General features: G+C 73.0%; 115 protein-coding genes, 1 pseudogene and 1 riboswitch (2 of these 117 only partly in view). Of the genes and pseudogenes, 48 read left to right on the forward strand and 68 right to left on the reverse strand.

Features of this window, described 5'->3' with window-relative positions:
• The 3 genes from ACH4NX_RS01915 to ACH4NX_RS01925 form a co-directional block, all read left to right on the forward strand.
• A protein-coding gene (locus tag ACH4NX_RS01915; protein WP_351401847.1) for a branched-chain amino acid ABC transporter permease crosses the window boundary here: on the forward strand, positions 1-356 show its final stretch. The gene continues 781 nt to the left of window position 1, outside the view; the window shows 356 of its 1,137 coding nt (coding positions 782-1,137); its start codon lies off the left edge, out of view; the stop codon is at positions 354-356.
• Positions 353-1,633, forward strand: coding sequence for an ABC transporter substrate-binding protein (locus ACH4NX_RS01920; protein ID WP_351401845.1), 1,281 nt, complete (start codon positions 353-355; stop codon positions 1,631-1,633). Before ACH4NX_RS01915 ends, ACH4NX_RS01920 begins: the two co-directional genes overlap by 4 nt.
• A gap of 146 nt (positions 1,634-1,779) precedes the next feature.
• A complete protein-coding gene (locus tag ACH4NX_RS01925) occupies positions 1,780-2,598 on the forward strand; it encodes an SAM-dependent methyltransferase (RefSeq protein WP_351401843.1) in 819 nt (272 codons plus the stop codon).
• A gap of 29 nt (positions 2,599-2,627) precedes the next feature.
• Here ACH4NX_RS01925 and ACH4NX_RS01930 read toward each other — a convergent pair whose 3' ends face one another.
• Positions 2,628-3,548, reverse strand: coding sequence for a helix-turn-helix transcriptional regulator (locus tag ACH4NX_RS01930; RefSeq protein WP_351401841.1), 921 nt, complete (start codon positions 3,546-3,548; stop codon positions 2,628-2,630).
• A 153-nt stretch (positions 3,549-3,701) separates the two neighbouring features.
• A complete protein-coding gene (locus ACH4NX_RS01935) occupies positions 3,702-3,929 on the reverse strand; it encodes a DUF397 domain-containing protein (protein ID WP_345590422.1) in 228 nt (75 codons plus the stop codon).
• A gap of 523 nt (positions 3,930-4,452) precedes the next feature.
• On the opposite strand from ACH4NX_RS01935, the gene ACH4NX_RS01940 reads away from it, so the two are divergent.
• From ACH4NX_RS01940 to ACH4NX_RS01950, 3 genes are all read left to right on the forward strand, one after another.
• Complete coding sequence (locus ACH4NX_RS01940; RefSeq protein WP_351401839.1) at positions 4,453-5,004, forward strand: hypothetical protein; 552 nt, start codon at positions 4,453-4,455, stop codon at positions 5,002-5,004.
• Positions 5,005-5,241: 237 nt separating this feature from the next.
• Positions 5,242-7,011 (forward strand): ABC transporter ATP-binding protein, encoded by a 1,770-nt coding sequence (locus tag ACH4NX_RS01945; RefSeq protein ID WP_351401837.1) that lies wholly within the window; start codon positions 5,242-5,244, stop codon positions 7,009-7,011.
• Positions 7,012-7,198: 187 nt separating this feature from the next.
• Positions 7,199-7,462, forward strand: a complete 264-nt coding sequence (locus tag ACH4NX_RS01950) for a DUF5133 domain-containing protein (RefSeq protein ID WP_351401835.1) — start codon at positions 7,199-7,201, stop codon at positions 7,460-7,462.
• Positions 7,463-7,544: 82 nt separating this feature from the next.
• On the opposite strand, the gene ACH4NX_RS01955 is transcribed toward ACH4NX_RS01950, so the two are convergent.
• Positions 7,545-8,513, reverse strand: coding sequence for a GlxA family transcriptional regulator (locus ACH4NX_RS01955; protein WP_398127347.1), 969 nt, complete (start codon positions 8,511-8,513; stop codon positions 7,545-7,547).
• A 234-nt stretch (positions 8,514-8,747) separates the two neighbouring features.
• Here ACH4NX_RS01955 and ACH4NX_RS01960 point away from each other — a divergent pair, with 234 nt between their 5' ends.
• Positions 8,748-9,185 (forward strand): hypothetical protein, encoded by a 438-nt coding sequence (locus ACH4NX_RS01960; RefSeq protein ID WP_398127348.1) that lies wholly within the window; start codon positions 8,748-8,750, stop codon positions 9,183-9,185.
• A 108-nt stretch (positions 9,186-9,293) separates the two neighbouring features.
• Positions 9,294-9,512: a hypothetical protein gene (locus ACH4NX_RS01965; RefSeq protein WP_279565280.1), complete on the forward strand. Its 219-nt coding sequence runs from the start codon at positions 9,294-9,296 to the stop codon at positions 9,510-9,512.
• Positions 9,513-9,543: 31 nt separating this feature from the next.
• On the opposite strand, the gene tgmB is transcribed toward ACH4NX_RS01965, so the two are convergent.
• From tgmB to ACH4NX_RS01980, 3 genes are all read right to left on the reverse strand, one after another.
• The gene (gene tgmB, locus ACH4NX_RS01970) at positions 9,544-10,530 is read right to left on the reverse strand and encodes an ATP-grasp ribosomal peptide maturase (RefSeq protein WP_351401827.1); all 987 of its coding nucleotides are present in this window, start codon (positions 10,528-10,530) and stop codon (positions 9,544-9,546) included.
• A gap of 16 nt (positions 10,531-10,546) precedes the next feature.
• The gene (tgmA, locus tag ACH4NX_RS01975; RefSeq protein WP_031015809.1) at positions 10,547-10,738 is read right to left on the reverse strand and encodes a putative ATP-grasp-modified RiPP; all 192 of its coding nucleotides are present in this window, start codon (positions 10,736-10,738) and stop codon (positions 10,547-10,549) included.
• A gap of 119 nt (positions 10,739-10,857) precedes the next feature.
• Positions 10,858-11,181 carry a YkvA family protein gene (locus ACH4NX_RS01980; RefSeq protein ID WP_398127349.1) on the reverse strand — a complete coding sequence of 108 codons (324 nt, stop codon included), beginning with the start codon at positions 11,179-11,181 and terminating at the stop codon, positions 10,858-10,860.
• A gap of 207 nt (positions 11,182-11,388) precedes the next feature.
• Here ACH4NX_RS01980 and ACH4NX_RS01985 point away from each other — a divergent pair, with 207 nt between their 5' ends.
• Complete coding sequence (locus tag ACH4NX_RS01985; protein WP_398127350.1) at positions 11,389-12,843, forward strand: hypothetical protein; 1,455 nt, start codon at positions 11,389-11,391, stop codon at positions 12,841-12,843.
• A gap of 66 nt (positions 12,844-12,909) precedes the next feature.
• Here the strand turns inward: ACH4NX_RS01985 and ACH4NX_RS01990 are convergent, their stop codons facing one another.
• The 5 genes from ACH4NX_RS01990 to ACH4NX_RS02010 form a co-directional block, all read right to left on the reverse strand.
• Entirely contained in the window at positions 12,910-15,039 is a 2,130-nt protein-coding gene (locus ACH4NX_RS01990; RefSeq protein ID WP_398127351.1) for a xanthine dehydrogenase family protein molybdopterin-binding subunit, read from the reverse strand.
• A 25-nt stretch (positions 15,040-15,064) separates the two neighbouring features.
• Complete coding sequence (locus tag ACH4NX_RS01995) at positions 15,065-16,057, reverse strand: FAD binding domain-containing protein (protein WP_398127352.1); 993 nt, start codon at positions 16,055-16,057, stop codon at positions 15,065-15,067.
• Positions 16,058-16,618 carry a 2Fe-2S iron-sulfur cluster-binding protein gene (locus ACH4NX_RS02000; protein ID WP_398127353.1) on the reverse strand — a complete coding sequence of 187 codons (561 nt, stop codon included), beginning with the start codon at positions 16,616-16,618 and terminating at the stop codon, positions 16,058-16,060. It lies immediately after the preceding gene.
• A 228-nt stretch (positions 16,619-16,846) separates the two neighbouring features.
• Positions 16,847-17,998 carry a hypothetical protein gene (locus ACH4NX_RS02005; RefSeq protein WP_398127354.1) on the reverse strand — a complete coding sequence of 384 codons (1,152 nt, stop codon included), beginning with the start codon at positions 17,996-17,998 and terminating at the stop codon, positions 16,847-16,849.
• A gap of 622 nt (positions 17,999-18,620) precedes the next feature.
• Entirely contained in the window at positions 18,621-19,694 is a 1,074-nt protein-coding gene (locus ACH4NX_RS02010; RefSeq protein WP_398127355.1) for a YihY/virulence factor BrkB family protein, read from the reverse strand.
• A gap of 272 nt (positions 19,695-19,966) precedes the next feature.
• On the opposite strand from ACH4NX_RS02010, the gene ACH4NX_RS02015 reads away from it, so the two are divergent.
• Genes ACH4NX_RS02015 through ACH4NX_RS02030 form a run of 4 tightly spaced genes read left to right on the forward strand, consistent with a single transcriptional unit; the run spans position 19,967 to position 22,197 of the window.
• On the forward strand, positions 19,967-20,437 hold the full coding sequence (locus ACH4NX_RS02015) for a hypothetical protein (RefSeq protein ID WP_398127356.1): 471 nt from the start codon (positions 19,967-19,969) through the stop codon (positions 20,435-20,437).
• Positions 20,434-21,219 (forward strand): hypothetical protein, encoded by a 786-nt coding sequence (locus tag ACH4NX_RS02020; protein ID WP_398127357.1) that lies wholly within the window; start codon positions 20,434-20,436, stop codon positions 21,217-21,219. The genes ACH4NX_RS02015 and ACH4NX_RS02020 overlap by 4 nt, the downstream gene beginning before the upstream one ends.
• 38 nt (positions 21,220-21,257) lie before the next feature.
• A complete protein-coding gene (locus ACH4NX_RS02025; protein ID WP_351401803.1) occupies positions 21,258-21,779 on the forward strand; it encodes a roadblock/LC7 domain-containing protein in 522 nt (173 codons plus the stop codon).
• 43 nt (positions 21,780-21,822) lie between these two features.
• Positions 21,823-22,197: a hypothetical protein gene (locus ACH4NX_RS02030; protein ID WP_351401801.1), complete on the forward strand. Its 375-nt coding sequence runs from the start codon at positions 21,823-21,825 to the stop codon at positions 22,195-22,197.
• An 81-nt stretch (positions 22,198-22,278) separates the two neighbouring features.
• Here ACH4NX_RS02030 and ACH4NX_RS02035 read toward each other — a convergent pair whose 3' ends face one another.
• Positions 22,279-23,643, reverse strand: coding sequence for an FAD-dependent oxidoreductase (locus ACH4NX_RS02035; RefSeq protein WP_351400713.1), 1,365 nt, complete (start codon positions 23,641-23,643; stop codon positions 22,279-22,281).
• A 242-nt stretch (positions 23,644-23,885) separates the two neighbouring features.
• On the opposite strand from ACH4NX_RS02035, the gene ACH4NX_RS02040 reads away from it, so the two are divergent.
• Entirely contained in the window at positions 23,886-25,355 is a 1,470-nt protein-coding gene (locus ACH4NX_RS02040) for an MFS transporter (protein WP_398127358.1), read from the forward strand.
• 37 nt (positions 25,356-25,392) lie between these two features.
• Here ACH4NX_RS02040 and ACH4NX_RS02045 read toward each other — a convergent pair whose 3' ends face one another.
• Positions 25,393-25,539, reverse strand: coding sequence for a hypothetical protein (locus ACH4NX_RS02045; protein WP_279561145.1), 147 nt, complete (start codon positions 25,537-25,539; stop codon positions 25,393-25,395).
• Positions 25,540-25,693: 154 nt separating this feature from the next.
• Here ACH4NX_RS02045 and ACH4NX_RS02050 point away from each other — a divergent pair, with 154 nt between their 5' ends.
• Complete coding sequence (locus tag ACH4NX_RS02050) at positions 25,694-25,867, forward strand: CsbD family protein (RefSeq protein ID WP_073728798.1); 174 nt, start codon at positions 25,694-25,696, stop codon at positions 25,865-25,867.
• 157 nt (positions 25,868-26,024) lie between these two features.
• On the opposite strand, the gene ACH4NX_RS02055 is transcribed toward ACH4NX_RS02050, so the two are convergent.
• Together ACH4NX_RS02055 and ACH4NX_RS02060 are read right to left on the reverse strand one after the other, a co-directional pair.
• On the reverse strand, positions 26,025-28,766 hold the full coding sequence (locus tag ACH4NX_RS02055; protein ID WP_398127359.1) for a SpoIIE family protein phosphatase: 2,742 nt from the start codon (positions 28,764-28,766) through the stop codon (positions 26,025-26,027).
• 98 nt (positions 28,767-28,864) lie between these two features.
• A complete protein-coding gene (locus ACH4NX_RS02060) occupies positions 28,865-29,104 on the reverse strand; it encodes a hypothetical protein (RefSeq protein ID WP_351400716.1) in 240 nt (79 codons plus the stop codon).
• 278 nt (positions 29,105-29,382) lie between these two features.
• On the opposite strand from ACH4NX_RS02060, the gene ACH4NX_RS02065 reads away from it, so the two are divergent.
• On the forward strand, positions 29,383-29,811 hold the full coding sequence (locus tag ACH4NX_RS02065) for an ATP-binding protein (protein ID WP_351400717.1): 429 nt from the start codon (positions 29,383-29,385) through the stop codon (positions 29,809-29,811).
• Between the two features lie 6 nt (positions 29,812-29,817).
• Here ACH4NX_RS02065 and ACH4NX_RS02070 read toward each other — a convergent pair whose 3' ends face one another.
• Positions 29,818-30,183 (reverse strand): STAS domain-containing protein, encoded by a 366-nt coding sequence (locus tag ACH4NX_RS02070; protein ID WP_398127360.1) that lies wholly within the window; start codon positions 30,181-30,183, stop codon positions 29,818-29,820.
• A gap of 160 nt (positions 30,184-30,343) precedes the next feature.
• On the opposite strand from ACH4NX_RS02070, the gene ACH4NX_RS02075 reads away from it, so the two are divergent.
• The gene (locus ACH4NX_RS02075) at positions 30,344-30,622 is read left to right on the forward strand and encodes a hypothetical protein (protein ID WP_398127500.1); all 279 of its coding nucleotides are present in this window, start codon (positions 30,344-30,346) and stop codon (positions 30,620-30,622) included.
• A gap of 41 nt (positions 30,623-30,663) precedes the next feature.
• On the opposite strand, the gene ACH4NX_RS02080 is transcribed toward ACH4NX_RS02075, so the two are convergent.
• Both ACH4NX_RS02080 and ACH4NX_RS02085 read right to left on the reverse strand, forming a co-directional pair.
• Positions 30,664-32,247 (reverse strand): glycerol-3-phosphate dehydrogenase/oxidase, encoded by a 1,584-nt coding sequence (locus tag ACH4NX_RS02080; protein WP_398127361.1) that lies wholly within the window; start codon positions 32,245-32,247, stop codon positions 30,664-30,666.
• Entirely contained in the window at positions 32,244-32,861 is a 618-nt protein-coding gene (locus ACH4NX_RS02085) for a TetR/AcrR family transcriptional regulator (RefSeq protein ID WP_398127362.1), read from the reverse strand. The genes ACH4NX_RS02080 and ACH4NX_RS02085 overlap by 4 nt, the downstream gene beginning before the upstream one ends.
• A 124-nt stretch (positions 32,862-32,985) precedes the next feature.
• Here ACH4NX_RS02085 and ACH4NX_RS02090 point away from each other — a divergent pair, with 124 nt between their 5' ends.
• Together ACH4NX_RS02090 and ACH4NX_RS02095 are read left to right on the forward strand one after the other, a co-directional pair.
• Positions 32,986-34,584 carry an FAD-binding oxidoreductase gene (locus ACH4NX_RS02090; protein WP_398127363.1) on the forward strand — a complete coding sequence of 533 codons (1,599 nt, stop codon included), beginning with the start codon at positions 32,986-32,988 and terminating at the stop codon, positions 34,582-34,584.
• Between the two features lie 81 nt (positions 34,585-34,665).
• A complete protein-coding gene (locus ACH4NX_RS02095; RefSeq protein WP_351400722.1) occupies positions 34,666-35,547 on the forward strand; it encodes a YegS/Rv2252/BmrU family lipid kinase in 882 nt (293 codons plus the stop codon).
• Positions 35,548-35,622: 75 nt separating this feature from the next.
• Here ACH4NX_RS02095 and ACH4NX_RS02100 read toward each other — a convergent pair whose 3' ends face one another.
• The 18 genes from ACH4NX_RS02100 to ACH4NX_RS02185 form a co-directional block, all read right to left on the reverse strand.
• Entirely contained in the window at positions 35,623-37,917 is a 2,295-nt protein-coding gene (locus ACH4NX_RS02100; RefSeq protein WP_351400723.1) for a catalase, read from the reverse strand.
• 363 nt (positions 37,918-38,280) lie between these two features.
• A complete protein-coding gene (locus tag ACH4NX_RS02105; protein ID WP_351400724.1) occupies positions 38,281-40,188 on the reverse strand; it encodes a DUF2264 domain-containing protein in 1,908 nt (635 codons plus the stop codon).
• The gene (locus tag ACH4NX_RS02110; protein ID WP_398127501.1) at positions 40,185-41,165 is read right to left on the reverse strand and encodes a hydroxyacid dehydrogenase; all 981 of its coding nucleotides are present in this window, start codon (positions 41,163-41,165) and stop codon (positions 40,185-40,187) included. Before ACH4NX_RS02110 ends, ACH4NX_RS02105 begins: the two co-directional genes overlap by 4 nt.
• Positions 41,166-41,212: 47 nt before the next feature.
• Positions 41,213-42,076 carry a carbohydrate ABC transporter permease gene (locus ACH4NX_RS02115; protein WP_351400725.1) on the reverse strand — a complete coding sequence of 288 codons (864 nt, stop codon included), beginning with the start codon at positions 42,074-42,076 and terminating at the stop codon, positions 41,213-41,215.
• Positions 42,073-43,059: a carbohydrate ABC transporter permease gene (locus ACH4NX_RS02120; RefSeq protein WP_398127364.1), complete on the reverse strand. Its 987-nt coding sequence runs from the start codon at positions 43,057-43,059 to the stop codon at positions 42,073-42,075. Before ACH4NX_RS02120 ends, ACH4NX_RS02115 begins: the two co-directional genes overlap by 4 nt.
• 26 nt (positions 43,060-43,085) lie before the next feature.
• A complete protein-coding gene (locus ACH4NX_RS02125) occupies positions 43,086-44,417 on the reverse strand; it encodes an ABC transporter substrate-binding protein (RefSeq protein ID WP_398127365.1) in 1,332 nt (443 codons plus the stop codon).
• 133 nt (positions 44,418-44,550) lie between these two features.
• The gene (locus ACH4NX_RS02130; protein ID WP_351400728.1) at positions 44,551-45,657 is read right to left on the reverse strand and encodes a substrate-binding domain-containing protein; all 1,107 of its coding nucleotides are present in this window, start codon (positions 45,655-45,657) and stop codon (positions 44,551-44,553) included.
• 97 nt (positions 45,658-45,754) lie between these two features.
• The gene (locus ACH4NX_RS02135; protein ID WP_279561129.1) at positions 45,755-46,048 is read right to left on the reverse strand and encodes a gas vesicle protein K; all 294 of its coding nucleotides are present in this window, start codon (positions 46,046-46,048) and stop codon (positions 45,755-45,757) included.
• The gene (locus tag ACH4NX_RS02140) at positions 46,045-46,293 is read right to left on the reverse strand and encodes a gas vesicle protein (protein ID WP_351400729.1); all 249 of its coding nucleotides are present in this window, start codon (positions 46,291-46,293) and stop codon (positions 46,045-46,047) included. The genes ACH4NX_RS02135 and ACH4NX_RS02140 overlap by 4 nt, the downstream gene beginning before the upstream one ends.
• Entirely contained in the window at positions 46,290-47,270 is a 981-nt protein-coding gene (locus tag ACH4NX_RS02145; RefSeq protein ID WP_398127366.1) for a GvpL/GvpF family gas vesicle protein, read from the reverse strand. Before ACH4NX_RS02145 ends, ACH4NX_RS02140 begins: the two co-directional genes overlap by 4 nt.
• Positions 47,267-47,611: a gas vesicle protein gene (locus ACH4NX_RS02150; RefSeq protein WP_351400731.1), complete on the reverse strand. Its 345-nt coding sequence runs from the start codon at positions 47,609-47,611 to the stop codon at positions 47,267-47,269. The genes ACH4NX_RS02145 and ACH4NX_RS02150 overlap by 4 nt, the downstream gene beginning before the upstream one ends.
• Before the next feature lie 18 nt (positions 47,612-47,629).
• Positions 47,630-48,574, reverse strand: a complete 945-nt coding sequence (locus tag ACH4NX_RS02155) for an SRPBCC family protein (protein ID WP_398127367.1) — start codon at positions 48,572-48,574, stop codon at positions 47,630-47,632.
• Positions 48,571-49,110 carry a hypothetical protein gene (locus ACH4NX_RS02160; RefSeq protein ID WP_398127368.1) on the reverse strand — a complete coding sequence of 180 codons (540 nt, stop codon included), beginning with the start codon at positions 49,108-49,110 and terminating at the stop codon, positions 48,571-48,573. The genes ACH4NX_RS02155 and ACH4NX_RS02160 overlap by 4 nt, the downstream gene beginning before the upstream one ends.
• On the reverse strand, positions 49,107-49,385 hold the full coding sequence (locus ACH4NX_RS02165; protein ID WP_351400734.1) for a gas vesicle protein GvpG: 279 nt from the start codon (positions 49,383-49,385) through the stop codon (positions 49,107-49,109). The genes ACH4NX_RS02160 and ACH4NX_RS02165 overlap by 4 nt, the downstream gene beginning before the upstream one ends.
• A gap of 4 nt (positions 49,386-49,389) precedes the next feature.
• Positions 49,390-50,157, reverse strand: coding sequence for a GvpL/GvpF family gas vesicle protein (locus ACH4NX_RS02170; protein ID WP_398127369.1), 768 nt, complete (start codon positions 50,155-50,157; stop codon positions 49,390-49,392).
• Entirely contained in the window at positions 50,154-50,669 is a 516-nt protein-coding gene (locus tag ACH4NX_RS02175; protein WP_398127370.1) for a gas vesicle structural protein GvpA, read from the reverse strand. Before ACH4NX_RS02175 ends, ACH4NX_RS02170 begins: the two co-directional genes overlap by 4 nt.
• Positions 50,670-50,706: 37 nt before the next feature.
• Positions 50,707-51,024, reverse strand: coding sequence for a gas vesicle protein (locus ACH4NX_RS02180; RefSeq protein WP_279561120.1), 318 nt, complete (start codon positions 51,022-51,024; stop codon positions 50,707-50,709).
• A gap of 110 nt (positions 51,025-51,134) precedes the next feature.
• The gene (locus tag ACH4NX_RS02185) at positions 51,135-51,794 is read right to left on the reverse strand and encodes a class I SAM-dependent methyltransferase (protein ID WP_351400737.1); all 660 of its coding nucleotides are present in this window, start codon (positions 51,792-51,794) and stop codon (positions 51,135-51,137) included.
• A 408-nt stretch (positions 51,795-52,202) separates the two neighbouring features.
• On the opposite strand from ACH4NX_RS02185, the gene ACH4NX_RS02190 reads away from it, so the two are divergent.
• The 3 genes from ACH4NX_RS02190 to ACH4NX_RS02200 all read left to right on the forward strand — a co-directional run bounded on the left by ACH4NX_RS02190 (position 52,203) and on the right by ACH4NX_RS02200 (position 56,962).
• Entirely contained in the window at positions 52,203-54,191 is a 1,989-nt protein-coding gene (locus tag ACH4NX_RS02190; RefSeq protein ID WP_398127502.1) for a DUF1996 domain-containing protein, read from the forward strand.
• Between the two features lie 273 nt (positions 54,192-54,464).
• Entirely contained in the window at positions 54,465-55,136 is a 672-nt protein-coding gene (locus ACH4NX_RS02195) for a lytic polysaccharide monooxygenase (RefSeq protein ID WP_398127371.1), read from the forward strand.
• 128 nt (positions 55,137-55,264) lie between these two features.
• Positions 55,265-56,962 (forward strand): hypothetical protein, encoded by a 1,698-nt coding sequence (locus ACH4NX_RS02200; protein WP_398127503.1) that lies wholly within the window; start codon positions 55,265-55,267, stop codon positions 56,960-56,962.
• Between the two features lie 34 nt (positions 56,963-56,996).
• Here the strand turns inward: ACH4NX_RS02200 and ACH4NX_RS02205 are convergent, their stop codons facing one another.
• Positions 56,997-57,572: a TerD family protein gene (locus ACH4NX_RS02205; RefSeq protein ID WP_351400740.1), complete on the reverse strand. Its 576-nt coding sequence runs from the start codon at positions 57,570-57,572 to the stop codon at positions 56,997-56,999.
• Positions 57,573-57,694: 122 nt separating this feature from the next.
• Here ACH4NX_RS02205 and ACH4NX_RS02210 point away from each other — a divergent pair, with 122 nt between their 5' ends.
• The 6 genes from ACH4NX_RS02210 (at position 57,695) to ACH4NX_RS02235 (ending at position 63,545) form a co-directional block, all read left to right on the forward strand.
• Entirely contained in the window at positions 57,695-58,078 is a 384-nt protein-coding gene (locus ACH4NX_RS02210) for a BlaI/MecI/CopY family transcriptional regulator (protein ID WP_398127372.1), read from the forward strand.
• A gap of 6 nt (positions 58,079-58,084) precedes the next feature.
• The gene (locus tag ACH4NX_RS02215) at positions 58,085-59,017 is read left to right on the forward strand and encodes a M56 family metallopeptidase (RefSeq protein WP_351400742.1); all 933 of its coding nucleotides are present in this window, start codon (positions 58,085-58,087) and stop codon (positions 59,015-59,017) included.
• A 464-nt stretch (positions 59,018-59,481) separates the two neighbouring features.
• Positions 59,482-60,156, forward strand: a complete 675-nt coding sequence (locus ACH4NX_RS02220) for a fasciclin domain-containing protein (RefSeq protein WP_398127373.1) — start codon at positions 59,482-59,484, stop codon at positions 60,154-60,156.
• Positions 60,157-60,225: 69 nt separating this feature from the next.
• Positions 60,226-60,412, forward strand: a riboswitch (cobalamin riboswitch).
• A gap of 60 nt (positions 60,413-60,472) precedes the next feature.
• A complete protein-coding gene (locus tag ACH4NX_RS02225) occupies positions 60,473-61,561 on the forward strand; it encodes an ABC transporter substrate-binding protein (RefSeq protein WP_398127374.1) in 1,089 nt (362 codons plus the stop codon).
• Positions 61,562-61,731: 170 nt separating this feature from the next.
• On the forward strand, positions 61,732-62,760 hold the full coding sequence (locus ACH4NX_RS02230; RefSeq protein ID WP_398127504.1) for a FecCD family ABC transporter permease: 1,029 nt from the start codon (positions 61,732-61,734) through the stop codon (positions 62,758-62,760).
• Positions 62,757-63,545 (forward strand): ABC transporter ATP-binding protein, encoded by a 789-nt coding sequence (locus tag ACH4NX_RS02235; RefSeq protein ID WP_351400744.1) that lies wholly within the window; start codon positions 62,757-62,759, stop codon positions 63,543-63,545. Before ACH4NX_RS02230 ends, ACH4NX_RS02235 begins: the two co-directional genes overlap by 4 nt.
• 201 nt (positions 63,546-63,746) lie before the next feature.
• Here the strand turns inward: ACH4NX_RS02235 and ACH4NX_RS02240 are convergent, their stop codons facing one another.
• From ACH4NX_RS02240 to ACH4NX_RS02250, 3 genes are all read right to left on the reverse strand, one after another.
• Positions 63,747-64,199 carry an NAD(P)H-dependent oxidoreductase gene (locus tag ACH4NX_RS02240; protein ID WP_351400745.1) on the reverse strand — a complete coding sequence of 151 codons (453 nt, stop codon included), beginning with the start codon at positions 64,197-64,199 and terminating at the stop codon, positions 63,747-63,749.
• 174 nt (positions 64,200-64,373) lie between these two features.
• Positions 64,374-65,129, reverse strand: coding sequence for an anti-sigma factor domain-containing protein (locus ACH4NX_RS02245; protein ID WP_398127375.1), 756 nt, complete (start codon positions 65,127-65,129; stop codon positions 64,374-64,376).
• A complete protein-coding gene (locus ACH4NX_RS02250; protein WP_351400747.1) occupies positions 65,126-65,710 on the reverse strand; it encodes a sigma-70 family RNA polymerase sigma factor in 585 nt (194 codons plus the stop codon). Before ACH4NX_RS02250 ends, ACH4NX_RS02245 begins: the two co-directional genes overlap by 4 nt.
• Before the next feature lie 238 nt (positions 65,711-65,948).
• Between ACH4NX_RS02250 and ACH4NX_RS02255 the strand changes: the two genes are divergently transcribed.
• Together ACH4NX_RS02255 and ACH4NX_RS02260 are read left to right on the forward strand one after the other, a co-directional pair.
• The gene (locus ACH4NX_RS02255) at positions 65,949-66,476 is read left to right on the forward strand and encodes a copper chaperone PCu(A)C (RefSeq protein WP_398127376.1); all 528 of its coding nucleotides are present in this window, start codon (positions 65,949-65,951) and stop codon (positions 66,474-66,476) included.
• Positions 66,477-66,696: 220 nt separating this feature from the next.
• Positions 66,697-67,209: an N-acetyltransferase gene (locus ACH4NX_RS02260; protein WP_351400749.1), complete on the forward strand. Its 513-nt coding sequence runs from the start codon at positions 66,697-66,699 to the stop codon at positions 67,207-67,209.
• 233 nt (positions 67,210-67,442) lie between these two features.
• On the opposite strand, the gene ACH4NX_RS02265 is transcribed toward ACH4NX_RS02260, so the two are convergent.
• The 3 genes from ACH4NX_RS02265 to ACH4NX_RS02275 all read right to left on the reverse strand — a co-directional run bounded on the left by ACH4NX_RS02265 (position 67,443) and on the right by ACH4NX_RS02275 (position 70,501).
• The gene (locus ACH4NX_RS02265; protein WP_351402562.1) at positions 67,443-69,017 is read right to left on the reverse strand and encodes an MDR family MFS transporter; all 1,575 of its coding nucleotides are present in this window, start codon (positions 69,015-69,017) and stop codon (positions 67,443-67,445) included.
• Between the two features lie 94 nt (positions 69,018-69,111).
• Positions 69,112-69,735 (reverse strand): TetR family transcriptional regulator, encoded by a 624-nt coding sequence (locus ACH4NX_RS02270; protein WP_351402560.1) that lies wholly within the window; start codon positions 69,733-69,735, stop codon positions 69,112-69,114.
• 181 nt (positions 69,736-69,916) lie between these two features.
• Positions 69,917-70,501, reverse strand: coding sequence for a rhodanese-like domain-containing protein (locus ACH4NX_RS02275; protein WP_351393645.1), 585 nt, complete (start codon positions 70,499-70,501; stop codon positions 69,917-69,919).
• Positions 70,502-70,591: 90 nt separating this feature from the next.
• Here ACH4NX_RS02275 and ACH4NX_RS02280 point away from each other — a divergent pair, with 90 nt between their 5' ends.
• On the forward strand, positions 70,592-70,870 hold the full coding sequence (locus ACH4NX_RS02280) for a metal-sensitive transcriptional regulator (RefSeq protein ID WP_102930309.1): 279 nt from the start codon (positions 70,592-70,594) through the stop codon (positions 70,868-70,870).
• 13 nt (positions 70,871-70,883) lie between these two features.
• Here the strand turns inward: ACH4NX_RS02280 and ACH4NX_RS02285 are convergent, their stop codons facing one another.
• Together ACH4NX_RS02285 and ACH4NX_RS02290 are read right to left on the reverse strand one after the other, a co-directional pair.
• Positions 70,884-71,627, reverse strand: a complete 744-nt coding sequence (locus tag ACH4NX_RS02285; RefSeq protein ID WP_351393648.1) for a sulfite exporter TauE/SafE family protein — start codon at positions 71,625-71,627, stop codon at positions 70,884-70,886.
• Positions 71,624-73,006 (reverse strand): rhodanese-like domain-containing protein, encoded by a 1,383-nt coding sequence (locus ACH4NX_RS02290; RefSeq protein ID WP_398127377.1) that lies wholly within the window; start codon positions 73,004-73,006, stop codon positions 71,624-71,626. Before ACH4NX_RS02290 ends, ACH4NX_RS02285 begins: the two co-directional genes overlap by 4 nt.
• A 413-nt stretch (positions 73,007-73,419) precedes the next feature.
• On the opposite strand from ACH4NX_RS02290, the gene ACH4NX_RS02295 reads away from it, so the two are divergent.
• Positions 73,420-75,810 (forward strand): phosphoketolase family protein, encoded by a 2,391-nt coding sequence (locus ACH4NX_RS02295; protein WP_351393654.1) that lies wholly within the window; start codon positions 73,420-73,422, stop codon positions 75,808-75,810.
• Positions 75,807-78,182 (forward strand): glycoside hydrolase family 65 protein, encoded by a 2,376-nt coding sequence (locus ACH4NX_RS02300; protein ID WP_398127378.1) that lies wholly within the window; start codon positions 75,807-75,809, stop codon positions 78,180-78,182. The genes ACH4NX_RS02295 and ACH4NX_RS02300 overlap by 4 nt, the downstream gene beginning before the upstream one ends.
• Before the next feature lie 12 nt (positions 78,183-78,194).
• Here the strand turns inward: ACH4NX_RS02300 and ACH4NX_RS02305 are convergent, their stop codons facing one another.
• A complete protein-coding gene (locus ACH4NX_RS02305) occupies positions 78,195-78,659 on the reverse strand; it encodes a hypothetical protein (RefSeq protein WP_351393659.1) in 465 nt (154 codons plus the stop codon).
• Between the two features lie 212 nt (positions 78,660-78,871).
• Here ACH4NX_RS02305 and ACH4NX_RS02310 point away from each other — a divergent pair, with 212 nt between their 5' ends.
• Positions 78,872-79,162, forward strand: a complete 291-nt coding sequence (locus ACH4NX_RS02310; protein WP_351393661.1) for a hypothetical protein — start codon at positions 78,872-78,874, stop codon at positions 79,160-79,162.
• 82 nt (positions 79,163-79,244) lie between these two features.
• Here ACH4NX_RS02310 and ACH4NX_RS02315 read toward each other — a convergent pair whose 3' ends face one another.
• The 9 genes from ACH4NX_RS02315 to ACH4NX_RS02355 form a co-directional block, all read right to left on the reverse strand.
• Positions 79,245-80,483 carry an arginine deiminase gene (locus ACH4NX_RS02315; protein ID WP_351394088.1) on the reverse strand — a complete coding sequence of 413 codons (1,239 nt, stop codon included), beginning with the start codon at positions 80,481-80,483 and terminating at the stop codon, positions 79,245-79,247.
• A 75-nt stretch (positions 80,484-80,558) separates the two neighbouring features.
• Positions 80,559-82,013, reverse strand: coding sequence for a basic amino acid/polyamine antiporter (locus ACH4NX_RS02320; protein ID WP_398127379.1), 1,455 nt, complete (start codon positions 82,011-82,013; stop codon positions 80,559-80,561).
• A gap of 136 nt (positions 82,014-82,149) precedes the next feature.
• Positions 82,150-82,914 (reverse strand): sulfite exporter TauE/SafE family protein, encoded by a 765-nt coding sequence (locus ACH4NX_RS02325; protein WP_398127380.1) that lies wholly within the window; start codon positions 82,912-82,914, stop codon positions 82,150-82,152.
• 43 nt (positions 82,915-82,957) lie between these two features.
• Positions 82,958-83,707, reverse strand: a complete 750-nt coding sequence (locus ACH4NX_RS02330) for a GntR family transcriptional regulator (protein ID WP_351393669.1) — start codon at positions 83,705-83,707, stop codon at positions 82,958-82,960.
• A 124-nt stretch (positions 83,708-83,831) separates the two neighbouring features.
• Positions 83,832-84,695 carry a DMT family transporter gene (locus tag ACH4NX_RS02335; RefSeq protein ID WP_351393671.1) on the reverse strand — a complete coding sequence of 288 codons (864 nt, stop codon included), beginning with the start codon at positions 84,693-84,695 and terminating at the stop codon, positions 83,832-83,834.
• 94 nt (positions 84,696-84,789) lie between these two features.
• Positions 84,790-85,596, reverse strand: coding sequence for a hypothetical protein (locus ACH4NX_RS02340; RefSeq protein ID WP_351393673.1), 807 nt, complete (start codon positions 85,594-85,596; stop codon positions 84,790-84,792).
• 542 nt (positions 85,597-86,138) lie between these two features.
• The gene (locus ACH4NX_RS02345; RefSeq protein WP_351393676.1) at positions 86,139-87,089 is read right to left on the reverse strand and encodes a hypothetical protein; all 951 of its coding nucleotides are present in this window, start codon (positions 87,087-87,089) and stop codon (positions 86,139-86,141) included.
• 24 nt (positions 87,090-87,113) lie between these two features.
• Positions 87,114-87,689 (reverse strand): DUF488 domain-containing protein, encoded by a 576-nt coding sequence (locus ACH4NX_RS02350; protein ID WP_351393678.1) that lies wholly within the window; start codon positions 87,687-87,689, stop codon positions 87,114-87,116.
• A gap of 183 nt (positions 87,690-87,872) precedes the next feature.
• Positions 87,873-88,364, reverse strand: a complete 492-nt coding sequence (locus ACH4NX_RS02355; RefSeq protein ID WP_351393680.1) for an FBP domain-containing protein — start codon at positions 88,362-88,364, stop codon at positions 87,873-87,875.
• Between the two features lie 71 nt (positions 88,365-88,435).
• On the opposite strand from ACH4NX_RS02355, the gene ACH4NX_RS02360 reads away from it, so the two are divergent.
• Positions 88,436-89,005, forward strand: a complete 570-nt coding sequence (locus ACH4NX_RS02360) for a TetR-like C-terminal domain-containing protein (protein WP_351393683.1) — start codon at positions 88,436-88,438, stop codon at positions 89,003-89,005.
• A gap of 150 nt (positions 89,006-89,155) precedes the next feature.
• Positions 89,156-90,346, forward strand: coding sequence for a GDSL-type esterase/lipase family protein (locus ACH4NX_RS02365; RefSeq protein ID WP_351393686.1), 1,191 nt, complete (start codon positions 89,156-89,158; stop codon positions 90,344-90,346).
• A gap of 3 nt (positions 90,347-90,349) precedes the next feature.
• Here the strand turns inward: ACH4NX_RS02365 and ACH4NX_RS02370 are convergent, their stop codons facing one another.
• On the reverse strand, positions 90,350-91,048 hold the full coding sequence (locus ACH4NX_RS02370) for a type 1 glutamine amidotransferase (RefSeq protein WP_351393688.1): 699 nt from the start codon (positions 91,046-91,048) through the stop codon (positions 90,350-90,352).
• 109 nt (positions 91,049-91,157) lie between these two features.
• Between ACH4NX_RS02370 and ACH4NX_RS02375 the strand changes: the two genes are divergently transcribed.
• Complete coding sequence (locus tag ACH4NX_RS02375; protein WP_398127381.1) at positions 91,158-91,898, forward strand: class I SAM-dependent DNA methyltransferase; 741 nt, start codon at positions 91,158-91,160, stop codon at positions 91,896-91,898.
• A gap of 21 nt (positions 91,899-91,919) precedes the next feature.
• Here the strand turns inward: ACH4NX_RS02375 and ACH4NX_RS02380 are convergent, their stop codons facing one another.
• Positions 91,920-93,041 (reverse strand): lipid II:glycine glycyltransferase FemX, encoded by a 1,122-nt coding sequence (locus tag ACH4NX_RS02380; RefSeq protein WP_398127382.1) that lies wholly within the window; start codon positions 93,039-93,041, stop codon positions 91,920-91,922.
• Between the two features lie 218 nt (positions 93,042-93,259).
• On the opposite strand from ACH4NX_RS02380, the gene ACH4NX_RS02385 reads away from it, so the two are divergent.
• On the forward strand, positions 93,260-94,399 hold the full coding sequence (locus ACH4NX_RS02385; protein WP_398127383.1) for a Ku protein: 1,140 nt from the start codon (positions 93,260-93,262) through the stop codon (positions 94,397-94,399).
• Between the two features lie 27 nt (positions 94,400-94,426).
• Here ACH4NX_RS02385 and ACH4NX_RS02390 read toward each other — a convergent pair whose 3' ends face one another.
• The 3 genes from ACH4NX_RS02390 to ACH4NX_RS02400 form a co-directional block, all read right to left on the reverse strand.
• Positions 94,427-95,272, reverse strand: coding sequence for an RNA polymerase sigma factor SigF (locus ACH4NX_RS02390; RefSeq protein ID WP_351393697.1), 846 nt, complete (start codon positions 95,270-95,272; stop codon positions 94,427-94,429).
• 133 nt (positions 95,273-95,405) lie between these two features.
• On the reverse strand, positions 95,406-96,335 hold the full coding sequence (locus ACH4NX_RS02395; RefSeq protein WP_351393700.1) for an anti-sigma factor RsbA family regulatory protein: 930 nt from the start codon (positions 96,333-96,335) through the stop codon (positions 95,406-95,408).
• Positions 96,332-96,685 (reverse strand): STAS domain-containing protein, encoded by a 354-nt coding sequence (locus ACH4NX_RS02400; RefSeq protein WP_351393703.1) that lies wholly within the window; start codon positions 96,683-96,685, stop codon positions 96,332-96,334. The genes ACH4NX_RS02395 and ACH4NX_RS02400 overlap by 4 nt, the downstream gene beginning before the upstream one ends.
• 173 nt (positions 96,686-96,858) lie before the next feature.
• Between ACH4NX_RS02400 and ACH4NX_RS02405 the strand changes: the two genes are divergently transcribed.
• Positions 96,859-97,215, forward strand: coding sequence for a PRC-barrel domain-containing protein (locus ACH4NX_RS02405; RefSeq protein ID WP_351393706.1), 357 nt, complete (start codon positions 96,859-96,861; stop codon positions 97,213-97,215).
• Between the two features lie 104 nt (positions 97,216-97,319).
• Here the strand turns inward: ACH4NX_RS02405 and ACH4NX_RS02410 are convergent, their stop codons facing one another.
• Positions 97,320-97,883, reverse strand: a complete 564-nt coding sequence (locus ACH4NX_RS02410) for a DNA starvation/stationary phase protection protein (RefSeq protein ID WP_351393709.1) — start codon at positions 97,881-97,883, stop codon at positions 97,320-97,322.
• A gap of 213 nt (positions 97,884-98,096) precedes the next feature.
• On the opposite strand from ACH4NX_RS02410, the gene ACH4NX_RS02415 reads away from it, so the two are divergent.
• Positions 98,097-98,645, forward strand: a complete 549-nt coding sequence (locus tag ACH4NX_RS02415) for a hypothetical protein (RefSeq protein ID WP_398127384.1) — start codon at positions 98,097-98,099, stop codon at positions 98,643-98,645.
• A 63-nt stretch (positions 98,646-98,708) separates the two neighbouring features.
• On the opposite strand, the gene ACH4NX_RS02420 is transcribed toward ACH4NX_RS02415, so the two are convergent.
• The gene (locus tag ACH4NX_RS02420) at positions 98,709-99,314 is read right to left on the reverse strand and encodes a flavodoxin family protein (RefSeq protein ID WP_351393715.1); all 606 of its coding nucleotides are present in this window, start codon (positions 99,312-99,314) and stop codon (positions 98,709-98,711) included.
• Between the two features lie 234 nt (positions 99,315-99,548).
• Between ACH4NX_RS02420 and ACH4NX_RS02425 the strand changes: the two genes are divergently transcribed.
• Positions 99,549-100,286: a hypothetical protein gene (locus ACH4NX_RS02425; RefSeq protein WP_398127385.1), complete on the forward strand. Its 738-nt coding sequence runs from the start codon at positions 99,549-99,551 to the stop codon at positions 100,284-100,286.
• A 228-nt stretch (positions 100,287-100,514) separates the two neighbouring features.
• A complete protein-coding gene (locus tag ACH4NX_RS02430) occupies positions 100,515-101,132 on the forward strand; it encodes a sigma-70 family RNA polymerase sigma factor (protein ID WP_351393721.1) in 618 nt (205 codons plus the stop codon).
• A gap of 115 nt (positions 101,133-101,247) precedes the next feature.
• Here ACH4NX_RS02430 and ACH4NX_RS02435 read toward each other — a convergent pair whose 3' ends face one another.
• A complete protein-coding gene (locus ACH4NX_RS02435; protein WP_351393723.1) occupies positions 101,248-101,877 on the reverse strand; it encodes a hypothetical protein in 630 nt (209 codons plus the stop codon).
• Positions 101,878-101,986: 109 nt separating this feature from the next.
• On the opposite strand from ACH4NX_RS02435, the gene ACH4NX_RS02440 reads away from it, so the two are divergent.
• The 5 genes from ACH4NX_RS02440 (at position 101,987) to ACH4NX_RS02460 (ending at position 105,435) form a co-directional block, all read left to right on the forward strand.
• Positions 101,987-102,781, forward strand: coding sequence for a hypothetical protein (locus tag ACH4NX_RS02440; protein ID WP_398127386.1), 795 nt, complete (start codon positions 101,987-101,989; stop codon positions 102,779-102,781).
• A gap of 54 nt (positions 102,782-102,835) precedes the next feature.
• Positions 102,836-103,639: an alpha/beta fold hydrolase gene (locus ACH4NX_RS02445; RefSeq protein WP_398127387.1), complete on the forward strand. Its 804-nt coding sequence runs from the start codon at positions 102,836-102,838 to the stop codon at positions 103,637-103,639.
• 71 nt (positions 103,640-103,710) lie between these two features.
• Positions 103,711-104,010, forward strand: a complete 300-nt coding sequence (locus ACH4NX_RS02450; protein ID WP_351393730.1) for a hypothetical protein — start codon at positions 103,711-103,713, stop codon at positions 104,008-104,010.
• On the forward strand, positions 104,007-104,597 hold the full coding sequence (locus tag ACH4NX_RS02455) for a hypothetical protein (RefSeq protein WP_351393733.1): 591 nt from the start codon (positions 104,007-104,009) through the stop codon (positions 104,595-104,597). The genes ACH4NX_RS02450 and ACH4NX_RS02455 overlap by 4 nt, the downstream gene beginning before the upstream one ends.
• Before the next feature lie 115 nt (positions 104,598-104,712).
• The gene (locus ACH4NX_RS02460; RefSeq protein ID WP_351393735.1) at positions 104,713-105,435 is read left to right on the forward strand and encodes an FAD binding domain-containing protein; all 723 of its coding nucleotides are present in this window, start codon (positions 104,713-104,715) and stop codon (positions 105,433-105,435) included.
• A 32-nt stretch (positions 105,436-105,467) separates the two neighbouring features.
• Here ACH4NX_RS02460 and ACH4NX_RS02465 read toward each other — a convergent pair whose 3' ends face one another.
• Positions 105,468-106,304: a lysozyme gene (locus tag ACH4NX_RS02465; RefSeq protein WP_351393738.1), complete on the reverse strand. Its 837-nt coding sequence runs from the start codon at positions 106,302-106,304 to the stop codon at positions 105,468-105,470.
• Between the two features lie 170 nt (positions 106,305-106,474).
• Here ACH4NX_RS02465 and ACH4NX_RS02470 point away from each other — a divergent pair.
• Positions 106,475-107,418, forward strand: a pseudogene (locus ACH4NX_RS02470) (DUF1731 domain-containing protein).
• A 117-nt stretch (positions 107,419-107,535) separates the two neighbouring features.
• On the opposite strand, the gene ACH4NX_RS02475 reads toward ACH4NX_RS02470, so the two are convergent.
• The 4 genes in view from ACH4NX_RS02475 to ACH4NX_RS02490 are tightly spaced (at most 58 nt apart) and all read right to left on the reverse strand, a layout consistent with a single transcriptional unit that may run on beyond the window.
• The gene (locus ACH4NX_RS02475; protein ID WP_351393741.1) at positions 107,536-108,381 is read right to left on the reverse strand and encodes a cytochrome c biogenesis CcdA family protein; all 846 of its coding nucleotides are present in this window, start codon (positions 108,379-108,381) and stop codon (positions 107,536-107,538) included.
• A complete protein-coding gene (locus ACH4NX_RS02480; RefSeq protein ID WP_398127388.1) occupies positions 108,374-109,174 on the reverse strand; it encodes a DsbA family protein in 801 nt (266 codons plus the stop codon). The genes ACH4NX_RS02475 and ACH4NX_RS02480 overlap by 8 nt, the downstream gene beginning before the upstream one ends.
• A gap of 58 nt (positions 109,175-109,232) precedes the next feature.
• The gene (locus ACH4NX_RS02485) at positions 109,233-109,730 is read right to left on the reverse strand and encodes a hypothetical protein (protein ID WP_351393746.1); all 498 of its coding nucleotides are present in this window, start codon (positions 109,728-109,730) and stop codon (positions 109,233-109,235) included.
• Positions 109,731-109,785: 55 nt separating this feature from the next.
• A protein-coding gene (locus ACH4NX_RS02490; RefSeq protein WP_351393748.1) for a hypothetical protein crosses the window boundary here: on the reverse strand, positions 109,786-110,191 show its 3' portion. Its footprint extends 32 nt past the window's final position; the window shows 406 of its 438 coding nt (coding positions 33-438); the start codon falls outside the window, past its right edge; its stop codon occupies positions 109,786-109,788.

Genomic DNA, 110,191 nt, shown 5'->3' on the forward strand with positions numbered 1-110,191 from the left:
TCGACTACCTCGCCATGATCGTCATCGGCGGCCTCGGCTCCGTGGCCGGAGCCACCGCCGGCGCCGTCTTCGTCACCGCGCTGCCGCTGCTGATGACGCGCTACGCCGACCAGCTGCCGCTGGTGGCCACCCCGGGCTCCGGCGACGGCTCCATCGGCCCGACCGAGGCCTCCCGCTACCTCTACGGCGCGGCGATCGTCGTGATCCTCCTCTACGCCCCCGACGGCCTGCACGGGCTGGCCCGCCGGACCCGCGCCCGCCTGCGCCGCAAGCCACCCGCCACCGGCCCTTCCGACGCCTCAGCCACGCCCCCGACCCCCGACACCGCCGCACGAGCCAAGGAGCACACCCCGTGAACGTCACGCACACGAGGCCCCGTACCGCCCGGACCGCCGCCCTCGCCGCGGCACTGGCCGCCGTGCTGCTCGCGGGCACCGCCTGCAGCACCAAGTCGGAAGGCGGGAGCACCGAGGACGGCGCCGACGGCGTCAAGGCCGGCCCGGGAGTCAGCGACAAGGCCATCAAACTCGGCGCGCTGACCGACCTCACCGGCCCCTACGCCACCCTCGGCAAGAGCATCGTGCAGGCCCAGCAGATGTGGGCCGACGAGACCAACGCCGCGGGCGGCATCTGCGAACGCGAGGTCGAGATCGTCGTCAAGGACCACGGGTACGACGTGCAGAAGGCGGTCACCGCCTACGCCGACATCTCCCCGGACGTCGTCGCCCTGCCCCAGGTCATCGGCTCGCCGGTGGTCGCGGCCCTGCTCGACGACATCCAGCGGGACGGCATGCTGACCTTCCCGCAGGCCTGGGCCGCCTCCCTGCTCGGCATGGACGCCGTACAGGTTCTCGGCACCACCTACGACCTCGACATGATCGCCGCCGTCGACTTCCTGACCCGCTCCAAGAAGATCGCCGAGGGCGACACGATCGGCCACGTGTACTTCGAGGGAGACTACGGCGCCAACGCGCTGGAGGGCTCCGAGTGGGCCGCCGAGCAGGCGGGGGTGAAGGTGGTCGGCCAGAAGATCAAGGCCACGGACACCGACCTGACCGCGCAGGTGTCGGCGCTGAGCAAGGCGGGGGTGAAGGCGGTCCTGATCAGCGCGGGCCCCGCCCAGACCGCCTCCCTCGCCGGTGTGGCCGCCGCCCGGGGCCTCAAGGTCCCGATCGTCAGCAGCGCCCCGGGATACTCCCCGCAGCTGATGAAGACGCCCGCGGCGCCGGCGCTGGAGGCCATGGTCCACGTGGTCAGCGCCGCACCCGCGGTCAGCTCCGAACTGCCGGGCGTCAAGAAGATGGTCGCCTCCTACAACGCGAAGTACCCGGGCGAGCCGGTCGACTCCGGCGTGCTCTCCGGGTACAACGCCGCCCAGCTGTTGGGCGCCGACCTCAAGAAGGCCTGTGAGGGCGGCAGCCTCACCCGGGAGGCCGTGGTGAAGGCGCACCGTTCGCAGAAGAACGCCGACACCGGCCTCGGCACCCCGCAGAACTTCACCTACGTGACAGCGCCGGCCAGCCGGTCGACCTACGTGCTGAAGCCCGACGCCAAGGCCGTCGGAGGCCTGGTCGGAGTGGAGGAGGCCCACAAGGCGCCCGGCGTCGACGCGTACCTGGCCGCACGCGGCTGACCTCGCCGAGTGACCGCCAAGTCGCCTACCACGCGGGCGCCTTGGCGGTCACTCCGTCCAAGTACTGGTTTCCCTGAAGACCAGGTCCTTAAGATGTACTCTCTGTCATGCCAGAGCAGTTGGCGCGGTACGGAGCTGGGGGAACGATGCAAGCCGACAAGCGGTTGTCCACGGAAATCGACGCCAACGTGCCAACGGCCGCGCGCATGTACGACTACTACCTGGGCGGCAAGGACAACTACGCGGCCGACCGGTCGGCGGTCGGAGAGCTCGACAAGGTCGTACCCAGCACCCGCCGGCTCGCGCTGAACAACCGGCGCTTCTTGCAGCGGGTCGTCAGGACCCTCGCGGAGGACTACGGCATCCGCCAGTTCCTGGACCACGGATCCGGCCTGCCCACGCAGGACAACGTGCACCAGGTCGCGCAGCGCATAGCCCCCGAATCCCGCGTCATCTACGTCGACAACGACCCGATGGTGCTGGTCCACGGCCGGGCTCTGCTCGACCAGAACGACCGGACCGCCGTGATACACGCCGACATGCGTGCGACGGAGGAGATCTTCGCCCATCCGGACACCGAGCGCCTGATCGACTTCTCGCAGCCGGTGGCCGTGCTGTTCAACTCGGTCTTCCACTGCATCCCGGACAGCGACACCGACGGCCCGATGGCGGTCGTCCGCCGCGTGACCGAGCGGCTCGCGCCCGGGAGTTACGCGGTGATGTGCCAACTGGTCAGCGAGGACGCCGAGGTCCGCAAGTTCGTCACGGACTTCATGGCCGAGGCGACACAGGGGAACTGGGGCCGGGTCCGCGAGCCGAAGGACGTGGAGGCCCTCTTCGAAGGCATGGACGTCCTGGAGCCCGGCCTGGTCGAGGTCTCCACCTGGCGTCCGGACAGTGACGTGGTCCCGCGCCAGCTCACCGACGAGTGGATCGAGTTCGGCGGTCTGGGCCGCCTGCGCTGACAGACGGAGGGGACGCCGCCGCCGCCGCGCTACGTCGCGGGGTAGCGCAGCGCCATCGTCTCGCGCAGCAGGTCCAGTGACTCGCGCGGAGTCAGCGCCTCGTCGGCCAGTCGGTCCAGGGCGACCCGGTACTCCTCGGTCTCGTCGCGGTCCTCGAGGAAGTTGGCGCTCCTGATGTGCTCGAGGTAGACCACGTCGGGCAGATCGATGCCGCCGAAGCGCAGATAGGTGACCGGTATCGCGGGTGCCGACGCGTTCGTCACGTCGAGCGGCACGATCTGCAGCGTCACATGGGGTTGCCCGGCCGTCTCGACGAGACGCGCCAGCTGTTCCCGCATGATCTCTCGGCTGCCCAGCACGCGCAGCAGCACGGACTCGTCGATGATCGCCCAGAGCTGCGGGGCGTCACCGCGACGCAGCAACTCCGTGCGGCGCGTGCGGAGTTCGACACGGCGCTGGACCTCGCCGGCCGGTGCGTTCGGCAGGCCGCGCTCGACCACGGCCCGGGTGTAGGCGGCCGTCTGGAGCAGGCCGGGGACGTACTGGATCTCGAAGGTCCGGATGGTCGCCGCGGCCTCCTGGAGGCCGACCAGACGGTCGAACCACTCGGGCATCAAGCGCTTGTCGTACCGCTGCCACCAGCCGGGTTCCCCGGCGCGTCGCAACAGCTTGACCAGTACCGAGGTCTCGTAGGCGTCGGTTCCGTACCGCTTCAGCAGCGCGCGGACGTCGGTCTCCGTCGGGGGCCTGCGGCCCTTGCCCGACTCGATGCGCGAGAGCTTGGCCGCGCTGAACCCGAGGTCACGTGCCGCCTGCTCCTGGGACAGACCGGCGTCCTCGCGGAAGCCCGCCAGCTGAACGCCGACGAGCATCTTCAGCAGAGTCGGCGCCGGCTCGGCCCGGTCCAGGTAGGGTTCGAGTCGGGAGAGGTGAGGCGACGCGGCGGACATCCTGACTCCCAGCAGACCGGCAGACTTGAGAAAACACACTATCTCACCTTGACGCTGTTCGCCGCATCCGTCGGTGGAAAAAGGGTAGTTGAGCCGGTTGGGTGGCCAGGCTCGCCCCTCTCCCGGCCGATGCCGGTCAGGCGCCCTCTCGCCTCACAGCAGGTGGTCGAACTCGCCCTCCTTCGCCCCGGCCAGGAAGGCGGCCACCTCCGCGGGGGTGTAGACGAGCGCGGGGCCGTCCGGGTCGCGGGAGTTGCGCATCGCGATGCCTCCGTCCACGGAGGCGACCTCGACGCAGTTGCCCTCGGCATTGCTGTGCCGGCTCTTCGTCCAGCTGGCGTCCAGGGAGCTGGCCCGCACTCCGTTGCGCACTGGTGGCACCGCGGTCTCCTTGCCGTCCGGGGGAGCGGACCGAGTCCCGTCGGTCTCCGTGCGCTCCCGTCCGATTCTTTTCGCGCAATTTCTCGTGCAATTGCACGCGAACGCTGTCAGCGTGGATAATAGCCGTGGCGTCAACCCCCTGGCGGACGCCCCCACATGACGTCGGATCAGGGAGATGCCGTGTCGTCACCTGCGCGTCCAACGCTCCGGTCGCCCGGTGAAGCCGTGCCGCAGGCAGGCCCGGCAGGGCGGTCCGGCGGACTGCCGCACCTGGCACGGCCGGGACGCGTCCTGCGATCCGGCCACCTGATGCCGACCGTCTTTGGCCCCCGGGCCGGCGCACCCGTGTCCACCCCGTCCGGCGGCTCCGCGCCCCAGGAGCACGGACGCGGCCCGTGCGGCGGCGACGCCCTCACGAAGGGCCGGGGCCGGACCCCGGGGCCTCCGGCGGGCAGGACCGTCCCGGTCGAGTCGCCGACCCGCCCCCTCACCTGACCCGACTGCCGCGGAAGGGCCCCACACCATGCGCAGCGCTCCGACACCCGAGCCGAGCACCCGGCGCACCGACCGTCACACGCAGCCGCCCGGCTCGTCCAGGTCCGCAGCCGCCCCCCTGGCGGGGCTGGACGGCGTGCCCTGGAGCGAGATCCAGGACTCCAGTGGCTCGGCCGCGGCCATTCCCCGGCTGCTGCGCAAGGTCGCCTGCGGTGACGCGGAAGCCGCCGGTGCGGCCCTCGGCGATCTACGGAAGCGCATCTGCCAGTACGGCTTCGTCGTCGAACAGGCGACCGCCGCCACCGTTCCCTTCCTCTGGGAACTGGCGCAGCGCCCTCAGGTGAGCTGCCGGGCGCAGATCATCCAGCTGCTCAAGAACATCGCCGACGCCCGGCAGTGGGAGACCACCGCCACCGCCTACCCCAAGCTGCTCAACCACCGGGAGAACCCCGTGGCATGGGAGCGCGCGGCACGGCAGGCCGTCCGCGCCCGGCGCGGCGAGCTGGAGCGGCTGCTGGCCGAGGACGACAGCGAGATCACCCGGGCCACGACCGAACTGGCCCGCACGCTCGGAGACTGAGACCGGCACCGCGGACCGGATCAGCGCACTCGGAGACCGGGGCCCGCGCCCTCCACGGGGGAGAAGGCGCGGGTCTCTTCCCGGCCCGCCTGCCGGCGCACAGACGCACACGTGCCGACGTGCCGAAGTACCGGCGTACCGACCCGCGGGACGGTGTGGCGTACTCCTCGCCGAAAGGGTAGGAAAGCGCGGATGGGAAAGCGCTTGCCCCACTCGGTCACCAGGAGGACCGCGCCCATGGCGTCGCCGCTCGAAAAACCGCTCGATCACCGCTACCGGGGCGAACACCCGATACGCACGCTCGTCTACCTGTTCCGCGCCGACCGCCGCCGCCTGGCCGGGGCGGTCGTCGTCTTCACCGTCAAGCACAGCCCCGTGTGGCTGCTGCCCCTCATCACCGCGTCCATCATCGACACCGTCGTCCAGCGCGGTCCGATCGGCAACCTGTGGACCAGCACCGGGATCATCATGTTCATCCTGGTGGTCAACTACCCACTGCACGTGCTGTACGTCCGACTCCTGTACGGCAGCGTGCGCCGCATGGGCACCGCCCTGCGCTCCGCGCTGTGCACACGCATGCAGCAACTGTCCATCGGCTACCACTCGCGCGTCAGCGCCGGCGTGCTTCAGGTCAAGGTGGTCCGGGACGTGGAGACGGTGGAGCAGATGGTGCAGCAGACCGCCGAGACGGGACTCGGCGCGTTCACCGTCCTGACCGGCGGCCTGGTCATCATCGCCGTGCGCACACCCGAGTTCCTGCCCGTCTTCCTCGTCGTCGTACCCGCCGCCTCCCTTCTCGTGGCCCGGCTCCGTGCCCGGCTGCGCAGCCACAACGAACACTTCCGCCACGAGGTCGAGGCCCTGTCCTCGCGGGTCACGGAGATGACCCGGCTCATACCGGTCACGCGCGCCCACGGGCTGGAGCGCAAGGCGCTGCGCCGCATGGACGGCACCCTGGACCGCCTGCTGACCTCCGGCAACCGCCTGGACCTGGTCAACGGCCGTTTCGGCTCGCTGGCCTGGGTCGTGCTCAACGTCGTCGGCGTGCTGGTCCTCGCGGGCGCCGCGCTGATCTCGTACTACGACGTGTGGGGAGTCACCGCGGGGGACGTCGTCATGCTCAGCGCCTTCCTGACCACCCTCACCAACTCCACGACAACGTTGGCAGGGCTGGCCCCGGTCATCACCAAGGGGCTGGAGTCCGTCCGTTCGGTCGGCGAGGTGCTCCAGGCCCCCGAACTGGAGGACAACGAGGGCAAGACGGAGCTCACCTCGCTGCGCGGCGCCGTCACCTTCGAGGGCGTCGGGCACCTCTACGAGAGCGACGGGCGGCCCGCGGTCAGCGACTTCACGCTCGCGGTCCGGCCCGGCGAGACCGTCGCCCTGGTGGGCGCGTCCGGGGCCGGCAAGTCCACCGTGCTCAACCTGGTCATCGGCTTCCTGCGGCCGACCTCGGGCCGGCTGCTGCTCGACGGCACCGACATGAGCACCCTCGACCTGCGCACCTACCGGCGCTTCGTCTCGGTGGTGCCGCAGGAGTCCATCCTCTTCGACGGCACGATCCGGGAGAACGTCGCCTACGGCATGGACGACGCCGACGAGGAGGCGGTGCGTGGGGCGCTGCGGGACGCCAACGCCCTGGAGTTCGTCGACCGGTTGCCGCAAGGCCTCGACACCCTGGTCGGAGAGCACGGCGCACGGCTCTCCGGCGGTCAGCGCCAGCGCCTGGCCATCGCACGGGCGCTGATCCGGGACCCGAAGGTGCTCATCCTGGACGAGGCCACCTCGGCGCTGGACACCCGCTCGGAGGCGCTCGTCCAGCAGGCGCTGGCCCGGCTGCTGCGCGGACGCACCACGTTCGTCGTGGCCCACCGGCTGTCCACCGTGCGGGGCGCGGACCGGATCGTGGTGATGGGTGACGGCCGTATCCAGGAGACCGGCAGCCACGAGGAACTCCTGGGCCGGGGTGGGGCGTACACGGCACTGCACAGCGGCCAGGTCGCCTGAGCGCGGTTGCCTACCGGTCCAGTCCCTGGGCCACCGATTGCGCGCCCACCCGGCCCGGTCGCCGATTCGCGATGACGGTCGGACAGGAAGCGACGGAATCTGGTCAATTGCGAGCAGGGGCGCGCACGGTGTGAATGTTTCGGCCGGGCTCGGGCATACGCAGCGAAACTCGAGAGAGGGGCGCTTCGTGCTCGAACCGGACCCGAGGGTCGTCAGGGAGTTGCTGACGCGGTACGCGTCACTGCGTATCGCTCAGGCGGAGAGGGAGAGGCCGGCGACGGCGCGCGAGCTGACGGACGTCAGCTACACGCTGTGCGTGATGATGGCGACGACCAGCATCCACGAGGCGGTGGCCAAGGCGGACGCGTTGCTGCTCGCCAAGGGACGGACGCCGGATGCCGCTCGCGCGGCGGACCCGGGCGGGGAGAGCGGCCTGTCGCTGGCCGTGTGACACCACCGCACCCGGGGCCCGCCTCGGTTCCGGCCGGTGAGGCCGGTCGGACCAAAGGCGCCGGCCCGGCCCGAGGCGGGCCCTACGCGCGTCCCGCCGGTTCGGACGGTTTACCGTGGAACGCCGCGCGATAGGCGTACGGCGTGGTGCCGACCACCCGGCGGAACCGCTCCCGGAAGGCGGTGGGGGAGCCGAACCCCGACTGCCGCGCGATCCGTTCGATCGAGTGGTCGCCGTTCTCCAGCAGGTACTGGGCACGCCGCACCCGCGCCCGCAGCAGCCACTGCAGCGGCGTGGTGCCCGTCTGCTCGCGGAACCGGCGGCTGAAGGTGCGCTCGCTCATGCCCGAGCGCGCCGCCATCGCCCCGAGGGTGACCTCCTCGGCGAGATTGTCCTCGATCCACTCCAGCAGTGGCTCCAGGTCCGATCCCCGTGGCACGGGCGGACGCTCGTGCACGATGAACTGAGCCTGACCGCCCTCCCGTTCCAGCGGTACGACGCACATCCGGGCGGCGTGCGCGGCGACGGCCGAGCCCAGGTCCCGGCGGATCATGTGCAGGCACATGTCCAGACCGGCGGCGGCGCCCGCCGAGGTGAGGATCTGCCCGTTGTCGACGTAGAGCACGTCCGGGCGCACGTCCACGAGTGGATGGCGCCGGGCCAGCTCCGCCGCCGCGATCCAGTGGGTGGTGGCCCGCAGCCCGTCCAGCAGCCCGGCCTCCGCGAGGACGAAGGCGCCCACGCACACCGACGCGATCCGCGTACCGGCACCGGCCGCCCGCCGCAGCGCCGCGAGGACGGGTTCCGAGGGCGGGCCGTCCTCCTCGGAGCGCCCCGGCACGATGATCGTGTCGGCGGACTCCAGCGCCTCCAGACCCCGGTCGATCCGGAGCGCGAGTCCCTCCGTGTGCACGTCGGGCGACTCCGCGCACAGCCGGACCCGGTACGGGCTGCGCCCGTCGGGCAGCCGCGTCCAGTCGAACGCCTGCATGGGTGCCGCCATGTCGAACGGCACCACGCCGTCGAGGACCAGGATCACCACGGAGTGCATGGGCGCCACGATAGGCGGATTCCCGCCGGGCGCAGAACCCCGGGCACAGCCCTGGTCTCATCGTGTCTCGCCGGACAGGGGGCCGGACACCGCCTGGTGAGAGCGTTGGCGAGAATCCGTTGGAAGCTGTCGTTTCAGCCTCTGTGCGCTCTTCCTGCGGCTTTCTAACGTGGCTCCCACCGCATCGCCCGATCCTGCCTTCTGTCCCTCCACGTCCTGGCCGCCATCATCGCCGTGGGGCCCGTCACCGTCGCGGCCAGCATGTTCCCGCCGGCCGCCCGGCGGGTGGGGGCGGCGCTGCCCGAGGGGGCCGGAGGCGGGACCGGCGCCGGGGACGTGGGCACCGTCCGGCTGCTGCACCGCATCTGCCGGGTCTACGCCGGCCTCGGCATCGCGGTGCCGGTCCTCGGCTTCGCCACCGCGGCGGCGATGGGTGTCCTGGGGGACGCGTGGCTCATCACGTCCATAGCCCTGACCGCGGCCGCCGCCGGAATCCTGGTCGCCTTCGTCCTGCCCCGGCAGGAGGAACTCCTGGAGCGCCTGACCGGCAGGCAGCCCGTCGAGCACGCCCGTACCGCCCGGCTCGCCATGCTCACCGGCCTGTTCAACCTGCTGTGGGCCACCGTCACGGTCCTCATGATCGTCCGGCCCGGCTCCACGACGGGCGCGTGAGCTGCCGTCACCTCCTGGGCCGAATGCACACCACCGGGTGGACGGGCGCCTAGACTGCTCAGTCGCGCCTCCGTGCGGGGGCGGACGACACGAAAGGCACGTTGACGGGTGTTCCAGGATTCTCCCATCTACGACCGACTCGTCGCCGAACGCGGTGACGTCCCCGAGCAGGTGCGACGGGATGCCGAGCGCGTGAGCAGGGAGCTGGAGGTCGTCATGCGCCCACTGCGCTCGCCCGGCCATCTGCCCGGCGCCGAACGACAGCCGTCCCCGGGCGCCGGCTGGCAGCGCACCGCGGCCCTGCTGCCCGGCCCGCGCCCGCACTGAGGGGACGGCGGCCGGTCGCGGATCGCGGGCCTCATCCGGCGACTGTCGTACCCGGGCCGTCCACGCCCGCCGGGTCCTCGGCGCCGGGCCGGGCCAGCCACTCGGCGATGGTGCGGGCGATCGGCTGGCCCGTGTCCACCTCGACGAAGCCGAACTGCCCCGACTGGTTGCACTCCAGGAACCACCAGGTGCCGTCGCCGTCCTCGGCGAAGTCGAGCGCGCCGTAGGACAGGCCCGCGGCGCGAAGGTAGGCGCGGACGGCCTCGGCGACGCGCGGTGGCACCTCGGCGGGCCGCCAGGGCTCGGGGGACGCCGCGAAGCGGACGTCCACGTCGTCGGGGCCCAGGCTCGCGAGGGCCGTCTTCCGGGCGGCCAGCAACTCGTCGCCGACGGCGGTGAGCCGGATGTCGGCACGCTTGGCGACCCGGCGTTGCAGCAGCGTGGGGCCGTGGGCGACGGCGGAGAAGTCGGCCTCGGGCGGCACCCTGCTGGCCGGTACCGCCAGGGGAGGGTCCTGCGGATGCGCGCCGGACACGGGTTTGACCACGAGATCCGGGTAGCGCTCGGCGAACTCGCGCGCCGCCCGAGGGAACGTCGTGATCAGTGTGGCCGGGACGGGCAGCCCGCACCGCTGGGCGAGACGCAGCTGCCAGGGCTTGTACCGGGCCCGGTGCGCCGCGTCGGGCTGGTTCATCCAGCGCGCCCCGCAGTCGCGGAGCATGCCGTAGAGCGCCTGCCCGGACTCCTCGGTCAGCCACGCGGAGGGCTCGGCGGCCCGCGTGGCGGCACCGCCCGGCCTGCGCACCCAGACGGACCGCAGCCCGCCGATGCTCACCAGGCGGCCCCCCGAGGACAGATGGCCCCGGAAGGAGCCGTGCACGAACTCACCGGAGAGCGCGACGGAGTCGGTCAGGTCGGCCGGGTCCAGGCGGACCACCGGTACCCCCGACGCGTTCAGGTGCACGACCACCATGTCCGCGGTGACGTCCTCTTCACAGGTAAGGATCAACACGGTCATTGTCGACGGCCCGTGTTCAGTCGTCGAAGTGAGTCTTCGACCCCGCGGTGGAGGTCGTGGTCCCCAGTTCTCTCAGGAGCGCGTGGTCACCGGCGGCCACCCGCCCGTCCAGAAGCACGTTCAACTGCAGCCCGGAGTCGTAGACGTAGGGAGTAGTGGCCTCCAACTCCACTGCCGGTCGTGCGTAGTTGAGCGCGAACGGTTTCATCGTCTCTCCCTGGTCGGTGCTGCGCCGATCAGGCGAGGGCCCTTGCGCGCCGTCGCCCGGTCCGCCGACTTCCTTCGGCTTCCAGAGACTTATACGAATCGAACGGGTGAATGGTTTCCTCACGCAGCGTAGTCATGGGGCGGGCCGGTGTCCTTCCGCCCGTCCGCTGCGTCCCGCCGCCCGCCGAGAGAGCCCCGTGCGGAGCGCAGCGCGAGCAGCAGCACACCGATGTCGTCCAGGTAGACCGGATCGGGCACCAGGTCCGCCGGCAGCACCAGGTAGAGGACGGCGCCCCAGAAGACCCACCGCGGACCGGTGGGCAGCCCGGCCCGCCTGAGCTCCCGTCGGGTGCGGACCAGCCGCACCAGCACGCCGACCGCCGCCGCGAGGACGATCGCCGCGAGCGACGCCACCGTGACGATCACCACTGTGGCCGTATCCACCCCGCCCCTCCTTATGGCGCGCGGTACGCGCCTGTTCTCCCGGATTCCCGCTCGGCGCGGCGATAAGACCGTGCGGGCGGGTCCCTCATCCCTGTGGCGCACTCCGGTGGCACGGCGCGGCGGACGTGCCTAGTAATGGTCAGCACACAGCGCGAGTCGCATGTCGGGGACGCAGGGCGGCCGCACCCCCACCCACACGGAGAGATCATGACTACCGGCTCTTCATCACCCCGTTCGCCCGAGTACGCGATATCCGCCGTGGACCTGCCCACCGGGGAGACGACCATGGCGACCGGCACGCACCCGGTACGTCCGCCGGGCCCGCAGGCCGACGCGGAGGCGTCGATCGCCCATCCCTTCGCCGCGCGTTCGCCCGCCCGCCAAGAACCCGATCGTCAAGAACCCGAACGTCTGGAACCCGCCTTCCAGGAACCCGCGCCCCAGGAACCCGCGCCCGCGCCACAGGACCCCTTCATTCAGGACCCCTTCGTTCAGGAGCCCTTCGGCGTCCAGGGGCCCTTCGGCCAGGAACCGGCCGCCCCCGGCGGAGCCGCGCGGGAGTACGGCGATCCGGTCGGCGACCTGGTCCGTGCCGCCGTGGCGGACCGGCCGCTGGAGGAGGTCGTCGACCTGATCACGATGCTGGAGCGGTCCCCGCAGTACTCGCAGGCCACGATCGACGCGCTCCGCGCCGTCGGCGTGAACCGGTCCGTGGAGGACGTCACCCGGCTGGTCGGCCTGCTGACCCGGCCGCCGCGCCATTCCAACAGCGCGGACGAGGCGATCAGGGCCGCGGCGGAGTGCCGCTCGGTGGAGGACGTCACCCGGCTGATGGAACTGCTGCACCGCACACCTCTGGAACCGCACTGCGGACAGGAGGCCGTACGCGCCGCCGCCACCGGACGGCCCGTCGAGGAACTCGTCCAGTTGATCGGCCGGCTGGCCGAGGACGGACTGGCCCGCCCGGACAGTCCCGACGCCCGGCGCCTGCGAGCGGCCCTGGACGGGACCGGCGAGGACGACGCACCGGAACCCGCCGCCCGACCGGCGGGGCTGGCCGGCGCGTTCGCCGCGGCGGACCGCCGGGGACGCGAAGGTGACCGCCGCGGCCGCGAACGCCGCAGGACACCACGCCCGGCCCGCAGGACACCGCGCCGCGAACGCGACCGCGACGGGGGCCGTACGCCGCGTGACCGATCACCGCACGACCACGACCGTACGGCCCGCCGGTCGGCCCGGGGCGCGGCCTGGCCGGCCTGGCTCACCGTCGCCGTCCTGGCCGGCTGCGGCGTGGCCTACTTCCCGCTGCACCAGGACGACGCCTCCGTCCGCGCCTACGGCGCCGCCCTCGGCCTGTCGGCACTCTGCCTGGTGCTGGCGCTGCTGCTGACCGTGCGGCCCGCCGTACCGCTGCTCGCCGCGGCGGTCGTGGGTCCGGCGGCGCTGGCCTCGGCCAAGCTCTACGGCAGCGCGACACCGTCGGCGCGCGTCTCCGAGACCGTGGACCTCACGCTGGCGCCCACCTGGATCGCCGTCGCCGTCGCCGTACTGACGTCGCTGATCGCGCTCACGGCCCTGTGCGTACGGGTGGCCTCGCAGGCGCCCGCCGCGCGCCGGCCGGCCCGCCGCCCGGTGGCCGGGACGAGCGGCGCGACGGACTGACCGCCGGGTGTCCTTCGCACACCGCCCGGTCCGCGCCGGACATCCGGCGCGGACCGGGCGGTGCGCTCACGTCCCCAGCATGCCCGCGGGATGGCCGTGTTCGAGCAGACCGGTGAGCACCCGGTCCGGAGTGAGCGGGAGTTCCCGGAAGCGGATGCCGGTGGCGTGGTGGACGGCGTTGCCGACGGCCGCCGCCGAGCCGACGATACCGATCTCGCCGATCCCCTTGCTGCCCATGGGGTTGAGGTGGGCGTCCTCCTCGTCGAGCCAGTGCGCCTCGACGGCCGACACGTCGGCGTGCACGGGCACGTGGTACGAGGCCAGGTCGGACTCGGTGAAGTCGCCGAACGCCGGGTCCATGGTGCTGTCCTCGGTCAGCGCCATGCCCAGGCCCATCGTCATGCCCCCGATGAACTGCGAGCGCGCCGTACGGGCGTTGAGGATCCGCCCCGCCGCGAAGACGCCCAGCAGCCGCGCCACGCGTACCTCACCGGTGACCGTGTCCACGGTGACCTCGGCGAAGTGCGCCCCGAACGCGTGGCGTGCGTAGGCGCTCTCGGCGTCGGCGGTACCGGAGGTGTCGGCGTCGGCCGTGACGCCCTCGTCGGGCAGCGGCCCCGAGTGCTCGGCCAGCCGGCCGGTCAGCCGGACACACGCCTCGTGCACGGCCCAGCCCCAGGAGGCGGTGCCGGAGGAGCCGCCGGCCATGGGCGCGAAACCGATGTCACTGTCGGCGACCTCGATCCGGACCCGGTCCAGCGGGGCGCCGAGGGCGTCGGCCGCGATCTGGGCGCAGACCGTCCGGGCGCCGGTGCCGATGTCGGTGGCGTTGACGCGTACCAGGAACCCGCCGTCGGGCAGGGCCCGTGCCATGGCGGCGCACGGCGACACCAGGACCGGGTACGTGGCCGCGGCCACCCCGCTGCCGACCAGCAGGGGCCCGGCGGCGCGGGAGCGGGGGCGAGGATCGCGGTCCTCCCACCCGAAGCGGCGGGCGCCCTCGCGCAGGCACTCCACCAGATGCCTGCTGCTGAAGGGCTTGCCGCTGTCGGGCTCGGTCTGCGGCTCGTTGCGGATCCGCAGCTCCACCGGGTCGATGCCGGTCTCGGCGGCCAGTTCGTCCACCGCGGACTCGAGCGCGTACATACCGGGGCACTCGCCCGGGGCGCGCATCCAGGACGGCGTGGGCACGTCCAGCCGCGCGACGCGGTGGAGCGTGCGCAGGGCGGGGGCGGCGTACATGACGCGCGCGGGGACCGCGGCCTGCTCCACGAACTCCTTCACCCGGGAGGTGTGCGTCGTCACCTCGTGCACCAGGGAGGTGAGCCGGCCGCCCGCGTCGGCGCCCAGCCGCAGCCGGTGCAGGGTCGGTGCGCGGTGACCGACGACGGCGGGCAGATAGCGGCGCGGCAGTGCGACGGTGACCGGCCGGCCGGTCACCCGCGCCGCCATCGCGGCCAGCACCACGTCGGGGCGAGGTGTGCCCTTCGATCCGAAACCGCCGCCCACGTGCTCGGCGAGGACCGTGATCCGGTCCTCGGGCAGCTCGAACAGCCTGGCGAGTTCCGTGCGTACGGCGCTGGTGCCCTGGCTGGAGGAGTGCACCGTCAGCCGGTCGCCGTCCCATCCCGCCGTGCTGGTGTGCGGCTCCATCGGGTGGTTGTGCAGCGGCGGAATCCGGTACTCGACGTCGACCCTCGTCGCCGAGGAGGCGAAGGCACCGTCGGGGTCGCCGTGTCCGGTGACGGCCGGGAACCCCCCGTTGGCCGACTCGGGGACGTACGCCTCCGGATGCGAGGCGGTGAGCGTCACGTCGTGGCTCTCCGCCTCGTACGTGACACGGACGGCGGCGGCGCCGGCCCGCGCCGCCTCCAGCGTCTCGGCCACCACCAGACCCACGAACCAGCCCCGGTGCGGGACGTGCGGGCTCTGCAGCAGCGCCAGGGTGGGGTCGTCCGGGTCCCCGAGCCGGGGCGCGTTCTCGTGCGTGAGTACCGCGAGTACGCCGGGCAGGGCGAGCGCGGGAGCGGGGTCGACGCCGGTCACCCGGCCCCGCGCGACCGCCGCCGGCACGGGCCAGGCCTGGGCGCGGCCCGGGCTGTCGTACTCGGCGGCGTACCGGGCGGTGCCGGTGACCTTCTCCCGCCCTTCCCGGCGCTCGGCTGGAGCGCCCAGGACGGTCTCGGTGCCGGTCATGGAGTCCTCCTCGTGTACGCCGGGTTCAGGTCGTGGCGGGCGGGGCGAGCCGGCCCAGTACGTCCAGGGCGAGCCGGCGGGCCAGCGGCACCTTGTAGGCGTTGTCCCGCAGCGGCTCGGCGGCGGCCAGCTCCAGATCGACGGCGTGCTCGAACGCCGCCGCCGTGGGCGCCGCGCCCACCAGCGCGTCCTCGGCCCGCCGGGCCCGCCAGGGCCGGTGCGCCAGCGCTCCGAAGGCGATCCCGGCGCGGTCCACCACCCCGTCCCGCACGTGCAGGACGGCGGCGACGGAGGCCAGGGCGAAGGCGTACGACGCCCGGTCGCGGGCCTTGCGGTACGCGGAGGGCAGTCCGGCCGTGGCGGACGGCAGGAGCACGCCGGTGATCAGCTCGCCGGGGTGGATCTCCGTGTCCCGCTCCGGGTGCTGCCCCGGCAGCCGGTGGAAGTCGGCGGCGGGCACGCTCCGGGTTCCCTCGGGGCCGTGCAGCTCGACGCGCGCGTCCAGGGCGGCGAGCGCCACCGCCATGTCCGAGGGGTGGGTGGCGACGCACTGCTCGGAGTGGCCGAGCACCGCGTGGTCGCGGTGCACGCCCTCCAGCGCGCCGCAGCCGGTGCCGGGCTCCCGCTTGTTGCAGGGCTTGGACAGGTCCTGGAAGTAGGGGCAGCGGGTGCGCTGGAGCAGGTTGCCGCCGGTGGTGGCGGCGTTGCGCAGCTGTCCCGACGCGCCCGCGAGCAGTGCCTGGGACAGTGCGGGGTAGCGGTCGCGGACGGCGAGGTGTGCCGCGAGGTCGCTGTTGCGGACCATCGCGCCGACGCGCAGCGACCCGTCGGGCGCTTCGTCCACCGCGTCCAGTGGGAGCCGGGTGACGTCGACGAGGGCGGCGGGCGTCTCCACACCGAGCTTCATCAGGTCGACGAGGTTGGTGCCGCCGCCGAGGTAGCGGGCGCCGGGGTGGGCGGCGAACGCGTCGGTGGCCTCCTCGACGCTGCCGGCCCGTACGTACGCGAAGGGCTTCACTCAGATCACGTCCTCGACCGCGTCGGCGATACGCGGATACGCACCGCACCGGCACAGGTTGCCGCTCAGCCGCTCCCGGATCTCCTCCCGGTCCAGCGCGACGGGTGCGCCGGAGGGCGTCCCCGGATCGGTGACGTGCGACGGGTGCCCGGCCGCGGCCTCGGCGAGCACGCCGACGGCGGAGCAGATCTGACCCGGGGTGCAGTATCCGCACTGGAAGGCGTCGCGCTCCAGGAACGCCCGCTGCATCGGATGCAGGTCCTCGCCGTCTCCCGCGAGGCCCTCCACGGTGGTGATCTCGCAGCCGTCCAGGGCGACGGCGAGCTGGAGGCAGCTGTTGACGCGGCGCCCGTCCACCAGGACCGTACAGGCGCCGCACTGACCGTGGTCGCATCCCTTCTTGGCGCCCGCGAGCCCGAGATCCTCTCTCAGGAGGTCCAGCAGGACCCGGCGGTGGTCGACGGTGAGGGTGTGCGGTTTGCCGTTGACGCGGAGCGTGGTCTGCGAGTGGGACGACTCCGGTGGTGAAGCGGGGGCGGCGCCCTCGTGCTGGCTGTCCATGGCGTCGGTGACCTTCCGGGACGGGCCGTGCGGCTGTGCCGTCCATGTATCCACGTCACGTCGGCTGACACGTGAGGGTGCCCTCAGTCGGCGGCGGCCCACCGTCGGGCCGGTCTCGCGACGAGCACGCCGGAGCGCCGGAGGACCGGCGTCCGGCGTCCGGCGTCCGATGGTCCGCCTGGCCGGTAGTTCGGCTGTCCCGTGGCTCGGCTGTCCGTTGGCCCGGTGTCAGTCGCCGGGCTCGGCCGGCGGCCGGGAGGTGTCCTGGCCGGGCGCGGGACGGGGCGTCCTGCCGGAGACCCTGAACCGTTCCAGCGTGCGGGTCAGCTGCCGCAGCGGCGATGCCGCGGGAGTCGCGGACGGCGGTGGTCCGGCCGGGGCGGGCCCGGCGGACTCCCGGTACGCGGCCAGGGCCTCGGCCGCGCTCTCCGCCGCCTCCCGGTACAGGTCCCGGGACTGTGTCATGGCCTCCAGCGCCTCGGCGTACATGGCCACCAGCTTGCGCTCGCGCTCCAGTTCCTCCGCCACGGTCAGCAGCCGCCAGTCCTCGCGCAGCGCGGTGAGGGCGTCCTGCGCGCCGGCCGGCAGCGGCCGGCTCAGCGCGTCGAAGGACGTCACCGCCGCGATCAGGCCGGCGGGCTCGGAGCCGTCCAGGAAGACGGTACGGACGGAGAAGTCCTGGGCGTCGTAGCCGGACGGGGCGGGAGTGCCGGGCAGCACCACGGCGCCGCCGCGCGGCACCTGGACCCCGAAGTCCTCCAGGGCCCAGTTCACCACCCGCAGCTGCTGCGGTGCGGCGCGGTGCTCGACCACGCGGTGCCGCAGGCCGGGCGGCAGCCGCTGTGCCAGCGGCACCCGGCCGCGGTGGTCGGGGGTCATCGCCTCGTGCACGACGACGTGGACGTTCCACGGGCTGCGCCCGGCCGCCTTGAGCAGCCGGCGTACGGCCTTGTCGTCGTTTGGCAGTGTGTTGAGGCCCCGCAGCCGCAGCCCCGTGGCGGCGTCGCGGTCCCAGGTGACGTCCGGGTCGTCGGGCCAGAACATCGTGGCGGGGGAGGGCCAGGCGGGATCCCAGGCCTCCTCGGCCTCCGCGAGGATGGTCCACTCCTGCCCGCCCGCCGAGCCCGGCTCCAGGATCAGCCTGGCCCGCACGGTGACGGCCCCCGGGGCCTTCCAGCGCGCCTCGAAGATCCGGACACCGGCGGCGGCGTCGTCCGGCCGCTCGTCGGGCAGCTCCAGGAAGTCGTCGATGACGTGGCTGTCCTTGAGTCGCTGCAGGGTGTGCCGGACGGTGTCCTCCGCCGCGGAACCGACGTGACGGCCGCGAGCGGGCCACACCGTGGGCGGAGTCGTGGGGCGGGCGGTGGAAGAGGTCGGCATGAGTCCTCGGGAATCAGGGGCACGGACACAGGCAAGTATCGTCGCCGCAGGTCAGCGGAGAGCACCCGGGGTCCGCGACCGGGCGGGTCGTGGCACGGCGAACGGTGCGGTCGGCGGGGACCCGGGCGCGCCATGGGCGAGGGTGGGCAGAACCACGACGAACCGACCGTACGGCACGACGAGAAGCGATCCGGGCTCCTCGCGGAGCATGGGAGCGGCGGTCGCCGCCGCGTGGGCGTCAACGGTCGCGGCGTCGTCCGCCCGGAGGAGAGCGTCGGGAGACCCGCGGGCCGAGGCACCGTACGGCGTGTCCGTGCCGGCCGCGCCCGGCCTCGGGACCCGATGAGGGCGCCGACGCGGCCCTCCGGACGCTCCCCGACGTCGGGATTCTCGTGAACGGCCTCGGCGTCTTCGGCACGGCGCCCGCGCTGGAGACCGGCGACGACGAGTGGCGCCGGTACTTCGAGATCAACGTCCTCGCGGGCGTCAGGCCGGCGTGCGCCCGTCTCCCCCGGACGAGGGAACGGGGCTGGGGCGGGTGCTGTACATCGCGAGTGACTCGGCCGTCACCGTGCCGGCCGGGCCCACCCGCACGGAGGGCGGCCGACTCGAACCTCGGCGGTCACTCTCCCGGTGCCGCGCGCCGTCGGTCCGTCTCGTCCCACGTCCGGGTGTCGCGCGGCTCCACGTACGGCTCGTCGTCGGGCGGATGGCCGCCGTCGATCACCCGCTGCCGGGCCAGCTCGGCGTCGAACTCCAGGCCGAGCAGAATGGCCAGGTTCGTCACCCACAGCCACACCAGGAAGATGATGACACCGGCCAGGGTGCCGTACGTCTTGTTGTACGAGCCGAAGTTGGCCACGTAGAAGGCGAACCCGGCCGAGGCGACCAGCCAGATCAGCAGGGCGATGAAGCTGCCCGGCGAGACCCACTTGAAGCCCTTGACCCGGGCGTTCGGGGTGGCCCAGTAGAGGATCGCGATCATGGACGTCACGAGCAGCACCAGCACCGGCCACTTGGCGATCGACCACACCGTCATCGCGGTGTCGCCGACGCCGAGCGCGGTGCCCACCTGCTGGGCCAGGCTGCCGGTGAACACGACGATGAGCGCGCTGACCACGGCGAGCACGAGCAGCACCACGGTCAGGGCCACCCGCAGCGGCAGCACCTTCCACACCGGACGCCCCTCGGGCATGTCGTAGACCGCGTTCGCCGAGCGGATGAACGCGGCGACGTAGCCGGACGCCGACCAGATGGCGCCGACCAGGCCGACCACCGCCAGTACGGAGCCCAGTCCGGCCTTGGCCTGCAACTGTTCCACCGCGTCGGAGATGATGTCCCGCGCGGATCCGGGCGCGAGCTTCTGGATGTTGTCCAGGACCTCCTGGGTGGCGGACTGCCCGGCGATCCCGAGCAGCGAGACCAGTACCAGCAGGGCCGGGAACAGCGACAGGATCCCGTAGTAGGTCAGGGCGGCGGCGCGGTCGGTCAGCTCGTCGTCCTTGAACTCGGCGATCACGCGCCGCAGCAGCGCGGACCACGAGCGCTTCGGCAGCTCGGTCGGGGAGTCGGGGGCGGCGCGCTCGGTGGAGGAGCCCGGACCGTAGTCCTCGGGCGTCGTCCTGTCCGGCGCCGTCCCGTTCGCCGGGTCGTCCTTCGTGTGCTTCCCGCGATGGGGGAGATGCAGTCGGGCCATGGCCCCCGGGTTGCCCGTCTCGGCGTGCCCACGCACCCGTGCGCGGGACGAGCGCGGGGCGCGCGACGGCCGCCCGCGCCGGGGTGGTCCTGCCCGCGCCGTGACTCGCCCGCGGGATCCCCGGGGCCCCTCGTACGGCCGAAACAACGCAGTATGCCGGAGCGCGCGCACGTTCCTCTGGAAAATGCCAAAGCGCTCACCGGGTGGGTGCACTTTCCGTAGTCTCGGCGTCACGTTCGCGGTACACAGCCGTGCAGGAGAGGGGATCCGGCGTGCCCGGGATCGACGAGAGTCTGCTCGAAGCCATGCGCCTGCCCGGCGCTCGGGGCGCGTCGTTGGTCGACTGGATCAGCGGTCTCGCCCTGGGCGCCGTCGGCGACGCGCCGGGCGGCGACTGGGAGGCGACGGCGGCGGAGACCGCCGAACTGGCCCGGCATGTCGCGGAGAGCGGCTCCCTGGCGGCGGCCGGCGCCCCCCAAGCCGGCAAAGCCACCAAGGCCGGCGAAGCCGACCAAGCCACCGGAGCCGACGGAGCGACCGGTCCCGCCGTCGGGCCGGAGAAGGAGCCGCCGGTCGAGGACCTGATCGCCACCACCGCCGGCGCCTACCACCTGCTCAGGTTCGTCAGCACCCCGTTCGACAGCACCGTCTTCCTGCACCTGTGGCTGGACCGCGCCGAGGGAAACCTCGCCCTGGCCCGTATCCGGCTCGCCGAGATGGCCGATCGTCTGGTGCTCGGATGACCGGAGTGACGACCGCCTGGACCACGCGCGAAACGACGTCGGCGGCCCTCGGCACACTCGCGGCCGAAGGGGCGACCGGCGCCCTGTCGGGCGAGCGCGGCATCGTCTACCTGTCGGCGGGCCGTGTCGTACACGTGGAGTCCGCCTTCACCCCGGACCTCCACGCACTGCTCACCCGCAGCGGTGCCGTGGCGCCGGACGGTTGGTGGGACGCGGTCGACCGCGGCGGAACGCAGGCCCGGGTCGGACGCCGGCTCGTGGACAGCGGCCGGCTCGCCGCGGGGGCGTTGGAGGTCTGCCACCTGGGCGCGCTGTTCGACGCCGCGTACTTCCTCCTCGCCCACGACACGCGCGCGCACCGCTTCCGGCCCGGTGCGGTGCACTGGCTCGGCGCGGTGCGTTCGGTACCGGTGGACGTCGTCCTCCGCGAGTCCGACCGCCGGCGGGCCCTGCTGGACCGCATCTGGCCGAGCCCCGACATCGACACCGTCCCCCTCACCCGGGCGCCCGACGCCGGCGCCGCCGACCTGCCGGTACGGCGCGGCCGGATCCTGACGCAGGTCGACGGCGTGCGCACCGCCGCTCAGATCGCCTCGGCGCTCGCCTGCCGCACGTACCACACCCTCGTCGAACTGCGCCGCCTGGCCGCCGACGGCCTCGTCACCGCCGCGCCGCCCGCCTCCACGCCCCCCACACCCGCCCCTCAGCCGCCCGGCGTCGTGTGGGACGACCCGGACACGGCCCTGCTGCGACGGCTTCGACACGCCCTGGAGGCCCTGTGATCCGCGCGCGTCGCCAGCGTGCCGAAAGGAGACTGCTCATGGCCGTCGAGAGCGACGTCCTGGACGAACTGCACCGCCTGCGCAACCGCGTACCCCAGCTCACCGGATCACTCGCGGCCACCGTCGACGGGCTCGTACTGGCCCACGACGCGCCGGGCACCGAACCCGAGGGCCTCGCCGCGCTCACCGCCGCCGCCCTCGGCGTCGCGCACCGCATGGCCGACGCCACCGCGCGCGGCGGGTTCCGCGAGCTGCTGCTGCGCGGGGCCGACGGCTACGTCGCCACCTACGCCGCCGGCCCGGCCGCCGTGCTCACCCTGCTCGCCGACGGCCGGGTCAACGTGGGCCGGCTGCACCTGGAGGGCCGGCGCAGCGGCGCCCGGATCGGGGAGCTGGTCGTCGCCCGGATCGGCCAGGAACGCGCTCGTACCCCGGCCGAACACGTCACGACGCTCCCGGCGGACCCCGCCCGCCCCATCGGCACGCTGCCGGTGCGCACCCCGCAGCGGCCCACCCACCAACCGAGCCCCCAGACCGGCGGCCACCGCCGGCCGACCTGATCAACCGATCGCGTACCGATCACGTCCGGAAAGGAACCCACGCATGGCCAACCTGGAGACCTCGCTCAAGGAATGCCTCAGCTCCATCGACGGAGCCACCGCCGCCGCGCTGGTCGACTACACCAGTGGGATGGCCCTCGGCACGCTGGGCGGTGGCAAGGACTTCAACCTGGAGGTCGCCGCCGCCGGCAACACCGATGTCGTGCGGTCCAAGCTGCGCACGATGGAACACCTCGGTCTGAAGGAGGAGATCGAGGACATCCTGATCACCCTGAACACCCAGTACCACATGATCCGCCTGCTCAAGGGCCGTGGCGGCAACGGGCTGTTCCTGTACCTGGTGCTCGACGCGAGCCGCGCCAACCTGGCGATGGCACGCCACCAGCTGCGCCGGATCGAGAACGAACTGGAGGTCTGAGCCCCGGCGGACCGCGGAACGGGCGCGGGCCCGGCGGGGGGACCTCCCCGCCGGGCCCGCGCCCGGTCACCGCGGCACGGTTCAGGCGCCGCTCTCCCGCAGCATGTCCTCACGCTCGACGAGCTTCACGCGCTCGCGCCCCTGCGGCTCGCCCAGCGCCTTCTCCGCGGCGTCGAGCCTGTACCAGCCGTCCCAGGTGGTGAAGCGGACGTTCCGCTCGGCGAGGAAGGCGTCCACGGCCTCCGGAGCGGGCGAGGCGGGCGTGAGCAGCCTGCCGTTCGCGTAGTCGTCCAGCAGGTTCGACACCGTCTCGTTGGCGTCACCCTTGGTGTGGCCGATCAGGCCGACCGGGCCGCGCCGGATCCAGCCGGTGACGTACGTGGACGGCAGGTGCTCGCCGGACTCCTGGACGACCCGGCCGCCCTCGTCCGGGACCGTGCCCGAGTCGATGTCCCAGGGCAGCTTGGGCAGCTGGTCGGACAGGTAGCCGACGGCCCGGTAGACCGACTGGACGTCCCAGTCCTTGAACTCGCCGGTGCCCTTGACGTTGCCGGTGCCGTCCAGCTCGGTGCGCTCGGTGCGCAGGCCGACGACCTTGCCGTCCTCGCCGAGGATCTCGGAGGGCGACTCGAAGAAGTGCAGGAACAGCTTGTGCGGCCGCTCGCCGACGTCGCGGATCGCCCAGTTCTCCAGGGTCTTGGCGACCATGTCGGCCTGCTTGTTGCCGCGCCGGGTCGCGATCGAACCGTCGTCGTAGTCGATGTCCTCGGGGTCGACGATCACCTCGATGTTGGGGGAGTGGTCCAGCTCCCGCAGCTCCATCGGGCTGAACTTCGCCTGCGCCGGGCCACGGCGGCCGAAGACGTGGACCTCCAGCGCCTTGTTGGCCTTGAGACCCTCGTGGACGTTGGGCGGGATCTCGGTGGGCAGCAGTTCGTCCGCGGTCTTGGCCAGGATCCGGGCCACGTCGAGGGCGACGTTGCCGACGCCGAGGACGGCGACCTTCTCCGCCTCCAGCGGCCAGGTGCGCGGCACGTCCGGGTGGCCGTCGTACCAGGACACGAAGTCGGCCGCGCCGTACGAGCCGTCGAGCTCGATGCCGGGGACGGACAGGGCACGGTCCGCCGTGGCGCCCGTGGCGAAGATCACACCGTCGTAGAAGGCGCGCAGATCGTCCAGGCCGAGGTCGGTTCCGTAGTCCACGTTGCCGAAGAGGCGGATCTGCGGCTTGTCGAGCACCTGGTGCAGGGCCGTGATGATGCCCTTGATCCGCGGGTGGTCGGGAGCGACGCCGTAACGGATCAGTCCGAACGGGGCGGGCATGCGCTCGAAGATGTCTATGGACACACCGGGGTCGGCGGCCACTTCGGACTTGAGCAGGGCGTCGGCGGCGTAGATGCCGGCCGGGCCCGATCCGACGATGGCTACCCGCAGAGGGCGGGGCATGTTCAGGTTCCCTTCGAGCGGTGATAGATCGACTCGTGGGGAAGCCTAAGCTAAGGCAAGCCTAAGTCGGTACGCGGGTCCGGTCTATGAGGGCATAAGGGCGGCTTATGGGTTCTCATGGTTCGGCTTTGCGGTCCGCGGTGGCCGGCCGGACGGCCCGGGTTTGAACCCCCCGGTCCGGGGTGACGCAGGCGTGGGGCGCGACGACCGCGCCCCACGTCCACCTCACGAGGGGAGTCCGCGTGCACCGTCCGGACGACCACCCGGACCCCAACCGGTGGCGGGCCCTGTGGGTGACCCTGGTCGCCGGCTTCATGACCCTGCTGGACGTGACGATCGTCGCCGTCGCCCTGCCCTCCATGCAGCGGGGGCTGCACGCCTCGGCGGCGTCCGTGCAGTGGGTCGTGTCCGGCTACGCCCTCGCGTTCGCCCTGACCCTGGTGACGGCCGGCCGGATCGGCGACATGTTCGGCAGGCGCCGCGTCTTCCTCGTCGCGCTGACCGCCTTCGTGGTCTTCAGCGCGGCGGCGGGGGCCGCGCCGGGCATCGAGCTGCTGGTGGTCGCCCGGCTCGCCCAGGGAGTCGCCGCGGGCAGCATCGCGCCGCAGAACTCGGCACTGATCCAGCAGATGTTCCGGGGCGCGGAACGCGGGCGCGCGTTCGGGCTGTTCGGGGCCACCGTGGGTGTCTCCAGCGCCGTGGGCCCGGTCGTCGGCGGTCTGATCCTGGCGCTGGCCGGTCCCGAGGGCTGGCGGTGGATCTTCTACGTCAACGTCCCGATCGGCGCTCTCGCCCTGCTGCTCGGCTTCCGCCTGCTGCCCCGGGTCGCCCCCGGCGGCCGGGGACCGCTGGACCCGGTCGGGGTGGTGCTCCTCGGTGCCGGAATCCTGGCGCTGATGCTGCCCCTCGTCCTGGCCGAGGGCGGCGGAGTGGGCAGGGTGTGGTGGCTGTTCCCGGCGGCACCGCTCGTCCTGTTCGCCTTCGTACGGTGGGAGCGCCGGGTCGCCCGCCGCGACGGACAGCCGCTGCTCGACCCCGGACTGCTCACCGAGACCCGCGGTTACGCCACCGGCGCCGGCCTCGCCGCCCTGTACTTCGTCGGGTTCAGCGGCGTCTGGCTGGTGTTCGCGCTCTTCTTCCAGAACGGGCTGGGCTTCTCACCACTGCTGTCCGGACTGGCGGTGACCCCGTTCGCCGTGGGCTCCGCCACCGCCGCGGCCGTGGCGGGCCGGCTGGTCGACCGGCTGGAACGGGCGCTGACCGTCTGGGGACTCGTCGCCGTCATGCTGGGGCTCGGCACGACCGCGCTGGTGCTCTGGCTCGCGCCCCCGGACCGGGCCGCCTGGCTCGCGGCCCCGGCGCTGCTGGTCGGCGGTCTCGGCAGCGGCTGTGTGATCTCCCCGAACATCACGATGACGCTGCGGGACGTCCCGGTACGGATGGCGGGCGCCGCCGGGGGTGCTCTGCAGACGGGACAGCGCCTCGGCGGCGCCGTGGGCACCGCCGCGCTGCCGGGGCTCTTCTACCTGACGCTGAACGCCACCCACGGCGACTACCACGAGGCCGTGGCCCTGTCGGTCGGCTCCGGGGTCGCCGCCATGCTCTGCGCGCTGACCGTCGCGGTCCTCGACTGGCGCCGGGACCGCTCCGACCGCGCCCGGCGCTGCCCGCCGGAGACGTCCCACAGCCACACCCACGCGGGTCAGGGCTGAGAGGGTCCTCCGGCGAGGCGTGCCCCGCCCCGCGTGCTCAGCGGCGCTTGCCGAACTTCCGCAGCATCTCCTGGGCCTGCGCGCGGCGACGGGGGTCCGATGCGGCCCGGCGCACCTGCTCCGTCGCCCGGCGGCCCTGCGGGCTGCGGGCGAACCGCTTGATCCGGTCCAGTACTCCGGCCATGACGTTCCTCCGAGTCGACGACGGATCTGCCTTGACCGACCACCTACCCCGCTGCCGCCCGCTCACCCCGGCCCTCGTCCAGGGGTTTGACCCCGCCGCGCCGGGCGACCCGCAGAGGCAGTACACCGAAGCCAACGCCGAGAGGTGAGCCACTGTGGCCGGCAACCAGAAGTCCAAGGCCAAGATGGAACAGGCCAAGGGGAAGGCCAAGGAAGCGGCCGGCCGGGCCGTCGGCAACGAGAGGATGACCGCCGAGGGCCGCGCCGAGCAGTCCAAGGGCGACGCCCGGCAGGCCAAGGAGAAGGGCAAGGACACGTTCCGGCACTGACACCGGAACCCCACGCGGCGGCACACGGGCCGCGGAACCCGGCGTACGGCCGGTTCCGCGGCCCGCTCCTGTGCCGGTGGAGCCGCTGCCGGGCGTGGGGCCCGATGCCGGTGGGGCCGCTCCCGGGACGTGGGGGCCGAGGTGACGCCCGGGCCGGTCAGGGCACCGGCTGCTCCGCCCAGATGACCTTGCCGGCCGGCGTGTAGCGGGTGCCCCAGCGCTCGGCGAGCTGCGCGACGAGGAACAGTCCGCGTCCGCCCTCGTCCGTCATGGCCGCGTAGCGCAGGTGGGGCGAGGTGCTGCTGCTGTCGAAGACCTCGCAGATCAGGCTGCGGTCGCACAGCACCCGGACATGGACGGTCTCGCCGCCGTACCGGATCGCGTTGGTGACCAGCTCGCTGAGGATCAGTTCCGTCGTGAACGCCAGCTCGTCCAGCCCCCACTCGGTCAGCCGCCGGGTGACCTGGGAGCGCACCTCGCCGACCGCCGCCGGGTCGTTCGGCACCTGCCACTCGGCGACCCGGTCGGGACCGAGCGCGCGGGTGCGGGCGACGAGCAGCGCGATGTCGTCGCCCGGCCGGTCCGGGAGCCGGGCGTCCAGCACGGCCCGGCAGGTCTCCTCGGGCGACTCGCCGGCCGTCTCCAGCGCCCGGCGCAGGAGTTCCAGCCCGACGTCGATGTCGTGCTCCCGGTCCTCGACGAGCCCGTCGGTGTACAGCACCAGCCGGCTGCCCTCCGCCAGGCGCAGTTCGGTCGTCTCGAAGGGGAGGCCGCCCAGGCCCAGCGGTGGACCGGCGGGCACCTCGGGGAACTCCACGACGCCGTCGGGCCGGATCAGCGCCGGCGGCGGATGCCCCGCCCGGGCGACCACGCAGGTGCGGGAGACCGGGTCGTAGATCGCGTAGAGGCAGGTCGCGCCGGTGACCGGTGCGCTGCCGTCGTCCGCCGCCTCGTCCTGGTCGATGCGGCCGACCAGCTCGTCCAGCAGGCCGAGCAGCTCGTCGGGCGGCAGGTCGAGGGAGGTGAAGTTGTGCACCGCCGTCCGCAGCCGTCCCATGGTGGCGGCGGCGTACAGCCCGTGGCCGACGACGTCGCCGACCACGAGCGCCACCCGGGCCCCCGACAGCGGCAGTACGTCGAACCAGTCGCCGCCCACTCCCGCCTGCGCGGGCAGGTACCGGTAGGCGACGTCCAGGGCGTTCTGCTCGGGCATCCTGCGGGGCAGCAGACTCCGCTGGAGGGTCACCGCCATGCTGTGTTCGCGCGTGTAGCGGCGCGCGTTGTCGATGGAGACCGCGGCGCGCGCGACGAGTTCCTCGGCGAGGGCGAGTTCGTCCTCGTCGAACGGCCCGGGCTTGTCGGAACGCCAGAAGCTCACCACGCCGAGCACCAGGGTGCCCGCCCGCAGCGGCGCGGTGATCAGTGAGTGGACGCCGTACTCCACCACCTGCGTGGAGCGTTCGGGGTCCTGAGCCTGCCAGCCGTGGGCCTCGCCGAGGTGGGGTTCCAGGACGGGCCGGCCGGTGTTCAGGGACCGGCCCTGCGGGGAGGAGTCGACGAAGCGGATCTGCCGGCCCACCGGGTAGAGCGGGACCTCCTCGCGGATGCCGCTGAGCGCGGCGCGGCGCAGCGGGGTCACGCCTCCCGGCTGGCCGCCGGCCAGCACGGTGTCGAACAGGTCCACGCTGACGTAGTCCGCGAACCGGGGCACGGCCAGCTCCGCCAGTTCCTCGGCGGTACGGGCGACGTCCAGGCTGGTGCCGATGCCCACGCCGGCGGCGTACAGGATGTCCAGGCGTTCCCGGGCGGTCTCGGCCCGCCCGGACAGGGCCCGCAGCTCCGTGGAGTCACGGAGTGTGGCGACACTGCCGGCCGGGCCGCCGCGCACGTCGGTCGGCCGCTGGTTGACCGCCAGCAGGCGGTCCTTGACCAGGTGCACCTCGTCCGTGGCCACCTCTTGGGAGGCCAGCAGCTCCGCCGTGTCGGCCGGGAGCCCGAGGTCGGTGACGTGCCGCCCCTCGGCGTCGGCGGGCAGGGCGAGCAGGCGCTGCGCCTCGTCGTTGGCGAGCAGCAGCGTGCCCTGGCCGCCGACGATCAGCACGCCCTCCCGGACGCTGTGCAGGACCGCGTCGTGGTGTTCGTACATCCGGGTCATCTCGCGCGGTCCCAGACCGTGTGTCTGCCGCATCAGCCGCCGGCTGACGAGCGCCGTACCCGCCGTCGCCAGGACCAGCCCGACACCCGCCACGATCAGTACCAGCGGCAGCTGCCGTTCGGCGGCGCCGCCCACGTTCTCCGTCGTGATCCCGGCCGAGACCAGCCCCACGACCCTGCCGTCGGGCGCCTCGACGGGCACGACGGCCTGGACCAGCGGGCCGATGGTCCCCTCGACCTCCTCGGTCACCGTCTCCCCGGCCAGCGCGGGGGCGATGGTCCCCACGAACTCCTTGCCGATGCGGTCGGGCTTGGGGTGGGTGTAGCGGACGCCGTCGGTGTTCATGACGACGACGAAGTCCACGCCGGTCGCCCGGCGCACCGCCGCGGCCCGGGGCTGGAGCACCGCCGTGGGGTCGGGGGCGCGCAGCGCCTCGCGGATGCCGGGGGAGTTGGCGAACGTCGCGGCCACGGAGACGGACCGGTTGCGGGCCTCGACCGTGCTGTCGCGCCGTACCTGGAGCACCAGCGCGACCGCCGCGGCCACCACGAGCAGCAGCACGATGACCACGTTCATGGCGAAGACCTGGCCGGCGACACTGCGCCCGGACAGGGCGGAGCGCAGCACCGCGGCGCGCCGCCGCCCTCCCGCGTCCGTCCCCCGCCGTGGCCGGTCCGCTTCTCGCAGGTGCCGGGCGAGCGGGCCGCTGGGACGACGGGGTGACCGCTCTCCCGATCGACCCATCAGTCGGACCATGTGCCCATGTCTACACTGCCGGGCCCCAGGAGGCGAGGGGCACCCCCGGTGCCGGAGGGGCCCGCCGGACCGGCACGCGGCCGTCCTCAGGGACCGCGGGGCGGTGATCCCGTCGTCGATGCCGGTGCCGGGCCGGGCAGTACGGGTTCCTCGGTGCGTCCGTCCGGGTGGCCCGGGAGCGGCGGCAGGCGCCCGGGCGCGGGCCGCACGGCGAGTGTGACCGGCCCCGGTTGGAACGGCTCCCCGGCCGCCGGGGCGTCGACCGGCTTCGGGTTCACCGTGACGAGGAACGGCAGCGGCACCGCCCCCGCCGTCGGAGGCTGCACCGCCTCCTGATGCGTCCCGCGCACCGGCCGCCCCGGGCCCCACGCACGTCCGGGGCGGCCCGGCGCGCCTCGTCGCGAGCCCCGGCCGTGCCCGTCACCGACCGGGACGGTGCCGTTTCCGGCGCACTCGGCCCGCGCCTGTCCGAAAAACGGCGCGTCCGGCGGAAGTTGGGGCAAAGAGATCGTGAAAGCCGCCGTGATGCGTATCGTGAAGGACCGGGGGCCGGCGCTTCCCCCCACTCGGCTACTCGGCCCCGGACCGGACGGTGAGGCTCTGTATGACTCCGGCGCACAGACCCGATGCCGCGGACGCCTCGGTCGTGTCCACGGTGGTGGAGTTCAGGGGCGGATCGGCGATGATCCCGGCCTCCCGGGACGTCGTGCACGGCTTCGTCGCGCGACTCGGCGAGCGGGGCGTGGACCTGGCCGACAGCTTCCTGGACGCCGCTCGCCTGGTCGCCAGCGAGCTGGTGACGAACGCGCTCCGCCACGCGCCCGGCCCCTGCCGCCTGGAGCTGACCCTGCTGGACGACGGCGTCGAGATCGCGGTGTCGGACACGGGCGACGGCTTCCCCACCTTCCTGCCCCGCGACCCGCTGCGGGTCGGCCGGCACGGTCTGGAGATCGTGACACGGCTGTGCGACGAGGTCATCACCAAGCCCCGGGCGACGGGAAAGACGGTGTACGCGCGCCTCCCGCTGCGCTGACCCTCCTCAGCCGGTCAGGGCCTGCTCGACGGTCGGATAGCAGGCGATGAGGGCGTCCACACCCACGAGTTGCAGCACGCGTTCGACGGCGTGCTGCGGCGCGGCGAGCCGGAGCCAGACGCCGCGGGACTCGGCTGCCCGGTGGGCGGAGATCAGCACGTTTATGCCGCTGGAGTCCAGGAAGGCCACCTCGCCGAAGTCGACCACCGTGCCCGGTGCCGTCTGCACGCAGGACAGCAGGACGTCGTGGAGCTGACTGGTGCCGTCGAGATCGACTTCCCCCGCGAGAATGACGATGCCGACGCCGTCGCCCGTGGTGGTACGGGTGATCAGCAGCCGCTCCGGTACCGCCGCTCCCTCGATGTCCGCCACGCTCGCCTCGCTTCTCGCATATGCCCGGCCGTCACTGGTGGCTTGATGCTAAGGCTCCGCGGGGTCCGTGTGGGCCACTTGTGCGGACCGGGCCCGCCCGGACCGGCCGAGCGGGGCTCGACGCGCGCGACGGCGCTCCTCTGACTACGGTCGAGATGTGGTGGCTCACACATTCGAAGAGCTCGTGCACAAGCGTCGCGCGGCGGACCTGGCACAGCACCGGGTCCAGCAGCTGCGGGACTCGTACGGGCCTCCCACGCAGCATCAGTGGACCCCGCGGCAGTCGCACACCTACGAGACCGCCGTACGGGCCTGGCGCGACCTGGACCGGGACGCGCAGACCGCGATGACGGAGTACGTCAAGGAGGGAGGTCAGTCCCGGCACAAGTTGGAGGCGAAGGTTCGCAAGGCCGTCCAGGACGGCGGGCAGGGCGCCTGACCTGTCCCCGGCGGGGCTGAAGAACCGGACCGGGCCGGCTGTCAGCTCCGCCGGGCCGCGGCCTCGCCGACGAGAGCGCGTACGGCCTCCAGCGCCGCCGCCCGGTCCTCGGGCACCAGTCCGACGCGGGTGCGGCGGTCCAGGAGGTCGGCCTCGTCGAGGGCGCCTTCGTGGCGCAGCGCCCAGAGCAGCTCGGCCCCGGTGACGGGGTGGTGCGGCAGGACGCGTTCGCCGAGCCGGGGATCCCGGTCGGCGAGGGCCTGGACGGCGGGCGCCTCGGTGCCGTGGCGCAGCACCAGGCGGCGCGGTGCCCGCAGCGTGGCCAGGGCGTGCGGTGCGGCGGCGCCGACCAGCGGCAGCGCGGCGGTGGGCGACGGTCCGGCGCCGAGGCGGCGGGCGGCGACGGCGGTGTCCACGGCGTCCTCGGCCATGCGCCGGTACGTGGTGAGCTTGCCGCCGACCACGGTGATCACGCCCTGGGACGAGGTCAGCACGGCGTGCCTGCGTGAGACGTCCGCCGTGCGGGACCCGCTGCCGGACCGGTCGGCGCGGGTGGTGTCCAGCAGAGGGCGCAGGCCCGCGAAGGTGCCCACCACATCCGTGCGGCGGACGGGGACGTCCAGCACGGAACCGAGCACGTCGAGCAGGAAGCCGACGTCGGTCTCGGGGGCCTCGGGCACGTCCGGGACGCCCCCGTCGACGGGCTCGTCGGTCAGGCCGACGTACACGCGGCCGTCGCCCTGGGGCAGGACGAGCACGAAGCGGTTGGTCTCGCCGGGGATCGGCACGTGCAGTCCCGCGGGCAGCGGGCCGAGCCGGTCGGAGCGCAGGACCAGATGGGTGCCGCGGGAGGGCCGTACCCGGATGCCGTCGACCAGGTCACCGGCCCACACACCGGAGGCGTTGATCACCGCGCGGGCACGGATCACGCCCTCCTCCCCGGTGAGCTCGTCGCGTATCCGGGCGCCGGACGAGGTCAGCTCCAGGGCCCTCACCCGCGTCAGGATCCGGGCGCCGCGCGCGGCGGCGGTCCGGGCCAGCGCGGTCACCAGCCGGGCGTCGTCGGTGAGCCGCCCGTCCCAGGACAGCAGCCCGCCGCGCAGCCGGTCGGAGCGCAGCGCCGGCGCGAGGTGGCGGGTCTCGACGGCGGACAGCCGGCGGGGCGCGGGCAGCGTGGCCCGGGCCGTGCGTGCCGCCAGCCGCAAGGTGTCGCCGGCCCGGAAACCGGCCCAGGCCAGCGCGGACTGGCCACGGGAGACCATGGGCGTCAGCGGCAGCACGAACGGCTGGGCGCGCACCAGGTGGGGCGCGGTGCGCTCCATCAGCACACCGCGCTCCACGGCGCTCTCGTGGGCGACGTCGAGCCGGCCGGAGGCGAGGTAGCGCAGGCCGCCGTGGATGAGCTTGGAGCTCCAGCGGGAGGTGCCGAAGGCCAGGTCGTGGGCGTCCACGGCGACGACGCTCAGACCGCGGGCCGCGGCGTCCAGGGCGGCGCCGGCGCCGGTCGCGCCGAGACCGACGACCAGGACGTCCACGACGGGACCGCCGACGGCGTCGGTCAGCTCGCGCGAGCGCCGCGCGGCGGACAGGGAGGCCCCGGCGGCGGGGGTACTGGTGGGGCTCATGGCGTGAGGGTCCTCTCCAGGATGGTGCGCAGCTCCGCGAGGAAGGCAGTGGAGGTCAGGTCGTCCTCGTCCTCGTCGGTCATGGTCCGCAGCGACAGGGCGAAGGACTGGACGATCAGCAGCACGGAGCGTGCCTGCCGCCCGGTGTGGGCCGCGCGCACCGACCCGTCGGCGTGGCCCTCGGCGAGGGCGTCGGCCAACAGCCCCAGCAGGGCCTCCTGGCTCGCCCCGCGCCGGTCGAGGACATAGGGCAGGAGCAGCTCGGGGTCGACGTCGACGATCTTGCGGAAGAGGGGGTGGGCGCGGAACGCCTCGACCCCGGTCACGAGTCCCTCGACGATGCGCGGGCGGGTGCCCACGCCCGGCCGGGGCCCGGGAATGGCCCCGGCGGCCACCGCGATCCACTCCCGGGTCATCAGGTCGCCGACCAGGGTCCGCACGTCCGGGTGGCGCCGGTACAGCGTCATCCGGGAGACGCCGGCGCGGCGGGCGACGTCGGTCATCGTCGTACGGCGGACCCCGACCGCCATGACGCAGTCGCGTACGGCGTCCAGCACCGTGTCGTTGTCCGAGGAGTTCTGTCGGCCCGAGTTGTTGTGACGGTTAGGCGTCATGTGTAACAGTGTAACGCCAGTGGGGCCGTGCGAAACCGCGTCCCGACGCCGTCCCGACGCCGTCCGGGCGGCGTCGACGGCTTCCCGACGGCATCACCCGAACCGACCGCGAGGACGACAGGCGATGGACATGCTGTGGAACGGCTGGGGCGACCCGGCCCGCGCGACCGCGCTTCCCGACACGGTGACCGGGCTGCTGCGCGAACTGCTCGGCGTCCAGCCCCGCGACGCCGCCCACGTCCCGCTGGAGGAGATCGACGTCCCCGGGACACCGCTGGACGACGCCGCCCGCCGCGCGCTGGAGGCCGCCGTCGGCGGCCGCGCGGACGGCGTGCGTACGGACGCGGAGACCCGCGTCCGCCACACCCGCGGCAAGTCCACCCCCGACCTGCTGCGGATGCGGGCCGGCGACACCACCGGCATCCCGGCCGCCGTCGTCCTCCCGGAGGGCCACGACGAGGTGCTGGCCGTACTGGAGGCCTGCGCCGGACACGGCGTGGCCCTCGTCCCGTTCGGCGGCGGCACCTCCGTCGTCGGCGGCCTCGCCCCCGGGCGCGGCGGCACCTTCGTCGCCCTCGACCTGCGCCGCATGAACCGCCTGCTCGACCTCGACGACGTCTCCCGCACGGCCACGCTCCAACCGGGCCTGCGCGCCCCCGAGGCCGAGGCGCTCCTCGCCGGACACGGCTACACCCTCGGCCACTTCCCCCAGTCCTACGAGTGGGCCACCATCGGAGGCTTCGCCGCGACCCGCTCCAGCGGACAGGCCTCCGCCGGCTACGGCCGCTTCGACGAGATGGTCCTCGGCCTCACCCTCGCCACCCCGACGGGCACCCTCGACACCGGCCGGGCCCCGCGCTCGGCGGCCGGCCCCGACCTGCGCCAGCTCGTGCTCGGCTCCGAGGGCGCCTTCGGCGTCATCACCTCCGTCACCGTGCGGGTGAGGCCCGCCCCGGAGGTCCGCCGCTACGAGGGCTGGCGCTTCGCCTCCTTCGACGAGGGCGCCGCGGCCCTGCGCCGCCTCGCCCAGGACGGCCCGCGCCCCGCGGTGCTGCGGCTCTCCGACGAGACGGAGACGCTGATCGGCCTCGCCCAGCCCGACGCCATCGGCGCCTCCCCCGACCGGCAGGACGCCGGATGCCTGGCGGTCGTCGGCTTCGAGGGCACCGAGGAGGACACCGCCCACCACCGCGAGGGCGCCGCCGCCGTACTGCGCGCGAGCGGCGGCACCTTCGCCGGCGAGGAACCGGGGGAGCGCTGGGCCCACGGCCGTTACTCCGCGCCGTACCTGCGCGACTCCCTGCTCGACGCGGGAGCGCTCGCCGAGACCCTGGAGACGGCGACCTACTGGTCCCGCGTCCCCGCCCTGTACGCCGCCGTCCGCGACGCGCTCACCGGCACCCTCACCGAGGCCGGCACCCCGCCGCTGGTCATGTGCCACATCTCGCACGTCTACGAGAACGGCGCCTGCCTGTACTTCACCGTCGTCTGTGCCCAGGGCGACGACGCCGTGGCGCACTGGACCCGGGCCAAGCACGCCGCCAACGAGGCGATCCTCGCAGCGGGCGGCACCATCACCCACCACCACGGCGTCGGCACCGACCACCGCGACTGGTACGTCCGGGAGGCGGGTCCCCTCGGCGTCGAGGCACTGCGCGCGGTCAAGCGCACCCTGGACCCCGCCGGACTGCTCAGCCCGGGCGTCCTGCTGCCCGCGGACTGACCCCCCGGCCCAGCACGCTCCGGCCCCGTGAGACAACAGTCCGGCACCACCGGCACCACCCGTCAGCCCGGAGGCACATCGATGCGACAGTTCACCGCCGTCGTCAACCCCACCGCGGGCGGCGCCACCTCGGCCGCCGCGCTGCTCGGGGTGGCCCGGCTGCTGCGGGAGGCGGGGGCCGAGCTGGAGACCGAGTACAGCGGCAGCCTCGCGCACGCCCGGGACATCGCCCGGCGGGCCGGGCAGCGGGACCGGGTGGTGCTCGCCGTCGGCGGCGACGGCATGGCCGGCGGGATCGGCGGCGCACTCAGCGGCACCGGCGCCCTGCTCGGCCTCGTCCCGGCCGGCCGCGGCAACGACTTCGCCCGCGCCCTGGCCCTGCCCACCGAGCCCGCCGCCCTCGCCGAGGTGCTGCTGCGGGGCGGACCCCGCCCCGTGGACACCATCGAGGTCACCTCGGCGGTCCACGACCGCACCGTCGTCCTCGGCAGCGTCTACGCCGGGGTCGACGCGCTCGCCAACCACCACGCCAACAACGCGCGCCTGCTGCGCGGTACCGCCTCCTACTACGCCGGCGCCCTGCGCGCGATCACCACCTGGCGGGCGACGCGCTACCGGGTCACCGTCGACGGCGAGGAGCACGCGTTCACCGGCTACACCGCCGTGGCCGCCAACTCCGGCTACTACGGCTCCAACCGCCTCATCGCGCCCGCCGCCCGGGTGGACGACGGCCTGCTGGAGGTGGTGATGATCCACGACGCGCCCCGGCGGCTGTTCTTCGCCCTCATGAACGAGCTCGGCTCGGGCGCCCACGTCCGCAGGCCCCAGGTGCGCGTCCTGCGGGGGCGGGAGGTCCGCATCGAGGCCGACCGGGCCATACCCTACGGCGCCGACGGCGAGGTCGAGGCCGTCGTCCCGGTCACGGCGAGAGTGCTCCCCGGGGCGCTGAAGGTCCTGTGCTGAACACGCCGCCGGGCCGGCCGCCGAAGACGGCGGCCGGCCCGGCGGGCGGGCGGATGTGCCCCGGGGAGTCGCGGGTCAGCCCCGGGGAGTGGTGAAGCGTTCCCACACCCGGTGGGCGCCCATCAGCTCCGTGAGCTGTTCCAGAGCCGCCGTGCCGGACGCCGCGACGACCACACCGGCGGCGTCGGTGGGCACGCCCGACGCGTCGAGCGCGGCCTCGCCGCCCGCCCAGACACCGATCGCCTTGCCGTGCCGGTACGCCTCCGACACCATGAGGCTCACCCGGGGGTCGATCGTCCCCGGCCGCGCGGGCGGCGGGGTGGCCTTGTAGTCCCGCGGGGTGTAGGCGTCGCCGCCCATGTCGGGCGTCCCCGCCACCAGGACGGCGTCGAACTCGACGGACCGCGCGGTGACGTAGCTGCGCTGGACGGTCAGCGCCGCGTCGCCCGAGCCGATGGTGCCGCCGGTCGGCGCCACGACCAGCGGCACCATCCCGGCGTTCAGCACCGCCTCCCGTACGGCCCTCACGCCCTCCAGGTCCGCCCCGCCGGTGACGATACCGATGACCCGGCCGTCGAGGGGCCAGGTACCGCCGACCTGGGACAGCGCCGGGCTGGGCTCCACGTCGGCCAGGGGCACGGTCGGCTGCGGGGCGGGCAGACCGAGGCCCTCGGCGACGCCCGCGCACAGCTCGGGGTCGATGTTGGCCAGGACCTGAAGCGTCCGTTCCCTGACGGGCTGTTCGTAGCACTTGCCCAGCTCGAAGGTGTAGGCGCCGATGATGTGCTCGCGCTCCACCGGGCTCATGCTCAGCCAGAACCGCCGCGGCTGGCTGAAGTGGTCCGCGAACGACTCCGGCGCTTCGCGCACCTTCCTCGACTCCGGGACCCGTACCGGCGCCTCGACGTACGCGCCGTCGGCCGCCCCGGCCATGAACGGGCAGCCGCCGTCCAGGGAGTTGGGCCGGTAGGGCGCCACCCCCCGGTGCACGGCGGTCTGGTGCATGCCGTCGCGCAGCATGTCGTTGACCGGGGCCTGGGGGCGGTTGATGGGCAGCTGCGGGAAGTTGGGACCGCCGAGACGGGTGATCTGCGTGTCCAGGTACGAGAACAGCCGCCCCGCGAGCAGCGGGTCGTCGGTGATGTCGATGCCGGGTACGAGGTGGCCGACGTGGAAGGCGATCTGCTCGGTCTCGGCGAAGAAGTTCGACGGGTTGCGGTTGAGGGTCAGCAGTCCCACCGGCTGCACCGGGGCGAGCTCCTCGGGCACGATGTTGGTCGGGTCCAGCAGGTCGATGCCCTCGAAGGTCTGCTCCGGGTTGTCGGGGAAGGTCTGGATGCCCAGCTCCCACTGCGGGTACGCCCCCGCCTCGATCGCGTCGGCGAGGTCCCGGCGGTGGAAGTCCGGGTCGATGCCGTTGATCATCTGGGCCTCGTCCCACACCAGGGAGTGCACGCCCAGCTTGGGCTTCCAGTGGAACTTCACCAGCGTGGTGGCGCCCTCGGCGTTCACCAGCCGGAAGGTGTGGACGCCGAAGCCCTCCATCATCCGGTAGCTGCGTGGGATGCCGCGGTCGCCCATGAAGAAGATGGTGTGGTGGGTCGCCTCGGTGTGCAGCGAGACGAAGTCCCAGAAGGTGTCGTGCGCGCTCTGCGCCTGCGGGATCTCCCGGTCCGGGTGCGGCTTCGCGGCGTGCACGACGTCCGGGAACTTGATGGCGTCCTGGATGAAGAAGACCGGGATGTTGTTGCCGACCAGGTCGAAGACGCCCTCACTGGTGTAGAACTTCGTCGCGAAACCACGGGTGTCGCGCACCGTGTCCGACGACCCCCGCGAGCCGACCACCGTGGAGAACCGCGTGAACACCGGCGTCTCCACGTCCGCGGCGAGGAACCCCGCCTTGGTCACGGAGGCCGCCGTGCCGTAGCTCTGGAACACCCCGTGCGCACCCGCGCCCCGGGCGTGCACCACACGCTCCGGGATCCGCTCGTGGTCGAAGTGCATGACCTTCTCGCGCAGATGGTGGTCCTGCAGCAGGACGGGCCCGCGCGGCCCCGCCTTCAGCGAGTGGTCGGTGTCGGACATCCGTGTGCCCTGAGCGTTCGTCAGGTAGCTGCCGGACTGCGCCACCCGTGCCTGGTCGGCACCCGTGGGCTGACCGGTCGGCGACACGGTGTCCGGGCCGCTCTGGTCCGGCTTCGGCGGCAGCGGCTCGCGGGGCTCGGTGGGTTCGGCGACGGGGGGCGTCTCGGGACCGGGCTTGCCGGGAATCCCGTCCGCCGGTCCGCCACCGTCGCCCTGCAGGCTCTCGGTGACCTTGTGGGCTACCCGCTTGAGGGGGTTGTCAGATGCTCGTTGCGCTGCGTCCATGAGTTCAGTCTCACTCGATCGTGTGGTGGTTGGCTTCCGGGCTCGCGCTGGTTTGGGCCGTTCGGGTTACCGTGATCGTGCGATCTGGGACGCCGGGTAGGGCGCCAGTGTGCGGGGCCCCCGCTCCACCGGAGTGATGGTTCGGGGCCTCCCCGCTGCCTCTGGCCGTACCCACATGGCCAGGTCGTGAGGGAACCGGCCTCCCGGGATCGGACCACGGACAGGATCCGTGTCGCTGCCCCGGGGTCGAGTACGCCGGGGACCAGTGCGGGATCGGTCGCACACGGGTACGGGGCTGCCGTGGTCGCGTACCCGGCGATCGGGACTCAAAGCATGGGTGCGGTGGAGCGGGGGGAGGTCGGTTCAGACGACGGGGTTCGTGGCCGTATGCATCACCCCCACCGGTTCGAACGAGACCCGGGTGCGTCCCCCGCCGTCCGCCCACTCCACCTCGACGCCGGCGTCGCCCGCCACGACCTCCGTGACCGCCTCCGCGAGCGGGCCGGGGCCCGGCTCACCGGTGAGCGCGGCCAGGCAGACGTGCAGGGAGGTGCCGCCCGCGTCGCCGGACAGCCGGGGCAGCTCGGCCCACGGTGTGTAGGCGGTGCCCTGCGGGGCGCGGACCGTCTCCGGCCCGGGGAGCCAGCCGTGCAGTCCGTGCAGCGCCGAGACCAGGGGGTCGTCGGGGCCGACGGCCCACCCGGTGTGCGTGAGACGTGCGCCGGCCGGCGCCCCGACCACCCGGTGCACCCGCAGTTCGTACGGCCCCCGCGCCACCGTCACGCTCTCCACCCGCAGCCCCGGCACCATGGGGGGCCCGCCGGCGAAGGCGGGCCGGTGCCAGGACGCCGCCCAGCCCCACCCGTCGCCCTGCCCCGCGCCGAGCGGGTGGACGCGACGCCGCACACTGGGGCGGCCGCCGACCTCCACCGACAGGTGGTTGTCGGCGACGTTCACGGACGCCGTGGGACCGGTCCGGGTGGAGTAGGCCTGCCGCCCGTAGTGCGGGTCGTCCTGAGCGGCCGACTCGCCCTCGTGCGGGCGGACATGGTCGCTGCCGTGGTTGTGCAGCCGTACGATCCCGTCGCCGCGCGTCGCCTGCACCAGCAGCCCGGGCGCGGCCAGCGCCAGCACCCGGTCGGCCTCCTCCACCGGCGCCGCCTCCTCCGTCGCCGTCCACAGCGGATGGCCGGCGGGGGCGAGGAGCGACACGAACGCCTTCGACGCCCAGTAGGGGGAGGCGGGACCGGAGTAGGGCTGGAGGGTGGCCTCGTGCGGGCCGTGCCAGCCCAGGCTCAGCAGCCCGTCGTCGGTCAGCGCGCCGCGTTCCATGAAGTAGCGCAGACTGCCGCTCGCCACCCGCCGCGAGGCGCCCGGCGTCAGCGGCGTGTGCCCGGTGAGCGCGCCCAGTCCCACGGCGGCACTGGCGGCGAACCGGTACGACAGCGAACGGCCGTAGTGCAGCGGCGCCCCGTCCGCGCCGAACATCAGCGCGAAACCTTCGAGGTGCGCGCGCAGCCGGTCGCCGTACCGGGTGGCCTGCCCGGTGTCGCCGCCGAGGTGGGCGTCGAGCACCGGGTACAGGTGCAGCGCCCAGCCGTTGTAGTGGTCGAAGGCGCGTCCGTCGCCGTCGGCGTACCAGCCCTCGCCCCGGTACCAGCCCTCCATCAGTTCCAGCGCCCGCTCCCGGGCCGCGGCCGTCGCCTCGTCGCCGCGGCCGACCGACTCCAGGAACCCGGCGACCGTGTAGGGGAACAGGTACCAGTTGTTCGGCGCCGGCACGTGCCTGAGCGCCCCGCGCAGCCACTCCTCCACCCGGTCCTGCACCCCCGGGTCCAGGTGCTTCCACAGCCAGGGCGCGGTCAGCCGCAGCCCGAGCGCGACCGACGCCGACTCCACCATGGGCTGGCCCTGCACGTCGTGGTCGAGGATCAGCGGCCAGGACTCGGTGTCGTCGCGGCCCGGGGAAAGGGTGCCCGAGGCCAGGCCGCGCGCGTAGCGGTCCAGCCAGCCGTGCGGATCCGCGCCGTCCGCGCCGGCGACGCGGAAGGCCGCCGCGAGGAAGGTCCGGGCGAACCCCTCCAGCCCGTCGGAGCGCACGCCCGACCGCGAGGGGCGACCCGGCAGGTCGAGCAGGGCGCAGCCCGGGGTGCCCCAGCGCCACGCGGCCCACAGGAGTCCGTCCGCCACGGCTTCCCAGTGGTCCCGGGTGTAGCCGGTGTACGGGCTCGACGTACGGTCCTCGGGGGGCAGTTCGAACGGGATGCTCATGCCAGGAACGCCAGCCTTTCGCGTCGTACGGGGTGGAGGAAGCCGGCACCGGACGCCCAGCGGGTCGTCTCGGCGAGGGCGTGGTCGGCCAGGCGGCGCCACTCGTTGCCCTCGGAGCCGGCGAGGTGCGGGGTGATCAGCGCGTTCTCGCAGTCCCACAGCGGATGGTCCGGCGGCAGCGCCTCGGGGTCGGTGACGTCCAGGACCGCCCGGATCCGGCCCGCCCGGACCGCGTCGGTGAGCGCCTCCTGCTCGACGACCGCCCCGCGGGAGGTGTTGATCAGCACGGCGTCCGCCGGCATGGCGTCGATCAGGGCGCGGCTCACCAGTCCGCGCGTCGTGGGCAGCAGAGGGGTGTGCACGCTGACGGTGTCGCTGCGGCTGAACAGCTCCGGCAGCTCCACGCGTTCGACGCCGAGTTCGACGGCCTCCGCGTCGCTCACGTACGGGTCGTGCAGCAGCACGTCGATGTCGTGCGGCCGCAGCAGCTCGACGACCCGGCGGCCGATCAGCGACGCCGACAGGACGCCCACCGTGCGGCGGTAGTTGCCGATGCCGCGCGAGGTGTGCAGCCAGTTGCCGCGCGTCCGGGACACCCGGAAGTCGTGGGCCCGCTCCAGCACCCGTTTGCCGGTGAGCAGGATCATGCCGAGCGTGTACTCGGCCACCGGCAGCGCGTTGGCCGCGGCGGCCGAGGAGACCTCGACGCCCCGCGCCCAGCAGGCGTCGGTGACATGGCCGCGCACACTGCCCGCCGTGTGCACCACGGCCCGCAGCCGGGGCGCCGCCCGCAGCACGTCCGCGTCCAGCGGCGGACAGCCCCAGCCGGTGATCAGCAGGTCGACGTCGGCCAGCACGGACCTGGCCCGCGGCGTGGACAGGTCGTCCAGCACCGGGAGCGGAGCGAGGTCGCAGACCCGGCGGAACGCGCCGAGCGACTGCGGGTCGAGGACGGCCGAGGCGGCGTCCGGGGACATGGCCACGGCGGCACGGGGCCGGGGGCCACGGTGGGGGGCGTGCGGTGTCACTTGACGGCTCCGGCGGTCAGCCCGCTCCGCCAGAAGCGCTGGAGCAGGACGAAGGCGAGGATCAGCGGCAGTACGGCGAGCAGTGAACCCATGATCACCACGGGGTAGTACTCCGGCGAGACGGACGCCGCGCTGTTCCACTGGTACAGGCCGAGACTGACGGGATACAGGTCCTGGTCGGACAGCATCACCATGGGCAGGAAGAAGTTGTTCCAGATCGCGGTCAGCTGGAAGAGGAAGACGGTGATCAGGCCGGGGCCGAGCATCCTGAGCGCCACCCGGACGTACGTGGTCAGCTCGCCCGCCCCGTCCACGCGCGCCGCCTCCAGCACCTCGTCGGGCACGTAGCCCCGCGCGAAGATGCGGCCGAGGTAGACGCCGAACGGGTTGAACAGCACCGGGATGAACACCGCCCAGAAGGTGTTGACCAGGCCGGCCTCGGAGGCCATCAGGTACAGCGGCAGCGCGAGGACCGTCTGCGGCACCATGACCGCGGCGAGGACCAGGCCGAACAGCTTCTCCTTGTGCCGGAAGCGGTACTTGTCGAAGGCGTAGCCGCAGGCGACGCTGACCAGCGCGCCGACCGCGGCGCCCAGCACCGCGTACAGCAGGCTGTTGACGTACCAGCGGCCGTACAGCCCGCCGTCCATGGCGAACAGGTCCGTGAGGTTCTGTCCGAACGAGAAGTCGCCCAGGGACAGCAGGTCGCTGCTGAACAGCGCGTCCCGGGTCTTCGTGGCGGCGAGCACCAGCCACAGCACGGGGAGCAGTGTGTAGAGGACGGAGATCGCGACGACCGCGTTGACCGTAGCGCGGCCCAGCAGCTTCGGGCGCAGCAGGGAACTGTCGGTGGCGCTCATCGGGCCTCCTCGGAGTCGGCGCGGCTGGTGAAGCGGGTGACGCCGTAGGACAGGGCGATGGTGCACACCAGCAGGACCACCGAGGCCGCCGCCGCGAGGCTGTAGTTGTTGCGGGTGAAGGCCGCGTCGTAGATGTACATGCTCGGCGAGAAGCGGGAGCTGACCATGGGGGAGGACTGGTTGAGCAGCATCGGCTCCGTGAAGAGCTGGAGCGCCCAGATCAGGGTGAAGATGGCGACCATGACGATCGAGGCGCGCACCAGCGGCGTCTTCACCTGGAGCGCCGTGCGCACCGGCCCGGCGCCGTCGACGACGGACGCCTCGATCACCTCGCGGGGCACGGCCTGCAGTGCGGCGTAGAAGACCACCATGTTGTAGCCGAGGTTGCTCCACACGGCGATGTTCACGATGGACGGGACGACCGTGTGCACGCCCAGGAAGTCGATCGTGATGTCGCCCTGCGCGAACAGTTCGATGACCGGGCTGATGCCGGGCGTGTACAGGTACAGCCAGATCAGCGCCGCGATGATGCCGGGCACCGCGTGCGGCAGGAACAGCGCGAGCTGGGCGAAGGCGCGCAGCCGGACCACGCCGGAGTCCAGCAGCAGGGCGAGGGCGAGAGCGCCGACGACCATCAGCGGAATGTAGATCAGGCAGTACAGCGCGACCGTGCCGAGTCCGCCGAGGAAGGTCGGGTCGGTGAGCACCGCCGCGTAGGAGCGGAGCCCGACGAAGATCGTGCGTTCGGGGCCGAAGCCGAGGCCGGGCTGGTCGTCGCTGAAGAAGCTGAGGTAGACGGCCGTGCCGACGGGGATCAGGAAGACGGTGACCAGCAGGGCGAAGAACGGGGTCATCAGGACGCCGGCGGCGGTCAGTTGCCGGCGTTTGGCGGCTCTGCGGGCGCGCAGCCCGGACGGGGAGGGCGCCGGGGCGGTGGCGCGGGAGGCGCCGGCCGGCACCCGTGGCTGGGTGGTCGTGGTCATGGGGGTGTCACCTGCCTTTCGTCGGCTCAGGTGCTGTGCTGGGTGGTGGACAGGCCGAGGGCCTTGAGGTCGGGCATGGTGCCCTCCTGCGCGGTGCGCAGCGACTCGACGAGCGAGCCCTGGCCGGCGCCGACCCGGGCGAAGGAGTCCTGCATGACCTTCTGAGTGGCGCTCATCCGCGGACCCCACAGCCACTGTCCGCCGATCCGCTCGGCCTCCTGCTCGAACAGGGTGTAGATGTCCTGCCCGCCGTAGTACGACCGGTCGAAGGCGTCGCGGCCCACGGAGACCAGGCCGGGGACGGCGGGGTACTGACTGCTGGTGCCGCTGGAGAGACGGGCGCGCAGGGCGTCCGGGTGGGAGACCTGCCACTCGATGAACTCCATCGCGGCCTCGGGATGACGGCTGTCCTCGGTGACGGCGAACGTGGAGCCGCCGTGCGTGCCGGCGGACGGACCGCCGGTGTCCCACTGCGGCAGCGGCGCGATCCGCCACTGCCCCTTCTGCCCGGGCCGCGCGTTCATCTGCGCGCCGGCGTCCCAGGCGCCGCTCAGCCGGGTGAGGACCAGGCCGTTGCCGATCTGCGCGTCGGACTGCCTGCTCTCGACGGCGTTCACGAAGACGTCGTCCCGGTCGATGAGCCCCTGCCAGTAGTCCGCGACCCGCCGGGAGGGCGCGTCGGCGAGGGAGACGTTCCAGGCGCCGCCCGAGGTGTCGAACCACCGGGCGCCCGCCTGCCAGGCGTACGCGGCGAACTGCGTCATCCCGTCGGTCGGGAACAGCACCAGCCGCCGGTCGGGCGCCTCGCGGCGCACGGTCGCGGCCTGCTCGGCGAACTCGTCCCAGGTGCGCGCGGGTTCGAGGCCGTGGTGGTCGAACAGGTCGGCGCGGTAGTGCATCACCATGGGCTCGACGTCCAGCGGGACGGCGAACACCCGGCGCTCGAAGGTGGTCAGGCCGAGCGCCTGCGGCAGCAGTCTGCGGCGCAGACCGTCACTCAGCAGGTCGGTGACGTCGCGGGCGACGCCGTCGATGGCGAACCCCGGGACCTGCGGGTATTCGAGCGTGGCGACGTCGGGCGCGTTGCCGGCCCGCGCGGCGTTGCTGAGCTTGGCGTAGCCGCCCTGCCCGCCGGAGGGGATCTGCTGGAACTCCACCTGGACGGTGCGGTGCGTGCGGTTGAACGCGTCGACCACCTCCTGGCTGCCGCGCAGGGCGGACCAGAACGTGATGCGTGTGGTGGTGCCCGTGCGGGCCGACGATGCGCCGTTCCCCCCGCTGCAGGCGCTCACGGCTCCTGTCAGGGGTACGGCGGCCATCGCGGCGAGCACGGACCGACGGCTGGGTCGTCCGGGCATGGCGCCTCCCGCGGCTCCTGCGGGTCCGCGTGGTGCGGACCCGACTGTTCGGGACACGGGAATACTGATCGCCCTGACTCAAACGGTCAATAGATCGATCAGAAGAAAATAAAACGTTCAAACGATCAGTAGATCACTCGTCCACGTTCACACGGTCCGTCGATCCCCGCACCATCAGACGGGGCAGCAGCTCCACGCGCCGCCCCGGCCGGCTCCCGGGCGCCTCGCGCAGCCGTTGGAGCAGCAGCTCCGCGGCCGTGCGGCCGACCTCGGTCTTCGGCGGCGACACGGCCGTCAGCGGCGGTGAGCCGAGCCCCGCGACGACATCGTCGTACGCCACGACCGAGCAGTCCTCCGGCACGCGCACCGCGTCCTGCGCCAGCCGCTGGACGATCATCAGCGCGTCCACGTCGCCGTGCAGCACCATGGCCGTCGCGCCCACCTTGCGCATCAACGCCGGCAACTCGGCCGTCTCGTCCGCCGAGTACGGTCCGTCGCCTCCTGCCTCCGGCGCGACGAGCGTCCACGCCCACCGCTCCACCAGCGGATGCGCCTCGGCGATCTCGGCGAAGGCGGCCCGCAGCGAGCGCGCGGTGGGGCTGTCGTGACGCGTCGCGAACACGACGCGCCGGTGACCGAGCCCCACCAGGTGCTCCACGGCCAGCCGCGCGCCGTACCAGTGGTCCGAGCACACCGAGTCCAGGGCGTGCAGCGCGCTGCCGCGCCACGGGCGGCGCTCCATCAGCACCGTCGGCACCCCGAGCGCGGCGAGCCACTCGTGGTCGGCCTCCTCCTCGGCCCGGCCGCGCCAGCGGGGGGCGATGAGCAGCCCGTGCGCCCCGTCCGCCAGGGCCCGTTCCACCAGTGGGCGCTCGGTACCGGGAGCCTGCGGCGCCAGGTGCAGGGCCATGCGCACCCCGGCCTCCTCCAGGACCGTACGGGCACCGTGCAGGGCCTCGTTGAGGTACGAGTGCCGCACGGGGACCACCACGGCCACCCGGTCCCCGGCCGCCGCGTCGGCGGGCGCTTCCTCGGCGGGCGCCTCCTCGGCGTGCAGGGGGGACCGCACGACGCCGTGGCCGCGCCGCAGCCGGCCCTCGCGCGTCAGTTCCTCCACGTCACGGCGCACCGTCACCACGGAGACCTGCAACTCGTCGGCGAGATCGCGCACCCGCGCGGTACCGCGCGCCTGGACCGCCGCCAGAATCCGCTGGCGCCTGAGATCGACCGGCTCCCGCATCAGGTCTCCCCACCCGAGAATGTTCGTTTGAGCGATTCGCCGCCATCATAGCGATCGCTCGTCCCGGGTGTGCGCCCCGCCTTCCGCCCGGCGGCCTCTACGGTTCCGGGTCCGCGAGGAGCGGTCCCAGCGGACCCAGGTCGAGGTTCAGGTCGGCGCGGCTCAGGCCGTGCTGTGCGCACAGGTCGTCCATGCGCTCGTCGAGCAGCATGAGCGCCGTGCCGAGCCGGTCCTCCTGCTCCGTGCTCAGCGTGCCCTCGTCGAAGCGGCGTACGGCCTGGCGTTCCATGAGCTGGCGCAGCAGCTCCACGACGGTGAGGACCAGGGCGGCCAGGTCGTTGGTGACCCGCTCGGGATCCAGATCGAGGGCGTGCGCCCGGGGCGCGGTCACAGCGGCCCGCTGTCCGGCCAGGGGGCGGGCACCCGCTCGTTCACCGACGACAGCAGGGCGTGCAGGGAGATCCGCACCAGCGGCACGTCGGCGATCGCCAGGACCAGGTCCCCGCTGACGACGACACCGGTCGCCAGCACCCGGTCCAGGAGGTCGACCAGGGGCACCCCGACCGGCGCGTACGGCTCCGGACCGCCCCAGGGCACGGGGGCCGGGCCCGGCGCACGGGTGTCCGGGACGGTCATGCGCGGACCTCCTGCCTCGTGAGGGGCTGTTCCGCGCGGCCGGGCCGCGGGGGGCACGGCTCTGTGTGGTCCGGCGCGGGGCGGCCGGGTTCCGCGCGGTCCGGTGCGGGGCGGCCGGGTTCCGTGCGGGCCGGCCCCGTGGCGTCCGGATCCTCGTCCCAGCGGGCGAAGGAGTACGGGATCCACGGGCCGGAGGCGCTGACCTCCACGGCCGGGCGGTGGCCGGCGGCGGTGAGCCGGGCCAGGGCGCGGGTGAAGGCGGTGCGCTCCGCGTCCTCCACCAGGTAGGCGGCATTGAGCAGTTGAGGGGCGCGCCGGCCCGTCAGCCGTTCGCTCTGCGGGCGGTGCCGTGTCGCGGCGACGGCGTACCGCCGCAACTCCGCGTCGACGGCGTCGGCCTCTGCCACCGCCTTCGCGTTCGCGTCCTGCCGGTCACGCCGCCGCGCGCTGGCCCGACTGAGGTAGGCGCGCCCGGCGGCGGCACCGGCACCGGCACCGGCACCGGCATCGGCGGATGCGCCGGCATCCGCGGCGGCGTCCTTCGCGCGCTCGGTGGCGTGCACCTTCACCGCCCATTCCGTGCGGCCCCGGAGACGGTCGAGCAACGCGTCCAGCACCGCCTCCCGGGAGACGACGGCCTGCTCCGCGCTCCGGTCGCCGTGGTACAGGGTCGCCATCGGCAGCGGCACGACGGGCCCCTGCCCGGCCGCGGCCTCCACGCCCCGGTGATGGGCACGGGCGCAGCGCTCCAGGTCGTCGGGGCGGTTCAGCCGCTCCGCCAGCGCCTCCTCGCCGAACAGCGCCGCGGGGACGTCCTGGACCACCAGACACAGGCCGCCCGCCCGCAGCACGCGCAGCGGACCGCCCTCCTCGTGACCGGTCACCGCGGCCAGCGTGGCGACGTCCGGCGGGGTGCGGGTGACGGCGAAGGCGCAGACGATGCCGGGGTCCGCCGACCCGGCCGTGCTCGCGCTCACCGGGCGGCTCCCGTCGTCTCCTCGCCGGCTGCCTCCAGGGCGTCGAGCCGGGCCCGCAACCGCGCGTTCTCCTCGGCGAGCGCGTCCCGCGCGGCCCGGGACGACAGTGCCGGGTCGGTCTCCCACCAGTCGATGCCCGCCTTCTTCGCGGTGTCCACCGAGGCGATGAACAACCGCAGCCGGATGGTGAGCAGTTCGATGTCCAACAGGTCGATCTTGATGTCCCCGGCGATGACGATGCCCTTGTCGAGGACGCGTTCGAGCAGGTCGGCGAGGCTGCCGCTGGGAGGCCCGTAGGGCTGTGTGTCCAGGCTCGCGTACCGGTGGTCGACGTCGGTCACCGCGTACTCCCCGGTGCGTCAGCGATGCGGGCGGGCACGTTCATCGTCCTCGTACTCGTCCTCATGGTCCTCGTCCGCGTCGTCGTACTCACCTTCCTCGTCCTCGTACTCGCCGCTCTCCTCGTCGTCCTCCCCGCCCTCCTCGTAGTCGTCCTCGTCCTCGTACTCGTCGTCGGCGTCGTCGGCGTTCTCGTCCTCCAGCGCCTCCTCGTGGCTCCTGACGACCTCGCCGTCGCGGATCTCGCCGCGCCAGCCCTCCACTTCCTCGTCACCCATCAGGGTCACGTGCCGCGCGAAGTGCTTGAGGTCGAGGCGCAGTCGGCGTCCCTGGGCACGCCAGAGGTTGCCGGTCTTCTCGAAGAAGCCCGCCGGGTAGTACTCGACGACCAGGACCACCCGGGTCAGCCGGGGCGCCAGCTCGTGGAAGGTGACCGCGCCGCTGGTACTGCCCTTGGCGCCCTCGGACGTCCAGACGATCCGTTCGTCGGGCACCTGCTCCTGGACGGTCGCCTTCCAACCGCGGCTCGACGGACCGACCTTGACGTTCCAGTCCGACGTCACCTCGTCGTTGGCGCTGACGCTGCGGACGCCCTTGGTGAAGTCGCTGAAGTCCTGGAGCCGTGTCCACTGGTCGTAGACGGTGCGCAGGGGGACGCCGATGTCGACCGTCTCCATGATGTGCGTCGCCTTGACACTGCCGCCGCCCGTCCCGCCCCGCGCGCCTCCGCCTCCGCGTCCTCCTCCGCCGCCTCGTCCCCCTCTGCTTCCTCCGCCTTCGCCGTCTTCGCCGCCTTCGGAGCCGCGGTCGTCGGCGGACTCCGTCAGCCGTTCGGTCAGCCCGCCGATCCGTTCCCCCGCCTTGCCCACGAGGCTGTGCGCCGTGGCGGAGAGGTAGCCGCCGAGCGCTTCCCTGAGGTCGCCGAGGGGGGAGGGGGCGTCGTTCCCCTGCCGGGTGGGAGTCATCGGCGCACACCTCCGCGCCTGCCGCCGGAACCCGAGGTCTTCTTCGTCGTACGCCGGGGCGGTGTGGGAGCCGGGGCGGGGGCCGGAGCGGGCTCTCGGTCCTCCTCCCGGTTCTCGTCGTCGAAGTAGGGGTCCTCGTCCGGAGTGTTGCCGTCGCCGTGACCGTGGTCGTAGCCGGGCTCGTACGTGTCGTACCGGTCCGCCGCCTCGTCGGCGAGTCGGCCCGTTCCCGTGAGCGCGTCGGTACGGTCGCGCAGGGTGTCCGCGAGGCCGGTGAGCCCGCGGTTCGCCGCGGCGGTGACGGCCGCGCGTCCGGCGGTCAGCAGTTCGCCGCGCACCTGGTCCGTCAGCTCCTGGAGCTGCGTGGTCTGCTGGAGGCCGGCCAGGCCCTGGGACAGCACTCGGCCGGGGGGCAGGCCGACGCGCCGGCCCACGAGGTAGGAGCCGACCGCGAAGGCCAGTCTGGCCTTCCTCGTACGGCCCAGGAGATATCCGCCCGCCACGGCCGCCGCCATGGCCGCCTTGTTGTCGCTCATACGTGCCTTCTCTGCGCTGGTTCCATGGTGGTCGTGCGGCCGGAGGGCCGGGAGGGGCGTTCGAGGAGGGTGAGCAGACGCTCTTCCTCCCGCTCGAAGGCCGCCTCGTCGAGGGCGCCTTCGTCCAGGGCCCGGTTGAGTGCGGCCAGGCGTGCCTGGACGGCGCGCGGATCGTGGGCCTGCCGCCGGGCCTCCTGGAGGAGGTGGTCGGCGATCCACGCCGTGCCGCGCACCGGGGCGAGGGGCAGCAGGAGGAGGCCGCTGACGATGCCCACCGCGTCACCGCCCGGCCGGCGCGGGAGACGGGTCGACGAAGCTGTAGCAGGGCAGGGGCCCGGTCACACTGAGGGCCAGCCTCCCTCCGCACTCGCGGGCTCGCGCGTCCACCGCCTGCCGGAACCGCCGCTCGTCGGCGGAGCGCACCAGGAAGGACGCGCTCAGCACCTGCTCGTCGTCGGTCGTACCCCGCACCGTGCGCACGGCGAGCGGGGTCAGGTGCTCGAGGACGTCCCGGGCCGCGCGCCGCGCCTCGCGGCGGACGCCGTGGGCGAGCGCCTCACCCAGCCGGACGTTGGCCTCGTAGTCCGGCCGTCGCCGCGTCCGCAGGGCCAGGCTCCGCAGCTTCTCGTCCCGGCGCACCAGATCGGCGAAGTGGCCGGGCACGACGGTTCCCTTGACGTTGAGTTCGACGCAGCCCCGGACGTCGTCGAGCTGCCGTGCCAGGTGGGCGGCATCGGCCCGCAGTTGGGAGAGCAGGGTGTCCGGCCGGGGACTGAGGACCGCGAACCGCATGGGCAGCAGCGGTCCCTGGGCCGCCAGTTCGTCCAGTACGGCCTGATGGGCCAGCAGGTCGCGGCGCCGTGGCCGGATCCGTACGGGCGCGTCCGACACCGCGGCGCACAGGCCGGACCCGGTCAGCAGGCGTACGGGCGCACCGTCGACCCCGGGGGAGCGGGGGGCGCGGACACCGGCGGGCGTGATGCCGTAGACGTACAGGGCCGCCAGGGCGGGGGAGGCGGTGGTCGGGGTGGTGGCGGGCGCGGTCATTCGTCCTCCGTCTCCGTGCGCCGGCGGGGGCGGCCGCGCGGGCGGTCGTCCTGGTCGCGGGGGCGTGCGGCCGGCCGGGTCCGGGGCCGCTGCGGGGGCCGGCCGCGTTCCGCGCGCTCGCGGGTGTGCTCGCGGGGGAGGGCCTCCTCCTCTTCGGCCGCCTCCTCCTCGGGGGTGAGGATGTCCCGCACCTTGTCGGTCAGGGAGCGCGCCGTCCGCTTGGCGCCCGCCCTGCCTATGGTCTTGGCGACCGGACTGCCGAACATCTCGGGAACGGTCTTGGAGCGCACGTCGTGCTCCAGGTCCAGGCGGTTGCAGGCCTCGGCGAACCGCAGGTACGTGTCGACGCTCGCGACGACGATGCGGGCGTCCACCTTGAGGATCTCGATGCCGACCAGGGAGACGCGTACGAAGACGTCGATCACCATGCCGCGGTCGAGGATGAGTTCCAGGACGTCGTAGAGGGTTCCGGCGCGGGGCGCGCAGACGACCTCGTCGTCGTAGGTGATCATGCGGTGGTCCTTCCGGGTGCGGGCCTCGCGGCCCCGGTCACTGGTCCTGGGCCCCGCGCCGGTAGCGGGCGGTCCTGCGGTACTGGAGCAGGTCGCCCGCCGGGTCCAGCTCGACCTCGTAGGTGGCGAGCAGGCTGGTGGTGTCGGGGATGCGCGCCACCTCCAGCACGTCCACGTTGACGACCCAGCCGTCGTCCTCGCTCCGGCACACCGCGGAGACGCCCTCCAGGGGGTGCCGGATCAGTTCGGACAGGGCGTCCGCGGCGCGCTGGGCGGCGTCCCGGGCTCCCCGCACGGCACGCTCACGCGTGGTCGTGGACGTCGTGCCGCGCCGTCGCTCGCCAGGTTCTGTCATGCTGCCCACTCTGGCCGCGCGCCACGGTCCGCGCGTGCCCAGTTACCCCATCCGGGGCTGTGGGGGCCTACCGCCCGCCCAGGACGCGTACCGCCCGCCGGTGACGGGTGTCAGGCGCCCGGCGTGGTGGCGGTGGCCCGGCGCCGGCAGTGCAGGAAGAGGTGCGGCTCGGAGCGGGCGTCCGGGTGGGCCGGGGTGAAGAGTGACGCCTCCTGCGCCAGCACCTCCAGGCCGGCCTCCTCGGCCATCGCGGCGAGGTCCTGCGCGGTGAAGCTGGTCACACGCACCGGCTGCCCCATGAAGGTGGCGTCGACGCCCTCCACGTCCAGCGGCACGGTGGCCAGCACCAGGTAGCCCTGCGGCCTCAGCACCCGCACCAGGCGACGTACCAGGTCCGCCTGCTCCCGCCGGTCCAGCTGGAGCAGCGAGAAGTACACGCAGACCGCGTCGAACGAGCCGTCCGTAAGCGGCACGTCGCGGATGTCGGCGCACCGGAAGGTTGCGGCCGGCACCTGCCGCGACGCCAGGTCCACCATCACGGGGGACACGTCGACCCCGAGCACCTCGTGGCCGGCGTCCGCGAGGGTCTCGGCGGTGGGCCGGCCGGTGCCGCTGCCCACGTCCAGCACGCGGCTGCCCGGCGCGAGCCGTCCGAGCAGCCAGTCCAGTGAGCGCCGGTGCGTCTTCGAGCCGGCGAACGCCTTCTCGTACTCGGCGCCCAGCGCGTCGAACGCGGCGGCGGCCTGCGGCCGTTGCTGCTCGTCGGTCACGACGGTCCCTTCGGTGGGGTGAGCCGGTGCCGTGGGCATCGTTCCACCGGGAGCGAGCCACCGACAAGGGGCCCTACGGGCGACCGGCCCCCACCCGCCGTCCTACCGGCCGTCCTCGTCCGGCGCCGTCCGCGCTCCGCCATCCGGCGGTGTACGGCGGCCTCGACGCGCCCCGGCACCCGAGCGGAGCGAACGGGTCCCCGTGACCGCGAGGTGAGGGCCTCCTGAGAATCCGCGAGGCGATTGAACACTCCGGCCCCCGACTCCGTATGGAGCCGGGGGCATTCCATGTCCGAGTCCGCCACGACACAGGAGCACGCCTTGGGACACAACAGGCGCAGACGCCCGACCGGGGCGCGCCGAGCGACCTTCGGAGCATTGGCGCTGATACTGGGGGGCGGCGGCCTGGTGGCCGTGAACGTGTTCGCCTCCGCCACCGAAGCCGGCGACACCGCTGTTCCCCTGGGCAGTTCCGGTGTGGCGGCCACCGTGGACTGCCCCGACCCGAGTGAGCGGCTGACGACGGTGCCTGAGCGTGCCAGGCCGGACGTCGACACCGAACTCGCCCGGCTCGACGAGCAGATCGCCACGGCCTACCGGCGACTCCAGGAAGCGGCCCGCACCGCGGACGACGGCCGGCTCGACGAGGGCGCCGTCCTCGACCCGCTGAAGAAGGAGCGGGCCGGCACGATCGAGCGCATCTCCGCCGCGATCGACGAGACCGGTGACCGCCCCGAGGGTCTGGACGCCCTGGCGGAGTGCACGCTGCGCCGCACCGAGGCCGCCACGGCGGACACCCCGAGCGGCAGCCCGGACCAGCGGCAACGGCGACAGCGGGAGAACGGCGAGGACCGAGAGTCCGGCGAGGACCGAGAGTCCGGCAAGGACCAAGTGCCAGGCAAGGACCAGGAGCCCGGCAACGGGGGACAGGCGGGCAACGGCCCCGTGGCGGCCGACTACGTCGACATCGAGTCCGTCCGGCCCGACGTCGTGAAGGCGCCCCGGCAGAGGAACGCCTCGCGTGGTTCCCTCGCCACCAGTTGCGGCGTCAACGCCGAGGGCCTGTTCAACTCGGACAACCTGATCGCCGCCCCAGGCGTCGGCAACGGCGCCCACCACTTCCACGACTACGTCGGCAACCAGGCCAACGACGCCTTTGCCAGTGACGAGGACCTGGCCGCCGCCGACACGAGCTGCGCGGACCAGGGTGACAAGTCCTCGTACTACTGGCCCGTGCTCCGGCTCCAGAACGGCACCGTCGAACAGGACGCCGAGTCACCCGGCGGCGGCATCGAGGGCAACGCAGGCGAGATCGTCACACCGGCCGAGGTCACGCTGACCTTCGAGGGCAACGAGCGCGGCGAGGTGACGGAGATGCCGCGGCTGCTGCGCATCATCACCGGCGACGCGAAGGCGTTCGTCAACGGCGACACCAACGCGAACGCCTCCTGGAGCTGTACCGGCTTCGAGGACCGTCAGCTGAAGGACAAGTACCCGCTCTGCCCGTCCGGCAGCGACGTGGTGCGCACCTTCACCTTCCAGAGCTGCTGGGACGGCCGCAACACCGACAGCGCCAACCACCGCACCCACATGGCCTTCGCCGCCGTCGACGGCAGCTGCCCGGACGGTTTCCGACCCGTTCCGCGACTGGTGCAGCGGGTCGTGTACGACGTGGACGCCCCCAGTCTCGAGGACGGGGGCAGGACCGTGCCGCTGTTCGCCGTGGACTCCTTCCCGGAGCAGCTGCACAAGCCGGTGACGGACCACAGCGACTTCATCAACGTCTTCGACGAGGACCTGATGCGGGAGATGACCGACTGCATCAACAGCGGCCGCCAGTGCGGTCCGGACACACCTCCGGCTTCGGACCCGGGCCAGGGCGAGAACCCGCGGGAGCAGCCGACCGGTACCCCTGCCGACAACCCCACCGACAACCTCACCGAGACCCCCACAGAGACCCCCACCGAGAATCCTCAGGAGCAGCAGCCGACCCAGAACCCCGACGCCTCCGCGTCCCCGGCCGAGCAGACCGCCACCGCATCGGCACCCGCGGATCCCGGCCAGGACGGTCGGGACGCCGAGGAGAAGCCCGCGCCCCCGGCCGGCCCGGACCAGGACGGCACCGACTCGTCGAGCGCCGGGCCCAGGGCCGCCACGACATCCGCCGAGGGTGTCCCGGAGGACGCGAGCGGTGCCGCGGCGGCGGCATCCGAACGGACGCAGGGCACGGGCGGCGGGGACGACGTGGCCGCCGGGTCGGCGACCGAGCCGCAGGCGACGCGGGGCGGGCTCGCAGAGACGGGTCCCGGCCTCGGTCTCTGGCCGGCGGCCGTCGGAGGCCTTCTTTTCGCCGGAGGCTGTCTGCTGCTGATCCGCTCCAGGCGGCGTGTGCTGTGACCCTTTGGCATCTGGCACGACGGCGTCATGCCGGGGGATGACTGGTGAATCGATGACGGATGGGCGGGCAGGGCCAGGACCTCCCCGCCCACCCGTCCCCCGGGGGGCGACCGCATCGAACCCGCCACCGCCGGACGGCATCTGGCGCGTTTCCACTATTGCCATTCCGTTTCCCCGGGCGCAGCCTGGTCAACGAAAGGGCTCTGGGAGCGCTCCCACTGGTGCTTTCGATCCCGATTCCATCACAGTCCCCCCACGCGAGAGAAGGGCGTCATGACTTGTCATGATCACATCAAAAAAGGTCGACGCGCGTCGACCGTGGCCCTCGGCACCCTGACCGCGGCCCTGCTCACCCTGATCCCCTGGAGCGGCACCGCCGTCGCCCACGGCTCGGTCGTCGACCCGGCCTCCCGCAACTACGGCTGCTGGCAGCGCTGGGGCGACGACTTCCAGAACCCCGCGATGGCCCAGGAAGACCCCATGTGCTGGCAGGCGTGGCAGGACAACCCCAACGCCATGTGGAACTGGAACGGCCTGTACCGCAACGGCTCCGCCGGCAACTTCGAGGCCGTCGTCCCGGACGGCCAGCTGTGCAGCGGCGGCCGGACCGAGGGTGGACGCTACAACTCCCTGGACACCGTGGGCGCCTGGCAGACCACGGACATCACCGACAACTTCACCGTCAAGCTGTACGACCAGGCCAGCCACGGCGCCGACTACTTCAAGGTGTACGTCACCCGGCAGGGCTTCGACCCCGCCACACAGCCCATGGGCTGGGACGACCTCCAGCTGGTCGAGACCACGGGCGGCTACGCGCCCAGTCAGAACTACGAGATCCCGGTGAGCACCTCGGGCCTGAGCGGCCGGCACGTCGTCTACACGGTCTGGCAGGCGTCGCACATGGACCAGACGTACTTCCTGTGCAGCGACGTCGACTTCGGCTGATCCGCGCCATCCCTGCCCCCGCCCCCGCCGGGCGCGCCGCGTCCGGCGGGGACACCGGTCGGGGTGACCGCGGCGCGAAGTCCTTCGCGGTCGCCCCGGCGTGCGGTATACGTCCCCTCATGGACGTCATGGACCCCACGGACTACTACGACCTCGGCACCCATGGCCGGACGGTGACGACCTCGTCCCCCGTGGCCCAGCGGTGGTTCGACCGCGGGCTGGTGTGGACGTACGCCTTCCACCACGAGGAGGCCGTCGCCTGTTTCGAGGCCGCCGCGGCGGCCGACCCGGACTGTGCCATGGCCCACTGGGGCATCGCCTACGCCCTCGGCCCGAACTACAACAAGCCGTGGGAGGCCTTCGACGCCGAGGAGCTGAGGCGGTCCGTCGACCGCACCCACGCCGCCGTCGAACTCGCCCACGAGAAGGCGGCCCGGGCCACCCCGGTCGAACGCGCCCTGATCGGCGCACTGCGCGCCCGTTACCCGCAGGCGCGCGCCGTCGAGGACTGCTCGGTGTGGAACGCGCCGTACGCCGAGAGCATGCGCGCCGTCCACGAACTCGCCCCCGACGACCTGGACGTCGCCGCGCTCCACGCCGACGCGCTGCTGAACCTGACGCCCTGGCGGCTCTGGGACCTGCGCACGGGGCTGCCCGCCGAAGGCGCTCGCACCCTCGAGGCCAAGGACGTCCTCGACCGGGCCCTGGCCGCCGAAGGCGGACGCGACCATCCCGGCGTCCTGCACCTCTACGTCCACCTGATGGAGATGTCCGCCACCCCCGAGGCGGCCCTCACCGTCGCCGACCGGCTGCGGGGCCTGGTCCCCGACGCCGGGCACCTCAACCACATGCCGTCGCACCTCGAAGTGCTGTGCGGCGACTACCGGCGCGTGGTGTCGGACAACAGTGCCGCGATCGCCGCCGACGAGAAGTACCGCGTGCGGGCCGGGGCGATGAACTTCTACACCCTCTACCGCTCGCACAACCACCACTTCAGGATCTACGGCGCGATGTTCCTCGGCCAGTACGAGGTCGCGCTGGACGCCGCCGCGCGACTGGAGGAGTCCGTCCCCGAGGAACTGCTGCGTGTCGAGAGCCCGCCGATGGCCGACTGGCTGGAGGGCTTCCTGGCCATGCGGGTGCACGTACTGATCCGGTTCGGCCGCTGGGCCGACATCCTCCGGCTGCCGCTGCCCGCCGACCCGAGCCTGTACCGCGTGACGACCGCGATGCTCCACTACGCCCGCGGGGTCGCCCTCTCGGCCACCGGCGAGGTCACCGAGGCGGAGGCCGAACGCGCCCTGTTCCGTGAGGCGGTCGCCCGGGTGCCCGGCACGCGCACCCTGTTCAACAACACCTGCGCGGACATCCTCGCCATCGCGTCGGCCATGCTCGACGGCGAACTGGAGTACCGCAAGGGCGACCACGCCGCCGCCTTCGCCGCCCTGGAGCGGTCGGTCGAACTGGACGACAACCTCCCGTACGACGAGCCGTGGGGCTGGATGCAGCCCACCCGGCACGCCTACGGCGCCCTGCTCCTGGAACAGGGCCGGCTCGCGGAGGCCGAGGCGGTCTACCGGGCCGACCTGGGTCTCGACGACACCCTGCCCCGCCCCTTGCGGCATCCCGACAACGTCTGGGCCCTGCACGGACTCCACGAGTGCCTGACGCGCCTGGGCAAGGACGGGGAGGCGCGTATCGTGTCCCAGCGGCTGAAGCTCGCCGCCGCGCTGGCGGACGTACCGGTCGAGGCCTCCTGTTTCTGCCGCCTGGGCACCGCACCGGCGACCGGCGGTCCGGGTGGCTGCTGCGCCACGGAACGATGACCGCCCGTGCCGGCGCGGTCCGCCCCGGTTCGGCTCAGACGTTGACGCCGAAGTCCGCGGCGATGCCCGACAGGCCGGAGGCGTATCCCTGTCCGACCGCCCGGAACTTCCACTCGGCTCCGTGCCGGTACAGCTCGCCGAAGACCATCGCGGTCTCGGTCGACGCGTCCTCGGACAGGTCGTAGCGGGCGAGTTCCTGGTGGCCCGCCTGGTTGACGACCCGGATGAAGGCGTTGCGGACCTGGCCGAAGCTCTGCCCGCGGTTCTCCGCGTCGTGGATGGAGACCGGGAAGACGATCCGGTCGACCTCGGCGGGGACGGTGGCGAGGTCCACCTTGACCGTCTCGTCGTCGCCCTCGCCCTCGCCGGTGAGGTTGTCACCGGTGTGCTCGACCGAGCCGTCCGGGCTGGTCAGGTTGTTGTAGAAGACGAAGTGCCCGTCCGAGAGCACCTTCCCCGAGGCGTCGAGGAGCAGCGCGGAGGCGTCGAGGTCGTAGTCGGTGCCGGTCGTGGTGCGCACGTCCCAGCCCAGACCGACCAGAACGGCGGTCAGGCCGGGCGCCTCCTTGCTGAGCGAGACGTTGCCGCCCTTGGCCAGGGAAACTCCCACTGCGTTCTCCTTCGTAGCATCCGCTGATCATGTCCACCGTTCAATCTACAGCACTGTAGAAGTATGGCTTCTATAGGATGGCGTCCCATCAGGCGTACAGCGGCGGAAGGAGGCGGGCTGTGATGGATCACCGGCGTCCGCGGCGGCGGGGGCAGGGCGAGCTGGAGGCGCTGGTGCTGTCGGCGCTGCGCGAGGCGGACGGCCCCGCGACGGCCGGCTGGGTGCAGGAGCGCCTGGGCGGCGGCCTCGCCTACACCACGGTGATCACGATCCTGACCCGATTGCTGGACAAGGGCGCGGTCACCCGCGAGCGCGCGGGCCGGTCCTTCGCCTGGACACCCGCCTCGGACGAGGCGGGCCTGGCCGCGCGGAAGATGCGCAAGGTCCTGGACGCCGAGAGCGACCGGGTGGCGGTGCTGGCCAGCTTCGTCACCGGCCTCGACCCGGACGACGAGCGGCTGCTGCGCGAACTGCTGGGGCACGCGGGCGATGCGGAGGACGGCTGACGCCGCATGGGCGTATTCGTCTTTCTGCCACTGGTCCTGCCGCTGACGGCGTGGCCGATCGCCCGGCTGGCCGAACAGCACCTGCACCCGCGGAGTGCGACCAGACTGCTCACCGCCGTGGCCGCCGTGATGGCCCTGTGCAGCACGGTCTGCCTCGCCCTGGTGATGGTGGTCGGCACCGCGCAGCTGCCGGGCAACCCGCTGCCCGACGGCTGGTCCGACCCAGAGGTGCGGGCTGCGGTGCCGTACGACGAGGTCGTCGGCAAGGCGGCGATTCCCGCGCTGTGCGCGGTGGTCGTGGCCTCGGTGCGGGCCCTGTGGCGGCACGGCAGGGTGCGTCGCCGCGCCCACCGCGCGCTGGCCGGACTACCGGGGACCGGGGTGGCCGTGCTGCCGGACGACGTGCCCTACGCGTACGCGCTGCCCGGCGGTCACCGGGACCGCGTGGTGGTGAGCACGGCGCTGCTCGACTGCCTCGAACCGGCCGAGCGGCGCGCGCTGTTCGCCCACGAGCGGGCCCATCTGGCCGCCCGCCACCATCGTTTCCTGCTGGCTGTCCGGCTCGCCGCTCTGGCCAACCCGTTCCTGCGGCCCCTGCGGACCGCCGTGGCCTACACGGCGGAGCGGTGGGCGGACGAGGCGGCCGCGCGGGCGGTCGGCAACCGCCGCTCGGTGGCGACCGCGATCGGCAAGGCGGCTCTGGTCTCCCGGGGCACCCCGGTCGCCACCCTCGCCGGCCTCGCGGCGCCCGGCCCGGTACCGCGCCGGGTGGCGGCCATGCTGGGCCCCGCGCCCGCGGTCCGCACCTGGCCCTCGGTGTTCACCTCGGTGGGCCTGGCGGCGTGGGCCGCGGCCGCCGGAACCGCCGTGTCGGCGATGTCGTCCGCGAACGCCGCCGTCACGATGTTCCTCATCCTCCGCGCCGCGACGCCTCTCTGAGCCATTCTGGGCGACTCTGAGGCACTCTGATTTTTCGGAGAAAGACCCAGGTCGCAGAGGTGCTCGCAGAACATCTTCACTCGATCGGGTGATCGGCCAATCCGCGGCCGGGACGGCTCCGGATTCCCCATGTGAGGGAAGAACCGAGGACATACCGACAGCGGCCCGCCGCCCGCCCGTGCTCCCGCCGGTCCACAGGCGCGGAACGGCTCGGCCCTCACACGCCCGCGCCGAGCCCCCGGTCGGACGGAGGCACTCCCGCGGCGAGCGCGGAACCTCCGAGCGTGCTCGCCGAGGCGAGAGCTGACGAAGGCACCGACCAGGGCCGGCGCGGGTCCGCCGACTGAAGACGAGCGGGGCGCGCACCCCGTCGACCGACCACCACCTGACCGCAGTCCGTACCGACGCAGGCTTCGTGCTGCCCTCTGCCGCACCTTGCTGCCCCTTTTCACCTGGGAGAATCCATGAACGCCCGTATTCGCCGCTCCGCCGTCGCCGTCGCCGCGGCCGCCATCCTGCCCCTGGCCCTGGTCGCCTGCTCCGACGACGGCGACAGCGGCTCGTCGGACTCCGCCCAGGCCGCCTCCTCGGCCCCCGCGGACGCCGGCGACCAGCCCGCCGGGGGCGGCGACGAGTCGGCCGGCGGCGACATGGCCGGCGCCGACGAGCCGTTCGGTCCGGCGTGTTCCACGGTGCCGAAGGACGGCGCCGGTTCCTTCGAGGGCATGGCCAAGGATCCGGTGGCCACGGCCGCCTCGAACAACCCGGCGCTGTCCACGCTGGTGACGGCGGTGAAGAAGGCCGGTCTGGTCGACACGCTGAACAACGCCGAGAACATCACGGTGTTCGCGCCGACCAACGACGCCTTCGCCAAGATCCCGAAGGCTGACCTGGACAAGGTCCTGAACGACAAGGCGATGCTCACCAAGGTCCTGACCTACCACGTGGTGGGCCAGAAGCTCGCGCCCAAGGACCTGGAGAACGGTTCCTTCGAGACGCTGGAGAAGTCGAAGCTGACGACGTCCGGCTCGGACGAGTCCTACACGGTCAACGACTCGGCCAAGGTCGTCTGCGGCAACGTCAAGACCGCCAACGCCAACGTCTACATCGTCGACACCGTGCTCATGCCCAAGAGCTGAAGCACGAGCGGGCGGACGGGGCCGGGGGCGGTCGGGCAGACGGCGGCCCCCGGCCCCGCGGTGACCCTGTGGTAGCTTGCGGTAGCCAGTCGAACCCACCTGGTGGGTCAGGGAATCCGGTGCGAATCCGGAGCTGACGCGCAGCGGTGAGGGGTACGGGCGGGACAAGGGCCACTGGGCGGCGCAAGCCGTCCGGGAAGGCGTCCCGTCCGGTCGATCCCGAGTCCGAAGACCTGCTGGCACCCGCGCCGCGTACGGCGTGGACCACCGTACGAACGGGCTTCGCGCATGAGCCCTCGACGCCAGAGGATCTTCCTTGCCCGCAGCACGCCCCGCCGGCTCCCGCCGTGCCTTCGGCTCCTTCCGTCCCTTCGGTTCGTTCCGCTCCCGTTCCTCGTTGCTGCTGTCCGGTGCCCTGCTGGCGTCCGGCTGCGGCTCCGGAGCGACCGCCACGGACTCCGCCGCTCCGGCCGAGGCCGCCGGCTATCCACGCTCCGTCAGTGACTGCGGGCAGAAGGTGGAGGTCACGGCGCCGCCCCGGCGGGCGGTCTCCCTCAACCAGGGCACCACGGAGATCCTGCTCTCGCTGGGACTCGCCGACCGCATGGCCGGCACCGCCACCTGGACCGACCCGGTCATGAAGGGCCTGGAGAAGGCGAACGCCGGCGTGCCCCGGCTCGCCGACGACATGCCCTCCTTCGAGACGGTCCTGGACGCCGAACCCGACTTCGTCGCCGCCTCCTTCGCCTCCACGCTCGGCCCCGGCGGAGTGGCCACGCGCGAGCAGTTCACCGAACTCGGCGTGCCGGCCTACCTGTCCCCGTCCGACTGCGCGGGCAAGGACAACAGCGGCGACGGCGACGGCGTCCGCGACGAATCCCTGACGATGGACGCAGTCTACGGCGAAGTCCGCGACCTGGCCCGGCTGTTCGACGTCGAACAGCGCGGCGACAAACTGGTCGCCGACCTGAAGGCGCGGGTCGAGAGGGCCACGTCGGGCGTCGACGCCTCCGGTGTCACCCTCATGTACTGGTTCGCCAACTCCACTTCGCCCTACATGGCGGGCTGCTGCGGCGCCCCCGGTGTCATGACCCGCGAACTCGGCGCGAGGAACGCCATGGACGACACCCGGGAGGAATGGCCGCAGGTCGGCTGGGAGACCGTAGCGGACCGCGACCCCGACGTCCTCGTCATCGGAGACCTCACCCGCAGGTCCCAGACGGCCGAGACCGCCGCGAAGAAGATCGAGTTCCTGGAGTCCGACCCCGTCACCAAGAACATGACCGCGGTCAGGAAGAAGCGGTACGTGCTGCTGAGCGGACAGGCCATGAACCCCACCATCCGCACCGTCGAGGGCGTGGAGAAGGTGGCGGCGGCACTGCGCGCGTACGGCCTCACCAAGTGACGGCCGAAAGCCAGGCGACAACCGAAAGCCAGGCGACAACCGAAAGCCAGGCAACGGCCGAAAGCCAGGTGGCCGCCAAAAGCCAGGTGACGGCCGGCAGTAGGGCGACGCCGGGCAGCCAGGTGACGCCCACGAGCCGGGCGGCCTCCGGAATCCGGGCGGCCTCCGGAATCCGCGCGGCCGGCCGCCGCTACCCGGTCTGGGCGGTGGCCGGGTTCGTCGCCCTGTGCGCCTCCGTGGCCGTCGCCGTCACCATCGGCCCCGCCGACATCGGCGTCGGCGAGGTCTGGTCCATCGTCGTCGCCCACCTCGGAGGCGGCACCCCCGCCGTGGACGTGACACCGATCCGCGACGGCATCGTCTGGGACCTGCGGCTGCCCCGGACCCTCCTCGCCGCGGTGTGCGGCGCCGGACTCGCCGTCTGCGGCGCCGTACTCCAGTCCCTGCTGCGCAACCCGCTGGCCGACCCCTTCGTGCTGGGCGTCTCCTCCGGCGCCTCGACCGGTGCCGTCCTGGTCGTCGTCCTCGGCGTGGGCGGCGGAGCGCTGTCCCTGTCGGGCGGGGCGTTCCTCGGGGCGGTCTGCTCCTTCGCGCTGGTGATGCTGCTCAGCCACAGCCTCGGCGGTACCCCGGACCGGGTGGTACTCGCGGGGGTGGCCGCGATGCAGCTGTTCTCCGCGCTCACCTCGTTCGTCGTGATGACCGCGGCCGACGCCGAGACCACTCGTGGCGTCCTGTTCTGGCTGCTCGGCTCCCTCGGCGGAGCGGGCTGGACGGACGTGTGGACCGGCACGGCGGTCCTGGTCGTGGTACTGGCCGTCTGCCTCGGGTACGCCGGGACGCTGGACGCCTTCGCGTTCGGCCAGGACGCCGCGGCCTCGCTCGGCGTCCACGTGACCCGCACCCGTCTGGTGCTGCTGTGCGCCACCGCCCTGCTCACCGCGGCCCTGGTCGCCTCGGCCGGCGCCATCGGCTTCGTCGGTCTGGTGCTGCCGCACGCCGTACGGGCGCTGACCGGCCCCGGGCACGCCCGGCTGCTGCCGGTCTGCGCGCTCGCCGGGGCGGTGTTCCTGGTGTGGGTCGACACCCTGGCCCGTACCGTCCTCGCACCCCAGGAGGTCCCGGTGGGCGTGGTGACCTCGCTGATCGGCGTGCCCGCCTTCGTGCTCGTGCTCTACCGCACCCGGGGGGCACGATGACGCTGAACGCCGAGCGGGTCTCGCGCGCCGCCGGCGGGCGGCTCATCCTGGACGGCGTGGGCCTGAGCCCCCGGCCCGGCGCCATGACCGGTCTGCTCGGCCCCAACGGCTCGGGCAAGTCCACCCTGCTGCGGCTCCTCGCCGGCGTGCTCGCCCCGGCCTCCGGCGTCGTCACCCTCGACGGCCGCCCGCTGGACCGGGTGGGCCGCCGGGAGATCGCCCGGCGCGTGGCCGTGGTCGAGCAGCAGGCGGACACGCAGGTCGAGCTGAGCGTCCGGGACGTCGTCCGGCTGGGCCGGATACCGCACCGCCGCGCCTGGACCCCCGCGTCGGAGGCCGACGAGGAGGCGGTCGCCGTCGCCCTGGAGCGCACCGGCCTGACCGGGCAGGCGGACCGGCTCTGGCACACCCTCTCCGGCGGCGAACGCCAGCGCGTCCAGATCGCCCGCGCCCTCGCCCAGCGGCCCCGCGAACTCCTGCTGGACGAACCGACCAACCACCTCGACGTCCAGCACCAGCTCGACGTGCTGACCCTGGTCGCCGCCCTGCCCGTCACCAGCGTCGTCGCCCTGCACGACCTCAACCTCGCGGCGATGTACTGCGACCACCTGGTGGTGCTGTCCGAGGGGAGGGTGGCGGCCCGCGGCGAGCCCGCGGAGGTCCTGACCGCGGACCTGGTCGCCGAGGTGTACCGGGTGCGCGCCGAGGTCACCCGCACCGGGCCGGGCGGCCGCCCGCACGTCCGGTTCCTCGGCACGCTGACAGGACGTTCCTCGGGCGGCTGACGGCCGCTTCCGGGGTGCGCGGGGCCCGGACGTCGCCGACGCCCCAGGAGCAGCGGCGTCAGCGTCCCGTCGGCGTCAGGACGTGGACCGTCAGTACCCCGTCAGGAAGGCCGGGACGCCCGGCCGGCGGTCACAGCGTGAGGGACGAGCCCCGGCGCGCCTCCCCGCGTCCGGGGCCCCTGCCTCTCCACCGGGCGGCGGTCAGTCCATCAGCCCGGCGGCGAGTGCGGCCCCCAGTTCCCAGCAGGTGTCGAGATCGGCCTTGCCGGGCTCGCCGGCCACGCTCACCGCCGGCGCCGCGCGCTGCCAGCCGAGGCCGGTCGTGACCGACTCGATGCCGCGCACCGCGCCGGTGGTGTCGCTGCCGCCGTGCACGTAGTAGCCGAAGGGGCGGCCCCGCGTCTCGTCCAGGCACGGGTAGTAGACCTGGTCGAAGAAGTGCTTCAGGGCGCCGGACATGTAGCCCAGGTTGGCCGGAGTGCCCAGCAGGTATCCGTCGGCCTCCAGCACGTCGACCGACGTCGCCGCCAGCGCCGCGCGCCTGACCACCCGTACCCCTTCGATCTCGGGTGCGTTCGCCCCGGACACGACGGCTTCCAGCATCGCCTGGCAGTTCGGCGACGGCGTGTGATGCACGATCAGCAAAGTGGCCACGGCCCCAAGCCTGCCGCCCGCCACCCGCCGACCGCAAGAAACGCCACGACCGCAGGAAACGCCACGACCGCAGGAAACGCCACCGCCGCCCGCCGCCCGGTCCGGACCGGCCCGGCGACCCCGGCGACCGCGTCGGCCCGCGCGGGCGGCGGCGCGGCCCCGGCCCCGCCCGGCTCAGGCCGGCATGTTCATCAGCGCGATCGGCGTGGTGGTCGGCTGCTTCGAACCACCCGCCGGCTCCACGGTGATGCCGACACCCACCGCGTCGTCCACGTCACCCTCCATCAGTACCGCCTGACTGCCGCGGCCGGGATCCATCAGGCCCGCCGACCGCATCGTGCCGTGGTCGTCGAACCAGAGCTGGTACACCTTGCCCTGCGACGGCTCGGCCATGCCCGAGGCCAGGAACACGGCCCGGTCGCGGCGCTCGGAGACGACCAGGGTCCCACTCGCCCCGCCGGACAGCCGTACCGTGCTCGAGGCCGCGTCGGGCGCGGCCAGCACCCCGGCCAGTTCCTCGGACCGCTGCTGCGCCAGGGCCGCCCGGTCCCCGGCGTCCTGTGCCCGTTCGTACTGCCACACCGCCGTGCCGCCGAAACCCGCAGCGGCGGCCACACAGGCGGCCAGCGCCCACCGGGCCAGGCCCCGGCCCCGGGGCACGACGCGACGCGCCCGCTCCACCGTCCCGCCGCCCGGTGGCACCTGCCGCACCGTGGTGATGCGGTGCAGCACCCGTTCCTTGAGCACACGACCGGGTGAGACCGTGGCGGCCAGACCCAGCCGGGCCGTCGCCGCGGCGAACTCCAGACTCTCCTGCTCGCAGGCGCCGCAGTCCGCGAGGTGGCGCTCGAAGGCGGCCCGCTCGTCGTCGTGCAGCGCGTGCAGGGCGTAGGCGCCCGTCAGGCTGTGCAGGTCCTCGGTGCGCGTCACGCGCTCACCCCCAGGCAGTCACGGAGCCGGATGAGACCGTCACGCAGCCGGGTCTTCACCGTGCCGAGCGGCAGCGCGAGCGCCTCGGCGACCTGCCGGTAGGTCAGGCCGCGGTAGTAGGCCAGGGTGACGGACTGGCGCTGGATCTCGGTCAGGGTCCGCAGACAGCGCCGCACCTGCTCCCGCTCCAGTCGCGTCTCCACCTGTTCGGTCACCTCGTCGTACTCGGGCGTACGGTCGAGCAGGGCGGCCCGGTGGTCGCGGGCCGCGGCGGCTTCCACCGACCGCACCCGGTCCACGGCCCGCCGGTGGGCCAGGGTGAGGATCCAGTTGACCACCGTGCCGCGCTCGGGCCGGTAGCGGGGCGCCGTGCGCCAGACCTCCACCAGCACCTCCTGCGCGACCTCCTCCGACTGCGCCTGGTCGCGCAGTACCGCCCGGGCGACTCCGAGAACGGACCCCGCCACCGCGTCGTAGACCGCGGCGAAGGAGTCCTGATCGCCCAGGGCCACCTCATGGATGAGCTTTTCCAGGTCTGGCTGGGCCGATGGATTTCTGCCGATGTGTACGGCTTCCTTCACGACGGTTTCTCCAAAACAATGCGACGAGCCGGGATGTCCCCGCGTAATCCGAGGCCACGCGGCCCGCGGATTGGTCGGGAAGCGCCCCCCCTGGCGCCTGTCCGACCGGGCAGGCCTCCCGCACGACATGCCGGAGCCTCACCCTCCCATGCCGCCCGGCCTGCCGTGTCAGCGTCTGTTTGCGCTGCGGCGCCGGGGCAACCCGGGTGCGGACACCGGACCCTGCACTGGAGGTGCCGTGGCGCTCACCCGTGGGAGAACCGCCCGTTCCGCCGCCGCCGCCGTGCTGGCCGCGGCGGCGCTGGCACTGAGCGGATGCGGCGGGGACGACAGCTTCGAGACCGAGGACTGGCACGCGCCCGGCCAGAACGCGAGCGTCGGCCCCGTCCTGATCCGCTACGCCCATGTGGCGGAGCCCAAGGGGGACCCGTGGCAACCCGGTGACGACGTGCCGGCCTACGTCTGGCTGATGAACGAGGGCGACGAGAGTGACCGGCTGGTGGGCGCGAGCAGCCCCAACGCCGAGTCGGTGAGCATCGTGAACGCGGACGGCAAGCCCCTGCCGGACGGAGTGGAACTGCCGCCGGACAAGCTCCGGCAACTGGAGCCGACCAACGACCACCTGCTGCTGCGGGACGTGCGGGAGGTCGTCCGGGGCGGTGACTTCATGAAGATCACCCTGAACTTCGAGAAGGCGGGCTCCGTCACGTTCAACATCCAGTCCCAGGTCCCCGTCTACGACTCCAGCCCTTCCCCCAGCGAGTGACCCCGCCGCCCCTCGCACGGGTCTGTATACGCCGAGGCCGGTCGCGTTATAGCCTGAGGCCGTTCGCGTTCGATCGGGATCGGAAAGACCAGGACGACAGGGAGGTGAGGTTGATGACCGCGCTCGAAGCCGCTCTTCGCGGCGCCCGGGTCTCCCTCGCGTCCCGGGCCATGGCCTGACCCAGCCGAACGCACACCCAGAAACGGAACCTCATCCCGTCATGTCCCACACCTGGAGCACGCGCGCCGAGACCGGCGCCGACATCCCCGGCATCCGTGACATCGTCCGCACCGCCTTCCCGACGCCGGAGGAGGCCGCCCTCGTCGACGCGCTGCGCGCCGACCCGGAGGCCTGGATCGACGGACTGTCCGTCGTCGCGGTGGACGGCGACGACCGGCCCGTGGGCCACGCCCTGCTGACCCGCTGCCACGTCGGGGCCAGCCCGGCGCTCTGCCTGGCACCCGTCGCCGTCCGGCCCGAGCGGCAGAACAGCGGCGCGGGCTCGGCGGCCGTCCGGGCGGCGCTCACCGCGGCGGAGCGGCTGGGCGAGCGCCATGTCGTCGTCCTGGGCCACCCGGAGTACTACCCCCGGTTCGGCTTCGTCCGGGCCTCCGTCCACGGCATCGGCCTGACCATCGACGTCCCGGACGAGGCCCTCATGGCCCTCACCCTGGACGCCGCCCACCCGCTGCCCGCCGGCACCGTCCGCTACGCGGCACCGTTCGGTATCTGACCGCCGGCCGGATCACGGTCGCCGACCGGCGGCCGGCCCCGCGTGCCGTGCCGGGGCGGGACTTCCTCCCGCCCCGGCACGGCTCTTCCCTCCGCCGAGGGTCTCCCTCCTGAACGCCTGGCCGCCTCGATCGCGGTGGCCCGCGGCCGAGGCGGTGCGCGAACCCCGACGGGGCTGCCCACCGGGAAGGTGGGCAGCCCCGTCGGGGTGTGCGCGTGGTGTCTGCCGGTGGCTCAGCCGACCGGCGCGGCCGGGCCCTTGCCGGCCGGTTCGGCGGCGGCTTCGCCTGCCTCCTCGGCGAGACGCTCCATGCCGCTGGTGGTCTTCAGCGGCTTCTCCTTGATGAACACGACGGCCACCACTGCCAGCAGTGCGAACGGCGTGGCGATGAGGAACAGGTCGGCCGTGGCGACACCGTAGGCGTGCTCGACGATGGTCCGCATCGGTGCGGGCAGCGTGGACATGTCCGGGACGCTGTGCCCGCCCGCGCTCTCACCGCCGGGCACGGTGGCGCCCGCGTCGCTGAGTCCCTTGGTCATCTCACTGGCGACCCGGTTGGCGAGGATCGCGCCGAGGACGCTGACGCCGATGGTGCCGCCCATGCTGCGGAAGAAGGACAGCACGGAGGTCGCGGCGCCCAGGTCGGCGGCGGCCACGTCGTTCTGGGCGGCCAGCACCAGGTTCTGCATCAGCATGCCGACGCCGACGCCCATGATCGCCATGTAGAGGCTGAGCAGACCGAAGTGCGTCTTCGCGTCGATCGTGGCGAGCAGCGCGAGGCCGACGGCCATCAGGACCGCACCCCACACCAGGTACCGCTTCCACGTGCCGGTCCGGCTGATCACCTGTCCGGCGACGGTGGACGACACCAGCAGGCCGAGGATCATCGGCAGGCTCATCAGACCCGCGACGGTCGGCGACTTGCCCAGGGCGATCTGGAAGTACTGCGAGAGGAAGACGGTCCCGCCGAACATGGCGACACCGACCAGGAGGCTGGCGACGGTGGTCAGCGTGACCGTGCGGTTGCGGAAGATGTCGAGCGGGATGACCGGCTCGGGGGTACGGGCCTCGACGAAGACCGCGGCGACCAGCAGCAGCACGCCACCGCCCGCGAGGGCAGCGGTCTGCCAGGAGGCCCAGTCGAACTCGTTGCCGGCCAGCGACACCCAGATGAGCAGCGCGCAGACACCGGCGACGATCAGGAAGGCGCCGAGCCAGTCGATCCGCACCTGGCGCTTGGTCACCGGCAGCCGCAGCGTGCGCTGCAGCAGCGCGATGGCGAGCAGCGCGAACGGCACGCCGATGAAGAAGCACCAGCGCCAGCCCAGCCACGAGGTGTCCACCAGGACACCGCCGATGAGCGGACCGGCCACGGTGCCCACGGCGAAGACGGCACCGAAGATGCCGGCGTACTTGCCCAGCTGGCGGGGCGGGATGACGGAGGCCATCACGACCTGTGCGAGAGCGGTCAGACCGCCCGCGCCGATGCCCTGCACGACCCGGCTGAAGATCAGCAGTTCGACGCCCTGGGAGAAGCCGGCCAGCAGCGAGCCGACCACGAACATGGCCAGCGAGAGCTGGAGCAGCAGCTTCTTGTTGAAGAGGTCGGACAGCTTGCCCCACAGGGGCACCGTCGCGGTCATCGCCAGCAGTTCGGAGGTGACGACCCAGGTGTAGGACGACTGGCTGGCGCCCAGGTCGGCGATGATCGTGGGCAGCGCGTTGGAGACGACGGTGCCGGCCAGGATGGCGACGAACATGCCGGCCATCAGACCGGACATGGCCTGGAGTATCTGCCGTTGGTTCATGGCGGTGGGAGGCGCGTCGGCGGGCGCCTGTGATGCGGTCACGGCATCTCTTTCGGTGGTGGTCTGATGAGGTCGCGAGAGCCCGGCGCGGAGGCTACGCGGGAGGTGCCGGAAGGCCGGCGGCGAGGAGGGTGAACACCTCGTGGAAGACGTCGAGGAAGGCGGCTTCCTCCTGGTGGGCGGACCAGTGGTCCATGCTGGTGCGCACGGCTGCGTGCGCCACGGAGGCCAGCAGCCGCGGGTAGAGGCCGTCGCCGGTGCCGTGGAGGCGTTCGGCGATGGCTTCGGCCAGGTTGGCCTCGGCCGCCATGTGCGCCCCGACGCCGCGCGCCAGGAGGTGCGGTGAGGCGTGCAGCACTTCGGCGTGCAGCCGCCACAGCTCGTGGTCCTGCTCCGCCTCGGCGAACTCCGCGGCCAGGGCCCCGCGCAGGGCTTCCAGCGGGGAGAGCTCGGCCGGTGCCTCGAGTACGGCACACCGCATGCGTGCGCCGGCGTCCGCGTCCATCACGACGAACGCGTCGTCGCGGGTGTCGAAGTAGTTGAAGAAGGTTCGCACCGACACCCCGGCCGCGGCGCTGATCGCCTCGACGGTGACCTTCTCCGCCCCGTGTTCCGCGGCGAGACGTACCGCGGCCTCGGCGAGAGCGGCACGCGTGGCCCGCTTCTTCCGCTCCCGCAAGCCGCCCCCCGCGGCACCTTTCTCCCACATAAGTTGCATGGTATGCAAAGATGCACGCCGTGCAAAATCAGCGGCGGGCGCCGATCCCCCAAGGGATCGGCGCCCGCCGTCACGCGGTGGTCCCGCCGTCACGCGGTGGTCCCGCCGTCACGCGGTGGTCCCGCCGTCACGCGGTGGTCCCGCCGTCACGCGGTGGTCCCGCGTCACGCGACGGCCCGGCTCAGGCCGCCAGCCGCGCCAGCGTCTCCTCGAAGGGGACGGCGCCCCCGGCGGGCCGGTTGTGCGGGAGCCTCGCCAGTACGGCGGCCATGCCGCAGGTGTTGGTCACCCCGGAGAAGACCAGGCCCGCGCCGACCGCGCCGGACAGCCAGTGCGCGCGGCGCCGGACGCGGCCCGCCAGGAACCCGGCGGCGACGAGCGTCCCGGCGGCGAGGCGCACCTGCCGGTCCATGGGCCACGGCGTACGGGCGCCGGTCTGACGCTCGACCGGGTGACCGGCCGCCGCCCAGGCGCCTGTGCCGCCCTCGAGAGTGGCCGCCTCGACGCCGTGCGCCGCGAGTCGCGCGCAGCCCTTGGCGGACCTGGCTCCGGAGGCGCACACCAGCAGCAGCGGCCCCCGTGCGGCGGCCGTCGTCAGGGCGCCGGCGGCCTCGTCGAGCCGTTCCAGCGGAACGTTGTGCGCGCCGGGGAGGTGCCCGCCGGCGTACTCGCCGGGGGAGCGGACGTCGACGACGGTGAACTCGCCGAGGCGGCCCACGGCCTGGTCGGTGCTCAGGGTGGTGGCCGGAGCGGTGGGGGTGATCACGGAAGGGAACCTCTCTCGTTGCCGCGTCTGCGCGCGGTAGGATACCCGCAGGGGTATGCGGGACAATGTGGGCCAGATGGAGGAGCAGGCGTGGAACTCGACATGTCGGCCGACGAGCTGAAGTCGGCGCTCAACCGGCTGCGGCGCGCTCAGGGGCAGCTCGCGGGAGTCATCCGGATGATCGAGGAGGGGCGCGACTGCGAGGACGTGGTCACGCAGCTCGCCGCCGTCTCCCGGGCCCTGGACCGGGCCGGTTTCTCGATCATCGCCACGGGGCTGCAGCAGTGCATGACCAGCGAGGACCCCGAGGTGCGGGACTCCGCGCAGATGCGGGCCCGACTGGAGAAGCTCTTCCTCTCGCTGGCCTGACCGGCCGGGCCGCTCACAGCAGCGCCGTGGCGCCCATCGCCACGGCGACGGCGAGCAGCACGGAGCCGAAGACGCGCCGCAGGGTGGCGGCGGAGACCTTCGCCGCCAGCCGTCTGCCGTCCCACGCGCCCAGGACGGCGGTGGCCAGGAACGGCAGGAGCAGCGTGAGGTCCAGGTGTACGGCGGTGTACGCCCGGGCCGCCAGGGCCACCAGCGCGTTGGCCATGACGGCCAGCAGGCTCGTGCCCACCGCCGCGCTCATCGGCACGGCCAGTACCGTCACCAGCGCCGGGACCGCCAGGAAGCCGCCGCCGACCCCCAGGAACCCGGTCACCGCGCCCAGCCCGGCTCCGGCTCCGGTGGCCCGGACACCCGACACCGTGCCGCCCTCGCGCGGCGCCCGGCGGCGCAGCATGCGCAGGCCCGCCAGCGCGGCCAGCGCCGCGAAGACCAGCGTCAGCACCACCTCCGGGACACGCGGGGACAGAGCGCCGGCCGCGGCGGCGGGCAGCAGGCCGGCCGCCGCGAACAGCAGCCCGGCCCGCCAGCGCACCGCCCCGGCCCGGGCATGGGCCACCAGCGCGGTGACCGATGTGACGATCACGACGACCAGGCTCGCGGTGGTCGCCGCGGCCGGGGTGAAACCCAGCAGATAGATGAGCGCGGGCACGGTGAGGATGCTGCCGCCCGCCCCCAGCGCGCCCAGGGACAGACCGGCCGCGGCACCGGCGAGCAGGGCGAGGACCAGCGGAGTCATGCGGCGGTGCCGCCCGAGGGCGTGACGAGCGGCAGACCCGCGTCGGCCGCCGCCGCGAAACCGTCGTCGACCGCGACCACCTCGCGTCCGGCGGCGTCCAGCACGGACGCGGCGACGGCCGCGCGCATGCCGCCCGCGCAGTGCACCCACACGGTGCCCGGCGGAACCTCGTCCAGCCGCTGGTGGATCTCGTGGACCGGAAGGTGCACACTGCCCTCGACCCAGCCGCCCGCGCGCTCGTTGTCCCGGCGTACGTCGACGACCACCGGGTCCTCACCACCGCGCCGCGCCGTGGCCAGCTCGGCGAAGGTGGCGCGCCGGAACGAGGCCGGGCGGGTCCCGTCCGCGACCCAGTCGGCGGGGGAGCCGACCGCCGCCGCGGCCGGCCGGTCGATGCCCACCCGGGCCAGCTCCCGCTGGGCGCGGGCGAGCTCCCGCGTACTGTGCGCGAGCAGCGTCACCGGCTTGCCCCACGGGATCATCCACGCCAGATAGGTCGCGAGCTGTCCGTCGACCTCGAAGTTGAACGACCCGGCGACATGGCCCGCGGCGAACGCCACCCGGCCGCGCAGGTCCACGACCCACTCACCGGCGGCCAGCCGCCGGGCGATCTCGTCCGCGTCGGCCCGCCGGGGCTCGGTCAGGTCCACGGGAGCGGGGCCCTCGGCGTTCGCCGGGCCCATGTGCGCGTAGTAGGCGGGTACGTCGTCCAGTCCCGCCAGCAGTTCCTGGACGAAGGTCTCCACGTCCTGGACGAGCGCCGGATTGGCCGCCTTCTCCGCGCCGATGGTGCTCCGCTCGCCGCCGGACGACGAGGAGGAGCAGAAACTGCCGAAGCCGTGCGTGGGCAGCACGGCCACCCGGTCCTCCAGCTGGCCCGCGAGACGCCGCGCGGAGGCGTGCTGCGCGCGGGCCAGCTCCTCGGTCAGCCGCGGCTCCACGAGGTCGGGCCGGCCCACGGTGCCGATCAGCAGCGAGCCGCCGGTGAAGGCGGCCACCGCCCGCCCCGCCTCCTGGAGGACGTACGAGGTGTGGTGCGGGGTGTGGCCGGGCGTGGCCACCGCGCGCAGCTCCAGCCCCTCGTCGAGAGGCTCCACGTCCCCGTCGGCCACCGCCACGCGCGCGTACGCCACCTCCGCCCCGGCCGGCACCAGGTAGCGCGCGCCGGTGAGACGGGCGAGCTCCAGGCCGCCGGTGACGTAGTCGTTGTGCACATGGGTCTCGGCGACGGCGGCGATCCGCACCCCGCGCCGGGCGGCCTCGGCGATGACGCGGTCGATGTCCCGCGGCGGGTCCACGACCACCGCCGAGCGGGCACCGCCCGCGAGGTAGCTGCGGTTGCCCAGTCCCTCGGTCTCCAGGACGTCGACAAAGAACACGGCGCACTCTCCTTCCTGATTACCCCCCAGGGTATTTCTCCCCACCGTAACAGATATACCCAGGGGGGTATACAGGTGGACGGATGGGGGGGGCGCCGCACGCGGTCCTTCCGCGCCGCCGGGAGAAGACTGTGCGGGGGATCGGACAACTCCTGCGTGCCCGCCGGAAGTTGGGGTACCCGCTGCGGCAGCACGGCCGGCACCGGGGTCGGCGCCGGTGACGGTCGTGCTGCCCGCCGTCGCTCGCCCCTCGTCGGCATCGCCCCCTTGCCGGCACCGCCTCCGTGCGGAGAACCGACGTGACCCGAACGGCCCTGTCGGGTACCCGAGCGGCCTGCGCGGGGTTGGGATGTGTACGGGTACCCCCGTGCCCGCGCGGCCCGACCGCTGTCCCGACACGGAAAGGACCCCCGATGTCCGCCGACACCCAGCAGGCGCCCCCCGGGCTCACGGACGAGGAGCTCGCCGGCCTGGACGCCCACTGGCGCGCCGCGAACTACCTCTCCGTCGGCCAGATCTACCTGATGGCCAACCCCCTGCTGACCGAGCCCCTGCGCCCCGAGCACGTCAAGCCCCGACTGCTCGGCCACTGGGGCACCTCACCCGGCCTCAACCTGGTCCACACCCACCTCAACCGGGTGATCAAGGCCCGTGACCTCGACGCCCTGTGCATCTGGGGCCCCGGCCACGGAGGCCCCGCCGTCCTGGCGAACTCGTGGCTGGAGGGCTCGTACACCGAGACCTATCCGGACATCACCCGGGACGCGGCCGGGATGGCCCGGCTGTTCAAGCAGTTCTCGTTCCCCGGCGGCGTGCCGAGCCATGTCGCGCCCGAGACGCCGGGCTCCATCCACGAGGGCGGCGAACTCGGCTACTCGCTCTCGCACGCCTACGGAGCAGCCTTCGACCACCCCGGCCTGGTGGTCGCCTGCGTGATCGGCGACGGGGAGGCGGAGACCGGCCCCCTGGCGACGTCCTGGCACTCCAACAAGTTCCTCGACCCCGTGAACGACGGCGCCGTCCTGCCGGTCCTGCACCTCAACGGCTACAAGATCGCCAACCCGACCGTGCTCGCCCGCCTCCCCGAGGCGGAACTCGACGAACTCCTGCGGGGCTACGGCCACGACCCGATCCACGTCACCGGCGACGAGCCGGCCGCCGTCCACCGGGCCATGGCCCACGCCATGGACACCGCCCTGGACCGCATCGCCGCGATCCAGCGGGCCGCCCGCGAGGAGGGTGCCACCGACCGCCCCCGCCGGCCGATGATCGTACTGCGCACTCCCAAGGGCTGGACCGGCCCGGCCGAGGTCGACGGCCTGCCCGTGGAGAACACCTGGCGCGCCCACCAGGTCCCGCTGCCCGCCGTACGGACCGACCCGGAACACCTGAGGCAGCTGGAGCGGTGGCTGCGCTCCTACCGGCCCGGTGAACTGTTCGACGACGCCGGAGCACCGCGCCCCGCCGTCCTGGCCGCCGTCCCCGAGGGCGCGCGCCGCCTCGGAGCCAGCCCCTACGCCAACGGCGGGCTGCTCCTGCGCGAGCTGCCGCTGCCGCCGCTGGAGAAGTACGCCGTCCCCGTCGACGAACCCGGCGCGAGCATGCACGAACCCACCCGGGTCCTCGGCGACCTGCTCCGCGACGTCATGGAGGCCACCGCCGAACGGCGCGACTTCCGTCTCGTCGGCCCCGACGAGACCGCCTCCAACCGCCTCCAGGCCGTCTACGCCGCCAGCGGCAAGGCCTGGCAGGAACGCACGCTGCCCGTCGACGAGAACCTCGACCGGCACGGCCGCGTCATGGAGATCCTCTCCGAACACACCTGCCAGGGCTGGCTGGAGGGCTATCTCCTCACCGGCCGGCACGGACTGTTCTCCTGCTACGAGGCCTTCGTCCACATCGTCGACTCGATGGTCAACCAGCACGTCAAATGGCTGCGGGTGACCCGCCGCCTGCCCTGGCGCGCACCCATCGCCTCCCTCAACTACCTGCTCACCTCCCACGTGTGGCGCCAGGACCACAACGGCTTCTCCCACCAGGACCCCGGCTTCGTCGACCACATCCTCAACAAGAGCCCCGAGGCCGTACGGGTCTACCTGCCGCCGGACGCCAACACCCTGCTCTCGGTCGCCGACCACGCGCTGCGCAGCCGCGACTACGTCAACGTGATCGTCGCCGGCAAGCAGCCCTGCTTCGACTGGCTGTCCATGGAACAGGCGAGGACGCACTGCGCGCGCGGCGCCGGCATCTGGGACTGGGCCGGCACCGAGGACGGCACCCGCGAACCCGACGTGGTGCTCGCCTGCGCGGGCGACGTCCCGACCCAGGAGGTGCTCGCCGCCGCCCAGCTCGTCCGCCGCCACCTGCCCGGACTCGCCGTACGTGTCGTCAACGTCGTCGACATCGCCCGGCTGCTGCCCAGCGGGGAACACCCGCACGGCATGAGCGACTTCGAGTACGACGGCCTGTTCACCGCCGACAGGCCGGTCATCTTCGCCTACCACGGGTACCCCTGGCTGATCCACCGCCTCGCCTACCGGCGCACCGGCCACGCCCATCTGCACGTGCGCGGCTACAAGGAGATCGGGACCACCACCACACCCTTCGACATGGTGGTGGGCAACGACATGGACCGCTACCGCCTGGTCATGGACGTCATCGACCGGGTGCCGGGCCTCGCCGTGCGCGCGGCGGCCGTACGGCAGCGGATGGAGGACGCCCGGCTGCGCCACCACGACTGGATCCGCGAGCACGGAGTGGACCTGCCCGAGGTCGCCGACTGGTCCTGGGAGGGCTCGAAGTGACCGCGACGCCCTCGACCTGGGACTACGACCACTACGACCCCGCGGACGAGCGGCTGCGCGAGTCGCTGTGCACACTCGGCAACGGCTACTTCGCCACCCGCGGCGCGCTGCCCGAGTGCGTCGCGGACGACGTGCACTACCCGGGCACCTACGTGGCCGGCTGCTACAACCGGCTCACCTCCACCGTCGCCGGGCGGGAGGTGGAGAACGAGGACATGGTCAACCTCCCCAACTGGCTGCCCCTGCGCTTCAGGGCCGACGGAGGGGACTGGCTCACGCCGGACACCGCCGAGGTGCTCGACCACCGGCAGACCGTACACCTGGAATCGGGCGTGCTGGAGCGCCGCACCCACTTCGGGATCGGCCAAGGACGCGTGCTGTCCGTGCGCCAGCTGCGCATGGTGCACATGGCCGATCCCCACCTCGCCGCGCTGCGCACGGAGTTCACGGTCGAGTCCGGTGCGGCCGACCTCGACGTGGAAGCGGCCCTGGACGGCGGCGTCACCAACTCCGGGGTGCCGCGCTACCGGGAGCTGGAGGGCCGCCACCTGACCCACGTGCACACCGGCGACGCCGACGACGGCACGGTGTGGCTGCGCTGCCGCACCCGCACCTCCGACATCCGGGTCGGCATGGCGGCCCGCACGACGGCCGGCGCGCCCGTCACCCCGGCCCGGGAACACCTGCGCGTCACCCAGCGCGCGACGCTGCGCGCGGAGCCGGGCCGCACCGTCACGGTCGACAAGATCGTGGCCCTGCACACCTCACGCGACCCGGCGATCAGCGACCCCCTGCAGGCCGCCGTCGACCGGGTGGCCGACGCCCCCGGCTTCGACGAACTGCTGGTGTCGCAGCGCACGGCCTGGGGCCAGCTGTGGCGCCGCGCCGAACTCGACGTACCCGGTGAGGCGGGCGACATCCTGCGCCTGCACCTCTTCCACGTGCTGCAGACCCTCTCCCCGCACACCGCCGACCTCGACGTGGGCGTACCGGCGCGCGGACTGCACGGGGAGGCCTACCGCGGACACGTCTTCTGGGACGAGCTGTTCGTCCTGCCCTACCTCAACCTGCACTTTCCCGAGGTGTCCCGCGCCCTGCTCCACTACCGGCACCGCCGCCTGGACCGGGCCCGCGCCGCGGCCCGCGCGATCGGCAGGCGCGGCGCGCTGTATCCGTGGCAGAGCGGCAGCGACGGACGCGAGGAGACCCAGCAACTGCACCTCAACCCGCGCTCGGGCCGCTGGCTCCCGGACCACTCGCACCTCCAGCACCATGTGGGGTCGGCGATCGCGTACAACGTGTGGCAGTACTGCGAGGCGAGCGGAGACGCCGAGTTCCTGCACACCAAGGGCGCCGAGACGCTGCTGCAGATCGCGCGCTTCTGGGCGGACTCCGCGACCTGGGACGAGCACCTGGGACGGCACCGCATCCGCGGCGTCGTCGGCCCCGACGAGTACCACGAGGCCTACCCCGGCGCCGAGAAGCCGGGCCTCGACGACAACGCGTACACCAACGTCACCGCCGCCTGGGTCCTGACCCGCACCCTGGAGGTGCTGGCCGGCCTGCCCGGACCCCGCCGCCGCGAACTCGTCGAACGCACCGCTCTGGACGACGGGGAACTGGAACAGTGGGAGAGCGTCTCACGCACCCTCCACGTCCCCTTCCACGACGGTGTCGTCAGCCAGTTCGAGGGGTACGGCGACCTCGCCGAACTCGACTGGGCCGGCTACCGCGAGCGGTACGGCGACATCCGGCGCCTGGACCGGGTCCTGGAGGCCGAGGACGACAGTGTCAACAACTACCAGGCCTCCAAGCAGGCCGACGTACTGATGCTGGGCTATCTCTTCTCCCCGGCCGAACTCCGCTCGCTCTTCGAGCGGCTGGGCTACGACCTGGACGAGCGGACCTGGCAGCGCACCGTCGACTACTACCTGGCCCGCACCAGCCACGGCTCCACCCTCAGCGGACTCGTCCACGGCTGGATCCTGGCCCGGGCCCGCCGCGCCGAGGCCTGGGCCTTCTGCCAGGAGGCGCTCAAGGGCGACGTCGCCGATCTCCAGGGCGGCACCACCGGCGAGGGAATCCACCTCGGTGCCATGGCAGGCACCCTCGACCTCGTCCAGCGGGGGCTGACCGGACTGGAGACCCGGGCGGGCGCCCTGTGGCTGGACCCGGTGCCGCTGCCGGAGCTGTCGTCGTACGGGTTCTCCATCCGCTACCAGGGCCACTGGGGTGTACGGGTCCGGCTCGAGCACGGCCGGCTGGAGATCGCCGTGCCCTCGTCCGGCCCCCTGCCGATCGACGTCCGGCTGCCGGACCGCACGGTGCGACTCCAGCCGGGCGACGCCTGCCGGCTGGCCCTCACGGACTGACCGCGGGGGCCGTCAGGCCCACAGCGGGTAGGTCACCACGCGGGGGGAGCCGTCCGGTCTGCCGTCGGTGTAGGTCAGGGTCAACCGGGTGTAGTGCCGCTCTCCCGGGTCCTTCTCCCACGGCTGCGGCTGGTCCAGCCGGACGGTCACGGGATACGAGTGGAACGTGCCCGCGGCGCAGTAGGGGTCGCAGTCGTTGATGGCGTTGGTGCCCCGGCCCACCGCGGCGTTCGCGTCCCAGCGCAGCCAGTTCAGTGAGACCAGCCGGCTGTTGCCGTCCCCGCAGGCGAGCAGGAACGCCCCCGGCCGCACCTCCGGTTGCCAGGCACAGTCGACCAGCACGGGGTCCTGTGCCTGCTGGACGGGGGGCGGTGTCGGTTGTTCCGCCGACGGTGCGGCCCAGGTCGTGCCCAGGGGTATCGCGAGCGCGGCGGCGGCACAGAGCGTGACCGCTGCCCTCATCGGGTTTCTGCCCATGTCTGCTCCCGGCCGTCTCGGGGTCGCTTGGCTCCGCCTTCCCCGTACCGACCGTACGGCCGTGTCCGGGAACCCACCACTCGTACGGAGCAGCGCACGGATGTCGGGGAGTTTCGGCAGGCGGTGTTCCGGTGCGCCGACACGGTAGGGTCCGCCCGCCGGCGCCCGTGCCGGGCCGGTTCGTGCGACAAGGCGCCGATCGCGTCCACCGAGTGGTCGCCGGGCCGGTCCGCAACCGCCGTCGCCGCCCCGGTGTCTCGTGCCGTCGGGAACGGCGGCCCGTCACATCCTGCTCCAGCCGCCCAACCCCGCCGAAACGCCTTCCCTGCCGCATCGACCCCGTCGACCTGCGCCGTCCGGACCTGCTCGCCCTCCTGGCCGCGGCGGGTATCGCGCCCTCCGCCGGCGACCGGGCCGCCATCGAACAGCTCAGCGAGCTCCCCGGCAGCGTGCACACCGCACTGCGCCGGTGGCTGGAGCAGGCGTACGGCTTCTGCCGGTGACGGGTGACGGGTGACGGGTGACGGGTGACGGGGCGGCCGGGGCGGTCGGCCCGACTGGTCCGACCGGGTGACCACCGGCCGCTCAGAAGTCGACGGGGTCCCGTACCAGAGGGCAGGTCATGCAGTGCCCTCCGCCCCGCCCCCGGCCCAGCTCCGCGCCCACGATGGTCACGACCTCGATGCGGGCCTCGCGCAGCAGGGCGTTGGTGAGCGTGTTGCGGTCGTACGTGAACACCACGCCGGGTTCCACCGCGACGGCGTTGTTCCCGCTGTCCCACTGCTGGCGCTCGGAGGCGTAGACGTCGCCGCCCGTCTCCACCACCCGCAGCGAGGACAGCCCGAGCGCCTTGGCGACGACGTCCACGAAGGGGGTGGTGCCCTCGTCGACGATGTCGAACCCGGGTGCCCGGTCCCCGGGGCGCAGCGAGAAGGTGTGCACCCCGTCCATGATCCGGGGGTAGAGGGTGACCACGTCCCGGTCGGCGAAGGTGAACACCGTGTCCAGGTGCATGGCGGACCGCAGCTTCGGCATCCCGGCGACGACGACGTGCTCGGCGGCGCCGCTGCGGAACAGCGCGGCGGCGACCTGGGTGATGGCCTGCCGAGAGGTCCGCTCGCTCATGCCCATCAGCACGACACCGTTGCCCACCGGCATGATGTCGCCGCCCTCGAAGGTGGCCTGGCCCCAGTCGAGTTCGGGGTCGCCCCACCACACCGTCGAGCCCTTGAAGTCGGGGTGGAAGGTGTAGATCGCCTTCATCAGCAGGGTCTCGTCGTGCCGCGCGGGCCAGTACAGCGGGTTGAGGGTGAGCCCGCCGTACAGCCAGCAGGTGGTGTCCCGGGTGTACAGGGTGTTGGGCAGCGGAGGCATCAGGTACTCGCGGGCACCGGTGGACTCGCGGGCGAGGGTGAGGTGCGGGGAGCGGAAGTCCTCGGGCAGGTCATCGGTGGCGAGCCCGCCGACGAGGTACTCGGCGAGCTCTCTGGGCGACAGGGTCTCCAGGTAGGCGCGGGTCGCGTCGATGAGGCCGATGCCGACCTGGTTGGCGACGATCTTCCGGTCCAGGAGCCATGCCTTCGCCTCCGGGATCGCCATGATCCGCGCCAGCAGGTCGTGCAGCTCCACCACCTCCACCCCGCGCCGGCGCAGCTCGCCGACGAACGCCGCGTGGTCGCGCTGGGCGTTCTCCACCCACATCACGTCGTCGAAGAGCAGGTCGTCGGAGTTGGTGGGCGTGAGCCGCCGGTGCGCGAGACCGGGGGAACACACCAGGACCTTGCGCAGTCTGCCCACCTCGGAGTGGACGCCGAGCGCGGGCATCGCGGCGCTTTCGTTGCTGTTCACACGGCCTCCTTGGAGGATGCGGGACGAGGCTGGAAACGAAGAGGGCGCGGCTCACAGGCTGATCCATCCGGCCGCCAGGGCCACGAGGCCGATCACCGCGCCGACCACCGAGACGGCCAGGACGACGAGTTCCCCGGGCGAGAACAGCCGTCGGCCCTGTTCGCGGCGGGCCATCACGAACAGGACGGTCGCCGGGGCGTAGAGGATGAAGGAGACCAGAACGAACTTCAGACCGGCCGCGTACAGCAGGAACGCGGTGTAGAGCGTCGCGACGACGCCCACGGCCAGCTCCCGCCGGGAGGTCCGGCCGCCCTCCGTCAGCGGGTCGGCACGGGCGCCGATCCGGACCGCGAACCCCGCCGCCAGCAGGTACGGGATCAGGGAGAGGGCACTGGTCAGGTTGAGCGCGAAGTTGAAGGCGTCGTCCGAGAAACTGGTGGCGATCAGGACCACCTGGGTGAGCAGCGAGGTCATCAGCAGCGCCGGCACGGGCACGTCGACCGCGTTGGCACGGCGCAGGAAGCGCGGCATGTCGTCGTCCTTGGCCGCGACGAAGAGCACCTCCGCGGCCATCAGCGTCCAGGCCAGATAGGCGCCCAGCACCGACACGATCAGACCGACGCTGATGAACACCCTGCCCCAGGTGCCGACGGTCTCCTCCAGGACGCCGGCCATGGAGGGCTGGCGCAGGTCGGCGATCTCCGCCATCGGCATGATGCCGTACGACACGATGGTCACCGACGCGAAGACGGCGAACACGCTGAGGAAGCCGAGCACCGTCGCCCTGCCCACGTCGGACCGGCGCTTGGCGTGCCGGGAGTAGACGCTGGCGCCCTCGACACCGAGGAAGACGAAGACGGTGGCCAGCATGGTGCCGCGCACCTGCGAGAACAGGGAACCGGCGTAGTCCGCGCCGCCGAAGTTGTCGGCGAACACGCTCGGCCGGAAGTACACCAGGGCCAGGATGACGAAGATCACGATGGGGACGAGCTTGGCCACCGTGACGACCTTGTTGATGGCCGTCGCTTCCTTCACACCGCGCCGGATCAGCCAGAAGAACGCCCACAGTCCGGCCGAGGACAGGACGACCGCCAGGGCGGTGTCGCCGTCGCCGAGCTCCGGCCAGATCGAGCCGATGGTCGACATGATGAGGACCCAGTACGTCACGTTCCCCACGCACGTGCTGGCCCAGTAGCCGAAGGCGGCGAAGAAGCCCAGGTACTCACCGAAGCCGGCCTTGGCGTACGCGTACACACCCGCGTCGAGGTCGGGCCTGCGCACGGCGAGGGACTGGAAGACGAAGGCCAGCATCAGCATGCCCGTGCCGGCGATCGCCCAGGCGATCAGTGCACCCGCGACGCCCGTCTCCTCGGCGAACCGCCCCGGCAGCGAGAACACCCCGGCGCCCACCATCGACCCGACGACCATGGCCGTCAGGGTGAGCAGCGGCAGTTTTGCGGCCGGCGGGGACTCCCCGCCGGTGTCGCTAGTAGCGGCCTGCGGCATGCCATCCCTCTGGGTCGCCGGTCGATTGCGACCACTGTGCATCATGTGGTGACCTGAGGCATCTTGTTCGCATTGACGCGCTTTGCGTCCAGCGTCCCGTGCCCCGCGTCTCTCGCGGTCCCGGGCGGGCGGCCGGTCAGCCGTGCAGTGCGAGGTACGGGGCGAGCGCGAACAGCGTCACTATCAGGGCGAACTTCAGATGCCGGGTGGGCAGCGCGTGCGCGATGCGCCAGCCGAGCAGCACCCCGGCCAGCTCCGGCACGCCGACCAGCACGGCCAGCGGCCAGTCGACGGCCCCGTGGGCCACGTACCCCAGCGTCCCCACACCGGCGATGACGACGGACTGGGCCTGGGCAGAGGCGAGGGACTCCAGTACGGGCACGCCGAGGGCGACCAGCAGCGGCACGGTGAGCATCGGTCCGCCGATGCCGACGACCCCGGCCGCGACGGCCACCGCGAAGCCCAGCACGGCCACGACGGCCGTCGGAGGGTGCGCCCGTGTCGTGTCCCGGCCGTGCCGTTCCCGGAACCACACCAGGCCCGCCACGCCCGCCACGAACACCGCGAGCACCAGACCGAACGCACGCTTCGACACGAGCGAGTTGAGCATGACGCCCAGTGGTGTGCCGACGACGGCACTCGCGGCCAGGACCAGCGCCGTGCGCCGGGTCCCGGGCTCGCGCAGCTGCCCGGACCGGGTGTAGGCGGCGGTGGCGAGCGCACCGGTGGCGACATGGGTGACGATGGCCGTCCCGGCCACTTCCGCGGGCGTCAGGCCGGTCAGGGCGAACAGACCGATCGTGGGCAGGACGCCGCCCGGCCCGACGGCCGTGATGCCGACGCCACCGACCAGTCCCAGCAGACCGAGCGCGATCAGCACGGGCAGACTCGACCCGGCCACCACGGACCTCCTCTCACCTGTCGCGGTACGGAAAGGGAACGGGTCAGGCGGTGGTCCCTGTCCCGGCGCGGCGCAGGGTGGCGCGCAGGGTCATGCGGTCCGCGCGGACGCGGATCGACTCCGCGTCCACCGGCCGCCCGTCCGCCAGCCGGGTCAGCCGTTCCAGGGCGAAGACCGCCGCCCCCGGCTCGATCCGCAGCAGCGCCGCGGTGTCCGGGTCGGCGGTGACCGCGTGCACCGCCACCTCGGCACGTCCGAGAGGCGCGCCCGCGGCCTCCTCGATCAGACCGAACACGTCGCGTCGCACCAGGTCGCCGGCGAGCACGGCACGGCCGACGTCGGCGGTCAGATAACTGGTGTCCAGCGACAACGGCAGTCCGTCCAGCCAACGCAGCCGCTCCACGTACACACCGCCCGACTCGGCCGGCACGTCCAGACGGGTGGCGATCGCGGCGGGCAGTACGGGCACCACCTCGGCGGCCCGCACCTCGTTGGTCACGATGCCGCGCCCGGTCAGCTCCTCGGCCAGCCCGGTCAGCCGGTCCAGCCCGTGACCGTACTTGGACAGCACCACCGTGGTCCCCACCCCGCGCCGCCGGGTGATCAGCCCTTCCCGGCTCAGCAGGGCCAGGGCGTCCCGAACGGCGTTGCGTGAGGCGCCGAACCGACGGCCCAGGATCCGCTCGTCCGGCAGGGTGCCGTCCGTGAAGCCGCCGTCGGTGATCTGCTGACGCAGCACATCGGCCAGTCGCCGGGCCCGCTCGGCACGAGGTCGTCCCACGTGGTGGTCCATGCCGGTCACGTTAACCCGGCCTGTGTTTCGCCGAAGTTACGCCACCCAACTTGACCTGCGGAAACGTCTGACCTGCGGCTTCATGGGGAGTGCGGGGAGCTTCGCCACCGCTCCGGCGCGGCGCTCACTGCCCGGCGCGCAGATCGATGCCGCGCCGGGCGAGGGTGAGGACACCCATGACGATCAGGGCGACGCCGAGCAGCTCCGGCACGACCCACCAGCCGGTGCGTACGTCCTCGCGGTAGAGGACCACACCGAGCAGGAGGCTCACGGTGGCGTCCCCCAGGGTGAGGGCGGGCTGGGAGGCGATGAGCGGACCACCCTGCATGGCGTGCTCCAGCAGGAGTACGGCACACACGCCGGCCGCGGCGAAACCGTACGTCTGCCAGGCGGTCAGAAAGCCGACCACGCCGTCCGTGTCCAGGGCCCGCATGGAGTCCTTCATCAGCGCGGCCGTCAGGGCGTACCACACCGCGGTGGACGCGCCGAGACAACCGGCGCGGGCCTTGCCGACGGGGCGTTTCAGACCGGCCGCGGCCAGGAGTACGGCCGCTCCGGCGCAGGCCGCCAGCGCGGGCACCCAGCGGTCCAGGGGCACGTCGGGCTCGCCCGCGTCCGGAGCGGCCGACGCCAGCGCGACGCCGAGCCCGACGACCACCCCGCCCACGGCGAGCCACATGGCGCGGGGCAGGTGACGGCCGGTCATCAGCGAGGCCAGCAGCAGAGCCAGCGGAAGCTCCAGCACGAACAACGGCTGTACGAGTGACAGCGGCCCCGTCGCCAGAGCCACCGCCTGCCCCACACCGGCGACGACCACGGCCAGCATGCCGCCGATCCAGACCGGCCGCCGCAACAGATCGAGGATCAACCCCGGGCGAAAGCCCTGGGTCTGCGGCACACTCAGCGCGGCACGCCGCTGGAGCACGGTGGCGAGCGCGTTGCTGAACGCGGCGAGGAGTGCGAAGAGCACCGGCAGTACAACACCCATCCACCGATCCTCACCCCGTTTCCCCCCGACCGCGCGCCGCACCACGACGAGGGAAGACGATGTCACCCACTGGTGGTGCCGGGTGCGGCAGCCGTCAGCTGTCGCTCTGGGTGGACGGCGTCCGGGTCCCGGCGTCCTGCTTCTGCCGCGCCTCCGGTGCGTCGGTGGCGGTGTAGTAGACCGAGGTGCCCTGCTTGGTGCGCTGGGCCTGGTTCTTCGCGACGAGCCCCTCGAGTGTGGTGCGGACGACCGTGGTCTTGATGGTGCGTCCGGAGTGGGCCTGACCGAGCGCCGTGGTGACCTCGGCGGCGGAGCGCGGCTCGCTCTGCTCGACGAGGTGGGTCCTGACCAGCTCGACCAGCGTGGGCCGGTCGGCGGCCTGCTTCGCGGGCGAGGCGTCGGCCGCGGACGTGACCTGCGCCGACTCCTTCCTGGCCGCCGGCTTCCTGGTGGCCTTGACGGTCTTGGTGGCCTTGGCGGACGGCTTCGCGGCCGACTCGGCGGCCGACTTGGCGCCGGTCTTCGCGGCAGCCTTGGCGCCCGGCTTGGCGGCGGCGGTGCCCTTGGACGCGGTGGCGGTCTTCCTGCTCCGCGCCCGCTTCCCGGCGGCCGGCTCCGTGGCGGCGCCCTCACGGGGAGCGGGCACCGTGGCCGCGTCGGTGGTGGCGGCGGGCTCCGGCGCCGTCGCGGGCTGGGCCGGCGGCGAGGCGATGCCGAGCGCCTGCTGCATGTTCACCAGCAGTGCGTGGTCGTGCTGCAACGCGGCCAACTGCTGCTGCGCGGAGGTGATCTCCGCGCTGATGCGCTCCTGCTCCTTGACATTGCGCTCCAGGTCATCGGTCACCTGGGCGCTGTACTGCGACGCCAGTTGGGTGGCGGTCTGCGTCGTGCTCTCGGACATGGTGTTGACTCTCCTCGATTCGCGGCCGTGAAGGCTCGTGAGGAACTGCGGGACATCAGGCGCGCGGGCATGGGGACCATGCCCGATCGGCGCCCGGCAGCGGGGAATACGAGACTGCCACCGGCTGTGCTGACACACAGATACTACGGACGGACGGCGCCTGGTGTTCCCCTGTTTGCTGCCGGGCCGGTATACCACGTATGGCCGCCAACGTGGTATGTGCGGCGAGTTCCTCGCGCGCCTGTTCGGAGCGCCCGCATCCCGTGCCCGCGATCGCCCTCACTCGCCGTCGGGTACCTCGACGGCCGGTCCGTCCTTGCCGACGGTGTGTGTCCGCACGTAGGTGTCCCACTTGTCGCCGACATGCTCCGGGACCTTGCCCTCCGGGCAGCGGATGTGTCCCTCGGGACCCTCACGGACGACGGCCGGTGAACTCGGCCGGTGATACGCACGGTTGACTCCCTCTGTGCCTCCGGCACGGCAAGCCTCCCCCGACGAGTGAAGCGCCTCATGAGTACCGGTACTCATGAGGATGGGCCGTGCTACCTGACACGGGCGGTCGAACGGGCCACCCGGCGAGAGGTCTCCTCGGCCTCCCGCTCCGCCCGGGCCAGCGCGTCCGCCGCCGTACGTCCACGCTCCTCGGCTTCCCGTCGTGCCCGCTCGGTCCGGTCGAGGTCCTCGTGTGCCTGCCGCAGCCGTTGCTCCGCGGCGGACGCCTCCTCGCGGGCCCGGTCGTGTTCCTCCTCGGCCCGCCGCAGTGCCTCGTCGGCGTCCGTCTGCTCCGTGCGGCTGTCACGCAGTCGCCGCGCGGCCTTCTCCGCCGCCTGCTCGGCCCGGGTGAGTTCCTCCTGCCGTCTGCGGCGCCGTTCGGCGAGTTCGTCCTTCGCCCCGGTGGTGCCCGGGGGGCGGGGGGATCGCGACGGGGTCGGCCGTTCGCGCGGCGCGGGCTCGGCCGGGGCGGTGCCCGAGGGGAAGTCCGACGGCGGGGTGAGGGAGCCCACCAGTCGTCCGCCTGCCCACTGTTCGGACGCGTCCGGGTCCGCGAGCACCGCGCGCAGCGTCGACTCGACCTCCCGCTGGGCCGCTTGTGACAGTTGGTGTCCGGCCTCGCGGGCGAGCCGGGCGGCCTGCCGGGACAGGGCCAAGACGATGGTCCGGCGCTGCGCGGAGAGTTCCCTGAGCCCGTCGGCGTCCAGTGTGCGGTGTGCCTCGCGCAGTGCCCGCCCCAGTTCCAGGAACCGACCGCTCTCCTCCGGCTGGGAGTGCCTCAGCAGGTTCGCCGCCCAGGCCGCGAGCGTGGGCCGGCGGGCGGCGCGGATACGCCGGGCGTCCTCCGTCCGTCCGGCCGTTCCGGCGGCCGCGGCGAGTTCCTTCCGGCGGGAGACGAAGTCGGACGGCGGCGCCGTGTAGAGCTGGTCGAGGACCGCCTCGACCGACTCCACGTCCCGGTCGCCGGTCTCCCGGCGCTGCCCGCCGCTCCCGCGCCGCATGATCCTCCGCCTCCGCCTCGACCTCTACGAACGCCCCGACCCGGACGCGGCGGGTTTCGCCGCCGCCTCCTCCTCGTCGTCGTAGACGAGAAGGCCGTCCGCCCGCAGGCGGGCGCCCGGGGTGGGGGAGTGGGGTGTCAGACGGCCGTCGTGCATGAGGTGGTCCACGGGGGTGTCACGGGCCAGCACGGCGAAGTCGGCGATGAGGCGTCGATGGCACCGCCACCACACGGCTTCACTGCACATCACCGCGGTGCGTTCCCGCGCCGCCTGCTCCAGCAACCCGTCCATGGCGGTGACGAACTCCCGCGAGCGGGTGTGGCCGGCGTACCCCTTGAACGAGGTGTTGCGCCAGACGACGTCGGGCGAGTCCGGCGCCGGCTTGCGGAAACCGCCCAGACACTGCTCCCACCGGTAGGTGAGCCCTTCCTCGGGCAGCCATCCGGCGAGCCGCTCCCGCAGCAGGTCGGGATCGCGGCGGCTGCCGGGCGCCGTCCTGACGTCGACCACGGCGGTGACACCGGCACCCCGCAGCAGTGCGGCCAGCGCCGCGCGGCCCGCGGTGCCGTGGCCGAAGGTGACCAGGTGAGGCTGGGACATGTGGTCGGAGTCCCCCCGCAGCCCGCGTTCATACCTCCTGGCCACGGACGCGGACACGGAGGCGCCGGCCGTCGGCCGAACGTGCGCCGTGGGCGTGCGTCACCCGTGCCGCGCCGCCGCTCCAGGTGACCAGCTGGGCGGCCGCAGCGCCCACGTCCCGCGGGGGTGTCGTGGAGTGGCCCGTCACGCGACCACCCTGTCGACGAACGCCGCGAGGTTCGCCACGGTCCGCCGGATCTTCTCCTCCAGCGTGATCGTCTCGTGCAGCCGCGCACCGGCGCCCGCCTCCCGCTTGCCCCGGACGTACAGCGAGCAGGCCAGGTCGCCGCACATGTACGCGCCCACCGAGTTGCCCTGCTGCCCGGCCTTGCCTGCCTTCGGCGCGACCATGAGGCAGACGCCGCCGGAATGGGTGGTCAGGCACATCGAGCACATGCTGCGGCGCGCCTGCCCGGAGGTGGCACCGGAGGACCGCAGCGCGAGTGCGGTCGGACGGCCGTCCAGTTCGGTCACGAGGTAGGCGCGGTCCGGCGCCTGGGGGTCTCGCCAGCCGAAGTAGTCCAGGTCGTCCCACGGGCGGTCGGCGAGGTCGTGCGGCACGGACAGGCGCTTGGCCGCGCCCTTGGTGCAGTTCACGAAGGCGGCGCGGATCTCTCTTTCGGTCAGTGGCTTCATACAACTCAGCGTAATTTGCCTAAAAGTCTTAGGCAAATGGATAATCAGCACAGGGCAACGAGAGGGTGATCATGGTGCGTGTGGGGCTGACCACGGAGCGTCTGGTGCGTGCGGGAGCGGAACTGTCCGACGAGGTCGGCTTCGACCAGGTGACGGTCTCCGCACTGGCCAGACACTTCGACGTCAAGGTCGCGAGTCTGTACTCGCACGTGCGCAACTCCCATGACCTCAAGACCCGGATCGCCCTGCTCGCCCTCGCCGAACTCGCCGACCGGGGCGCCACCGCACTGGCCGGGCGGGCGGGCAAGGACGCACTCGCCGCCTTCGCGAACGTCTATCGCGACTACGCCCGGGAGCACCCCGGCCGCTACGCCGCGGCCCAGCTCCGGCTGGACCCGGAGACGGCGGCGGCCAGCGCGGGCGTCCGCCACGCACAGATGACCCGGGCCATCCTGCGCGGCTACGACCTGGCGGAACCCGACCAGACCCACGCGGTCCGGCTGCTGGGCAGCGTCTTCCACGGCTACGTCAGCCTGGAGATGGGAGGGGGCTTCAGCCACAGCGCCCCCGACACCCAGGAGACCTGGACGCGGATCGTGGACGCCCTCGACGCCCTGCTCCGCAACTGGCCCGCCGAATGAACGCGCACCGTCAACCCCCGCACGGTGAAGACAGGCTCGCGCGGTGAAGCCGGCACGGTCGCCCCCGCACGGTGAGGCCCGTACCGGACACGCCGACACCGTCGCATCAGCCGAGGCGTCATGAGCACACACACATCAGCCGGAGGCGGCATGAACACGCACACCGACGACGACCGGATCGACTGGATCACCACGCCGATCACCCGGGACCTCCTGCGCGGCGCCCTCGACCTGGAGCGCACCGAGCAGGGACTGCTGCCGCACCGGCTGCCCGCCCGGACCCGCGCCCAGAACACCGACGGACAGCTGGCCATGGCCGAGTCCCAGCCCTCCGGCGTACGCCTGGCCCTGCGCACCCGGGCCACCGCTGTCGAACTGGACACCCTGCCCACCAAGCGGGTCTACGTCGGCGCCCCACCCCGTCCGGACGGCTTGTACGACCTGCTCGTCGACGGGCGCCCGGCCGGCCGGGGCAGTGTCGTGGGCGGCAACACCCTCACCATCGACATGACCACCGGCACGGCGGGCGTCGAGTCCGGCCCCGTCGGCACCCTGCGCTTCGCCGGCCTGCCCGAGGGCAGCAAGGACGTCGAGATCTGGCTGCCGCACAACGAGACCACCGAACTCGTCGCCCTGCGCACCGACGCTCCCGTCGAGCCCGCCCCGGACCCGGGCCGCAGGGTCTGGCTGCACCACGGCAGCTCGATCAGCCAGGGCTCCGACGCCGCGAGTCCCACCACCACGTGGCCCGCACTCGCCGCCTCCCTCGGCGGCGTCGAACTCGTCAACCTGGGCCTGGCCGGCAGCGCCCTGCTCGACCCGTTCACCGCGCGGGCCATGCGCGACATCCCCGCCGACCTGATCAGTGTCAAGATCGGCATCAACGTGGTCAACAGCGACGCCATGCGGCTGCGTGCCTTCGGCCCCGCCGTGCACGGCTTCCTCGACACCGTCCGCGAAGGGCACCCCACGGCCCCGCTGCTGGTCGTCTCGCCCATCCTGTGCCCCATCCAGGAGGACACCCCCGGCCCGCTCGCTCCCGACTTGTCCGACCTCGGCGAGGGACGGCTGCGCTTCGTGGCCATGGGCGACCCGGCGGACCGCGCGAGCGGGAAACTGACTCTCAACGTCATCCGGGAGGAGCTGGCCCGCATCGTGGCCCAGCGCGCGGCCGACGACCCCAACCTGCACTACCTCGACGGCCGCGACCTCTACGGCGAGGCCGACGCCGCCGAGCTGCCCCTGCCCGACGACCTCCACCCGGACGCGGCCACCCACCGCCGTATCGGCGAACGCTTCGCCGGTCTGGCGTTCACCGACCGCGGCGCCTTCTCCGGCTGACCCTCACCCCCCGACGACCCCGGCGAACCGCCGGGCGACCTCGCGCCAGACGGCTTCGGCCGCGGGCTCGTCCCGTTCCGCCCGGTCGGTGAGTTCCGCCGGGTCCAGACCCCTGGCGCGGATCCGCTCCGGGGACCACGAACGGACCCGGTCGGCGCCCGCCTCGGGGTGGAACTGCACTCCCCACGCGCGGTCGCCGACCCGGAACGCCTGGTAGGGACACCGTTCGCTCTCCATCAGCCAGGCGGCGCCCGGCGGCAGGGCGGTGACGGCGTCCACGTGGTGCTCGACCGCCGTGACCCGCTCCGGCAGTCCCCCGAAGAGCGGATCACCCGCCGCCTCCGGCCGCAGGGTGAGTGGCGTGCTGCCGAACTCCGGGTCGCCGTGGTCGCCCTCCACCGTGCCGCCCGCGACCCGGGCGAGGAGCTGCCCGCCGAGGCAGATACCGAACACGGGAGTGCCACGCTCCACCGCCTCGGCGACCAGGGCGCGGGTCGGCGCGAGCCAGGGCGCGCGGTCGTCGTCGTCGGGCAGGTAACCGCCGCCCAGCACCATGACGCCCTCGTGCGCCGGACGTCGGGGGAGCGGCGCACCGGCGTACGCGTGCACCACGTCCAGCGACAGCCCGTCCGAGACCAGCCAGTCACCGAACCGGCCGGGCCCACCGCCCTCACCGTTCCGCACCACCAACAGCCGCGCCATCGACCACCCCTCGCTCGGCACTCTTCACACGACATCCTGCTCCACGACGGCCTCGTACGCGGCGGAAAATGGCGGGCGCCGGCGGCCCGACGGGAGGTACCGTCCCGGCATGCCCGATGAGGACGGCTACTTCGGAGAAACCGTCGCCGCGCGATACGACGAGTCGGCGGCGGACATGTTCACGCCCGACGCGGTGGATCCCGCGGTCGACCTGCTGGCCGGGCTGGCCGGCGACGGCCGCGCACTGGAGTTCGGCATCGGCACCGGCCGGCTCGCGCTGCCGCTGGCGGACCGCGGAGTCCCGGTGCACGGCATCGACATGTCCCGGGCCATGACCTCCCGGCTGAGCGCCAAGCCGGGAGGTGACGCCGTCGGAGTGACCATCGGCGACTTCGCGACGACCCGGGTGCCGGGCACGTTCGCGGTGGCCTACCTCGTCTTCAACACCATCAACAACCTGACGACACAGGACGCCCAGGTCGACTGCTTCCGCAACGCGGCCGCGCACCTGGAACCCGGCGGCTGCTTCGTCATCGAGGTGGGCGTTCCGGAACTGCGCCTGCTGCCTCCGGGGCAGACCGCAGTGCCGTTCCGCGTCGGCCCGGCCGGCTGGGCGTTCGACACCTACGACACCGCCACCCAGGCGATGAGTTCGAACTACGTCACCCTCGTGGACGAACGTCCCGAGTACGCGTACTGCCCCTTCCGGTACGTCTGGCCCTCCGAACTCGACCTGATGGCCCGGCTCGCCGGCCTGCGGCCGCGTGACCGGTGGGAGGGGTGGACCCGGAAGCCGTTCACCCACGAGAGCCGCGGCCATGTCTCGGTCTGGGAGAAGCCCGCCGCCTGACCGGACCGGACCGGTCAGGGCTCAGCGCCGGGCCATGTACAGCCCCAAAGCCTTGTGCAGCACCCTGTTGAGCGGATAGTCCCACTCGCCGAGGTACTCGACGGCCTCACCGCCGGCGCCGACCTTGAACCGGAGCAGCCCCAGCAGGTGGTTGTCCTCGTCCAGGGTGTCGGTGATGCCGCGGAAGTCGTAGACGGCCGCGCCGAGTTCACGGGCGTCGCAGATCATCCGCCACTGGAGCGCGTTGTTGGGCTGCACCTCGCGCCGGCGGCTGGTGGACGCGCCGTAGGAGTACCAGACGTGCTCCCCGACGGTCAGCATCGTGGCCGCGGCGAGCACCTCACCGTCGTGATGGGCGAGGTAGAGACGCATACGGTCGGGGTCCTCGGCCGTCAGCGCGGTCCACATGCGCCGGAAGTAGGCGAGGGGGCGCGGGACGAAACCGTCCCGTCGCGCGGTCTCGACGTAGAGCTCGTAGAACGCCGGGAGGTCCTCGTGGTCGCCCCGGACGACCTTGACACCGGCCTTCTCGGACTTCTTGATGTTGCGGCGCCACTGCTGGTTGAAGCCGCTCTGGATCTGCTCCAGTGACCGGCCGGCGAGCGGTACCTGGCACACGTGGCGCGGCTGTCCCGCCGCGAAGCCGTCCTCGCCCCCGGAGACGTTCAGCCGCCAGCCCATCCGGCGCAGCCGCTCGGCCACACCGTCGGCCCCGGCTTCGCGCACGGTGGCCTCGACGTCTCCCAGCCGCCGGGCTCCCGGGTCGGCGATCGCCGCCTTGACCGCCTCGGCACTCCAGCGCCGCGTCACCACCGGCGGGCCCATCCGCACCGAGAAGGCGCCCCGCTCCTTCAGGTACGCGAGCATCGGCTCCAGCCACCGCTCCAGATCCGCCGAGCCCCAGTCGATGACCGGGCCCTCGGGCAGATAGGCCAGGTACCGTTTCAGCTTCGGCAACGGCCGCAGCAGCACCAGCCCGGCCCCCACGAGGTCGCCGCTCCCGTCGAACCAGCCCAGGCTCTCCGCTCGCCAGTCCGGTTTCACGTCACCCCACGAAGGTGTCTGCAGGTGACTCACGGAGGGCCGGGACGCGACGAAGCGCAGATGTTCCTCGCGGGTGATCGCCTTCAGATGACAGCTCATGGGCGGTGCCCCTTTGTTCGACGTGGTTCGACGGGGAGGGCGGCCGATGCCGGCCGCGGTTGCCGTCCCGCACCTCACAGGGAATACCGACGGCGGCCGATGCGCGCGCTGTCGGCCGGCCGCCCACCCGCGTGCCCCGTCCGGCGCGCGCGATCGTGGCCGGGGTGCGAGCGTGGACGGGTTGGGCGGTGCGGGCAGCACGGACGGAGTGGGCGGCCATGGCGCGGGCGATCTGGACAGGTGTCATCACGTTCGGGCTGGTCTCGGTGCCCGTCGGTCTGTTCACGGCGACGCAGGACCACACGATCCACTTCCACCAGCTGCAGCGCGGCACCTCGGACCGCGTCCGCAACCGGCGGGTCAACGAGCGCACCGGCGAGGAGGTCGCCTCCGGTGACATCGTCAAGGGCTACGAGGTGGGCGAGGGCGAGTACGTCGTCGTGGAGCCGGAGGAACTGGACGAGATCGCGCCGGGCCGCTCCCAGACCCTCGAGATCACCGACTTCGTCGACCTGGACCGCATCGCACCGGTCTACTTCGGCCGCACCTACTACGTCGCGCCGCGCGGCACCGAGTACCTCAAGGTCTACGAGCTGCTCCGCACCGCCCTCGCCGAGGCCGGCAAGGTCGGCGTCGCCACCTTCGTGATGCGCAGCCGGCAGTACCTGACCGCGCTCCGCGCCGACGACGAGGTCCTGGTGCTCCAGACGCTGCACTGGGCCGACGAGGTCCGCGACCCGGTCGAGGAGCTTCCCGAGCTGCCCTCGGGGCGGGCGGACCGCGGCAAGGAACTGGACATGGCGATGCGGCTCGTCGACGCGCTCAGCGGCCCCTGGGACCCGGCCCGTTACCACGACACGTACCAGGAGAGGGTCCGCGAGCTGGTCCGGGCCAAGGCCGAGGGCGAGGAGGTCGCCGTCGCCGAGGAAGCGCCCCGGGCCACCGACGTCGTCGATCTGATGGAGGTCCTGCGGGGCAGCCTCGAACAGGCGAGGGGGGCCGGCGGCGAGCAGTCACCCGCGAAGGCGGGGAGCGCCGGCGGCACGCGGCCCGCGGCACGACGGAAGAGCGAAACCGGCCGGCAGAAGCGGAGCGCCGAGCCGCGGAAGGGAGGCGCCGAGCCGCGGAAGGAGGACACCGGCCCGCGGAAGAAGGGCGCCGAGCGGAAGAAGGCCGCCGCCCCCTCCCGCAAGGCGCCACCGAAGCGGGGCGAGCTGCGGGAGCTGAGCAAGACGGAGCTCTACCAGCGGGCCACCGACCAGGACGTCCCCGGACGGTCGAAGATGAGCCGCGAACAGCTCATCGACGCCCTCACCGGTTCCACAAGCGGCCGGAAGAAGAAGACGGCCGCCGCCTGAGACACCGCGCGGTGGGTGACGCCCGGCTCAGTGGGTGCTGAGCATGCCTTCGCGCAGACGGGCCAGCAGACGGGAGATCAGACGGGACACGTGCATCTGCGAGACCCCGAGGCGCTCGCCGATGTCCTTCTGGGTGAGCTCCTCGACGAACCGCCAGTGGATGATCTGCCGGTCGCGTTCGTCCAGCTCGGCGATCATCGGGGCCAGCGCGTGGAAGTCGTCCACGAGCGCCAGCGCGGAGTCGTCCGCGCCGATGAAGTCGGCCAGCGCCGACTCGCCGTCCTCGCTGCCGTTGATGGCCGCGTCCAGCGAGGCGGAGTTGTAGCCGTTGGCCGCCAGACGGGCCTCGACGACCTCGTCCTCCGGGAGACACATCAGCTCGGACAGTTCCGCGGTGGTCGGGTTGCGGCCCAGCCGGCTGCGCAGCTCCTCGGTGGCGCGGGCCAGCTGGACCCGGGCCTCCTGAAGCCGCCGGGGCACGTGCACGGCCCACGAGGTGTCACGGAAGAACCGCTTGATCTCGCCGACGATGTACGGCACGGCGAAGGAGGTGAACTCGACCTCGCGGGTCAGCTCGAACCGGTCGATGGCCTTGATGAGGCCGATCATGCCGACCTGGACGATGTCCTCCATCTCCTCCGGTCCGCGGCTGCGGAACCGGCCGGCCGCGAAGCGGACCAGGGACATGTTCATCTCGATCAGCGTGTTACGGGCGTACTGGTATTCGGGCGTGCCCTCTTCGAGCACCGTCAGCTGCTGGAAGAACAGCTTCGACAACTCCCGCGCGTCCTTGGGCGCCACCTTGGACGGGTCCGCGATCTCCGGAATCTCCGTGATGGTGTGCTCAGTGCTCTGTGCGGTCGTCGTCGCCATGATGTGCCCTCCCGGGTCGATCGGCCCCCGTCGTCGTCGGCTTGTCGGCCAACGACTGAGCGCCTACCCCGGGTCAAGACCCTCATGCGTGGTTCCGCGGTCCGCGTTGCGGCGAAGGGGGTCCGACGCCGGGTCAGAGACCGAGATGGAAGCGGACGGTGGTGCCGTCGTCCGTCGTGTGCACCCGCACCAGATCCGCGACGTAGTGGACGAGCAGCAGGCCGCGGCCGCCGATCTGCCCGTGCTCCGGGGGCCGGCGGCCGGCGAGCGGATCGGTGAGCCGGCCCGTGTCGCGGACCTCGCAGACCACCTGTCCCGCCTCGGCCCAGATCGCCAGCGTCCCGTGACCGCCGCCGTGGATCACGCTGTTGGTGGTCAGCTCCGCCACCGCCAGTTCCGCGTCCTGCAGCCGCCGCTCGGCCAGTCCGAGCGAGGTGGCCCGGCCGACGGCGAAGCGGCGTGCGTCCGGCAACTGCCCGGCACCGAAGGCGAAGACCTCGGCGTCCGGCGAGGGCCCCAGCGGCTCGTTGTAGCGGGCGACGACCGCGCGCCAGTCGTAGGCCTCGCTGGCCCGCTGACGCCCCTCGGAGATGACCGTGGGATGGGTGACCAGCGCGTCGGCCAGGACGTCCGCGTCCAGCCGGGTCTCGTCGTACGGGCACAGGATCGTCGCGGAGCGGCCCGTGAAGGCCGCGTTGATCAACGCCTCGTGCTGGGCGCACGCCGGGTACTCCGCCGCGGTGCGCCCGGCCCAGACCGGCTCGCCGATGATGCGCACCCGTCCGTGCGTGTGCGCGTCGGCGAACGCCCTGAGCACGCCGGGGATGATCCGCCCCGGGTTCCGCCCGGCCTCCGTCATGTCCACGAAGGAGACGTCCCGCGCGTCCGTTCCCAGCCCCGCCCTGATCAGCTCCAGGTTGGGGGCGGGCACGGCCACCGCCACCGGCTCACCCGCGGCGAGCCCCTCCCGGACGAACGTCACCGTCCGGTCGGCGTACTCGCCCTCCGAGCGGTAGAACAGGGCCGGATGCGCGAAGTTCTCGTCGGCGGTCACCGTGTTCATCGCGGCGCCACCTCGATCCGGTGCAGGGACGGCCAGAACAGCTCGAGCACGCGGGGGAGTTGCGGCGGCGGCTGTTCCACCACGACCCGCCCGCCGGGCAGGTTCATGGCGGTGACGGCGAGCGCCGTGACTCCGGCCACGTCGACGAACCGCACGCCGGACAGTTCCACGTAGGACACGTCCGCGTGCCGCCGGGACAGCTCGGTGAGAGCCTTCTCCCAGGAGAGGCGGGTGGTCACGCTGATCTCTCCGCTGACGCGGATGCCGGGACGACCGGACAGCGGGCCCACCTCCAGTACGGCCCCGCTCCGCAACCGGGGCGGGCCGCCCGTGGGGCCTGTGGCATCCACACTCGATCTCCTTCGGAAATACCCCGGGTGTCCGTCAGCGTGCCGGGTCTCCTCGTCCGGCCAGGCAGCCTATCGCGACCGGGCGTCGTACGCGCAGTGGGACAGATCGTGCGACAGAAGCACGAAGTGGGGAACTAGACAGTGAGCGCGTCCTCGGGAAGGGAAGACTGGGCATGTTTGAAGCCGACAACATTCGTGACTGGCGTGACCATGACGTGGTCGACAGTGACGGCCGCAAGATCGGGACCCTGGAGTCCATCTACGTCGACACCCTCACCGACCGGCCGGCGTTCGCCGCGGTCCTGATCGGTCTGCCGACCCGCCGCCGGCTGGTGTTCGTCCCGGTGGACAGAGCCACCGTCGGACCGGGCCACCTGAAGGTGACCTACGACAAGAGCCTGGTCAAGGACGCGCCCGGGATCGACCCGGACGGTGAACTCGCGGCCGAGGACGAGGGCGCCGTCTTCGCCCACTACCACCTGCCCTACGAGCAGGGCAGGCGCGGCGAACGCCGGCTCGGCCGACGCTGAGACCGGGCGGGCACGACCAGCGCACCGGGCGGGCCCCAGGGGCCGACCGCGCCGTCACCGGCACACGGTCGGCCCCGCCCCGCTCCACCACCCGGCAGACCCTGTCAGGCAAGCTCCGCGCCGCGTGCCGCAGCCTCCGTCTCGGAGGTCACGCTGCCCGTCGCCAGGGTGCCTCCGGAGCTCTCCAGATGGGCCCGTACGAACCACTGGAACTGCTCCAGGTCCCTGAGCTGGCCGATCAGGAGGTCCTCCGTGGCCGGGTCGATCTCACCGGTCTCCTTCACCGCGGCGCGCATCCCCTCGATGACGCCGGTGTACACGACGTCGAGCGCGCCGAGGTGGGCGATGGCGTCGGCCCGTCCGATCGAGTAGTCGTCCCAGGGCCGCTCGGCCACCAGCGCCCCGGGGGTGCCCTGGGCCACCCCGCCGAGCGCCGCGATGCGCTCCGCGACGTCGTCGGCCATCTCGCGGACCTGGTCGACCTGGGGGTCGATCATCTCGTGCACGGCGATGAAGTGCGGTCCCACGACGTTCCAGTGCACGTGCTTGAGGGTGAGATGAAGGTCGTTGAAGGCGTGCAGGCGCAGCCGCAGCACGCCGATCAGCCGGCCGGCGGCCTCGCGCTCGATACCGGGGACCGTGTACTTCGGGGTCAGGTCGTGGGTCATGGCGGACCTCAGCTCCTCATGCGTTTCGTACGTCGTTGCACGTGCACGACTGCCCCGCATCGGCGACGGCAGACATGCACGGCACTGTTCCTGAGGAGGACGGGTCTCCCCCGAACGGGTGGGTCAACCGTCGGGACCTCCTGCCCGGACCGCCCTTCGGGACCGTCCCCGGGGGCGACGCCGGGGCGGCGGCCCGCCGACAGGATGATCCGCATGACCACGACACCACGGCCCCCCGCCCCCGGTCCGGCCCGCTGGGCCGTCCGCGCAGCTCACATCACCGCGCTCCTCACCCTGCCGACCGGACTCTGGCGCCTCCTGCTGGCGGCGGGGCAGCCGGCCGGGTACACGGACGCGGGCTACGAGGCGCTGGGCGTGACCGGACGGGGCGTGGTGTACGTCGTCGCACTGAGCGTGGTGAGCGAGGCGCTCGCCCTGCTCACCCTCGGCCTGGTCCGGCCGTGGGGCGAGGTGTTCCCGCGCCGGCTCCCGCTGGTCGGCGGGCGGCCGGTCCCGGTACTGGCGGCGGTCGTCCCGGCCGGCCTGGGCGCCGTCGCGCTGACCGCGCTGTGGACCCCGTTCGCCTGGTGGTGGGCCACCCCCCACCCCGACCTGACCCCGCTCGGCGAGACGCTCCTCGGCTTCGCCTACCTGCCCCTGGTCGCCTGGGGTCCGTTGCTCGGTGCCGTCACCGTCTCCTACTACCGCAGACGCCGTCCCGCGGTGGCCGGTTCGCGACGCGCGCCGGTCACGCGGCCGTAGGGGACCTGCCCGTGACCGGCCCAGCCCTCCGTGCGGCGGGCGCCGGGACGGGCGTCGGCGACGTCAGGACGGCGGAGCCGGCAGCGGCATCGCGCCGAGCGCACGCGCCGCGTGGACGAGGTTGGACGCCATGGCCCGGCCGGTGGACGTCGACCAGTCGTGGCCGCGGTCGTCGTCGAGGTAGTCGGGACCGGGCCCGGGGCCGAGGTGCCAGTAGGTCCAGGCCTGCCCCGGAATGGTGTACCCGATGTCCGCGAGCCCGCCGCTGATCTCGCTGATGACGTGGTGGGCGCCGTCCTCGTTGCCGGTGACCAGGACCCCGGCGACGCGGTTGTAGGCGACGGGACGTTCCTCGTCGTCGGTCTCGCTGAGCATGGCGTCCATCCGTTCGAGCACCCGCTGGGCGACCGAGGACGGCCGGCCGAGCCAGGTCGGCGACGCGATGATCAGGATCTGCGACGACAGCAGCTTCTCGTGTACGCCCGGCCAGTCGTCGCCGTCGCCCATGTCGGTCTCGACCCCGGGTTTCAGGTTCAGGTCGACGGCCCGTACGACGTCCACCTCCGCCCCGTGGCCTTTCAGTGCCGCGATGACCGTGGCGGCGAGGGCCTCGGTGTTCGACGGCTGCGGGGAGGGCTTGAGGGTGCAGTTGATGACGAGTGCGCGCATGCCTACCCCCCTTCCCCGGGCGGCGGGTTCCGATCGTCGTACCGGGAGACCGTTCACCCGTCCGGACGCGGGGCGGGCCGGAGCGCCGTCGACCGGTGACGACTTCACCCGTCCGCTTCGACCACCCGCGCGTGACATGTGGCGTGGATCACGCGCGTCCGACGCGTGGGCTGCCGGGCCGAAATCCGTACTCATCGGTGATCACGGAAGTCCGGATGCGAGGATGAGGCCGCCATGACTGCAGGGTGGTGCTCTCGCACGGTACGGGCCGCGGTGTTCGCGGCCGTCTGCGTGCTGCTCGCCCTCCTGGGCCACACCCTGATGTCCACCACCGCGGTGCCCTGGCGGGCCGTCGCCGCGGGCGCGTCGGCGACGGGCGCCGCCGCCTGGTGGCTCGCCGCCCGGGAACGCGGACGGCTCGCCGTCGTCTGCGCCGCGATGGCCGCCCAGACCGCACTGCACGCGTCCTTCTCGCTCGCCCAGGCGACGGCACGCCCCCGGTCCCCGGGCGACGAGTCCCTCGTACGCCGGTGGCTGGACATCCTGCTGTGCGGGATGCCGTCGGACTCGGGCGCGGAGCAGGGCGCCATGTGGACACCCGTGAGCACCGCGGGCCACGGCACCCACGCCGCTCACTCCGCGCACGGCATGAACGCCGTGGTCCCCGTCGACCCCGGCGGTCATGTCATGGGCGACATGTCCTCGACCGGCATGCTCGCCGCCCACCTGGTGGCCGCGCTGCTGTGCGGACTCTGGCTGGCCCACGGCGAACGCGCCGCGTTCCGCATCGTGCGCTCCCTCGCCGCCCGGCTGGTCGCGCCGCTGCGCCTGCTGCTGGTCGCGCTGCCCGCGCCGCCGCACCGGCCGCGCGTCCGGGCCCGCCGAGCCGCCTCCGTCCGCGCACCGCGCCGCCTCCTCCTCGCCCACGCGATCACCTCCCGGGGCCCGCCCGCCGGGGTCGCTGTCGTCTGACGACAGCAGGATTCCCGAGGCCCTCGACGAACCGGTCGAGCCGTCTCGCCGTCGAGCGACAGGGCCGCAGAGCCGTCGATCCGCCGGCGTCGCGCCTCGGGCACCGGCCGCGCGCCGACGCGCCCGGCCGTCACCCCGTCCCCGGTCCCACCGCGCCGTCGGCCCGTCCCGCACCGGCCGCCCCGGCCCGGAAGACCGGATCCCCGCTTCCGAGAAGGACAGACACAGGTGACCACTCCCGCCCCGCCCCCCTCACGCAGGCAACCGGGTACGGACGCGAAGGAGGCGTCGATCACGGCCTGGGCACTCGCCGCGCGCACCGGCGACCCCGACGCCGTCGACCACTTCGTACGCGCCCTGCACCGGGACGTCCGCCGCTACGTGACCTTCCTCGGCGCCGATCCGCAGAGCGCCGACGACCTGACCCAGGACACCTTCCTGCGGGCCCTCGGCAGCCTGCACCACTTCGAAGGACGTTCGTCGGCCCGCACCTGGCTGCTCTCCATCGCCCGCCGAGCGGTGGCCGACAGCATCCGCCGCGACTCCTCCCGGCCGCGCCTGGCGGCCATGGACGACTGGGAGTCGGCCGCCGAGCGAACCCAGCCGCGCGGTCTGCCCGGCTTCGACGACGGCGTCGCCCTCACCGAACTGCTGGCCACGCTTCCCGACGAACGCCGTGAGGCGTTCGTCCTCACCCAACTGCTCGGACTGCCCTACGCGGAGGCGGCCGATGTCAGCGAGTGCCCGATAGGGACGGTGCGTTCACGGGTCGCCCGCGCCCGGACCTCTCTGATCGAGTGGCTGAACGACGCCGAGCGCACCGTACCGGTGGCCGCCGCCGCGTGACGGCCGGCTCTCGTGGCGGCGGGTCCGGACCACCGAGTGACCGGGTCCGCCGCACCGGCCCGAAACCCTCCTCCAGGGCCTCCACGGCGCCCTCGGCCTTCCTGGCGGCCGGTCCTCACGCTCCTGGGGCATCGACGGCCTTGCGTGGGTCGTCCGCCCCGGGCCCCCGGACCTGACGGAACTCGACGTCGACGCCCTCGGGGCTGGTGATCTCCTCGGGAAGGTGCGGCTCCGCACGCCGTGGCGAGACGCCCGTGAGGACGCAGCCCCACCGCTCGAACCACCCGCTGTCCGCGAGGGTCTGTTCCAGGAGCCGGGCGATGGTGTCCAGCGGCTCCTCCCAGCCGCGGTCCGCCGCGGCCCGGGCGAGTTCGGCTTCGTACTGGGCGGTGTCGAAGCGGAAGACCGGGGGCACCGCGGTCCTGTCGCTGGTGTTCTCCCAGGCGTCCCAGATCACCAGGCCGCCCTCGCGGCGCATCACGACGTACAGGGCCCCGCAGCAGCCGGCCGTGCAGGTCGGTTCTGTGATCATGACCCGGCGTGACTTCTCCGTGACCGCCGGCGGCCAGCTCTCGGCCGGTCCTCTCCAGTAACGGCAGCTGTCCGCTCTTCCTTCCGGGTGGAACCCCTTAGGGACGTCCACGCCGTCGAGCAACGGCCGCACCTCGGCCCAGGGATCAGCGTCCCAGACGTCCGGAATCCTGTGCAGCAGGGTCAGAGTGCCGATGGCCGGCTGATTCGTCACGCACACCTGATCGGCTGACGGCGCTCAGCCGCACGGTCATTTTCGGCTCTCCTCCCACTGCCCGGCCACACCCGAGACCCGACGACCCCTGAGCCTCCATCCTTGTCCCATGGCCCGCTTTCAGCACACCGTGACCCTCGCCCCCGTGCCCCGCCGCTGGTTCGAGTCGTGCGTCAGCACGCTTCACGACCTGGCGGAAAGCCTGGACGCCGACGGAACGCGTCTGCGACTGCCCGACGGACGACTCCTGCCCGGCCTGGTCCTGTCCGAGGGGAGCCATCTGCGACCGGGCACCCGTTACCGGCCCGTGCGCGAGCAGGACGGGCAACCGGACGCCGACCAGACGGTCACCGTCCTCGCCTGGGACCGGCACCGCGAGACGGCGCTGGAGGTCGTCTCCCTCGACGGCGACCCGGCCCACCGCGCACAGTCGGCCTGCGTGCTCCGGCTCGTGAGCGCCGCCCGGCCACGGGAGGCGCGGCTCTCGGCGACACTGCGGGCGAGCGGGGACAAGCGGGCGAAGTACCTCGGCGGCACCGTACGTCTGCGCCTCGACCTCGGCCGATGGTGGCCGTCGGCCGCGGGCAGCGGCCGACGCTCCGTCCCAGCGCCCCTGAGCGGAGACCTGGCGCACGCGCTCGCGCGCGCCACCGTGACGGTCGTACCGCGTCCGGCACCGGACGGACACTGGCGGGTGACCGTGAAGGCGCGGGTCAGGGGCCGCTCCTTCGCCCGTCCGCTGCTCCCCGTCGTGACGGCCGTCATGGGGCGCCGCGCGCGCAGGGCCTTCGCCGAGGCGCTGGACGGCGCCGCGCGGCAGTGGAACGCGCGGCTGCCCGAGCTGGTCCTCAAGCAAGGAGAGGAACTGCGCGCGGAGTTGGCCGAGGCGCTGCTCGTTCCTTGAGACGTCCCGTGCCACATGCCTCCCGCCGGGCGGCATCCCGCTAGGGTGCCCGGAATGAACTTCGCAACCGTGCGCGGCGCCACGATCGACTACGACGACTCCGGTCCCTCGGCCGGACTCCCGGTCCTTCTGATCCACGGGCATCCCTTCAACCGCACCCTGTGGGCACCCCAGGTGGCGGCCCTGACGGAAGCCGGCCACCGCGTCGTCACCCCCGACCTGCGCGGCTACGGCCGTAGCGGCGTCACCCCCGGCAAGGTGCTGCTCGCCGACTTCGCCGACGACCTCGCCGAGCTCCTGGACCACTCGGGCATCGAGCGCGCGGTCGTCGGCGGCGTCTCCATGGGCGGCCAGATCTCCATGGAGTTCCAGCTGCGGCATCCGGAGCGGGTACGGGCACTCGTCCTGTCCGACACCTCCGCGCCCGCCGAGACCCAGGAGGGCAAGGAGTTCCGCAACCGGCTGGCCGACAGGCTGCTTGCCGAGGGCATGGACGGTTACGCGCACGAGGTCATCGACAAGATGCTCGCCTCCTACAACGTCACCGCCATGCCGGACGTGGCCGCCCGTGTCCTGGAGATGATGTGCGCCACCGACCCGCGGGGCGCGGCGGCGGCCCTGCGCGGAAGGGCCGAACGCCCCGACTACCGGGAGGTCCTGGCCGCCGTACGGGTTCCGGTCCTGGTCGTCGTCGGCGCGGACGACGTCTACACCCCCGTCGCGGAGGCGGAGTCCCTTCACCGCCTCGTCCCGCACTCCACCCTGGCCGTCGTCGAGAAGGCCGGCCACCTCCCCGGCGCCGAGCAACCCGAGCGCTTCAACGCCGTGTTGCTGGAGTTCCTGGCCGCGCGCGTGTGACCGCGTGCCGCTCGCCGGAGGTGTCAAGGTTTCCTTGACAAGGTGCATGCTGTCAAGGAAACCTTGACAGCATGCACTCTTCGACGCGCTCCGCTCCAGCCGTGCCGGCGGCCGCCACCGGTCTCCTCGCCGTGGTCACCGCCCTGATCGCTGTGGCGATCTCACTCGTCGACGACCTCGGCACGCCGGCCTACGTCGTCCTGGTGGCCGCGGACCTCCTGGTCGTCCTCGTCATGGGAGTACTCCTCGCCGCTTCCCTGTCGGGGAGCGCCCCGACCTCCGCCGACACCGCGCGTCTGGAGCGGGACCTGGAGAAGCTCGACGGCCTGGAGCCGCTGCGCGGCGACGAGGCGAAGGGAGTGCGGCGGTGAGCGGGACGGAGCCGCTCACCGAGGAAGAGATCCTGCGTATCCGGGAGGGCGTCGCGGCCGCCGTCCTGGACGCCCCGGACGGACTGGTGGAGTCGCTGGAGCACGATCCCGAAGGCTATCTCCGCCTGGTGGCGGCCAGTCGCGTCGGCGCCGAGGAGACGAGCAGGCTGCTGCGCGAGGCGGTCCAGGGCGCGCGAGCCGCGGGGCAGAGCTGGGACACCGTGGGCGGTGTCCTCGGCGTGAGCCGGCAGGCCGCCCAGCAGAGGTTCGCCGACCGGGGGCGGCCCGGCCCGGACGCGTCCGGACCGGCGGAGCGGCGGGTGCTGACGCCGCTGACCGCGTTCAACGAGATGCAGGCACTCGCCGAAGCCGGCGCGGACGGCTGGCACATGGTCGACTACGGCCCGTTCTTCCATGTCGTCGAGAAGTCCGGCCGCCCCTGGGAGCACCGCAGGGTCTCCTTCGCGGTCGGTGCCCGGCACCGCCGGATGGAGGAGCGGGGGTGGACACAGGTCGGCTCCGGGGCGTTCCCGTGGCGGTACTACAAGCGTCCTGTCCGGCGCGCGCAGGGCGCACATGAAGAATAAGTGAGCCCTGTACGCGCCCCCGCGGCGGTACGGACAATGCGCAGTGGCCGTGATCACGCGGCGGGAGGGGCGGGGTCGTCCACCGCCGCCTTCCGGGGAAAGCAGGTCGAGCGCCATGCTGTTGCGTCTGCCCACATCCGTCTCCGAAGCGCAGGAGTGCATGGCCGAGGGAGCGGTGCCCATCGGCGGTGCCACCCTCGTGTGGGCGACCTGGCAGCGGGACGGCTTCCCGGAACTGGCCATGTCGCTGCGGAACCTGCCCGAGGCGACCGCGGTCGAACCCGAGGCGCTGGGGGCGGCCGTGGTACTGCACCGCATCGACGAGCGTGTGCCCGAGGTGCTGCGAAGGGCGGCCGGCACGGTGGGCACCGGAGCCGTACGCCGGACGGCCACGGTCGGCGGCAACCTCGTCGGCAGCAGCCTGCGCTGCCTGCTGCCCGCGGCCCTCGTCCTGGACGCCCGCGCCACCGTGCTGGGGCCGGACCGGGCCTACGAGACCGACCTGGCCGAGGTCGTGGCGAAGCGTCACCTGCTGCTGAGCCTCGGCTGGCGCACCCCGATGGCCAGCGGCTACCGCAAGCGGCCCGCCGAGGCCGGCGGGCCGCCGCCCCTGGTGGTCGCCACCGCCGTGCACGCCGACGGCGAGGGTCGGCGCCGCCTGCGGATCGCCGTCCGCGACGGCTACGAGGTCGTGAGTGAGAGCGCACCGTGCGACGCGGGCGCCGACGAGGTGCTCGCCGCCCTGGAGCGTACGGACGTCGGCGCCCTGCCTCCCGGGGCCCGGGACGTGGTGCGTGAGCAGGTCGCCGACATCGTGGGGTCTCTCACCGATCGCTGAGCCACGGACGGCCGGGGGCCCGGCGGTCCGCGTCAGCCGTTGGCCAGCGCCTTGACTCGATCGAGCGCTCCGTTGAACTTGTCGTGGTCCCCGACGGTCGGTCCCGACGAGGTGTACTGCCACATCGTGTGGACGTCCCAGCCGGCCGGGAGGGGGCCCACGGTCGAGGCGTACCGGGCGATCCACAACGGGTTGGTGGCGCCGAAGCCGCTGTAGTCCCCGGTGCACTGCTTCCACCAGTTGGTGGAGGTGTAGATGACGGCCCGGCGTCCGGTGCGCTCCTTGTACCGGTCGAGGAAGTCCCGGATCCAGCCCACCATCTGACTCGTCGTCCTGCCGTAGCAGGTGTCCCCGTACGGGTTGTACTCGATGTCGAGCACGCCGGGCAGCGTCCTGCCGTCCTTCGACCAGCCGCCGCCGTGGTCGACGAAGTAGTCGGCCTGGGCGGCACCGCCGGCGCCGTCCGGGATGGCGAAGTGGTAGGCGCCGCGGATCATGCCGACGTCGTACGAACCGCCGTACTGCTGGGCGTAGTAGGGATTGCGGTAGGACGTCCCCTCGGTGGCCTTCGCGTAGGCCCACTTCACCCCGCTGTTCCAGAGGGTCGGCCAGGCGACGTTGCCCTGGTGGCTGGAGACGTCCACGCCCTCCGTCTGGGCGGCGCGGGTCTCGGCGGGCCGCCCCTGGACCCCCTCGTGGGCGAGGACACCGCTGCCCATGTACGCGGTGCCGCGGACGGGAGTCCGCACGTCGTCGGCCGACGCGGGGACCGCGGCCAGGCCGAGGAGGAGTGACTGGGAGGCGAGGAGGACGCCTGACGTGAGCAGGCGGCGTGAGTGGCTGGACGCCACGGCTATGGGTCTGCGCATGGCACCCATCCGATCCGCTGTCACGCCCGGCCGCATCCCACGGGCGCCCAGACGGTGTTGGGCGGTGGTCCGCCGAGGGGCGGGGCGTCACCGCCCCGTGTATTTGAACGCGTTCAAATGTGGGATAGGGTCGCTCGCGCGAGCACATGAGGCGGGGGAGGGAGCGTCCGGTGAAGATCGTGATCCCCGGGGGAACCGGGCAGGTCGGTACGGTGCTGAAGCGTGCGTGGACCGCCGCCGGCCATGACGTCGTGGTGCTCACCCGGCGGCCGGAGCGGCGGGGCGAGGTCGGATGGGACGGCCGGACGCCGGGTGCGTGGGTCAAGGAGGTCGACGGCAGCGACGTGGTCGTCAACCTGGCCGGTCGCAGCGTGAGCTGCCGCTGCACCCCGGGCAACCTGAAGGCGATGATGGACTCGCGTGTGGAGTCCGCGCGTGCCGTCGGCGAGGCGATCTCGGCAGCCGCCGAGCCGCCCGGCATCTGGTTGCAGATGAGCACCGCCACCGTCTACGCCCACGCTTCGACGCGCCCAACGACGAGGCCACCGGCCTGCTCGGCGGAGCCGAACCGGGAGTCCCGGACCACTGGTCGTACAGCGTCGACATCGCCAAGGCCTGGGAGCGGGAGCAGGAGCGGGCGGACACCCCGCACACCCGCAAGGTGGCCCTGCGCTCCGCCATGGTGATGAGCCCGGACCGGGGCGGCGTCCTGGACGTCCTGCTGTGGCTGACGCGACTGGGCCTCGGCGGCTCCGTCGCGGGCGGTGCGCAGTACGTGTCCTGGATCCACGACCAGGACTTCGTCCGCGCGGTCGACTTCCTCGTCGGCCGCGACGACTTCACCGGACCCGTGAACCTCGCCGCGCCGGCTCCGCTGCCCCAGCGCGCGTTCATGCGCGCACTGCGCCAGGCGTGGGGCATGCCGGTGGGTCTGCCGGCGACGCGGTGGATGGCCGAACTCGGCGCCCTCGTCCTGCGTTCGGACACCGAGCTGCTTCTCAAGAGCCGGCGCGTCGTCCCCGGCCGACTGCGCGAGGCGGGGTTCGCGTTCGACCACCCCGAGTGGCCCCGGGCCGCCGACGACCTCGTACGGCGGGTGCGCGAAAGCCGGTGAGAAGGGCGGCGTCCCGGACGACCGGACCGGCGCACAGCCCTGCCGGAATCCGTCGGACGAAGCCCTGGGGAGAGGGGCGCCCCGCAGGGCACCCCTCTGTGCCGCCGGTCCCGGCCCTCAGCCGCCCCCTTCACCGCGGCGTGCCGCGCGGGCCCCGCGTACCAGGACGGCCAGGGCCCCCGCGGCCACGGCGAGGGCGAGCACACCCAGCAGGGCACGGTCGGAGACGGCGTCCCCGAGGCGGGACAGGCGTTGCTCCCAGGCGAACTCCGTGTCCACCCCCATCAGCGACGGCAGCGCCGAGGTTCCGTCGAAGAGCAGGAACAGCGCGCCCAGGGCGATGAACATCACCCCGCCGAGCAGTGACGTGGAGTGCAGCCGCAGCCTGCCCAGGCGCACCGGCCGGCCACGCAGCCAGCGTCGCCGGCCCAGGTCGAACCGGTCCCACAGGGCCGCCAGCACGAACATCGGCACGGCCATGCCCAGGGCGTACACCGCGAGCAGCGCACCGCCCCGCCAGGGGTCACCGCCGATCGCCGCCACCGTGAGGACGCTGCCGAGGATGGGGCCCGCGCAGAAGCCGGCCAGCCCGTACACCGCGCCCAGGGCCGTGACGGAAAGCGCCGAACCCGACCGGCGCGCGCCCGCGGACCGCTGGAGCCGGCGCGAACCGAAGCCCATGCCCAGCAGTTGCGCCAGCCCCAGGGCGATGACGAGCCAGCCGCCCACCGTCACCAGCAGGTCGCGGTGTCCGTAGAAGAGGCGCCCGGCCAGCGAGCCCGCCACACCCAGCGGCACCATGGTCAGGCACAGTCCGGCGTAGAACAGCGCGGTGCGTCCCAGCAGCCGGGTGCGGCTGGTGAACGAGTAGGCGAAGAACGCGGGCAGCAGAAGCGCCGAGCACGGACTGAGCAGCGCCAGCAGCCCACCGAGGAAGGCGACCGCGAAGCCCGGGTCACTCATCGGTGCCGTCCTGTGCGTGTGCCCCTTCGGCCGCCGCCTCGACGGCTTCGGCGAACACGTCCGTGGGCTGGGCGCCCAGGATCGGCCGGCCGTTGACGAGGAAGGCCGGGGTGCTGCTGACGCCGAGTGCGTAGCCCTCCTCGACGTCCCGGGTCACGGCCGCGTCGGCCGCCGGGGAGGCCAGGTCGGCGCGGAAGCGGTCGAGGTCCCCGACCCCCGCCTCCTTGGCCATGGCGACCAGCGCCTTCTCGGCGAAGTCGCCCTTGTTGCGCTCGCGCGGATGCGCGTAGGCGGTGTCGTGGAACTGCCAGAACCGGTTCTGCCGGCCCGCGGCCCAGGCGGCCCGGGCCGCCTGCTCCGACTCCGCGCCGAAGACCGGGAAATGGCGCCACTCGATCCGCAGCACGCCCTTGTCGACGTAGTCACGCAGCAGTTCGGGTTTGGTCTCGCGGGCGAACCGGCCGCAGAAGGGGCACTGGAAGTCCGAGTACTCGATCAGCACGACGGGCGCGTCCGGCTTGCCCAGGGCGTAGGGATCGCCGGAATCCCGCCGGGCGAGGGCGAGCAGCGCGGGGTCGGCGGGAGGAGCCGCGGACGGCGAGTCGGAGGCCGACGCGGTGGCGGGACGGCCGGCGGACTCGTCACCCGGGACGAGGGCGACGACGGCGACGACGACGGAGGCCACGAGGACTGCGGCGGCGAGCACCGGACGCAGCCGACGGCGCGGCACCGGGCCACCCCCGGCGGTGGAGCCCGGGCGGGACTTCTTGGGCAGGCGTGATTCAGCGTTCATGGGTCGACTCCACGGAAGGAGGAAGAGTGAGAAGTGCGGGGGAGGGCCGAGGCCGGGCTCAGGCGCGGGCCGGCAGCGGGCAGGCCTCGGCCGTCGACAGCCTGCGCAGCGCCGCTTCCGCCAGCAGGGCCAGGGAGGCCACGGCGACGACCGGCTGGAGCGGAGCCCAGTAGGTCAGCGCGCCGGAGCTGCCGAGCAGCAGCAAAACGAGCTTGTTGCAGACGGGGCAGCCCACGGCGAGGAAGGACAGCAGGCCGCCGAGTGGGCCCAGTCTGCTGCCGGGGCCGTCGGCCCGGGGCGGGTCCGCCGCCCCCGGGAGGCGGACGAAGGTGGCCAGGACGAGGCCCGCGAGCGCGGCGGTGGCGGCGAGTACCGGGTAGTTCCACCACTGGACGGGGACGGTCCGGCCGAAGAAGGGGGAGGGCACGACCGCGGTGGGGACACCCACGAGGACGGCGGTCAGGGCGGCACCGGCTGTGGCGGCGGCCCACTGGGCGGGCCGCCAGGACGCGAGTGCCGCTCCCGCCCGGCGCGGCGACCGGGAGGAGGAAGGCATGGAGAAAGGCTCCGTTCGAGAGGATGAGACGGACGCGGCACGAAAGGCGGCCGGTCTAGATCCTCAGAACGGTGGTCGAGATGCCACTGGCACAGCTCGTCGGCGGGGCGGGTCCCGCGGGCGCGTGGGCGGGTGTCGCCGACAGCGGCGTTCCGCGCTGCACGGTCGTGTCCGCGGCCCCCGCGGCCGACGGTTCGCCGACGCGGAGATCCCCGCGCGTCGAGGCCGGCTCGGACAGGCCCTTCTTCTCACACGGGCGAGGGGCGGCAGGGCCCGCCTCGTCCCCGGCGGCCAGGTCGGCGGTGGGGGCTGCCTCGTCCCCGGCGGCGACCGGAGACGACGACACGGTCGCGGCACCTCCGTCCCCGGCGCCCGCGGCCGGCGAGCCGCGGCCCGCCGCCGTCACGCACAGCACGGCGACGGTCAAGGTGACCATCGCCAGCACACAACGCAGCAGCGAC

The sequence above is a fragment of the Streptomyces sp. NPDC017225 genome (genome assembly GCF_044331465.1).
Lineage (GTDB): Bacteria > Actinomycetota > Actinomycetes > Streptomycetales > Streptomycetaceae > Streptomyces.

Coding starts and splice junctions, on each gene's coding strand:
- ACH4NX_RS02425 (WP_398127385.1), top strand. CDS start 99,549: ATGACTGCAGGGTGGTGCTCTCGCACGGTACGGGCCGCGGTGTTCGCG.
- ACH4NX_RS02385 (WP_398127383.1), top strand. CDS start 93,260: ATGGCGCGGGCGATCTGGACAGGTGTCATCACGTTCGGGCTGGTCTCG.
- ACH4NX_RS02010 (WP_398127355.1), bottom strand. CDS start 19,694: ATGGCCCGACTGCATCTCCCCCATCGCGGGAAGCACACGAAGGACGAC.
- ACH4NX_RS02440 (WP_398127386.1), top strand. CDS start 101,987: ATGGCCCGCTTTCAGCACACCGTGACCCTCGCCCCCGTGCCCCGCCGC.
- ACH4NX_RS02115 (WP_351400725.1), bottom strand. CDS start 42,076: ATGAGCGCCACCGACAGTTCCCTGCTGCGCCCGAAGCTGCTGGGCCGC.
- ACH4NX_RS02315 (WP_351394088.1), bottom strand. CDS start 80,483: ATGCCCGCGCTCGGCGTCCACTCCGAGGTGGGCAGACTGCGCAAGGTC.
- ACH4NX_RS02105 (WP_351400724.1), bottom strand. CDS start 40,188: ATGAGCATCCCGTTCGAACTGCCCCCCGAGGACCGTACGTCGAGCCCG.
- ACH4NX_RS02285 (WP_351393648.1), bottom strand. CDS start 71,627: ATGACTCCGCTGGTCCTCGCCCTGCTCGCCGGTGCCGCGGCCGGTCTG.
- ACH4NX_RS02220 (WP_398127373.1), top strand. CDS start 59,482: ATGAACGCCCGTATTCGCCGCTCCGCCGTCGCCGTCGCCGCGGCCGCC.
- ACH4NX_RS02100 (WP_351400723.1), bottom strand. CDS start 37,917: ATGGACGCAGCGCAACGAGCATCTGACAACCCCCTCAAGCGGGTAGCC.
- ACH4NX_RS02005 (WP_398127354.1), bottom strand. CDS start 17,998: ATGCCGACCTCTTCCACCGCCCGCCCCACGACTCCGCCCACGGTGTGG.
- ACH4NX_RS02095 (WP_351400722.1), top strand. CDS start 34,666: ATGCGACAGTTCACCGCCGTCGTCAACCCCACCGCGGGCGGCGCCACC.
- ACH4NX_RS02055 (WP_398127359.1), bottom strand. CDS start 28,766: ATGGGTCGATCGGGAGAGCGGTCACCCCGTCGTCCCAGCGGCCCGCTC.
- ACH4NX_RS02375 (WP_398127381.1), top strand. CDS start 91,158: ATGCCCGATGAGGACGGCTACTTCGGAGAAACCGTCGCCGCGCGATAC.
- ACH4NX_RS02215 (WP_351400742.1), top strand. CDS start 58,085: ATGGGCGTATTCGTCTTTCTGCCACTGGTCCTGCCGCTGACGGCGTGG.
- ACH4NX_RS02170 (WP_398127369.1), bottom strand. CDS start 50,157: ATGACCGCGCCCGCCACCACCCCGACCACCGCCTCCCCCGCCCTGGCG.
- ACH4NX_RS02305 (WP_351393659.1), bottom strand. CDS start 78,659: ATGGGCAGAAACCCGATGAGGGCAGCGGTCACGCTCTGTGCCGCCGCC.
- ACH4NX_RS02030 (WP_351401801.1), top strand. CDS start 21,823: ATGGCCAACCTGGAGACCTCGCTCAAGGAATGCCTCAGCTCCATCGAC.
- ACH4NX_RS02395 (WP_351393700.1), bottom strand. CDS start 96,335: ATGAACACGGTGACCGCCGACGAGAACTTCGCGCATCCGGCCCTGTTC.
- ACH4NX_RS01925 (WP_351401843.1), top strand. CDS start 1,780: ATGCAAGCCGACAAGCGGTTGTCCACGGAAATCGACGCCAACGTGCCA.
- ACH4NX_RS02160 (WP_398127368.1), bottom strand. CDS start 49,110: ATGAGCGACAACAAGGCGGCCATGGCGGCGGCCGTGGCGGGCGGATAT.
- ACH4NX_RS02045 (WP_279561145.1), bottom strand. CDS start 25,539: ATGGCCGGAGTACTGGACCGGATCAAGCGGTTCGCCCGCAGCCCGCAG.
- ACH4NX_RS02000 (WP_398127353.1), bottom strand. CDS start 16,618: ATGGACAGCCAGCACGAGGGCGCCGCCCCCGCTTCACCACCGGAGTCG.
- ACH4NX_RS01930 (WP_351401841.1), bottom strand. CDS start 3,548: ATGTCCGCCGCGTCGCCTCACCTCTCCCGACTCGAACCCTACCTGGAC.
- ACH4NX_RS02320 (WP_398127379.1), bottom strand. CDS start 82,013: ATGCCGCAGGCCGCTACTAGCGACACCGGCGGGGAGTCCCCGCCGGCC.
- ACH4NX_RS02475 (WP_351393741.1), bottom strand. CDS start 108,381: ATGAGTGACCCGGGCTTCGCGGTCGCCTTCCTCGGTGGGCTGCTGGCG.
- ACH4NX_RS02335 (WP_351393671.1), bottom strand. CDS start 84,695: ATGGGTGTTGTACTGCCGGTGCTCTTCGCACTCCTCGCCGCGTTCAGC.
- ACH4NX_RS02120 (WP_398127364.1), bottom strand. CDS start 43,059: ATGACCACGACCACCCAGCCACGGGTGCCGGCCGGCGCCTCCCGCGCC.
- ACH4NX_RS02465 (WP_351393738.1), bottom strand. CDS start 106,304: ATGCGCAGACCCATAGCCGTGGCGTCCAGCCACTCACGCCGCCTGCTC.
- ACH4NX_RS02195 (WP_398127371.1), top strand. CDS start 54,465: ATGACTTGTCATGATCACATCAAAAAAGGTCGACGCGCGTCGACCGTG.
- ACH4NX_RS02025 (WP_351401803.1), top strand. CDS start 21,258: ATGGCCGTCGAGAGCGACGTCCTGGACGAACTGCACCGCCTGCGCAAC.
- ACH4NX_RS01990 (WP_398127351.1), bottom strand. CDS start 15,039: ATGACCGGCACCGAGACCGTCCTGGGCGCTCCAGCCGAGCGCCGGGAA.
- ACH4NX_RS02155 (WP_398127367.1), bottom strand. CDS start 48,574: ATGACTCCCACCCGGCAGGGGAACGACGCCCCCTCCCCCCTCGGCGAC.
- ACH4NX_RS02180 (WP_279561120.1), bottom strand. CDS start 51,024: ATGACAGAACCTGGCGAGCGACGGCGCGGCACGACGTCCACGACCACG.
- ACH4NX_RS02260 (WP_351400749.1), top strand. CDS start 66,697: ATGTCCCACACCTGGAGCACGCGCGCCGAGACCGGCGCCGACATCCCC.
- ACH4NX_RS02410 (WP_351393709.1), bottom strand. CDS start 97,883: ATGACCCACGACCTGACCCCGAAGTACACGGTCCCCGGTATCGAGCGC.
- ACH4NX_RS02345 (WP_351393676.1), bottom strand. CDS start 87,089: ATGCGGCGCGGGAGCGGCGGGCAGCGCCGGGAGACCGGCGACCGGGAC.
- ACH4NX_RS02110 (WP_398127501.1), bottom strand. CDS start 41,165: ATGTCCCCGGACGCCGCCTCGGCCGTCCTCGACCCGCAGTCGCTCGGC.
- ACH4NX_RS02270 (WP_351402560.1), bottom strand. CDS start 69,735: ATGCAACTTATGTGGGAGAAAGGTGCCGCGGGGGGCGGCTTGCGGGAG.
- ACH4NX_RS02365 (WP_351393686.1), top strand. CDS start 89,156: ATGAACACGCACACCGACGACGACCGGATCGACTGGATCACCACGCCG.
- ACH4NX_RS02200 (WP_398127503.1), top strand. CDS start 55,265: ATGGACCCCACGGACTACTACGACCTCGGCACCCATGGCCGGACGGTG.
- ACH4NX_RS02085 (WP_398127362.1), bottom strand. CDS start 32,861: ATGACGCCTAACCGTCACAACAACTCGGGCCGACAGAACTCCTCGGAC.
- ACH4NX_RS02485 (WP_351393746.1), bottom strand. CDS start 109,730: ATGCCTTCCTCCTCCCGGTCGCCGCGCCGGGCGGGAGCGGCACTCGCG.
- ACH4NX_RS02265 (WP_351402562.1), bottom strand. CDS start 69,017: ATGAACCAACGGCAGATACTCCAGGCCATGTCCGGTCTGATGGCCGGC.
- ACH4NX_RS01945 (WP_351401837.1), top strand. CDS start 5,242: ATGGCGTCGCCGCTCGAAAAACCGCTCGATCACCGCTACCGGGGCGAA.
- ACH4NX_RS02065 (WP_351400717.1), top strand. CDS start 29,383: ATGACTCCGGCGCACAGACCCGATGCCGCGGACGCCTCGGTCGTGTCC.
- ACH4NX_RS02080 (WP_398127361.1), bottom strand. CDS start 32,247: ATGAGCCCCACCAGTACCCCCGCCGCCGGGGCCTCCCTGTCCGCCGCG.
- ACH4NX_RS02140 (WP_351400729.1), bottom strand. CDS start 46,293: ATGACCGTCCCGGACACCCGTGCGCCGGGCCCGGCCCCCGTGCCCTGG.
- ACH4NX_RS02020 (WP_398127357.1), top strand. CDS start 20,434: ATGACCGGAGTGACGACCGCCTGGACCACGCGCGAAACGACGTCGGCG.
- ACH4NX_RS02340 (WP_351393673.1), bottom strand. CDS start 85,596: ATGTCCGAGAGCACGACGCAGACCGCCACCCAACTGGCGTCGCAGTAC.
- ACH4NX_RS02380 (WP_398127382.1), bottom strand. CDS start 93,041: ATGAGCTGTCATCTGAAGGCGATCACCCGCGAGGAACATCTGCGCTTC.
- ACH4NX_RS02420 (WP_351393715.1), bottom strand. CDS start 99,314: ATGCGCGCACTCGTCATCAACTGCACCCTCAAGCCCTCCCCGCAGCCG.
- tgmA (WP_031015809.1), bottom strand. CDS start 10,738: ATGAAACCGTTCGCGCTCAACTACGCACGACCGGCAGTGGAGTTGGAG.
- ACH4NX_RS02445 (WP_398127387.1), top strand. CDS start 102,836: ATGAACTTCGCAACCGTGCGCGGCGCCACGATCGACTACGACGACTCC.
- ACH4NX_RS02390 (WP_351393697.1), bottom strand. CDS start 95,272: ATGGCGACGACGACCGCACAGAGCACTGAGCACACCATCACGGAGATT.
- ACH4NX_RS02330 (WP_351393669.1), bottom strand. CDS start 83,707: ATGGACCACCACGTGGGACGACCTCGTGCCGAGCGGGCCCGGCGACTG.
- ACH4NX_RS02360 (WP_351393683.1), top strand. CDS start 88,436: ATGGTGCGTGTGGGGCTGACCACGGAGCGTCTGGTGCGTGCGGGAGCG.
- ACH4NX_RS02355 (WP_351393680.1), bottom strand. CDS start 88,364: ATGAAGCCACTGACCGAAAGAGAGATCCGCGCCGCCTTCGTGAACTGC.
- ACH4NX_RS01940 (WP_351401839.1), top strand. CDS start 4,453: ATGCGCAGCGCTCCGACACCCGAGCCGAGCACCCGGCGCACCGACCGT.
- ACH4NX_RS02175 (WP_398127370.1), bottom strand. CDS start 50,669: ATGATCACCTACGACGACGAGGTCGTCTGCGCGCCCCGCGCCGGAACC.
- ACH4NX_RS02370 (WP_351393688.1), bottom strand. CDS start 91,048: ATGGCGCGGCTGTTGGTGGTGCGGAACGGTGAGGGCGGTGGGCCCGGC.
- ACH4NX_RS02415 (WP_398127384.1), top strand. CDS start 98,097: ATGACCACGACACCACGGCCCCCCGCCCCCGGTCCGGCCCGCTGGGCC.
- ACH4NX_RS02125 (WP_398127365.1), bottom strand. CDS start 44,417: ATGCCCGGACGACCCAGCCGTCGGTCCGTGCTCGCCGCGATGGCCGCC.
- ACH4NX_RS02295 (WP_351393654.1), top strand. CDS start 73,420: ATGTCCGCCGACACCCAGCAGGCGCCCCCCGGGCTCACGGACGAGGAG.
- ACH4NX_RS01955 (WP_398127347.1), bottom strand. CDS start 8,513: ATGCACTCCGTGGTGATCCTGGTCCTCGACGGCGTGGTGCCGTTCGAC.
- ACH4NX_RS02210 (WP_398127372.1), top strand. CDS start 57,695: ATGGATCACCGGCGTCCGCGGCGGCGGGGGCAGGGCGAGCTGGAGGCG.
- ACH4NX_RS01985 (WP_398127350.1), top strand. CDS start 11,389: ATGACTACCGGCTCTTCATCACCCCGTTCGCCCGAGTACGCGATATCC.
- ACH4NX_RS02450 (WP_351393730.1), top strand. CDS start 103,711: ATGCACTCTTCGACGCGCTCCGCTCCAGCCGTGCCGGCGGCCGCCACC.
- ACH4NX_RS02130 (WP_351400728.1), bottom strand. CDS start 45,657: ATGCGGGAGCCGGTCGATCTCAGGCGCCAGCGGATTCTGGCGGCGGTC.
- ACH4NX_RS02480 (WP_398127388.1), bottom strand. CDS start 109,174: ATGAACGCTGAATCACGCCTGCCCAAGAAGTCCCGCCCGGGCTCCACC.
- ACH4NX_RS02460 (WP_351393735.1), top strand. CDS start 104,713: ATGCTGTTGCGTCTGCCCACATCCGTCTCCGAAGCGCAGGAGTGCATG.
- ACH4NX_RS02235 (WP_351400744.1), top strand. CDS start 62,757: ATGACGCTGAACGCCGAGCGGGTCTCGCGCGCCGCCGGCGGGCGGCTC.
- ACH4NX_RS02035 (WP_351400713.1), bottom strand. CDS start 23,643: ATGCCCCGCCCTCTGCGGGTAGCCATCGTCGGATCGGGCCCGGCCGGC.
- tgmB (WP_351401827.1), bottom strand. CDS start 10,530: ATGACCGTGTTGATCCTTACCTGTGAAGAGGACGTCACCGCGGACATG.
- ACH4NX_RS02350 (WP_351393678.1), bottom strand. CDS start 87,689: ATGTCCCAGCCTCACCTGGTCACCTTCGGCCACGGCACCGCGGGCCGC.
- ACH4NX_RS02090 (WP_398127363.1), top strand. CDS start 32,986: ATGGACATGCTGTGGAACGGCTGGGGCGACCCGGCCCGCGCGACCGCG.
- ACH4NX_RS02405 (WP_351393706.1), top strand. CDS start 96,859: ATGTTTGAAGCCGACAACATTCGTGACTGGCGTGACCATGACGTGGTC.